Source organism: Camelimonas lactis (assembly GCF_004342915.1).
Lineage (GTDB): Bacteria > Pseudomonadota > Alphaproteobacteria > Rhizobiales > Beijerinckiaceae > Camelimonas > Camelimonas lactis.
Genome location: NZ_SLWL01000008.1, coordinates 1 through 115,343 on the forward strand (window position 1 = coordinate 1; position 115,343 = coordinate 115,343).

Annotated in this window: 90 protein-coding genes, 1 tRNA gene and 4 pseudogenes (1 of these 95 running past the window's edge); 56 read left to right on the forward strand and 39 right to left on the reverse strand. The window is 66.4% G+C overall.

Going from position 1 to position 115,343, the window contains the following annotated elements:
• Nucleotides 1-18: 18 nt before the first annotated feature.
• Nucleotides 19-95: transfer RNA gene (locus EV666_RS09935), tRNA-Met, on the forward strand.
• A 62-nt stretch (nt 96-157) separates the two neighbouring features.
• On the opposite strand, the pseudogene EV666_RS09940 reads toward EV666_RS09935, so the two are convergent.
• Nucleotides 158-259, reverse strand: a pseudogene (locus EV666_RS09940) (flavin-dependent oxidoreductase); the annotation flags it as partial.
• Between the two features lie 81 nt (nt 260-340).
• Nucleotides 341-796: a winged helix-turn-helix transcriptional regulator gene (locus EV666_RS09945; protein ID WP_132006923.1), complete on the reverse strand. Its 456-nt coding sequence runs from the start codon at nt 794-796 to the stop codon at nt 341-343.
• 107 nt (nt 797-903) lie between these two features.
• Between EV666_RS09945 and EV666_RS09950 the strand changes: the two genes are divergently transcribed.
• Complete coding sequence (locus EV666_RS09950; RefSeq protein WP_132006926.1) at nt 904-2,142, forward strand: MFS transporter; 1,239 nt, start codon at nt 904-906, stop codon at nt 2,140-2,142.
• A 138-nt stretch (nt 2,143-2,280) separates the two neighbouring features.
• Here the strand turns inward: EV666_RS09950 and EV666_RS09955 are convergent, their stop codons facing one another.
• Nucleotides 2,281-2,967, reverse strand: coding sequence for a type 1 glutamine amidotransferase domain-containing protein (locus EV666_RS09955; protein WP_132006929.1), 687 nt, complete (start codon nt 2,965-2,967; stop codon nt 2,281-2,283).
• Complete coding sequence (locus tag EV666_RS09960) at nt 2,964-4,271, reverse strand: NADH:flavin oxidoreductase/NADH oxidase family protein (RefSeq protein WP_132006932.1); 1,308 nt, start codon at nt 4,269-4,271, stop codon at nt 2,964-2,966. The genes EV666_RS09955 and EV666_RS09960 overlap by 4 nt, the downstream gene beginning before the upstream one ends.
• An 83-nt stretch (nt 4,272-4,354) precedes the next feature.
• Between EV666_RS09960 and EV666_RS09965 the strand changes: the two genes are divergently transcribed.
• The gene (locus EV666_RS09965) at nt 4,355-4,813 is read left to right on the forward strand and encodes a MerR family transcriptional regulator (RefSeq protein ID WP_132006935.1); all 459 of its coding nucleotides are present in this window, start codon (nt 4,355-4,357) and stop codon (nt 4,811-4,813) included.
• A 237-nt stretch (nt 4,814-5,050) separates the two neighbouring features.
• Here the strand turns inward: EV666_RS09965 and EV666_RS09970 are convergent, their stop codons facing one another.
• Nucleotides 5,051-6,550 carry a helicase HerA domain-containing protein gene (locus EV666_RS09970; RefSeq protein WP_132007321.1) on the reverse strand — a complete coding sequence of 500 codons (1,500 nt, stop codon included), beginning with the start codon at nt 6,548-6,550 and terminating at the stop codon, nt 5,051-5,053.
• 307 nt (nt 6,551-6,857) lie between these two features.
• Between EV666_RS09970 and EV666_RS09975 the strand changes: the two genes are divergently transcribed.
• Both EV666_RS09975 and EV666_RS09980 read left to right on the forward strand, forming a co-directional pair.
• Nucleotides 6,858-8,738, forward strand: a complete 1,881-nt coding sequence (locus EV666_RS09975; RefSeq protein WP_132006938.1) for a DEAD/DEAH box helicase — start codon at nt 6,858-6,860, stop codon at nt 8,736-8,738.
• Between the two features lie 373 nt (nt 8,739-9,111).
• Complete coding sequence (locus EV666_RS09980) at nt 9,112-10,524, forward strand: amidase family protein (protein ID WP_132006941.1); 1,413 nt, start codon at nt 9,112-9,114, stop codon at nt 10,522-10,524.
• 193 nt (nt 10,525-10,717) lie between these two features.
• Here the strand turns inward: EV666_RS09980 and EV666_RS09985 are convergent, their stop codons facing one another.
• The 3 genes from EV666_RS09985 to EV666_RS09995 all read right to left on the reverse strand — a co-directional run bounded on the left by EV666_RS09985 (nt 10,718) and on the right by EV666_RS09995 (nt 22,836).
• On the reverse strand, nt 10,718-18,895 hold the full coding sequence (locus EV666_RS09985; RefSeq protein WP_132006944.1) for a hypothetical protein: 8,178 nt from the start codon (nt 18,893-18,895) through the stop codon (nt 10,718-10,720).
• 1,442 nt (nt 18,896-20,337) lie between these two features.
• Nucleotides 20,338-21,279 (reverse strand): alpha/beta hydrolase, encoded by a 942-nt coding sequence (locus tag EV666_RS09990; RefSeq protein WP_132006946.1) that lies wholly within the window; start codon nt 21,277-21,279, stop codon nt 20,338-20,340.
• 54 nt (nt 21,280-21,333) lie between these two features.
• Nucleotides 21,334-22,836: a flavin-containing monooxygenase gene (locus EV666_RS09995; protein ID WP_132006948.1), complete on the reverse strand. Its 1,503-nt coding sequence runs from the start codon at nt 22,834-22,836 to the stop codon at nt 21,334-21,336.
• Between the two features lie 125 nt (nt 22,837-22,961).
• Here EV666_RS09995 and EV666_RS10000 point away from each other — a divergent pair, with 125 nt between their 5' ends.
• Nucleotides 22,962-24,005 (forward strand): AraC family transcriptional regulator, encoded by a 1,044-nt coding sequence (locus EV666_RS10000; RefSeq protein WP_132006951.1) that lies wholly within the window; start codon nt 22,962-22,964, stop codon nt 24,003-24,005.
• Between the two features lie 4 nt (nt 24,006-24,009).
• Here EV666_RS10000 and EV666_RS10005 read toward each other — a convergent pair whose 3' ends face one another.
• Nucleotides 24,010-24,789 (reverse strand): YggS family pyridoxal phosphate-dependent enzyme, encoded by a 780-nt coding sequence (locus tag EV666_RS10005; protein ID WP_132006954.1) that lies wholly within the window; start codon nt 24,787-24,789, stop codon nt 24,010-24,012.
• Between the two features lie 311 nt (nt 24,790-25,100).
• Between EV666_RS10005 and EV666_RS10010 the strand changes: the two genes are divergently transcribed.
• Complete coding sequence (locus EV666_RS10010) at nt 25,101-26,015, forward strand: MBL fold metallo-hydrolase (protein WP_245514340.1); 915 nt, start codon at nt 25,101-25,103, stop codon at nt 26,013-26,015.
• A 12-nt stretch (nt 26,016-26,027) separates the two neighbouring features.
• On the opposite strand, the gene EV666_RS18205 is transcribed toward EV666_RS10010, so the two are convergent.
• Entirely contained in the window at nt 26,028-26,315 is a 288-nt protein-coding gene (locus EV666_RS18205; RefSeq protein ID WP_165909964.1) for a GNAT family N-acetyltransferase, read from the reverse strand.
• A 231-nt stretch (nt 26,316-26,546) separates the two neighbouring features.
• Nucleotides 26,547-27,477 (reverse strand): annotated as a pseudogene (locus EV666_RS10020) (pirin family protein).
• On the opposite strand from EV666_RS10020, the gene EV666_RS18210 reads away from it, so the two are divergent.
• From EV666_RS18210 to EV666_RS10035, 4 genes are all read left to right on the forward strand, one after another.
• The gene (locus EV666_RS18210) at nt 27,404-27,583 is read left to right on the forward strand and encodes a hypothetical protein (protein ID WP_165909963.1); all 180 of its coding nucleotides are present in this window, start codon (nt 27,404-27,406) and stop codon (nt 27,581-27,583) included. The pseudogene EV666_RS10020 and the gene EV666_RS18210 overlap by 74 nt on opposite strands.
• 80 nt (nt 27,584-27,663) lie before the next feature.
• Entirely contained in the window at nt 27,664-28,143 is a 480-nt protein-coding gene (locus tag EV666_RS10025) for a YbaK/EbsC family protein (RefSeq protein ID WP_132006963.1), read from the forward strand.
• Between the two features lie 100 nt (nt 28,144-28,243).
• Nucleotides 28,244-29,806, forward strand: coding sequence for a class I adenylate-forming enzyme family protein (locus EV666_RS10030; RefSeq protein WP_132006966.1), 1,563 nt, complete (start codon nt 28,244-28,246; stop codon nt 29,804-29,806).
• A 383-nt stretch (nt 29,807-30,189) separates the two neighbouring features.
• Nucleotides 30,190-30,972 (forward strand): enoyl-CoA hydratase/isomerase family protein, encoded by a 783-nt coding sequence (locus EV666_RS10035; RefSeq protein ID WP_132006969.1) that lies wholly within the window; start codon nt 30,190-30,192, stop codon nt 30,970-30,972.
• Between the two features lie 182 nt (nt 30,973-31,154).
• On the opposite strand, the gene EV666_RS10040 is transcribed toward EV666_RS10035, so the two are convergent.
• The 6 genes from EV666_RS10040 to EV666_RS10065 form a co-directional block, all read right to left on the reverse strand.
• The gene (locus EV666_RS10040) at nt 31,155-32,360 is read right to left on the reverse strand and encodes an ABC transporter substrate-binding protein (protein WP_132006972.1); all 1,206 of its coding nucleotides are present in this window, start codon (nt 32,358-32,360) and stop codon (nt 31,155-31,157) included.
• A 226-nt stretch (nt 32,361-32,586) separates the two neighbouring features.
• Nucleotides 32,587-33,363 carry an enoyl-CoA hydratase-related protein gene (locus EV666_RS10045; RefSeq protein WP_132006975.1) on the reverse strand — a complete coding sequence of 259 codons (777 nt, stop codon included), beginning with the start codon at nt 33,361-33,363 and terminating at the stop codon, nt 32,587-32,589.
• 347 nt (nt 33,364-33,710) lie between these two features.
• Nucleotides 33,711-34,568, reverse strand: a complete 858-nt coding sequence (locus EV666_RS10050; protein WP_132006978.1) for an SDR family NAD(P)-dependent oxidoreductase — start codon at nt 34,566-34,568, stop codon at nt 33,711-33,713.
• Complete coding sequence (locus tag EV666_RS10055) at nt 34,565-34,996, reverse strand: MaoC/PaaZ C-terminal domain-containing protein (protein WP_132006981.1); 432 nt, start codon at nt 34,994-34,996, stop codon at nt 34,565-34,567. Before EV666_RS10055 ends, EV666_RS10050 begins: the two co-directional genes overlap by 4 nt.
• Nucleotides 34,996-35,490, reverse strand: a complete 495-nt coding sequence (locus tag EV666_RS10060) for a MaoC family dehydratase N-terminal domain-containing protein (protein WP_245514341.1) — start codon at nt 35,488-35,490, stop codon at nt 34,996-34,998. The genes EV666_RS10055 and EV666_RS10060 overlap by 1 nt, the downstream gene beginning before the upstream one ends.
• Complete coding sequence (locus tag EV666_RS10065; RefSeq protein ID WP_132006984.1) at nt 35,487-36,671, reverse strand: lipid-transfer protein; 1,185 nt, start codon at nt 36,669-36,671, stop codon at nt 35,487-35,489. The genes EV666_RS10060 and EV666_RS10065 overlap by 4 nt, the downstream gene beginning before the upstream one ends.
• Nucleotides 36,672-36,960: 289 nt before the next feature.
• Between EV666_RS10065 and EV666_RS10070 the strand changes: the two genes are divergently transcribed.
• From EV666_RS10070 to EV666_RS10080, 3 genes are all read left to right on the forward strand, one after another.
• Nucleotides 36,961-37,596, forward strand: coding sequence for a TetR/AcrR family transcriptional regulator (locus EV666_RS10070; RefSeq protein WP_245514342.1), 636 nt, complete (start codon nt 36,961-36,963; stop codon nt 37,594-37,596).
• Nucleotides 37,597-37,671: 75 nt separating this feature from the next.
• On the forward strand, nt 37,672-39,213 hold the full coding sequence (locus EV666_RS10075; protein ID WP_132006987.1) for a long-chain-fatty-acid--CoA ligase: 1,542 nt from the start codon (nt 37,672-37,674) through the stop codon (nt 39,211-39,213).
• Between the two features lie 205 nt (nt 39,214-39,418).
• Nucleotides 39,419-40,942 carry a class I adenylate-forming enzyme family protein gene (locus tag EV666_RS10080; RefSeq protein WP_132006990.1) on the forward strand — a complete coding sequence of 508 codons (1,524 nt, stop codon included), beginning with the start codon at nt 39,419-39,421 and terminating at the stop codon, nt 40,940-40,942.
• A gap of 57 nt (nt 40,943-40,999) precedes the next feature.
• On the opposite strand, the gene EV666_RS10085 is transcribed toward EV666_RS10080, so the two are convergent.
• The 3 genes from EV666_RS10085 to EV666_RS10095 form a co-directional block, all read right to left on the reverse strand.
• The gene (locus EV666_RS10085; RefSeq protein ID WP_245514343.1) at nt 41,000-41,773 is read right to left on the reverse strand and encodes an enoyl-CoA hydratase/isomerase family protein; all 774 of its coding nucleotides are present in this window, start codon (nt 41,771-41,773) and stop codon (nt 41,000-41,002) included.
• A gap of 24 nt (nt 41,774-41,797) precedes the next feature.
• Nucleotides 41,798-42,616 (reverse strand): TetR/AcrR family transcriptional regulator, encoded by an 819-nt coding sequence (locus EV666_RS10090; RefSeq protein ID WP_165909965.1) that lies wholly within the window; start codon nt 42,614-42,616, stop codon nt 41,798-41,800.
• Nucleotides 42,617-43,000: 384 nt separating this feature from the next.
• Nucleotides 43,001-44,266, reverse strand: coding sequence for an ABC transporter substrate-binding protein (locus tag EV666_RS10095; protein WP_132007000.1), 1,266 nt, complete (start codon nt 44,264-44,266; stop codon nt 43,001-43,003).
• A gap of 463 nt (nt 44,267-44,729) precedes the next feature.
• On the opposite strand from EV666_RS10095, the gene EV666_RS10100 reads away from it, so the two are divergent.
• The 4 genes from EV666_RS10100 to EV666_RS10115 all read left to right on the forward strand — a co-directional run bounded on the left by EV666_RS10100 (nt 44,730) and on the right by EV666_RS10115 (nt 48,839).
• Nucleotides 44,730-45,521 (forward strand): enoyl-CoA hydratase/isomerase family protein, encoded by a 792-nt coding sequence (locus tag EV666_RS10100; protein WP_132007003.1) that lies wholly within the window; start codon nt 44,730-44,732, stop codon nt 45,519-45,521.
• Between the two features lie 28 nt (nt 45,522-45,549).
• Nucleotides 45,550-46,335, forward strand: a complete 786-nt coding sequence (locus EV666_RS10105) for an SDR family NAD(P)-dependent oxidoreductase (RefSeq protein ID WP_132007006.1) — start codon at nt 45,550-45,552, stop codon at nt 46,333-46,335.
• A gap of 10 nt (nt 46,336-46,345) precedes the next feature.
• The gene (locus EV666_RS10110) at nt 46,346-47,479 is read left to right on the forward strand and encodes an acyl-CoA dehydrogenase family protein (RefSeq protein ID WP_132007009.1); all 1,134 of its coding nucleotides are present in this window, start codon (nt 46,346-46,348) and stop codon (nt 47,477-47,479) included.
• Between the two features lie 124 nt (nt 47,480-47,603).
• Complete coding sequence (locus tag EV666_RS10115) at nt 47,604-48,839, forward strand: ABC transporter substrate-binding protein (RefSeq protein ID WP_132007012.1); 1,236 nt, start codon at nt 47,604-47,606, stop codon at nt 48,837-48,839.
• A 217-nt stretch (nt 48,840-49,056) separates the two neighbouring features.
• Here the strand turns inward: EV666_RS10115 and EV666_RS10120 are convergent, their stop codons facing one another.
• The 5 genes from EV666_RS10120 to EV666_RS10140 form a co-directional block, all read right to left on the reverse strand.
• Nucleotides 49,057-49,518 (reverse strand): RES family NAD+ phosphorylase, encoded by a 462-nt coding sequence (locus tag EV666_RS10120; RefSeq protein ID WP_132007015.1) that lies wholly within the window; start codon nt 49,516-49,518, stop codon nt 49,057-49,059.
• 24 nt (nt 49,519-49,542) lie between these two features.
• Nucleotides 49,543-49,977, reverse strand: a complete 435-nt coding sequence (gene parS, locus EV666_RS10125) for a type II RES/Xre toxin-antitoxin system antitoxin (protein ID WP_132007018.1) — start codon at nt 49,975-49,977, stop codon at nt 49,543-49,545.
• A 175-nt stretch (nt 49,978-50,152) separates the two neighbouring features.
• Nucleotides 50,153-51,100 (reverse strand): YiiG family protein, encoded by a 948-nt coding sequence (locus tag EV666_RS10130; protein WP_245514344.1) that lies wholly within the window; start codon nt 51,098-51,100, stop codon nt 50,153-50,155.
• Nucleotides 51,101-51,329: 229 nt separating this feature from the next.
• Nucleotides 51,330-51,536, reverse strand: a complete 207-nt coding sequence (locus tag EV666_RS10135) for a hypothetical protein (protein WP_132007021.1) — start codon at nt 51,534-51,536, stop codon at nt 51,330-51,332.
• Nucleotides 51,537-51,686: 150 nt separating this feature from the next.
• Complete coding sequence (locus EV666_RS10140) at nt 51,687-52,388, reverse strand: DUF3053 family protein (RefSeq protein ID WP_132007024.1); 702 nt, start codon at nt 52,386-52,388, stop codon at nt 51,687-51,689.
• Nucleotides 52,389-52,752: 364 nt separating this feature from the next.
• Here EV666_RS10140 and EV666_RS10145 point away from each other — a divergent pair, with 364 nt between their 5' ends.
• The 4 genes from EV666_RS10145 (at nt 52,753) to EV666_RS10160 (ending at nt 56,964) form a co-directional block, all read left to right on the forward strand.
• Nucleotides 52,753-53,196: a MarR family winged helix-turn-helix transcriptional regulator gene (locus tag EV666_RS10145; RefSeq protein ID WP_165909966.1), complete on the forward strand. Its 444-nt coding sequence runs from the start codon at nt 52,753-52,755 to the stop codon at nt 53,194-53,196.
• A 68-nt stretch (nt 53,197-53,264) separates the two neighbouring features.
• Nucleotides 53,265-54,404 carry a nitronate monooxygenase gene (locus EV666_RS10150; protein ID WP_132007030.1) on the forward strand — a complete coding sequence of 380 codons (1,140 nt, stop codon included), beginning with the start codon at nt 53,265-53,267 and terminating at the stop codon, nt 54,402-54,404.
• Nucleotides 54,405-54,745: 341 nt separating this feature from the next.
• Nucleotides 54,746-55,777, forward strand: a complete 1,032-nt coding sequence (locus EV666_RS10155; RefSeq protein WP_132007033.1) for an acyl-CoA dehydrogenase family protein — start codon at nt 54,746-54,748, stop codon at nt 55,775-55,777.
• Nucleotides 55,774-56,964 carry an acyl-CoA dehydrogenase family protein gene (locus EV666_RS10160; RefSeq protein WP_132007036.1) on the forward strand — a complete coding sequence of 397 codons (1,191 nt, stop codon included), beginning with the start codon at nt 55,774-55,776 and terminating at the stop codon, nt 56,962-56,964. Before EV666_RS10155 ends, EV666_RS10160 begins: the two co-directional genes overlap by 4 nt.
• 139 nt (nt 56,965-57,103) lie before the next feature.
• Here the strand turns inward: EV666_RS10160 and EV666_RS10165 are convergent, their stop codons facing one another.
• Together EV666_RS10165 and EV666_RS10170 are read right to left on the reverse strand one after the other, a co-directional pair.
• Nucleotides 57,104-58,078 carry a hypothetical protein gene (locus tag EV666_RS10165; protein ID WP_132007039.1) on the reverse strand — a complete coding sequence of 325 codons (975 nt, stop codon included), beginning with the start codon at nt 58,076-58,078 and terminating at the stop codon, nt 57,104-57,106.
• Between the two features lie 104 nt (nt 58,079-58,182).
• Nucleotides 58,183-59,193, reverse strand: a complete 1,011-nt coding sequence (locus EV666_RS10170) for a mechanosensitive ion channel family protein (protein ID WP_132007042.1) — start codon at nt 59,191-59,193, stop codon at nt 58,183-58,185.
• Nucleotides 59,194-59,955: 762 nt separating this feature from the next.
• Here EV666_RS10170 and EV666_RS10175 point away from each other — a divergent pair.
• The 10 genes and pseudogenes from EV666_RS10175 (at nt 59,956) to EV666_RS10220 (ending at nt 69,806) form a co-directional block, all read left to right on the forward strand.
• Nucleotides 59,956-60,258 (forward strand): urease subunit gamma, encoded by a 303-nt coding sequence (locus EV666_RS10175; protein WP_132007045.1) that lies wholly within the window; start codon nt 59,956-59,958, stop codon nt 60,256-60,258.
• Between the two features lie 14 nt (nt 60,259-60,272).
• The gene (locus tag EV666_RS10180) at nt 60,273-60,683 is read left to right on the forward strand and encodes an urease subunit beta (RefSeq protein WP_132007048.1); all 411 of its coding nucleotides are present in this window, start codon (nt 60,273-60,275) and stop codon (nt 60,681-60,683) included.
• A 120-nt stretch (nt 60,684-60,803) separates the two neighbouring features.
• Nucleotides 60,804-62,522, forward strand: a complete 1,719-nt coding sequence (locus EV666_RS10185; RefSeq protein ID WP_132007051.1) for an urease subunit alpha — start codon at nt 60,804-60,806, stop codon at nt 62,520-62,522.
• A 151-nt stretch (nt 62,523-62,673) separates the two neighbouring features.
• Nucleotides 62,674-63,291 (forward strand): annotated as a pseudogene (locus EV666_RS10190) (urease accessory protein UreE); the annotation flags it as partial.
• Between the two features lie 218 nt (nt 63,292-63,509).
• A complete protein-coding gene (locus EV666_RS10195) occupies nt 63,510-64,190 on the forward strand; it encodes an urease accessory UreF family protein (RefSeq protein ID WP_132007333.1) in 681 nt (226 codons plus the stop codon).
• A 38-nt stretch (nt 64,191-64,228) separates the two neighbouring features.
• Nucleotides 64,229-64,891 (forward strand): urease accessory protein UreG, encoded by a 663-nt coding sequence (gene ureG / locus EV666_RS10200; RefSeq protein WP_132007057.1) that lies wholly within the window; start codon nt 64,229-64,231, stop codon nt 64,889-64,891.
• A gap of 5 nt (nt 64,892-64,896) precedes the next feature.
• On the forward strand, nt 64,897-65,832 hold the full coding sequence (locus EV666_RS10205) for an urease accessory protein UreD (protein ID WP_132007060.1): 936 nt from the start codon (nt 64,897-64,899) through the stop codon (nt 65,830-65,832).
• Between the two features lie 215 nt (nt 65,833-66,047).
• Nucleotides 66,048-67,040, forward strand: a complete 993-nt coding sequence (gene yut / locus EV666_RS10210) for an urea transporter (protein ID WP_132007063.1) — start codon at nt 66,048-66,050, stop codon at nt 67,038-67,040.
• Nucleotides 67,041-67,135: 95 nt separating this feature from the next.
• Nucleotides 67,136-68,377: an ammonium transporter gene (locus EV666_RS10215; protein WP_132007066.1), complete on the forward strand. Its 1,242-nt coding sequence runs from the start codon at nt 67,136-67,138 to the stop codon at nt 68,375-68,377.
• A 193-nt stretch (nt 68,378-68,570) separates the two neighbouring features.
• Nucleotides 68,571-69,806, forward strand: a complete 1,236-nt coding sequence (locus tag EV666_RS10220; RefSeq protein WP_132007069.1) for an ArsB/NhaD family transporter — start codon at nt 68,571-68,573, stop codon at nt 69,804-69,806.
• Nucleotides 69,807-69,820: 14 nt separating this feature from the next.
• Here the strand turns inward: EV666_RS10220 and EV666_RS10225 are convergent, their stop codons facing one another.
• From EV666_RS10225 to EV666_RS10235, 3 genes are read right to left on the reverse strand one after another with little or no spacing between them, the layout of a single operon-like run.
• Nucleotides 69,821-70,204 carry a CrcB family protein gene (locus EV666_RS10225; protein WP_132007072.1) on the reverse strand — a complete coding sequence of 128 codons (384 nt, stop codon included), beginning with the start codon at nt 70,202-70,204 and terminating at the stop codon, nt 69,821-69,823.
• Nucleotides 70,205-70,215: 11 nt separating this feature from the next.
• On the reverse strand, nt 70,216-70,605 hold the full coding sequence (locus EV666_RS10230; protein WP_132007075.1) for a fluoride efflux transporter FluC: 390 nt from the start codon (nt 70,603-70,605) through the stop codon (nt 70,216-70,218).
• Nucleotides 70,592-71,110 carry a hypothetical protein gene (locus EV666_RS10235; protein WP_132007078.1) on the reverse strand — a complete coding sequence of 173 codons (519 nt, stop codon included), beginning with the start codon at nt 71,108-71,110 and terminating at the stop codon, nt 70,592-70,594. The genes EV666_RS10230 and EV666_RS10235 overlap by 14 nt, the downstream gene beginning before the upstream one ends.
• Before the next feature lie 81 nt (nt 71,111-71,191).
• Between EV666_RS10235 and EV666_RS10240 the strand changes: the two genes are divergently transcribed.
• The 8 genes from EV666_RS10240 to EV666_RS10275 all read left to right on the forward strand — a co-directional run bounded on the left by EV666_RS10240 (nt 71,192) and on the right by EV666_RS10275 (nt 80,603).
• Nucleotides 71,192-71,521 (forward strand): YtcA family lipoprotein, encoded by a 330-nt coding sequence (locus tag EV666_RS10240; protein WP_245514346.1) that lies wholly within the window; start codon nt 71,192-71,194, stop codon nt 71,519-71,521.
• Nucleotides 71,522-71,524: 3 nt separating this feature from the next.
• A complete protein-coding gene (gene mdtN, locus EV666_RS10245) occupies nt 71,525-72,574 on the forward strand; it encodes a multidrug transporter subunit MdtN (RefSeq protein WP_132007081.1) in 1,050 nt (349 codons plus the stop codon).
• Complete coding sequence (locus EV666_RS10250) at nt 72,558-74,450, forward strand: FUSC family protein (protein ID WP_132007084.1); 1,893 nt, start codon at nt 72,558-72,560, stop codon at nt 74,448-74,450. The genes mdtN and EV666_RS10250 overlap by 17 nt, the downstream gene beginning before the upstream one ends.
• Before the next feature lie 4 nt (nt 74,451-74,454).
• A complete protein-coding gene (locus tag EV666_RS10255) occupies nt 74,455-75,999 on the forward strand; it encodes a TolC family protein (RefSeq protein ID WP_245514347.1) in 1,545 nt (514 codons plus the stop codon).
• Nucleotides 76,000-76,079: 80 nt separating this feature from the next.
• Nucleotides 76,080-77,201 (forward strand): linear amide C-N hydrolase, encoded by a 1,122-nt coding sequence (locus EV666_RS10260; protein WP_132007087.1) that lies wholly within the window; start codon nt 76,080-76,082, stop codon nt 77,199-77,201.
• Between the two features lie 76 nt (nt 77,202-77,277).
• A complete protein-coding gene (locus EV666_RS10265) occupies nt 77,278-77,769 on the forward strand; it encodes a hypothetical protein (RefSeq protein ID WP_132007090.1) in 492 nt (163 codons plus the stop codon).
• A gap of 113 nt (nt 77,770-77,882) precedes the next feature.
• Nucleotides 77,883-79,334, forward strand: a complete 1,452-nt coding sequence (gene clcA, locus EV666_RS10270; protein WP_132007093.1) for a H(+)/Cl(-) exchange transporter ClcA — start codon at nt 77,883-77,885, stop codon at nt 79,332-79,334.
• Between the two features lie 282 nt (nt 79,335-79,616).
• Nucleotides 79,617-80,603, forward strand: a complete 987-nt coding sequence (locus EV666_RS10275) for an alpha/beta fold hydrolase (RefSeq protein ID WP_132007096.1) — start codon at nt 79,617-79,619, stop codon at nt 80,601-80,603.
• Nucleotides 80,604-80,689: 86 nt separating this feature from the next.
• On the opposite strand, the pseudogene EV666_RS10280 reads toward EV666_RS10275, so the two are convergent.
• From EV666_RS10280 to EV666_RS10290, 3 genes and pseudogenes are all read right to left on the reverse strand, one after another.
• Nucleotides 80,690-82,117 (reverse strand): annotated as a pseudogene (locus EV666_RS10280) (MFS transporter).
• Nucleotides 82,118-82,329: 212 nt separating this feature from the next.
• Nucleotides 82,330-83,238 carry a DMT family transporter gene (locus EV666_RS10285; RefSeq protein WP_245514348.1) on the reverse strand — a complete coding sequence of 303 codons (909 nt, stop codon included), beginning with the start codon at nt 83,236-83,238 and terminating at the stop codon, nt 82,330-82,332.
• A 37-nt stretch (nt 83,239-83,275) separates the two neighbouring features.
• Nucleotides 83,276-84,481: an ABC transporter substrate-binding protein gene (locus EV666_RS10290; protein ID WP_132007099.1), complete on the reverse strand. Its 1,206-nt coding sequence runs from the start codon at nt 84,479-84,481 to the stop codon at nt 83,276-83,278.
• A gap of 537 nt (nt 84,482-85,018) precedes the next feature.
• Between EV666_RS10290 and EV666_RS10295 the strand changes: the two genes are divergently transcribed.
• From EV666_RS10295 to EV666_RS10330, 8 genes are all read left to right on the forward strand, one after another.
• Nucleotides 85,019-86,032, forward strand: coding sequence for an ABC transporter permease (locus EV666_RS10295; protein WP_207906392.1), 1,014 nt, complete (start codon nt 85,019-85,021; stop codon nt 86,030-86,032).
• Between the two features lie 35 nt (nt 86,033-86,067).
• Nucleotides 86,068-87,141 carry a sugar ABC transporter substrate-binding protein gene (locus tag EV666_RS10300; RefSeq protein WP_132007102.1) on the forward strand — a complete coding sequence of 358 codons (1,074 nt, stop codon included), beginning with the start codon at nt 86,068-86,070 and terminating at the stop codon, nt 87,139-87,141.
• A gap of 207 nt (nt 87,142-87,348) precedes the next feature.
• On the forward strand, nt 87,349-89,529 hold the full coding sequence (locus EV666_RS10305; RefSeq protein WP_132007105.1) for an ABC transporter permease: 2,181 nt from the start codon (nt 87,349-87,351) through the stop codon (nt 89,527-89,529).
• 2 nt (nt 89,530-89,531) lie between these two features.
• Nucleotides 89,532-90,653, forward strand: a complete 1,122-nt coding sequence (locus EV666_RS10310) for an SMP-30/gluconolactonase/LRE family protein (RefSeq protein ID WP_132007108.1) — start codon at nt 89,532-89,534, stop codon at nt 90,651-90,653.
• Nucleotides 90,650-92,188 carry a sugar ABC transporter ATP-binding protein gene (locus EV666_RS10315; RefSeq protein WP_132007111.1) on the forward strand — a complete coding sequence of 513 codons (1,539 nt, stop codon included), beginning with the start codon at nt 90,650-90,652 and terminating at the stop codon, nt 92,186-92,188. The genes EV666_RS10310 and EV666_RS10315 overlap by 4 nt, the downstream gene beginning before the upstream one ends.
• 249 nt (nt 92,189-92,437) lie before the next feature.
• On the forward strand, nt 92,438-92,887 hold the full coding sequence (locus EV666_RS10320) for a VOC family protein (RefSeq protein WP_132007114.1): 450 nt from the start codon (nt 92,438-92,440) through the stop codon (nt 92,885-92,887).
• A 95-nt stretch (nt 92,888-92,982) separates the two neighbouring features.
• The gene (locus tag EV666_RS10325; RefSeq protein ID WP_132007117.1) at nt 92,983-94,191 is read left to right on the forward strand and encodes an MFS transporter; all 1,209 of its coding nucleotides are present in this window, start codon (nt 92,983-92,985) and stop codon (nt 94,189-94,191) included.
• A gap of 131 nt (nt 94,192-94,322) precedes the next feature.
• Nucleotides 94,323-95,408 carry a hypothetical protein gene (locus tag EV666_RS10330; protein ID WP_132007120.1) on the forward strand — a complete coding sequence of 362 codons (1,086 nt, stop codon included), beginning with the start codon at nt 94,323-94,325 and terminating at the stop codon, nt 95,406-95,408.
• Nucleotides 95,409-95,492: 84 nt separating this feature from the next.
• On the opposite strand, the gene EV666_RS10335 is transcribed toward EV666_RS10330, so the two are convergent.
• From EV666_RS10335 to EV666_RS10360, 6 genes are all read right to left on the reverse strand, one after another.
• On the reverse strand, nt 95,493-96,548 hold the full coding sequence (locus tag EV666_RS10335) for an ornithine cyclodeaminase (RefSeq protein ID WP_132007123.1): 1,056 nt from the start codon (nt 96,546-96,548) through the stop codon (nt 95,493-95,495).
• Nucleotides 96,545-97,492 carry an arginase gene (gene rocF / locus EV666_RS10340; protein WP_132007126.1) on the reverse strand — a complete coding sequence of 316 codons (948 nt, stop codon included), beginning with the start codon at nt 97,490-97,492 and terminating at the stop codon, nt 96,545-96,547. Before rocF ends, EV666_RS10335 begins: the two co-directional genes overlap by 4 nt.
• Before the next feature lie 226 nt (nt 97,493-97,718).
• Entirely contained in the window at nt 97,719-101,384 is a 3,666-nt protein-coding gene (gene putA, locus EV666_RS10345; RefSeq protein ID WP_132007129.1) for a bifunctional proline dehydrogenase/L-glutamate gamma-semialdehyde dehydrogenase PutA, read from the reverse strand.
• A 267-nt stretch (nt 101,385-101,651) separates the two neighbouring features.
• Entirely contained in the window at nt 101,652-102,701 is a 1,050-nt protein-coding gene (locus EV666_RS10350; RefSeq protein WP_132007132.1) for a hypothetical protein, read from the reverse strand.
• A gap of 263 nt (nt 102,702-102,964) precedes the next feature.
• The gene (locus EV666_RS10355; protein ID WP_165909967.1) at nt 102,965-104,176 is read right to left on the reverse strand and encodes an ABC transporter substrate-binding protein; all 1,212 of its coding nucleotides are present in this window, start codon (nt 104,174-104,176) and stop codon (nt 102,965-102,967) included.
• A 166-nt stretch (nt 104,177-104,342) separates the two neighbouring features.
• The gene (locus EV666_RS10360; protein WP_165909968.1) at nt 104,343-105,797 is read right to left on the reverse strand and encodes an MFS transporter; all 1,455 of its coding nucleotides are present in this window, start codon (nt 105,795-105,797) and stop codon (nt 104,343-104,345) included.
• Nucleotides 105,798-106,099: 302 nt separating this feature from the next.
• On the opposite strand from EV666_RS10360, the gene EV666_RS10365 reads away from it, so the two are divergent.
• From EV666_RS10365 to EV666_RS10400, 8 genes are all read left to right on the forward strand, one after another.
• A complete protein-coding gene (locus EV666_RS10365; protein WP_132007138.1) occupies nt 106,100-107,338 on the forward strand; it encodes an acetyl-CoA C-acetyltransferase in 1,239 nt (412 codons plus the stop codon).
• 272 nt (nt 107,339-107,610) lie between these two features.
• The gene (locus tag EV666_RS10370; RefSeq protein ID WP_132007141.1) at nt 107,611-108,477 is read left to right on the forward strand and encodes a helix-turn-helix transcriptional regulator; all 867 of its coding nucleotides are present in this window, start codon (nt 107,611-107,613) and stop codon (nt 108,475-108,477) included.
• A 152-nt stretch (nt 108,478-108,629) separates the two neighbouring features.
• Nucleotides 108,630-110,804, forward strand: coding sequence for a TonB-dependent siderophore receptor (locus tag EV666_RS10375; protein ID WP_132007144.1), 2,175 nt, complete (start codon nt 108,630-108,632; stop codon nt 110,802-110,804).
• Nucleotides 110,798-111,628 carry an alpha/beta hydrolase gene (locus EV666_RS10380; protein WP_132007147.1) on the forward strand — a complete coding sequence of 277 codons (831 nt, stop codon included), beginning with the start codon at nt 110,798-110,800 and terminating at the stop codon, nt 111,626-111,628. Before EV666_RS10375 ends, EV666_RS10380 begins: the two co-directional genes overlap by 7 nt.
• Complete coding sequence (locus EV666_RS10385; RefSeq protein ID WP_207906393.1) at nt 111,625-112,773, forward strand: ABC transporter substrate-binding protein; 1,149 nt, start codon at nt 111,625-111,627, stop codon at nt 112,771-112,773. The genes EV666_RS10380 and EV666_RS10385 overlap by 4 nt, the downstream gene beginning before the upstream one ends.
• Nucleotides 112,770-113,837 carry a FecCD family ABC transporter permease gene (locus tag EV666_RS10390; protein WP_132007150.1) on the forward strand — a complete coding sequence of 356 codons (1,068 nt, stop codon included), beginning with the start codon at nt 112,770-112,772 and terminating at the stop codon, nt 113,835-113,837. Before EV666_RS10385 ends, EV666_RS10390 begins: the two co-directional genes overlap by 4 nt.
• On the forward strand, nt 113,834-114,679 hold the full coding sequence (locus EV666_RS10395; RefSeq protein WP_245514349.1) for an ABC transporter ATP-binding protein: 846 nt from the start codon (nt 113,834-113,836) through the stop codon (nt 114,677-114,679). The genes EV666_RS10390 and EV666_RS10395 overlap by 4 nt, the downstream gene beginning before the upstream one ends.
• 78 nt (nt 114,680-114,757) lie before the next feature.
• On the forward strand, nt 114,758-115,343 hold the 5' portion of the coding sequence (locus tag EV666_RS10400; RefSeq protein WP_132007153.1) for a siderophore-interacting protein. The gene runs 539 nt beyond the window's last position; only the first 586 of its 1,125 coding nucleotides appear in the window; its start codon is at nt 114,758-114,760; its stop codon lies off the right edge, out of view.

Genomic DNA, 115,343 nt, shown 5'->3' on the forward strand with positions numbered 1-115,343 from the left:
AAAGCTTCCAACAATTGCCGCGGGGTGGAGCAGCCCGGTAGCTCGTCAGGCTCATAACCTGAAGGTCGCTGGTTCAAATCCAGCCCCCGCAACCAGAACATAAAACCCCCGTCCGCTCCACGCGGACGGGGGTTTTTGCTTGTGGGGGCATTCCCCTTCAGCGCCAGCCAAGCCCGGGCGCCACATGCTTCAGGATCGCCCCGATGACATGCGCGTTGTAGGCGCCCCCAAGCTGGTTGGGGACTGTCAGCAAAAGCGTGATCATGCGTACGGGAGAGAAGCTTGCCACCCTTGTTTGGGCGGCGGATTCACGTGGCGTCGGGCGCCAACAGGATTGCTATCACTCAATTGGCGCTAGTTTAAGCACCTGGGTATCGCCCCAATTCAAAAGGCGACCATCTCGCGCGCGCAGTTCCAGCCGGGCCACGGGCGCCCTGCACCGGGCATCAACTAGGAAGGACAGCGGCTCGTCTGAAAGATAGAGATGCTCTTCGCCCCATTGGCGCAGTGCGATGATGACCAGATGCAGACCGCGCCCTTTTTCAGTCAGGACATATTCCTTGTAAGCGCTGCCGTCGGACGCTGGCGCGGTTTCCAGTATGCCGCGTTCGGTCAGGGATCGCAGCCGCGTCGCCAGCATTCCCTTGGCGATACCCAGCCCCTTCTCGAATTCGGTGAAGCGCCGCACCCCATCGAAGGCATCGCGAATGATGAGCAGCGACCACCAGTCGCCAATCACATCCAGCGCCCGCGCCACGGGGCAACCGGCATTCCATAGACTGACCCGTTTGACCATGACTATCGCTTCCTGCCATCAATTCTGATTCTAAATTAGAACTAGATATTGATCCGCGCAAGTGGTCTCAATTTGATACTACATAAATTGTCACAAGCAGGATCGCCATGCAGCACGGAAACCAGGCCACGAGGAAGTATGGAACAGGGCAGGGATTGTCAGGATTGGATACGTTAATTTTCGCCGTCGCCGCCGGCCTTAGCGTGGCCAATATCTATTATGCCCAGCCACTACTCGGTTCGATGGCGAAAAGTTTCGGGATTTCACCAGCATCCGTTGGTCTCGTGGTGACGTTAACCCAGATCGGATATGCGCTTGGATTGATCTTCATCGTTCCTCTCGGAGATCTGATCAATCGCCGGCGCCTTGTTGTCGGTCAGGGCGCTTTGTCGGTCATCGCGCTGGTCGCGGTTGGAATGGCGCGAACCGAAGTGGTCCTGTTTGCAGGCCTCGCAGCAATGGGGGTGCTTGCCGTCGTGGCGCAGATCCTGGTGGCGTTCGCCGCCACGCTTGCGGCGCCTGGTGAACGTGGCAAGGCCGTCGGCGCAGTAACGGGCGGCATTGTTGTCGGCATTCTCGCCGCCCGTCTTGTGGCCGGGGTCCTGGCCGATCTTGGCGGCTGGCGGGCGGTCTATCTGACGTCGTCCATTCTGACGGCAGGCATGGTTGGGGTGCTCATGCGGATTCTGCCGCGCCAGCTACCGCCCGAAAGCAGCGATAGCTATGCCGCCGTGCTGCGCTCCATCCCGCTTCTGTTCCTGCGCGACCGCATACTGCTGGCGCGCGGCTTCCTTGCTCTGCTGATCTTTGCATCATTCAGCACATTCTGGACGGCTCTGGTCCTTCCACTCAGCGCGCCGCCATTCTCCTGTTCCCATAGCCAAATTGGCCTGTTCGGCCTCGTCGGTATGGCAGGGGCAATCGCCGCAACAGGCGCTGGGCGCCTTGCGGATCGCGGGTTTGGGCAATGGACCACCGGTTTGTCGCTGGCGTTGCTGCTGGCGTCATGGGCGCCAATCGCCATGCTGCCAACGTCGCTGCCGCTGCTCGTGATTGGCGTTGCGCTACTTGATCTCGCCGTGCAAGCCGTTCACGTCACAAACCAGAGCGTCATCTTCAACCGGCGCCCTGAGGCGCGCAGCCGTCTTGTTGGGGGCTACATGGTGTTCTACTCCATCGGCAGCGCAGTCGGAGCCATCACCTCGACAATGGCCTATGCCCAGGCTGGATGGTCCGGCGTGTCGATGTTGGGAGCCGTTTTCAGCGCCGCCGCCTTGCTGGTTTGGGCGGTGACCTCCGGCTTGCAGGCTTCCAGAGACGGCCTCATATGCGCCGACGGCGGGTAAAGGCGACCGGGTGCAGCTTTTCGCTTCCTTTTGTCCGAGCTTTGGCGTTGCCGATCCCATGTGGTCCAGCCCGGAAGTGGCGCAGGGCGCGCGCCCCGTTCCATTCAATACGCGCGCGGTGCGCCCCTTTCCATCTTGTCAAAGGAGGGCGGCGACTTTCCTGGCGGTTGCTTTCGCGGACCAGGGGTTCTGCCCGGTTACCAGCCGGCCATCGGCGATGACATGGGAGATGAACGGCAGGAAAGCCTTCTCGTAGCGGGCGCCCCGGCGCTGCATTTCGGCCTGGGCGTTGTAGGGCAGGTATTTCGCGACGCCCGCCAGCACTTCTTCTGTCCAGGAGGAGAAGCCGGTAAGCCGCTTCTCCTTCACCAGCAGTTCGCCACCGGCCAGCCTGACGTTCAGAAGGCCACAATACCCATGGCAGACGGATGAGACGACGCCGCCGCGCTCCCATATGGCGCGCGTGATGTTTTGCAGCCCCTCGCTGTCTGGAAAGTCCCACATGACCGCATGGCCGCCGGTAAAATAAATCGCATCATACTCCGCCGGGTCGATTTCATCGGGACGCGCCGTATTGGAGAGAAGATCCATCCGGCTCCGGTCGGCGAGCCACGCCCTGGCTGAGGCGTCCAGAAGGGGCCATTTGAGCGCGCGGGGCTCGAGGGGCGATGCGCCGCCTTTCGGACTGACGATGCGCTGCGTGTAACCTCTTCCGGCGAACAGATCATAAGCATGCGTCAATTCCGACAACCAGAGGCCGGTGGCATGGGACGGGTCATCGTAGTGGGCGACATTGCTGACCACATGGAGAATGCGCTTCGTCATTCTCCGGACCTTACCGGATCCGCGCGCGGAGCCCGACTGACGTCGTTGTGAGCGACTGTCGGGGTCTGGGGGAACGTTTGCCGCGTCGCCATCCAGCGCCGGTACCGGCGGGCGCTGCACGTGGCCTGGAGCTGCGAGGTCAGCAGCGCCCACGCGGGCGACACATCCGGGGTCGTGGCCCGACGCTGGCTGAGGCGGACCATCTGGTAGCGGACAGCGGCCATGTGCGCTGATGAAGCCACCGGTTTGTTTTTCCAGGTGATGGGTCTCAGCGCCGGCGCATCGTTATTTCCCCGTTCCCAGTTACGCGGCAGGTTGGGCTCGATGGCGAGCGCGGTCGCGATCCCGGCCATGGCCACGCCGCTTCCGATCACCTTCTCGGCCACCTCGCGGCGCCGTATGCCGCCCGTGACCATCAGCGGCATCGTCGCGACGTCGCTGATCTCCCGCGCGAAGTCGAGGAAATAGGCTTCGCGCCCCAGGGTGCGATCGTCGCGCGCCGCGCCCATCATCGCCGGGGCTTCGTAGCTGCCGCCTGACAACTCAACGAGGTCGACGCCGGTCGGGCCGAGCATTCGCACAACGTCCCGCGCATCCTGGGGCGAGAAGCCGCCCCGCTGGAAATCAGCCGAGTTGAGTTTGACGGCGACCGCAAAATCGGGAGAAACCGCCGCGCGCACGCCGCGCACGATATCCAGCAGCAGGCGGGCGCGGTTCTCAAGGCTGCCGCCCCAGCGATCGGCGCGGTGGTTGGCGAGCGGTGAGAGGAACTGGCTGAGCAGATAGCCATGGGCTGCATGGATCTCGACGCCGTTGAAGCCGGCCCTCGCGGCGAGAAGCGCGGTGTTGACGAAACGGCTGGCCACATCGGTAATATCGGCCGGCGTCATCTCCCGCGGCATGGGAAACATCCTGGACTGCGCGCCGAGATCGAGCGCGATCGCCGATGGCGCCAATGTCTCCTGCCCCAGCCCCTTCGGCATCTGCCGGCCGGGATGATTGATTTGCAGCCACGCCTGCCCGCCGCCCGCGCGCGTTGCTTCCGCCCACGCCTGGAAGCGATCGAGGCAGCGGTCATCTTCCAGCACCACGCCGGCCGCGCCCGTCATGGCCCGTGCGTCCACCATGACGTTGCCGGTGATGATAAGCCCGGCGCCGCCCCTGGCCCAGGCGCGATAGAGGCGGATCAATTCGTCCGAAGGCGCATGGTCGTTATCCGCCATGTTCTCCTCCATCGCCGCCTTGGCGATGCGGTTCGGAATGACGGCGCCGTTTGGCAACCTCAGCGGGGAAAACAGGGTCATTCGGCTCTCCGGATTTCAGGCTTGAGCCGAGCATAACCTTTGAGTTAACTTTAAGGTCAAGCGTTGGCAGCGGGGGTATCGCGATGAATATCGGAGAACTGGCGAGGCGCGCCGGGCTGACCAGTTCACGCATCCGCTTCTATGAGCGCGCTGGTCTGTTGAAGACCGTGGGGCGGCAGCCGAACGGATACCGGACGTACCCGCCGGAAGCTGTGCTGGTGCTCGAGCTGATAACGAGCGCCCAGCAGGCTGGCTTCAGCCTTGACGAGATCCGGACGCTGCTTCCGCCCGACCTGGAGAACTGGCGACATGACGCGTTGATCGAGGCGCTTCGCCGCAAGGTTGCGGAGATCGAGGGGCTGCTTCTGCGGCTCCAGCAAAGCAGGAAGCAGCTGGTTGCGCTGATCAGCGACATCGAGGCGAAGCCCGATGACATCGATTGCGCCGCGAACGCGCGGCGGGTGCTGACGAATATGTTGGGCAAAGGGGCCGAAGCTGGGGGCGCGGCGGTTGGCGCCGCAGCTCGACGCCGCCCTGCCTGACGCCTGCCCGGCGCCGGCAAGACCCGTTAACGCTGCTCAGGCGATAACCAGTCCGCCCATGGCGGGCCGCCGGCATAGGGGAGCGCCGCGGCGGCATGGCGCGCCCAGAGATTTGCTCGCTCCGGGCCACGGCCATCCGCCCGCCCGGTCCTGCGGGATACCTGGGCGCGGTGGGATACCTGGGCGCGGTGACGTTGCGATGGCCAGATGCGCCTTGCACAGCGTTGGCGGGCGCGGTTACTCCGCCGCGTCGCGTTGGGGCGTGTCCGGCGCGTCGGGATGACCCGGGTCGGTTTCGCAACCAAGATCCGGGAAGGCGAGAATGCGTCGTCCATGGAAATCGGTGCGGGCGATGAGAAGACCCCGTTCCTCGAAATAGGCCAGCAGGCGCTGCGCCCTCCGGGGCGAATGGCTGCCGTAGGCGCGCGCCAGGGTGGCGTCGGACGGGCAGGGGTCCTTGTTGATGGCGGCGCGGGCGACAAGCAGGAACATGCCCTGCAAGTCATCGGGCAAGGTTTCGGAGAGCGACAGGGCGATGGCCCAGGTCTCCCCGCCAGTGCTTTCGTCAACGCCAGCGCGGGCGACCGCCAGACGCCGGCGGAAGGCCGGAAGCGCCAGGGGTTCGCCTGGCACCCGCCGGATGCGGCAGCGCACGAGAAAGTCCTGGTAAAGCACGGCGTCGGAGCGGAAGGCGGCGTCCGGGTCCTCAAGGATCTCCCGCAACACCGTGTCGATGCCGGTTTCGCGCTCCGTCTCGTCGATAATGGCGAAGACCGGCTGGGCGGGGGGCTCCGGCGCCGGTTTCGGCTGGGCCAGCTGGGTGAGAATATCCGCGGTCGGCACAGGCCGCGGCGGCGGCGACCGCCGCACGGCCAGGGCGGCCTCCTCCGGCCCCGGCGTGAAGATCAGGTCGCGGGCGTCCCCGGGCGCCTCGGGGAGCGGCATCAGCTTCGGGCTGGCCGAACGGGCGGAGGTTTCAACGGGGCCGATAGTGATCTTGAGCGGTCGGCGCGACAGGGCCGGGCCCAGCGCGACAAAATTCCCGCGCCCCAGGTCGCGGAACATCTCGGCCTGACGGCGATCCATGCCGAGCAGATCGGCGGCGCGCGCCATGTCGATGTCGAGGAACGTGCGGCCCATCAGGAAGTTGGAGGCTTCCGCCGCGACATTCTTGGCCAGCTTGGCCAGTCGCTGGGTGGCGATAACGCCCGCCAGGCCGCGCTTGCGGCCCCGGCACATCAGATTGGTCATGGCGCCAAGCGAGAGCTTGCGCGCTTCGTCGGACACCTCGCCGCCGACGGCGGGCGCGAAAAGCTGGGCCTCGTCGACCACGACGAGCACCGGATACCAATGGTCGCGGTCTGCGTCGAACATGCCGCCGAGAAAGGCGGCGGCGGCGCGCATCTGTTGCTCGACGTCGAGCCCCTCAAGGTTGAGCACGACGGAGACGCGATGCTGGCGCACGCGGCCGGCGATGCGCGTAAGCTCGGCTTCGGTGCGGGCGGCGTCGATGACCTGATGGCCAAATCTGTCCGCCAAAGTGACGAAATCGCCCTCGGGATCGAGAATGCACTGCTGCACCCAGGGGGCGCTCTGTTCCAGCAGGCGGCGCAGCAGATGCGACTTGCCGGACCCGGAATTGCCCTGCACCAGCAGGCGGGTCGCCAGCAGCTCTTCCAGATCCAGCTCCGCCACGGCGCGGCCGGCCGCGGCGCCCATGTCGATGTTGACCTTCATCCAGCGCCCTTTCGGGCCTATCCTTACCACCGGCGGCCGGCAACGCGAAACGTCGCGCCGGGATTCCCACAGCATGGCGTTTCCAGGGGCGCCGGTCAGGCCCGCCATGGCGGTGCTTTCAGCCGCCGGCCGCTGGCGTTGGCGCGCGGCTTTTCTGCGCCAGTGACGGAAATGCCGATGTGCGCTGTAAAAACGCGCCTCACGGCTGTGGCGTCGGGGCGTTGGTCCGACTAATAAGGCGTTCCTGAAATTTTCCGATGGCTCCCCTTTGACGCCGGACGACAACGCGAGACAGGCGGAACCAGCCGTGCCCTTCATGACGACAAATCCGGCTCTTGCCCATGCCCTGGCGGAGCGGGACTACAACAATCCGACGCCGGTGCAGCTGGCCGTGCTGGCGCCCGAGGCGTCGGGGCGCGATCTTCTGGTGTCCGCCCAGACCGGCTCGGGCAAGACTGTCGCCTACGGCCTCGTCATGGCCGAAACCCTGTTGGGCGCCGAAGAGCGCTTCGGCTACGCCAGGGCGCCGCAGGCGCTGGTGGTCGCCCCCACGCGTGAACTCGCCCTGCAGGTGCAGCGGGAATTCACGTGGCTCTACGCCGCTACCGGCGCCCGCATCGTCTCCTGTGTCGGCGGCATGGATCCGCGTCAGGAGCAGCGGCAGCTTGAGCAGGGCGCCCATATCGTCGTTGGCACGCCGGGGCGTCTGCGCGATCACCTGGAGCGTGGCCGTCTCGATCTTTCGGCCTTGCGTGTCGCCGTGCTCGACGAAGCTGATGAGATGCTCGATCTTGGTTTCCGAGAGGATCTCGAGTTCATCCTTGACGCGACGCCGCCAGAGCGGCGCAGCCTGCTGTTTTCCGCCACCATGCCGCGCGGCATCGCCACGCTGGCGCGGCGCTACCAGCGCGACGCCCTGCGCATTGAGGTGGCGGGCGCGGAAGGAGGCCACGCCGATATCGAGTACCGCGCCATGCGCATCGCGCCCACCGAGGCCGAGCATGCGGTGGTCAATGTGCTGCGCTATTACGATACGCCGACCGCCATCGTGTTCTGCAACACGCGCGAGGTGGTGCGCCGTCTGCACGCCATGCTCCAGGAGCGGCAGTTCTCAGCCGTGGCCCTGTCCGGCGAACTGACGCAAAAGGAGCGCAACCACGCCTTGCAGGCGCTGCGGGACGGGCGGGCGCGAGTTTGCGTCGCTACCGACGTGGCCGCGCGCGGCATCGATCTGCCCAACCTGGGCCTGGTGATTCACGCGGAGTTGCCCAGCGACGCCGAGACGTTGCAGCATCGCAGCGGCCGTACCGGCCGCGCCGGGCGCAAGGGCGTGAGCGTGCTGCTGGTTCCGCCCTTCCGTCGTCGCCGCACGGATGATTTGATGCGCGGCCTCGGCGTCACCCCGACGTGGTCAGGACCACCCACCGCCGAGGAGATCCGCAAGCTCGATCACGAGCGCATGTTGCGCGACGCGCTGATTACCGAGGAGCCCGGCGAGGAGGACGCCAGCGCCGGGCTGGCGTTGCTCGCGGCCTATCCGGCGGGGCACCTGGCTGGCGCCCTGGCGCGCCTCTACCGCTCCGGTTTGCCGGCGCCGGAGGAGGTGTCCGACCCGGGCGAATCGCGCACGGCGCGTGATCGTTCCGCCGACCGGGATTTTGGCGGGGCTTCAGGTGGCGGGGTCTGGTTCCGGCTCAATGTCGGCCGCCGCCAGAACGCTGATCCGAAATGGCTGCTGCCGCTGATCTGCCGGCGTGGAAACGCGACGCGCAAGGATATTGGCGTCATCCGCATTTTTGATGAGGAAACGGCGTTTGAGGTCAGTCCCGCCGTTGCGGCCCGTTTTGCCAAGATTTCGCGCAAGATGGATGGCGAGGACGTGATGATCGAGCCGTTGCCGGGCGGTCCCCCGGCGGGTGGCCCGAGGCGTCCCGGACGCGGGGCGCCTCGCGGCAAGCCGCGTCATGATCGGGCGCCCTACGAAAAGCCCTTCAAAGGCAAGAAGTTTCGGGACGAGCCGCCGCAAGACAGGGGCGGGGAAGGCAAGGCGGGCGGGGCGAGAGCCACGCCCTGGAAGGCGCGCGAAACCGGTCCCTCAGGCCAGACAAAGGGCGCGCATCCGCCCAAAAGCCGCCGCCCGCCCGCTGCTGGCGACAAGCCCAAGGGCAAGCGGCCGCGCTCTTCCTGACTGTCCGCCGAGGCGGACTTCCGGCCTGGCGGCGCGAATGACAACGCCTGGCGTCCGGTCCTGGCCGGCGCCGCCCCGGGTTCCTCTCCACAAGGGCGCGGCTTTTGTTCATGGCGCGACCGCGCGCCGATGCAAGAACAGATGAAAGAATAAAAGCCGCGCCCAGGCCTGCCTGAAAAGGATGCGCCGCCCTGCAAGGGGCGCGGCGATGGCCCGCCCGGCCGGGCAAGACGGCCGGACAGGCCTGCATTGACTTGGCCAGCAACCTTGACAGGATTTGTCGCGAGGGTCGTGTGAAGGCGATCAGGCGACTGATTGGTGAAACGCAACGCCCTCCATAACAAAACCCGGTCATGAGCATGGGGAGGACGGTATGTCGGAGCCAGTCTGGCAATGGTCGGCTGTTGATACCGCGCGGGCGATCCGGGCCGGAGAAATCAGTTCCGCGGCGGTCGTCGAAGCGCATCTGGCGCGCATGGACGCCGTTAACCCGGCGATTAACGCGGTGGTTGCGCCGCTGCATGACGAAGCCCGGAAAGCGGCGCGGGACGCCGATCGCGCGCAGGCCAGCGGCGCTGCCCTCGGGCCGCTGCATGGCGTGCCGGTGACGCTCAAGATCAATGTGGATGTCGCCGGTCAGGCCAATTCAAACGGCGTCGTGGCGTTCCGGGACAATATTGCGCGCGAGGATTCGCCCGTTACGGCCAACCTGAAGCGCGCCGGCGCCATTATCATCGGCCTGACCAACACGCCCGAGTTTTCGATGCGGGCCTTTACCGACAATCCGTTGCACGGGCTGACGCTCAACCCCTGGGACCAGACCATCACCTGCGGCGGATCGTCTGGCGGCGCTGGCGCATCCATCGCCGCCGGCATCGGCGCCATCGCTCACGGCAACGACATTGGCGGGTCGCTACGCTGGCCGGCTTATTGCAACGGCGTGGTGACCATCAAGCCGACCCAGGGCCGCATTCCGGCGTTCAACCCCAGCGCCAGCGAGGAGCGACCGCCCATGGCGCAACTCATGTCAGTCCAGGGGCCGCTGGCGCGTTCGGTGGCGGACGTCCGCCTCGGCTTCGAGGTCATGGCTGCGCCTGATCCGCGCGATCCCTGGTATGCGCCAGTTCCGCTGGCCGGACCGCCCGTGTCGCGGAAGGTCGCGGTGGCCCGCATACCCGATGACATGGCGTGCGATGATGATGTGATTGCCCTGTATCGCCAGGCTGCGGAACATCTCGCGGATGCGGGCTATGAACTGCACGAGGTTGAGGTTCCGGAACTCAGCAAGGTCTGGACGCTGTGGCGCGATCTTCTGTTTACGGAGCTCGCGGTCATGCAGGCGCCCCTGATGCGACAGGTGGGCAGCGGGACCTTCGTACGCGGGATCGAGGCGGCGTTGAGATCGGCCCCCGTGATGGACATCGAGGGCTATATGCGAAGCGTTTCGGAACGGACGCGGCTGCTGCGGCTCTGGATGACGTTCCTTGACGAATATCCGGTGCTTCTCACGCCCCTGTCCGTCCGGCGGACGCCCGGTCCCAACGCCGATATTGACGGCAGCGGCCGCAACATCATGTGGGAAACCCTGCGCTTCCTGTCCTCAATCAATGTTCTGGGCCTGCCGGCCGCCATTGTGCCGGTGGGGCTGGCGCGTGGGGCGCCCGTCGGGGTCCAGCTTGTCGCCACCCGTTACCGGGAGGATCTCTGTCTCGACGCAGCGGCGGCGATCGAGCAAAGGGCCGGGCGGCTGGTTGAGAACCTGTGGAGCATGCTGGACAAGCGCTGAGCCGGTCGGAAAGCTGTATGGCTTCCGGCAAACGGCCTCCCAGCGTGTGAAAGCGTGAACGGGGGAGAACGTGACCGGCGTCGCCGGCTCCGCCCTGTGAGCCGACGGGGACCGGACAGCTGGACGGCAGATGTAAAAAGGGCCGCCCCGATGGGGCGGCCCTTTATTTTGTCGTGGCGCCGTCAGGCGGCGGTTACCACTGGTAGCGGACGCCGCCCTTGATGGAGCTGTTGGACAGGTCGCGGTTGAACTTGTAGCTCGCGCTGACGAAGCCCGACCACCCGGTGTTGGCGCCGTACACGTTGAGCGTTCCCGCGATCTCGCCAAACGCGCCGCGGAAATTGTCTTCGACGCCAAGCGGAACGCCGTCACTAAGGATCAGCGCCTTGTTGACGCCCCGGAACTCGTTCCAGACGCGTCCGGTCAGCGAGGCCTCCAGACGGTAGGCGTCGTTCAGGACCATGTTGCCGCCGACGCGGGCGCCGAGGCTGCCGCGCAGGCTGTCGTTGGAGCCGAATTTGGCCATCGCGCCAGGCAGCGCCAGCAGGCGGTCGAGCGTGGTGCGCGCATAGGAGAGTGTGGCCACCGGTTCGATGAAGGCGTTGGCGCCCAGGTTGAAGCGATACCCGGTGTCAACCGTGAAGCCGAGCGTCGTCGTGTTCAGCCCCTGCATGGTCGCGAGCGATGGCGCCCGGTAGTCCATGTTCAGCAGGTCCACCTTGGCCAGCGCGTCCACGAAGAACCCGCTGTTGAGATAGGTGGCGTAAACGCCGGCCGTGCCGCCCTGGTAGTTGGCGCTGGTCGGCGAGGTCTTGAAGTCCAGGTTCGACGAGATGTAGCCGCCCATCAGACCGAACACCAGCGCATCGCCAGGCCGGGCCACGTTCTCCTGCCCGAAGTCGACGCCGCCCAGCAGACCGAACGTGTTGCGGTTGTAGCTGGTGTTATGGTTGTAGAAGCGGTTCAGCAGGGTCGTGGACGTGCTGTTGTCGCGGTTCTCCCACGAGCCGACCGCCTTCGCCCAGACGCCGGGGGTGACGTTGCCGGGCTTGCCAGGATTGGCGAGGAAATTGCGCAGGTCAGCCTGACGGTCGAGCCACACGCCGGTGGTGTCGTGCCAGATGCTCTGCGCGGCGGAAACGAGGGACGGCAGTTCGTAAGCTTCGCTGTCGGGCGCGCCGACCAGCACGAACTCCTGTCCGCCCTGTGCGCCCGCCTTCAAGGCAACGTCGTAGAAGAACAGACCCTTGTCGATAACGTTACGGCCGGCGCGGACGCTGTTGGCGCTCGACGGATCCAGCACCACGGCCTCCGGCGAGGTCGCGCCGCCCTGGGCGACGACGACCGTCACGCCCTGCGGGTTAAACCCGGCGGGGCCGCTGTTGAGGTCGTTCACCACCAGACGGGTCACGCCGCTGACCGTGCCGCCAACCACGAGCGTGTCGGACGTCGTGCCGGGACCTCCGAGCCAGGCGTCAACCACGAGGCGGCCGTTACCGACGCCGGAGTAGTTGTCGCTGGTTTGCAGCGTATCGCGCTGGGCGCTGGCGCCAAGAGAGGCGCCGGGACGCTCGTCCTGCATCAGGATCAGGCCAGCGCCGACGCCTGCCGGATCACCGTTGTTGAAGGTGGCGAGGTTCTGGAACCGGGCGGTTTCCGCGACGCCGCCCTGGAAGGCGGTGACGATACGACCGGTGTTGTTGAGCGTCGAGGCGCCGCCGCCGAAGTTGCTGTCGCCGGTGACGTACCAGCTGTTCGAGCTGCGGTTGTTGAAGACGCTGGCGCCGCCGGGCATGTTCACCCGGCCGACAATGACGCCGTCGTTGCCCAGATTGGCGCTGGCGCCGGTGATGTTGACCGCCAGATCGCCGGTGGCGCCGATGAAATCGGTCGCCATGCGGCTGGAGGCCACCGAGCCGCCCGCCGCCACCGTCACGGCGGCGCCGGAGCCGCTGTCGATGTCAATGACCGGCGTGCTGGCCCCGCCGGGACCGCGCACCGAGCCGCCGATTTCCACGTTCGCAGTCTGACCGGCCCGGACTTCCATGCCGGAGGCGCTGAGCGAAGCGATGGCGCTGCCAGCGCTGGTGAGCACGCTCACAACGCCGTTGCTGCTGGCGGCGAAGACGCCGGTGTCGGCGGCGGTGACCGTTCCGCCAATGGCGACGTTGACGCTGCCGCCGGCTCCCGTGGTGGCGGCCGCGACGCCCACGCCTTCCAGCGCAGAGATCTGGCCGTTGCCAGTGACGTTGATCGCGCCGTTGTCGCCGGCGACGAAGGCGCCGACGCCGAGATAGCGGGCGTTGATCACGCCGCTGGCGGTGACGCCAGTGACCGCATCGTTGCCTGTCGTGGCGGCGAGCACGCCGGCGCCATTCGAGGTGATCGCCCCGGAGGTGTTGATGGCGATCTGGTTCGACGCGCCGTTGGCGAATGCGCCAATGCCCATGCCGTCAACCACAATCCGGCCGCTGTTGTCGAAGTTCAGCGCGTTGCCAGATCCGCTGGCCACCGTGGTCAGACCGAAAACGCTGGCGTTGATCGCGCCGGTGTTCTCCATCACAACCTGGTTGCCATTGCCGTTCACATAAGCCGCAGCGCCAACAAGAGCGTCGATCTGGCCGCTGTTGCTGAGCTTTGCGTCGTTGCTGGCCCCATCCACATAAGCGGCGGCGCCGACGCCGCCCGCCGTGATGGCGTTTTCGTTGCGGATACGCAGACGGTTGTCGTCGCCATTGACGCCGCCGGCAAGGCCCGCTGCCACGGCGTTGACCGAGCCATCGTTGTCGATGGTCAGGCGGTTCTGGTTGCCCTCGGCGAAGCCCGCGGCGCCGACAACGCCGGCGTCGATGGTTCCGTCGTTGCCGACAAACGCGCGGTTCTGGTCACCGTTCACATAGGTCGCCGCGCCAGCGAGGCCAGCCACGACGTCGCCGTCGTTGATGACCGCCGAGCGGTTGCCCGCGCCGTCCACATAGGCCGCCATGCCGGCGCCAACCGTATGGATCTGGCCGCCGGCCTCATTCACGGCGTTGAGCCAGTTGCCATCGCCATTCACATAAGCCGCGGCGCCGGTAGCGCCGGCGTCAATGTGACCGGCGTTGCGGATTTCGGTCTGGTTGCCATTGCCGCCCACATAGGCGCCGAGGCCGACCAGGCCGGTGTCGATATGGCCGGTCGGGCTGTTGCCGACGAACAGGCTGTTGTTGTCCCCGTCGACGTAAGCGCCGGCGCCCAGGGCGAGTGAGGTGACGGCGCCGTAGTTGACGACGGCCGTATCGTTGCCGGCGCCATTTACATAGGCAGCCATGCCGGCGAGGCCGGCTTCCACGCTGTCAGCGTTGATCACCGCGGTGACGTTCTGGGTTCCGTCCACATAGGCGGCCATGCCAAGGCCAAGCGGCGCGGTTTTGATTCCGCCCTCATTCAGCACGAGGGAGTCGTTGTTCGCGCCATCCACATAGGCGCCGGCGCCGAGCACGCCGGCGGTGATGTCGCCGGAGTTGTAAACGTCCTGCATGTTGCCGGCGCCGTTGACGCCGCCAGCGATGCCGACGCCGACCGCGTTCACCGTCCCGTCATTGTCAACGATCAGCCGGTTCTGGTTGCCCTCGGCGAAGCCGCCAACGCCCAGAATTCCGGCGTTCACCGTTTCATCATTGCCGATGAACGCGCGGTTCTGGTCGCCACTCACATAAGCTGCCATGCCGGCGAGACCAGTGTTTACGAAGCCATCGTTGGTAACCGCGATGCGGTTGCCGTTGCCATCCACGTAGGCGGCCATGCCGGCGCCGACCGTGTGGATATTGCCAGTGGCTTCGTTGGTGGCCTCTAGCCGGTTGTGATCGCCGTTCACATAGGCGGCGGCGCCCACGAGGCCGGCGTCGATGTGACCGCTGTTGATGATTTCAGCACGGTTGCCTTTGCCGTCGACATAAGCCGCCGCGCCGACGCCAGCGGCCTTGATGCGATGTTCGTTGTCGACCGTCAGGCGATTGCGGCTGCCATCGACGCCGCCGGCGAGGCCGACGCCGATCGCATCAATATTTCCGCTATTGTCAACGGTCAGACGGTTGTGGTCGCCATCGGCGAAGCCGCCGGCGCCGAGCACGCCAGCCTTGATCTCGCCGGCGTTGCCGACCGAAGCGCGGTTGCGGTCGCCATCGATGTAGGCGGCCATGCCGGCGCCGACCGTGTGAATCTTGCCAGTTGTCGCTTCGTTGGTGGCCTCCAGCCGGTTGTGATCGCCGTTCACATAGGCGGCGGCGCCCACGAGGCCGGCGTCGATGTGACCGCTGTTGCTGATCTCCGCGCGGTTGCGGTTGCCGTCGACATAAGCCGCCGCGCCGACGCCAGCGGCCTTGATGCGATGTTCGTTGTCGACCGTCAGGCGATTGCGGCTGCCATCGACGCCGCCGGCGAGACCGACGCCGATCGCATCAATATTTCCGCTATTGTCAACGGTCAGACGGTTGTGGTCGCCATCGGCGAAGCCGCCGGCGCCGAGCACGCCAGCCTTGATCTCGCCGGCGTTGCCGACCGAAGCGCGGTTGCGGTCGCCATCGATGTAGGCGGCCATGCCGGCGCCGACCGTGTGAATCTTGCCAGTTGTCGCTTCGTTGGTGGCTTCCAACTGGTTGCGGTCGCCATTCACATAGGCGGCGACGCCCACGAGGCCGGCGTCGATGTGACCGCTGTTGCTGATCTCCGCGCGGTTGCGGTTGCCATTGACGCCGCCGGCGAGGCCAATGCCGATCGCGTCGATTGATCCGTCATTGTCAACGACCAGACGGTTGCGGTTGCCTTCCATGAAGCCGCCGGCGCCGAGGGCGCCCGCATTGATCTCGCCGTCATTGCCGACGAAGGCGCGGTTCTGGGCGCCGCTGGCGTATGTGGCCATGCCAACGCCAAGCGGATCGGCGTTGATGACGCCGTCCTGCGCGTTGACCATGGCGATGCGGTTGCTGTTGCCATCGACATAGGCGCCGGCGCCGAGGCCGAGTGCATCGACCTTGCCGTTGTTGGCGACGGCGGTGTTGTTGGCGTCGCCCTTCACGTAAGCGACAAGACCGGCCAGACCCGCGTCAACCTCCCCGCCATTCAGCAGGGCGGTATTGTTTTGCGTCCCGTCCACATAGGCGGCCATGCCGACGCCGAGCGACGAGGTCTTGATGTCGCCGCCAGGGGCGTTGAGCAGGGCGGTGTCGTTGCTCTCGCCCTTCACATAAGCGCCAAGGCCGAGAACGTTGGCGTCGATGGAGCCGAGGTTGAGCAGGGCGGTCTGGTTGTCGCTACCGTCCACATAGGCAACCGCGCCGGCGATGCCGGACTTGATGTCGCCGCTGTTGCTGACCAGCGTGCGGTTGTCCTGGCCGTCGATATAGGCGCCGGCGCCAAGCACGCCTGCGTTGATTTCATGCTCGTTGCGAACGCGCAGACGGTTGTCATCGCCATTGACGCCGCCGGCCAGGCCAATGCCGATCGCGTCGATCGATCCGTCATTGGTCGCGCTGAGGCGGTTGCTGTCGCCGTTTACATAAGCGGCCACGCCAATCAGGTCGGCGTTGATGTGACCGCCGCCGCTGTTGCTGATCCGCGCGCTATTGCCGTTGCCGTCCACATAGGCAGCCACGCCAATGCCGGTCGCCGTAACGGCGTTCTCATTGCGAACGCGCAGGGCGTTGCCATCGCCATTGACGCCGCCGGCCATGCCAACAGCGGCCGCCGTGATGGTTCCGTCATTGTCGACCAGCAACTGGTTAGCATTGCCATTCATGAAGCCGCCAGCGCCGAGCACGCCAGCGTCGATGGTCTTGTTGTTGGCGACGACAGCGTTGTTCGTGTTGCCGTCGACATAGGCGGCCATGCCAATGCCCAGCGTGGTGGTCACGCTGCCATTGTTGGCGACGACGATATCACCGTTGTTGTTGCCCTTGACATAAGCGGCCATACCGATGGCGCTGGCGTTGATGCTGCCGCTGGGCTGGTTCAGCACCTTGACGGAGAGGTTGTTGTTACCTTCCACATAGGCTGCGGCGCCGATCAGGCCGTTGGAGATGGATCCGTTATTGCCAACGCTGACCGTGTTGCCGTTGCCAATGCTGACGCCAGCCAGACCAACCACGTTGGCCTGAATGTCGCCGCCAAAGCTGTTGCTGACGTCCAGCTTATTGCCGTTGCCATCCGCGACAACGCCGACAACGCCAGCGACGCCCGCCGTCACATTGCCTGTGTTGCCGGCGATTACCACATTGTTGGCGCCGACGCCGACACTGGCCAGACCAACCATGTCGCCGTGAACCAGACCCGACTGGTTGTGCACGCTGACGGTGTTTCCATCACCCACGCCCACGCCGACAAGACCGGCGAGGCCGGCGTCGATAAAGCCGCCGCTGGGGCTGGAATTGTTCGTGACCTGAACACTGTTGCGATCGCCAACCGCGACGCCTGCGGCGCCAACGAGGTAGTCCTGAATCGTGTTTGTGTTGGTGACAACGACGTCATTGCCAACCCCGTGGTCGCCAACCTTGACGGCCGCCAGTCCAACGAGGCCGGTCCCGGCAGAAGTATTGATCGTGCCTGAATTGAACGCTTCGGCCTTGCCGTCGCCGACGTCGACAGCGATGGCGCCGATCAGATCGGCGTCAACGGTTCCCGTATTGTTGACGGTCGCCGTGCCGCTTCCGATCTTGAGCGCGCCCATGCCGATGAGCGGCGGGTCGATGACGCCATTGTTGGTGACGGTGACGTCGCCGCCGCCGAGGCCTACGGCGCCGATGCCGAGGAGGCCGCCCTGGTCGATGTGGACCGTGCTGCCGGCGCTGTTGGTAAGGTTGACGTTGCCATCGGTGTTGAAGCCCAGCACGCCGATCAGGTTGCTGTTAACGCCGCCATTGGTGGTGACGTTGACCTCGCCGTTGCTGCCGATCGAACCTGCGAGAATGCCGACGCCATTGGTTGCGGTAACTATTCCGCCGGTTGTGACATCAACTTTGTTGTGGTCATTGCCAAGGCCGAGCGCGATCACGCCTGCATAGCCACCGGTGATGTCGCCGGTAGTGTCGACGGTGACTTCTGCCTTGCCGTTGCCGAGCAGGGAGGTGAGGTTGTTGAGATCGATGCCGCCACTGATAATGCTGGACGGATCGACGGAAACACTGCCGGCCACCGCCAGCACGCCGACCTGGCCGCCCGTGATATCAGCGCCGCCAGTCACATTGGTGGTGGCAATGGGCGCGCCGGTGAGGGCGCCGCTGACCGTAATGGCGGAAATGCCAATGCCGTTCGTGCCGGTGACAGACTGTCCGTTGGCATGGATGGTGGTGGTGGCGTTCATGTTGGCGCCGAGCGTCAGCGCCGTGATGCCGTTCTGGGCGCCGATCACCTTGGTGGCTTCGGACGTGCTGATATTGGCGACGCCGCCAAGGCCAGCAGCGCCGATCGTGGTGAGGTTGATGCCGTCGCCGCCCAGCCCGTTGACCACGGCCGTGTCTTTGACGGTGACGGACGCGTTGCCGCCGGTGATCAGCGCATTGACGCCGTTCTGCCCGCCGGTGATCTGTGTAGTACCGTCAGCGGTAATGTTGGTGGTCACGCCAAGGACATTGACGCCGTGCCCGGCCGTGCCGGTGACTTTGCTGTCCTTCAGGTTGAGGGTGCTGCTGAGGCTCTGGACGTTAATGCCGTCCTGAGCGCCAACGATCTTCGTGTCGGATTTGGTCGTGATGCTGGCAAGGCCGCCAGTGGTGCTGATGCCATCGCCCGCAAGGCCCGTGACCTTGGCGCCGGTCAGATCAATCGTATTGCTGGCGCTCAGGGCGCTGATGCCGTTCTGGCCACCTTCAATGGTCGTCCCGTTGGCCGTGATACTCGCCAAGCCGCCAGTGGCGTTGATGCCATCGCCGGCGGTGCCTTTAACCGAGCCGTTGGTCAGATCGAAGGTGTTTGAACCACCGAGGGCGCTTATCCCGTGGGTTTGACCGACAATTGTCGTTCCATTCGTAGTCAGGTCGGTAGCCAGGCCATTGACCACAATGCCATTACCAGTCTGACCAGTTATCGTTCCGCCGATGAGGTCAATATTGTTCAGGCTCCCGACACTCAACAGGCCGGTTACCTTGATGCCATCAGTGCCGCCGGTGACATTCGTGCCATCGGTGTCGATGGTGTTTAGAAGGCCGTTTGTCGCGATGCCGCTACCGGCCAGGCCCTTGATATTGCCGCCGGTGAGATCGAGGGTATTCGCGCCGCTGCTGGCGTTGATGCCGTTCTGACCGCCAGTAATATCGGTATTTTCGGTTGTAATCGATGTTGAAATGTTGCCGGACTTAATACCGTCGGAGGCAGTGCCGGTGACTGTGCTGTTTTCCAAGTTCACAATATTAATTGGGCCATCGAGCACGATGCCATTATTTGCGCCAGTAATGGTTGTAAAAGTAGCATCTACAGTTGAAGTGCCAACAACCGGAGCCGTGGCTTTAACATAGATGCCGTCGCCATTCGCGCCGTTAATAGTAGACGGCTTTGCCGATGTGCCATTCACATCAACTGTAGCAATAGCGCCAATGACACTAACGCCGCCGGTCCCTCCGTTTACTTTTGAGCCAGCGGCACCAATATAGGTTGCCGTGCCAAGCGCTCCGTAGCCTTCAACGTCTACGCCATTAAAGGTCGACCCCGCGTTGTTGTTGATGGTCCCGTTGTTTGTGACCAATCCATGTATGCTTAGGATGTTATATCCAGCACCATTGTCGGCACCTTTATTTGATACACCATCGCCAGATATGGTTTTATTTGATTCAATTGTTAAATAATTGTTGGGTAAACCAAAAAATACACTGTTAGTAAACGTTCGATTGCCGCTATTTGTTGTCTTGTTGCCCCAGCTTTCGGCTCGCGCGCCGGCGGCGGACAATGCGATGCCAGCAAACACCGCCACACCAAGCGTGGTGCCGGAGAGCAGGGCATTGCGAATGGCTGCTCCTGACGGTGCCACCACCTGCTCCGCGCGATTCTCCAGACGCCAGGCGTCCATCAGCGTCATGCCGCCACGTGCGCCTGCTGCGCCGCCGATCTTCGCGCCGGAAATACCCATAGCTTCCCCCAACCCCTGACGACTTACGCCGCTTAGAACGGATTGCGCTCTTTTGCGCAAAATCTACCTAATTGTGCGTGGTAGCATTAGGGAATTGTCAAAAAAAGGGGGTTAAACCGCTTCAAAAGCATATAGAATTTTGCAATTAATTTTGAGATATTTTGCGATTATTGATTTCATAAAAGGAGGCGCGGATATTTATATTGATCGCGGAATTGTGTGTTATTTTTCGTGGGCGCCGTTGGGTAGGGGTGGCGAAGTTGATTAAAAAATTCTGGAAATAAATTTAAGATACAACTTATCAAAATTCATATATTTATGAGCCGTTGCAATAAGTCCGGTTATGCCCCGCGCTTCCGGTAGGGCATGTAGCGTTTTTCAGGCCTGTAACGTTTTCGTATCGCGTCTTGACAGGTGAGGGTCGTGGCTTGCCGACGTCGGCCCGGCCTTCCCGGTGGGGCCCGTGCGCCGTCTGGCGCCCGGCGAGGCACTTTGGCCGGCGTCCGGCGACGTCAGGGCGCGCGACTCAACTGTTCGCTTTCGGAGGGCTGGCGGGCGACTGCCCGCGCCTGGGGCGGCGCGAAGGGGCTGACGCGCGGGCGGGCTGCGCGCCAGGATGTCATGAGTGGTGTGTAAGGGCGGCTTCCGGCGCAGCGCCCTGGCCGCCTGAACAGCGCGTCCCGGGGCGCTGCGCGAAAACCGTCTTTTCCGGAAACGGATTACTGGCCCCGCAACATCTCGCCAAAGCGGCGGGTGCTGCGTTCGATGATGTCCTGCGCCACCGGCGACCAGCGGCCCATGTCGAAGAAGCCGTGGATCATGCCGGGGCCGGGGATCAGCTCCGCCTTGCCGCCCGCGGCCCGCAGCGCTTCGGCGTAGGCCGCGCCTTGGTCGCGCAGGGGGTCGAACTCCGCCGTCACCACCAGGGCGGGCGGCAGGTTGGCCAGGTTCTCTGCCTGGATGGGGGCGAGGCGGGGGTCCATGGTTTCGGCGACGCCGCTGGCGTAGTGGTTGTAGAACCAGGTCATGGTGTCGGATTCGAGGAAATAGCCCTTGCCGTTCTGTTCGGCGCTCGGGTATTCGGCGGCGGCGTGATCCACGGCGGGGTAGATGAGAAACTGCGCCGCCAGGTTGATGCCCGCGTCGCGCAACTGCTGCGAGACGACCGCCGAGAAATTGCCGCCGGCGCTGTCGCCGGCCACGCCGACAATATCATTGCCGCCAAGCTCCCGGGCATGGGCCACCACCCATCTGGCCGCGGCGATGGCGTCCTCGATGCCGGCGGGGAAGGGGTGCTCGGGGGCGAGGCGATAGTCCACCGCCACCACTACCGCATGGGCGCCGCGACAGACATCGCGGCACATGTTGTCGTGGGTGTCGAGATCGCCGATGACGTAACCGCCGCCGTGAAAATAGACCACGGTGGGGAAGGGGCCGGCGCCTTCCGGCCGGTAAATCCGGGCCTTCAGCGGGCCGGCGGCGCCATCGACGACGGCGTCCGCCACGCTGGCCACCGGGGCGATCTGCTCCGGCGTGCGCGTGCCGTGGGTCAGCGCAAGATAGGCGGCGCGGCCTTCTTCCGGCGAGCCCTCGTGCATGGGTTTGGCGGCCGGGTTGGCCATCATCTGCAGAACCTGGGCGAGATGAGCGTCAAGCGCCATGGGTGTTTCTCCCTTTATAATATATGTCCTTGCGACAGGCGGCGGGCGCCCGTCCTAGCGATAGGCCAGGGCGGCTTCATCGGCCTGCACGGCGGGCAGGGCAGCGATCTCCTCGCCATATTCCAGCTGATGGCGCCATGGCGCGCGATCGCCCTGACGAAACAGCTGATCCTGGGCGCGCATCACATAGCCGGCGTTGAAGTTGTCCGGGTCCATCCAGGGCAGGCGCGGCATGTCGGCGTCGTCGGCCGTGACGGTGGGCGCAACCACGGCGCGGCCCTCGCGCCGCATGTGCGCGATCACCCGGCACACCAGATCGCTGATCAGGTCCGAACGCAGGGTCCAGCTGGCGCGGAAATAGCCCAGCACATAGGCCATGTTGGGCACGCCCTCGATCATCATGCCGCGCCAGGTGACCCGCTGGGTGAAATCCACCGGCTCGCCGTCGACGCTGAACGGGGCGCCGCCGAAGAACTGCATGTTGAAGCCGGTGGCGGTGACGATGATGTCGGCGTCGAGATGTTCGCCGCTGGCCAGCTGGACGCCGCCGGCGTCGAAGCGTTCGATGGCGTCGGTGACCACCGAGGCCTTGCCGCTGCGGATGGCGGCGAACAGGTCGCCATCCGGCACAACGGCGATGCGCTGCTGCCACGGGCGGTAGGCCGGGTTGAAATGCCGCTCGACGTCGAAGCCTTCGGGCAGATGGGCGCGGGCCTGGTCGAGGAAGAAAGCGCGCAGGTCGTCGGGCTGCTCGAATGACATGCGGACAACCTCGCCAGCCTTGGCGATGTGGGCCCGTCGCATGATCTCGTGAATCCAGTCATCCGGCAGGTCAAGCGCCCGCAGCGGCGCCTCCAGCGGGTGGGCGCGCGGGTCGGCGGCGAAGAAGGTCGGCGAGCGTTGCAGCATGGTGACGTGCGCCACCTCGTCGGCGAGCGCCGGGATCAGCGTCGCCGCCGTGGCGCCGGAGCCGATGACGACCACGCGCTTGCCGGCGCAGTCCAGATCTTCCGGCCAGTGTTGCGGATGCACGATCTGGCCCCTGAAGTCCGCCATGCCGGGCCATTCCGGCGTATAGCCCCTGTTGTGATCGTAATAGCCGGCGCACATCCAGAGAAAGCCGGTGGTGAACGTCAGCGTTTCGCCGGTGTCGGCGCGGCTCACCGTCAATGTCCAGCGCTGGTCCCGCGATGACCAGTCGGCCGCCGTGACCTTGTGGCCATAGCGAATGCGCGGCGCCAGATCGTTCTCGGCGATCACTTCGCTGAGATAGGCGCGGATTTCGCCGGCGGTGGCGATGGAGCTGCCGCGCCAGGGCTTGAAGCTGTAGCCGTAGGTGTACAGGTCGCTGTCCGACCTGGCGCCTGGGTAACGGTGCGTCCACCAGGTGCCGCCAAAGCCGGCCATGGCGTCCAGAATGACGAAACTGCCTTGCGGAAAGCGCTTGCGCAGGTGGCAGGCGGCGCCAATGCCGGAGATGCCGGCGCCAACGATGAGAAAGTCGAAGTGCTCCACGTCCGCAACTGGCGCGGCCTGGCGGCTGGTTGCCGAATCCATGAGAACTGTCTCCTCCTGATATTGGGGCGAGCATTGGCCCAGCAGAAAGGATAGGTTCAAACCCGCGACGGTTCTTGCTTTCATGCGACAGGATTTTGATCTTGCGCGACACGCAGGAGGACCGGATGTCAGACGATCCATCGCATCTGAACAGCGTCCGCGCCGCGGCCCTGGCTTGCTTTGGCGATCTGGTGCGCGACCTGGGCGGAGACGCCGCCGCCATCCTGCGATCCTGTGGCCTCACGCCAGCGGTGCTGACCGACCCCGAGCGCTCCATTCCTTACCGGAATGTCGTGCAGGCGGTCGAGGCGGCCTCCCGCATTCTCAACGCGCCGGATTTCGGTCTGCGCCTGTGCGCCATGCAGGACATCAACGCCCTCGGCCTGCTGGCCCTGGTCATGCAGTCGGCTCCCAGCGTGCGCGAGGGGTTGATGCTGGGGGCGCGGCATGTCCGCCTGCATAATCCGGCGCTGGGATACCGGACTTTCATGGACACGGACAGGGGGCTGGAGCATCTGGCGGTCTTCCAACGCCTTGAGCCAAACGACGACATGCTCCAGGCCACGGAGATTTGCGTCTCATACATGCGCCGCACGCTTGAGCTGCTGTCTGGCGGCGCGGTGCAGCCGGTGGCCATTCACTTCCGCCATGCCCCGTTGGGCAGCGAGGCGCAATATCGCCAGCATCTGGGGCAGACGCCGCGTTTCAACGCCGCCTTCGATGGCGTTTCAGTCGACGCCCTGGCGATGCGGCGACGCTCGCTACGGCATAACCAGTTTCTGGAGCGCTTCGTCGGCGGCTTTCTGGCGGGACTGTCGCCGGCGCCTGAGCAATCCGCCGCCGATCAGGTGCGTCATGCGCTGGCCAGTCTGGTGCGGCTGGAGATGGCGGACCTGGGCACGGTGGCGCGGATTCTCGGGCGTCATCCCAGGACATTGCAACGGCGATTGCACGCTGAAGGCGTGGGGTTTGAAGAATTACGCGACGTGGCGCGAAAAAACTGGGCGCGTGAGCTGCTCGGCCAGCAGGAGCTTGGCCTGGTCCATATCGCCCACCTGCTCGGCTTTGCCGACCAGTCGGTGCTCACCCGCGCCTGCCAGCGCTGGTTCGGCGCGACGCCCCGGCAATTGCGCCGGAACGCCGGGGCCTGGCCCAGGGCGGCGCTCTGAAGGCTCAGGCCAGGCCTGGCCAATAGAAGGCGTCGCTGGTTGGGCGCGCGCCGAAGATGGCCTGGCCAACCCGCACGACGCTGGCGCCTTCCTCAATGGCGATTTCGTAGTCGCCGGACATACCCATGGACAACCCGGTGAGCCCGGGATGAACCCGGGCGGCGCGATCCCGCAGGGCCCGCAGCAGGCGGAAACATTCGCGCACCCGCTCCACGTCGGCGCTGAAGATCGCCAGGGTCATGAGGCCGCGCGGCTTCAGCCGGGGATAGTCCGGCAGGCGTTCGACAAACGGCAGGAGCGCTTCGGGATGCAGACCATATTTGCTGTCCTCGCCGGAAGTATTGACCTGGACGAACACGTCAAGATCGCGCCCCTGGGCCTCAAGGCGGCGGTTCAGTTCTTCGGCCAGCCGCAAACTGTCCAGGGCGTGGAACGCCGACGCCAGCCGAACCAGATATTTCACCTTGTTGGTCTGGAGGTGGCCAATAATGTTCCAGCGGATAGGCAGATCAGCCAGCGCCGCCTGCTTGTCGCGCGCTTCCTGGAGTTTGTTTTCGCCGAAATCGGCGATGCCGGCGGAGAAGGCGAGGCGCAAGATGTGGGCGGGCACTGTCTTGGTGACGGGCAGCAGCCGCACGCTGGCCGGGTCGCGGCCGCAGCGGCGACAGGCGGCGGCGATCCGCGCCTGGACGGTTTGAAGGTTGGCCGCGAACGTTCCCGCCGGATCCGCGCCGAAACGGGCGATGTCGTCGGGTGAAAGCGTGGTGGCTGCGTGTGTTGTCATGTCCATCCTGCTCCTGCCGGGCCGCCAGGCCGCTGCGGGCTCCCCGCGCGGGCGCCGGCGGCTTTATCGGGGGACACCTGTCCGGTTCCGCCAGCCTTCTGGCGCACCATGCGGTCCGCCTGGGGGTTCTCCCCGGGGCGCGCCTGGCCCGCAAGCGCTGGCGCCGTGCGCCCTGGTAAACGCGTCATGGTTTCTGGGGGGCGGTTGCATCGTCCGCCCGCATCAGCCATGGAAAGAACCGGCATGGAGCAGTCGCCGTCGAATGTCGAGCGGATGCGCATGGGCGTGGGAGGAAGAAGATGGGCGGCGTCATGACGGCTCGGAAACAGAACGACATCGCGCGGGCGGATTTTGGACCGGTCACGGTGTATTTCGGCGACAGGAACGGCAAGTATCCCGATGGCAACCAGGTGATTGTCCGGGGCTCGGATTCCGTCGCCGTGTTCGACACGCCGATCAGCGCCAACGCCATCGGTCCTGACTTCACCAACGCGGATCTGTGCATTCTCGGCCATGTGCACGAGGATCACATGGCCGGCCTGCATCTGCTGCGGGGCAAGCCGGTTTATGCCCATGAGGCGGACGTCGCGGCCGCGCGCTCCTGGGAAACGCTGGCGGATGTGTTCGGTTATGAGGGGGCGGAGCGGGCCCGTTCCCGCGCCCGCTTCGAGAAGGACTTCCACTACATCGAGGCGCCGGACGCCATCGCCTACAAGGATGGCGCCACATGGGATCTGGGCGGCGTCACCGTGCGCGCCGCGCACATGCCGGGTCACACGCCGGGCCATTGCGCGCTGCTGGTGGAGCCTTATGGCCTTGCCTTTATCGGCGACATCGATCTGAGCACCTTCGGCCCCTATTACGGCGACACCAATTCCAGCCTGCATGATTTCCGCGAAACCTTGCGCAAGGTGCGGGACCTGCCGGCGAAAGTGTGGGTCACCTTCCACCACAAGGGCGTTTACACCGATCGCCAGCGCTTTCTGGATGATCTCTGCGCCTATGAGGCGCGGTTTGACGCGCGTGACGCGCGCCTTCTGGAGATGTTGGGCGCCGGGCCGCAAACCGTCGGGCAACTGGCGCAGGGGCGCATCCTTTACCCGGCGCATGTCAACGAGCCGTGGGTCGATGGCGTCGAGGCGCGCTCCATCGCCATGCATCTGGATGACCTGATGGGCCAGGGGCGCGTCGCCCGCGACGGCGACGGGCGCTATCGCCTGGTCTGAGGAGAGCGACGGTCAGCCGGCGCGCAGGTCGTCGTATTCCGGGTGGCGGCTGGCGACGGCGCGCACGTAGCCGCAGCGGGGAACCATGCGGCGGCCGCTGGCGCGGAGCATGTCGAAAACGCCGAGCACCAGCTGGCTGGCGACGCCTGTACCACGCAGCGCCGGCGGCACTTCGGCATGATCGAGGCTGACGACATCTCCCGCCTGGCGATAGCTGACGAAGGCAAGGCCCGCGTCGGTCAGCATTTCAAATCTGCCGGTCGCCGTGTTGTCGCGAATGTCGGGGTGCAACTGGCTCATGGCCGGGTCCTTTCTGAAACGATCCGGGTGGTTCACGGGGGCCTGCGTCATCGTCCCGCGTGATTGTGTTCCGGCCGCGCACGGTCGCACGGCCCTGGCCTGCCGCGCCCGTGACCGCCTGTAACAGGTTGCGACGCGGACGCGGCCGCGATCCGCACGCCGGCATGGCGCATGTTCCCGCCGCAGATGCATGCGCCTGGGTTTAATCAGAACCCGGCGTTGGCCGGGGCGTCAGTCCGGCAGCGGAATGTATTCGGCGCGGTCGGTTGGCGGCAGGTCGAACTGTCCCTGGCCCCATTTGCCGGCGCGCCATTCGGCCTTGGCGTGTTCGATCCGCTCCTTGCTGGAGGCGACGAAGTTCCACCAGACATAGCGTGGACCGCGCAGGGTCGCCCCGCCCAGCGCCATCAGGCGGGCGCCTTGCGGGCCCGCCGCCACGGTGATGAGATCGCCGGGGCGAAACACCATCATCCGGCCGGCTTCGAAATCCTGCCCGGCAATGGTCACCGAACCCTCCATGATGTAGAGGCCCCGGTCCTCGTGCTCATCCGGCAGGGGAAACAGCGCATGGGGCGCCAGCGCCACGTCGAGATAAAATGTCTCGGAATACAGTGTCGCCGGCGCCGCGGCCCCGTAGGCCGAGCCCAGCACAAGGCGCGCCTTCACCCCGCCATCCTCAAACACCGGCAGCTTGTCCTTGCCAAAATGCTCGAACGCCGGCGCCACGTCCTCGGCTTCATCCGGCAACGCCACCCAGGTCTGCACGCCGAACAGCGCGTGCGGGTTGGCGCGGGTTTCCGCATCGGTGCGCTCGGAATGGGTGACGCCCTTGCCGGCCACCATCCAGTTGACCTCGCCGGGCTTGATCGGCTGTTCGCTGCCCAGGCTGTCGCGGTGGTGGAACTGGCCGCGATACAGGTAGGTGACCGTGCCAAGACCGATATGCGGATGCGGGCGAATGTCGATGCCGCCGCCGGTGAGAAACTCCGCCGGACCCATCTGGTCGAAGAAAATGAATGGCCCGACCATCTGGCGGCGCGGGCAGGGCGCGCCGCACTTCAAAGCCCCCCAGATCGCGCGCGCGGGGGATGATCAGCGTTTCGATGCTGTCGACGCCAATGGCGTCGGGGCAGCCTGGCGTCAGCGCGGGGTTCCAGCTCATCCTCACCTCCCTGGTTGATCCCGCCTGGGCCGGTTCCGGCAAGAAGCCGGAATCCTGGTCCCAACAGGTCAACGCCCCTGGCGCGGCGCCGTTCCTTCCGGTTTGACAGGCCGCCGGTTGACAGGGCGCGTCGGAAAGCGCGAGTCATGGCGTCTTTCCAAAACGCCCCCAAGCGAGGAGTCGACCATGAGTCTGGAGAGCGTCAAGGCATTTCTGGCCGAGCGGGCTCCCGATCTCGCCGTCATCGAAACCGGGCAACGCACCGCCACCGTGGCGGAGGCCGCCGCCGTGCTCGGTCTGCCGCCAGCGCGCATCGCCAAGACGCTGTCCCTGCGCAAGGGCGACGAGGTGTTTCTGGTCGTCGTGCGCGGCGATGCGCGTCTCGACAACCGCAAGGCCCGCGCGGCGTTCGGCGGCAAGGTGCGCATGCTGGATCTGGCGGAGGTTGAAGGCCTGACCGGCCACCCGGTCGGCGGCGTCTGCCCCTTTGGGCTGGCGCAGCCCCTCAAGGTATATTGCGACGCCTCCCTGCGGGATTTCGACGAGGTTGCCCCGGCCGCCGGCTCCATTGACAGCGCCGTGCGCCTCAGCCCGATGCGCCTTGCGGAACTGACCGGCGCAGTTTGGGTGGATGTGTGCCAGGAAATTCAGGAAGCCGCCGCCTGATCCTGGCGCGCGTGACACGCCGCGCCGCCTTTGCTACCGAAATAACAAATATAAAAACGGCGCCCGGCGTCGCGGAGGCGGCGGCCGGCAAGGAGGAAACATGAACGCGCATAGCGGAACCGCGCCCGCCTACGGCGGAGTTTTGGCGCTGGCGGCGTCGGGCCTGACGGTGGGCGGCCTGTTCGCCGCGGAGGCGTCGCGGGGGCCGGAGCGGCCGGCCCTGCAACATGAGGGACGGCTGCTGAGCTACGGCACCCTCAATGCGCGGGTGAACCGGCTGGCCGCGACGCTCGCGGCCCATGGCTGCGTGCGCGGCGACCGCGTCGCCATCTTCGCTGAAAATCGCCCGGAATATGTGGAGCTGCAACTGGCGGCGGCCAAGCTGGGGCTCATTGTCGCCTGCCAGAACTGGCGCCTGGCCCAGGAAGAGCTGGAGCATTGCCTGTCGCTGGTCGCGCCGCGCCTCACTTTCGTCTCGGAGCGGCACGCTCCCATGTTGCAGGGGCTCAATTGCGATCCCGGCAAGGTTCTGGTGTTCGGCGAGGCCTATGAGCGGCTGCTGGACGCCCATCCGGATCATGAGCCGCCCGCCGATGTGGCTGCGCCGGAAGACGGCCTGGTGATCCTCTACACCAGCGGCACCACGGGCCTGCCAAAAGGCGCCGTGATCAGCCAGCGGGCGATGATCGCCCGTTCGCTCATTGGCCAGATCGACAGCACCTTCATTCCTGGCGCCACGTTCATCGCCTGGGCGCCCATGTTTCATATGGTGTCCACCGATAACATGCTGGCCACCCTGATGACCGGCGGCAAGGTGGTGGTGATCGATGGCTTCCAGCCGGACGCCATCGTCGCCGCGGCGGCCGGCGAGAACATTGGCTGGCTCCAGGTGATGCCGGGGACGGTGGAGCAAATGCTCTCCGAACTGAAAACCACGGGGCTGCGCCCGGCCCGGCTCGGCAGCGTCGGCTGCATGGCCGATCTCGTGCCGCGCCAGCAGATCGCCGAACTCACCGACCTGCTGCAGGCGCCTTACATCAACAGCTTCGGCTCCACCGAAACCGGCAGCCCGCCAGCGAGCCGCAATCTGTTGCCGCCTGGCCATGCGCCCGCCCGCCTGCCCAAACTGCAGAATTCGCTTTGCCGCATCCGTCTGGTCGACCCGGACGACCGGGACGTCGCCGATGGCGAGCCTGGCGAACTGGCGTTTCGCGGCCCGACCCTGTTCAGCGGCTACTGGCGCGTGCCGGAGGAGAAGGATTTCCATGGCGGCTGGTTCCACATGGGCGATGTCTTCGTTCGCAACCCGGATGGCGGGCTCGAATTCGTCGACCGCCGCAAGTATCTGATCAAATCCGGCGGCGAGAACATCTATCCGGCGGAGATCGAGCGGGTGTTGCTGGCCTCGCCGCGCATCGCCGAGGCGGTGGTGGTGCGCCAGGCGGATGCGCGCTGGGGCGAGGTTCCCGTGGCCTTCGTCGTCGCCAACGACCAGACCCTCACCGGCGAGGAGGTGATCGCCATGTGCCGGGGTAAAATCGCCGGCTACAAGCTGCCGAAGCGGGTGCGGTTCGTCTCCGACGCCGAGCTGCCGCGCAGCACCACGGGCAAGATCAAGCGCCACGAGCTGGAGGACGTGCTGCGCGCCGAAGCCGCCGGGTGAGGCCAGCGGTTTAACGCGCAATGTTGATCGTCCCGCCTGGGCGGAGAAACGGGTCAAAAACGGGACGGTCAACGGAGGGGGCGTGCTGCCGCGCAATGGCGTGACCAATCAGGCCAGCGGCGGCCCGGGCATATTCCAGAAGGATGAAGCCCGCTTTGGCTTCAGGTCAAAGATATGGGGGACGTTCCGCGCGACCTGGTTTCGCCGGGAGCCCGCCAACGACCCGGTTCGGCCAGCCGCGCCATCCGGACCGGCCAGGCGGGGCGTCCCCCCCGGGATTGGCGTTCGTCAATTTCATGTCGCCAGGGTAGCCTGGCCGGGCAGGCCGCAGTACGAAACATCCGGCACAACACATCAACAACCCAAACGGGAGCAGAACGCCCATGACGGCACAAGACATTGCGGTGAGCCGCAACGGCAACGTCGCGACCATCGAAATTCGCCGCCCGCCGCTCAATTTCTTCGACCTGAAGCTGATCCGCGCCATCGCCAGCGCGCTCGAGGGCTTCGACGCGGAGCCGGAAATTCGCGCCGTGGTGCTGTGCGCCGAAGGTAAGGCGTTCTGCGCCGGAGCCGATTTCTCTTCGCCGGATAACGGGACGCCCGCCGAGACTGATCTGCTCGACACCACCGATCACCTTTATCTGGAGGCGGTGCGGATTTTCCGTTGCAAGAAGCCAATTGTCGCCGCGGTGCAGGGCGCGGCCATCGGCGGCGGCCTTGGCCTCGCCCTTGCCGCCGATTTTCGCGTCGCCTGCCCCGAGGCGCGGTTCGCGGCCAATTTCACCCGTCTTGGCTTCCACCCCGGGTTCGGACTGACCGTGACGCTGCCTGAGGTCATCGGCAAGAACAACGCCGAGCTGATGTTCTACACCAGCCGCCGCGTCACCGGCGAGGAGGCTCACCGCATGGGTCTCGCCAACGTGTTGACCACGAAGGAGAAGCTGCGCGACGCCGCCCATGCGCTGGCGGCCGAGATCGCCGAATGTTCGCCGCTGGGCCTGCTGTCGACCCGGGCGACCCTGCGCGGCGACCTGGCCGACCGGGTTCACGCCGCCACCCGGCACGAGCTCGCCGAGCAGCAGCGTCTGCGCCAGACAGCCGACTTTGCGGAAGGCGTCCGTTCGACCGCCGAACGGCGTCCGGCCAATTTCATCGGCAGGTAAATTTTATCGGCAAGTCATTGTCGTAGCCGGCCGGAAACAGGCCTCGAGCCGACCGGCCCTGGCGCGACGGCGCCGGATTTCATGCCCAGGACGCGAAGGATGCGGACGCATCCGCGCCCCGGGCGGTTCAGGCGCCGGGGCCTGGCTGATGCGCGACAGGTCTGACCCGTCGCGCCCTGGCGTCAGTCCATGTTCACCCACTTCTTGCCGTCGAAGCGCTGCAACTGCAGCGACTGGTAGGCGGAGAAGTTGTCGGGGGTGGTGTGCAGCACGATCTTCTTTTGCTGCATCGGCAGGCGCTCATTGTTGATGCTGCCCACCAGTTTCATGATGTTCTCGCGGGTCAGGTTGTCGCCGGCGCGCTCAAGAATGCGCTTCATCATGTTGCTGATGATGTAGGACGACAGGGCGTAGAAGTCGTTCGGATTTTCCTGGGCGTTCCATTTTTTCATGAACGCAACGTAATCCTTGACTTCGGGATCATTGGCGAGATCGGGATCGTCGGGCGCCTTGGCGTAATTGGCGGTGATCACCCCCGTGGCGGCGTCCGCGCCGGCGGGGATCAGCACGTGGCTGACGGATGCGGAGGCGTTGGCGACAAACTGCAGGGGCTTCCAGCCAATCTCATGCGCCTTGCGCATCGCCTGGGCAGCGAACTTCGGGGTCGTCGCGCTGATGAACACGTCGGCGCCGGAGTTTTTCAGGTTGAGCATCTGGGAATCGACCACGGCGTCGGAGGTTTCATAAGCCTGGGCGCTGACAAGCGCCTTCGGCTTGCCGTGCGCCTCAAGCGCCGCGCGGACGCCGTGCAGATGGTCCTTGCCATAGTCATCGTTGGCGTACAGCACGCCGATTTTCGCATCCGGTTTATGCTTCAGGATGTAATCGACGTAGGTTTTCTGTTCGATGGCGTAGGACGGCCAGAACGGCATGGTCCAGGGATAGGTCTTCGGATCGTTGAACTTGCCGGCGCCCGTGGCGATCAGCACCTGCGGCACCTGTTTGGTGTTCAGATACTTCTGCGTCGCCGTATTGGTGGGCGTGCCGGAGACGCCATAGATCAGCAGCACGTTGTCGCTTTCCACCAGCTTGCGCGTCTGCTCCAGCGCCTTCGGCGGGCTGTAGGCGTCGTCCAGGCTGATGTAAGTGATCTTGCGGCCGTTGACGCCGCCGTTGGCGTTCACCATGTCCCAGAACGCCTTGGAAGTGCGGCCGCCAACACCAAAGGCGGAAACCGGGCCGCTATAGGCGGTGGTGTGACCAAGACGGATTTCCTTGTCGGAAGCGCCCTGGCTGTAAGCCGGCTTCTCCGCCGCCATGGCGGAAAACGCGGTGAATGTGGCCCCCGCGACGGCGATGCCTGTTACACCCTTCAATAACCGTTTCATTGATGCCCCTCCCATGATTCCGGTGACCGGAATGGCTTTCGGCCCAGGCCGGGATGCCCGGGCCGTTGTTGAGGGTGAAACGCGGCTGGAGAAGCGCTGTCAGGGCCAGCCTGAAAGCAGCTTCTGCTTTATATTATTGTTCCAGTGTTCCACCATCATCTCACGTGTACGGCTTCATTGGACGAAATGCAGATCACACAGGTAAAATCTAGACTGTTTCGCGATGTTACCGCCCCCTGAAGACCGGCGCACGCTTTTCCACGAAAGCGCGCGCGCCTTCTTTCAGGTCTTCGGAAACGAAAGCCAGGGTCTGCATGTCGGCTTCGTGATCCAGGGTTGCCGGCAGCGGCGCGCTCCAGGCAGCTTCAAGCTGCGCCTTGATCAGGCCGAGGCCGATGGCGGGCCCGTCAGCGAAACGGCTGGCGATCCGCCAGGCTTCATCGGCCAGCGCGTCATCGTCGACGCAGCGCCAGATCAGCCCCCATTCGGCGGCGGTTTCGGCCGGCAGCGGCTCCGCCGTCAGGGCCAGCGCCCGGGCGCGGGCCACGCCGATGGAACGTTGCAGGAACAGCGAGGTTCCCGCATCCAGGGCGGCGCCCAGACGGGCGAAACTGAGGATGAAGCGGGCCGATCTGGCCGCCAGCACTACATCGCCAGCCAGCGCCAGGCCGACGCCGGCCCCGGCGGCGGGGCCGTTGACCGCCACGACAACCGGCAGCCGGCCGCCGCGCAGGCGCTCGAGAATGGGGTGCAGATGCTGGCGCATGCGGGCGCCAATCGTCGCGCCGCTGTCAAACACATCGCCGCCAAACTGGGCGCCGGCACAAAAGCCCTTGCCGGCGCCTGTCAGCAGGAGGGCGCGCACGCTGTCATCGGCGCAGGCCTCCGCCGTCGCCTCATCCAGATCGCGCATCACCTCAAAAGAGAGGGCGTTGTACTGGTCCGGGTTGTTGAGCGTGATGACGGCGACGCCGCCGCGACGCTCCAGCAATGCTGCGCTCATGCGTTGTCCTCCCGTTGAAACGCGCCAGCCTGTTGGCGACCGGTCGCAGGCCGTCCTGACCCTGGCCAGAACGCCATTTCCCGCCGCCGGCGGCGCCATTACGGCGCCCGCAACGGGGAGGCGGCCAGCCGGGCGCGAGCCGGCGGGCCGATGGATATCCACGCTCCGGCGGATCAGGGACGACGCGCATGGCGCGCCTGCCCCGGGGCGCGACCTCCGGGCGTGAAACTTCCGGCGCCGTGAAGATCGCGAGGCCTGGTGAATTCCGGGCCTGGCGAATTTCGGGCCTGGCGAATTCCGGGCCGGATGGCCGGGACAGGACCCACAACGGGTCCCGTCCCGGGCTGTCACATCAGAATGCCGCCGCCGCAGACCAGCACCTGGCCGCTGACATAGTCCGACTCCGGCGAGCAGAACATGTAGACGGCGTTGGCGGCTTCTTCCGGCTTGCCGGCGCGGCCGAGCGGGATCATCTTCGCCATGGTGTCGAGCAGGGCCGGCTGCACGCCCACCTTGATCTTCTTGCCTTCGATGTCGACGGTCTTCTGCTCGGCCTCGATGGCCTGGGTCAGACGCGTCTCGATCAGGCCGAAGGCCACGCAGTTGACGTTGACCTTGTAGCGGCCCCACTCCTTGCACATCGTCCGGGTCAGGCCGACGAGCGAGGCCTTGGCGGAGGAATAGCTGGCTTGGCCGGCGTTGCCGTAAAGGCCGGCGATCGAGGAAATGTTCACGACCTTGCGGAACACCTCGCGTCCTTCCGCCGCTTCCTTCTTGGCCATGATGCGGATTGGCTCGGAGGCGGCGCGCAGGATGCGGAACGGCGCGATCAGATGCACGTCCATCATCGCCTGGAACATCTCGTCAGTCATGTTGCTGATCGTGGCGTCCCAGGTGTAGCCGGCGTTGTTGACGATGATGTCGATGCCGCCGAACTGGTCCATGGCGGTCTGCACGAAGCGCTCGGCAAAGCCGGCGTCCGTCACGCTGCCATTGACGGCGACGGCCTGGCCGCCAGCGGCGACGATCTCGGCCGCGACGGCGTCGCCGGTCGGCGGATCCAGGTCGTTGACGACGACTTTCGCGCCTTCCGCCGCGAGCTTGTGGGCGATGGCGCGGCCGATGCCCCGGCCGGAGCCGGTGACGAGGGCGACCTTGCCGGCGACGCGGCCCTCGGCGTAGATCTTCAGCGCGGGTTCGCTCATGCCCTGTCTCCCTGGGGCAGCGCAACCACGGCTTCGCCCTTCAGCTTCACATCATTGTTCTGGTCGCGGGCGGTCAGTTCGAGGCGGGCGCGGCGCTCGCCGTTCACCTCCTCGATCGCGGTGACCTTGCCCTCGCAGGTGATCCGGGCGCCCACCTGGGTGATCGAGGCGAAGCGCACGCCGTATTCGCGAATGGCCGCGGTGGGGAACACCGCGTTCAGCGCCATGCCGAGGCGCGCCATCACGAACATGCCGTGGGTGAACACGTCCGGGAAGCCGGAGGCTTTGGCGAAGTCGCTGTCCACATGGATCGGATTGTGATCGCCCGAGGCGCCGCAATACAGCGCCAGCTCATGGCGGGTGATCGGCCCATAGGAGCGGCTGACCGGCGTGTCGCCAACTTTCAGGGCCGCAGTGGTCGTGCTCATCAGGCGGCTCCCTTTTCGTCCTGCGGATTACGGATCACGAGGGTGTTGGTAATATCGGCGATATGCTCACCCTGACCGTTCTCCACCCGGATGTCCTGGGCGACCATGGTCAGGGCCCCGCCTTTCTTGTCGACGATAGAACCAATGCGGGCCTGGAAGACCAGCTCGTCGCCGACGCAGGCGGCCTTGTGATAGATGAACTTCTGTTCGCCATGGAGGATGCGGCCGATGTCGACGCCCAGCAGCTCCAGAATTCTGTTGGGACCCGGATTGTCGAGCGACTGCAGGCAGAACATGTAGGTCGGCGGGATCGGGATATCCCGGAAGCCGGCGGCCCGGGCGGCGGCGGGATCCAGATAAACCGGATCCTTTTCGCCAATGGTGTCGAGGAAGAACTTCAGCCGGCGCGGCTCCACGAAGGCGCGTTGCTGGGGCAGTTCCATGCCAACGAGGGTTTGCGGATCGACCGCGAACTTGGGCGCTCCCATGGTCATGCCTTTTCGTAGAGAGTAACGACGCAGGCGCCGCCGAGGCCGAGGTTGTGCTGCAGCGCCAGGCGGGCGCCGTCGACCTGGGTGGAGGCCGCCGTTCCGCGCAGCTGGCGGGTCAGTTCATAGCACTGGGCAAGGCCGGTGGCGCCAAGCGGATGGCCCTTGGACAGCAGGCCGCCAGACGGATTGGTGACCACGCGGCCGCCAAAGGTGTTGTCGCCGTCGTCGATGAACTTCTCGGCGCCGCCTTCCGGGCACAGGCCGAGCGCCTCATAGGTGATCAGTTCATTGTGGGCGAAGCAGTCATGCATCTCGACCACATTGATGTCCTGCGGCGAAACGCCTGCCTTCGCATAGACCTGATCGGCGGCGGCCTTGCTCATGTCGTAGCCGACGAGCTGCATCATGTCGCGCGCCTCGAAGGTGGAGGGCGTGTCGGTGGTCATGGCCTGGGCGGCGATGCGCACGTCGGTGCGCAGGCCGTTGCGGCGGGCGAACTCGTCCGAAACCAGAATGGCGGCGGCGCCGCCGCAGGTGGGCGGGCAGGCCATCAGGCGGGTCATCACGCCTGGCCAGATCGGCGTGTCGTTCAGCACGTCATCCGCCGTCACTTCCTTGCGGAAGATCGCCAGCGGGTTCTTCGCGGCGTGGCGGCTGGCCTTGGCGCGGATCTTGGCAAAGGACGACAGCGGCGTGCCGTGCTTCTTCATGTGGCTGAGGCCGGCGCCGCCGAACAGCCGCAGCGCCGCGGGAATGCCGCGCGCGTCGATCAGGTCATCGGCCAGGTTGTCGAACAGCTCCATCGGGCCGGGGCGATCCGTGAACACCGTGCCGAGCGCGCCGGGCTTCATCTGTTCGAAGCCGAGGGCGATCACGCAGTCGGCGACGCCGGCCTCGATGGCCTGGCGGGCGAGAAACAGCGCCGACGAACCGGTGGAGCAGTTGTTGTTGACGTTCACCATCGGGATGCCGGACATGCCGACCTGATAGAGCGCCCGCTGGCCGCAGGTGGAGTCGCCATAGACGTAGCCGACATAGGCCTGCTGCACCTGCGAGAAATCCACGCCGGCGTCGGCCAGCGCCAGGCGGGCCGCTTCAGCGCCCATCACATGATACGGCTCGCTGGCTCCCGGTTTCGAGAACGGGATCATTCCAACGCCTGCGACATGAACCGCACGGGACATGATTTCCTCCTTGGCCAGCGGCGTCATCCGGGGACCATCCCGCTGGACTTTTGATTACCCATGGGTAATATCCATACCAGCGATCGGACGTCTGTCAATGCGTCTTCCTTCCGATGGCGGCGCTCTGGTGGCGCTCTTGCGTCGCGACAGGTGGGCGGGCTTTCCCATTGCAGGAATTTGCCGCATGACTGGCAAACTGGTCATGCCGCATGACGCTGTTTCTGGAGCATGGGGGGCGCCGCCTCCGCATTGAAAACCCGGCGCGTCACGTATTGGGAGGGATGTTCTTTTGACCGGGTCCGCCGCCAATGAAAACGCATCCCCCTGGCTGCCGGTTGAAGACCGGGAGAAGGCGCGCGACCAGAAGATCGAGGCGGTGCAGGACATGGCGCTCACCCTGTTCATCGAGCAGGGCTATCATCACGTCACCATGAACGAGGTGGCCGAGCGGCTGAATGTCACCAAGCCGGCGCTCTACAATTACTTCAGAAGCAAGGAAGACATCCTGTATTCCTGCTGGATGTCCGGCCATGAGCGGTTGCAACAGCGCGTCGGCGCGGAACTGGGCGAAGGCTCCGGTCTTGCCCGCCTGCGCCGGCTGATCCGCATCTACGCGGAAACCATGACAACGACCTACGGCAAGAGCCTGGTGTTGCTCGATGACCGCGACCTGGACGAGATCAACCGGCGCGCGATCCTTGAGCGGAAGCGGAATCTGGATGGCCTGTTCCGGAAACTGATCGCCGACGGCGTCGCCGATGGCTCCATCCGGCCCACGGACCCGCGTATGGCGGCTTTCGCCATCGCCGGCGCCCTGAACTGGATCGGGCACTGGCACCGGGTGGATGGCCCCATGACGCCGGAGAAAATTGCTGAAGACTTTGCCCAGCGGCTGACCGCGGGGCTGGAAAGGGACGACGGATAACTTCAGAATGCCGGCTGGCTCAAAGAAGGGTGAGAAAACACCCGCGCCAGTTTCAGGTCAAAGGGAGGGTTCACGATGAACACGACGCTTGGATTGCGAAAATTTCTTGACGACAATCCCCAGGGCATCGCCACCATCTTTGGCGACCGCCAGCGCACCTGGGCCGAGATCGGCGAGCGGGTGCAACGCTTCGCCGGCGCCCTGCACGGCCTCGGGGTGAAGCACGGCGACCGCGTCGCGGTGATGTCCCAGAACAACGACAAATATTTCGAGGTTTATCTGGCCGTGGCCTGGGCCGGCGCCGTCATCGTGCCGCTCAATGTGCGCTGGAGCCAGGCGGAAAACGAGGACGCCCTGCGCGACTGCCGCGCCAGCCTGCTGCTGGCCGATGACGCCTTCGCCGCCATGGCGCAGGCGCTGTCACAAACGATCGGCGACCTGCCGCTGGTCTATATGGGCGAGCAGTCGGCGCCGGAAGGGTTCGCCGACTATGAGCGCCTGATCGCCGACGCGGCGCCGGTGGACGACGCCATGCGTCAGGGGACCGATCTCGCCGGCATCTTCTACACCGGCGGCACCACCGGCCGCTCCAAGGGCGTGATGCTCAGCCACCACAACCTGATGCTCAACGCCGTCAACTCGCTCGGCGCCAACCTGATGGGGCAGGGCTCGCGTTACATGCACGTGGCGCCGATGTTCCACCTGGGCAATGGCGGCGTCATGTACGCCAACATGCTGCTGGGCGGCTCCAACGTCATGCTGCCGGCCTTCACGCCAGGCGCCGTCGCCGCCGCCATCGACAGATACCGGGTGACGCACATCATGCTGGTGCCCACCATGATCCAGATGCTGGTGGATTCGCCCGACATCGACGGACATGACATCTCGTCGCTGGAGCAGATCATCTATGGGGCGTCGCCGATCAGCGAGGCGTTGCTGGACCGCGCCATGCAGCGCCTGCCCGGCGTCAGGTTCGTTCAGGCCTATGGCATGACGGAGCTGTCGCCCATGTGCACGCTGTTGCGGCCGGAAGATCACCTCGGCGAGAACCGGGCGAAGGGCCGCCACCGCAGCGCCGGCCGCACCGTGGCGACCTGCGAACTGCGCATCGTCGACGAGAACAACAATCCGCTGCCGCGCGGCGAGATCGGCGAGATTATCGTGCGCGGCGATACGGTGATGATGGGTTACTGGGAGCGGCCGGCCGAGACCGCCGCAGCCATCGTCGACGGCTGGATGCACACGGGCGACGGCGGTTACATGGACGCGGACGGCTATGTCTACGTGGTGGACCGCATCAAGGACATGATCATCTCCGGCGGTGAAAACGTTTACTCCATCGAGGTGGAGAACGTGCTCGCCCAGCATCCCGCCGTCGCCCAATGCGCCGTGATCGGCATTCCCAGCGAGCGGTGGGGTGAGCAGGTGCATGCGGTGGTGGTGCTGCGCCCGGGCGCGGACGCCTCGCCGGAGGAGCTGATTGGCTTCTGCCGTGATCGCATCGCCGCCTACAAGTGCCCGCGCAGCGTTGATCTGTCGGCCGAGCCGCTGCCACTGTCGGGCGCGGGCAAGATCCTGAAGCGGACCCTGCGTCAGCGCTACCTGGACGCCGCCTGATATGCGTGGGCGGCGCGCAGGACGATTGCACATGGGCGGGCGCAACGGCGCATGCTTATTCCAGGGCGCGGATGCGATGGCGTTTCGCGCCCTGGCGTGAACCGGGCGGACGGCGCCATGGCGCGAGAAACCGGAGGGGACCTGTCCGCCCGGAAGGCCGGGCGGCTGAACAGGCCGCGCAATAACCAGAAAATGGGGGATTCAAATGCAGCGCGCACTTGGCCGCATGCTTGTCGGCTCATATCTCGAAACAGCGGCGATCCGCTTCCCGGACGCGCTGGCGATTGTCTGCGCCGACACGGGGCGGCGCTTCACCTTCGCCCAGATGGAAGAGCGCGCCAACCGGCTCGCCAACGCCATCGAAGGGCTGGGGCTGCGCAAGGGCGACGTGCTGGCCTTCCTGGTCAGCAATCGCGCCGAGATCATCGATATCTATTTCGCCCTGGCGCGCACCGGCGTCATCGGCATTCCGCTGAATTACCGCCTGGCGGCGCCGGAGATCAAAAGCCTGGCCGAGTCCATGGGCGCCAAGGGCATCATCTATGAGGATCGTTTCGCGGCGCTGGCCGCCCCGACGGCCGCCATCCTGCCCACGGTCATCCGCATTGGCGCGGGTCATGGCGCCGGCGAGCACGATTACCAGGCGCTGACCGACGCGGCCTCCACCGGGCGGATCGAGCGGGATATCCGGGAAGAAGATCCCTATTATTTCAACCTGACCTCCGGCACCACGGGCCTGCCGAAGTCCTATGTGCTGACCCAGTTCAACAACAGCGCCATCGGGCCGATGTTCAATGCCTTCGACATGACGCGCCATGATGTGGTGATGACCGTGTTTCCGGCGTTCGGTCGCGTTGGTCTGGCGTGGATTCTCGGGGCCATCATGTATGGCGTGCCCAACGTCCTGACCAATTTCGCGCCGGAGCGGGCGCTGGAGCTGATGGACAGCGAAGGCGTCACCATTCTGAACCTGGTGCCAACAATGGCGGCCATGCTGCTTCAGGCGCGGGCGGCCGACCGGCCGCGGCCCCGCGCCCTGCGCGCCATCGTCTTCGCCGGCGCCAGCCTGCCGCAGCCCGTGCGCGAGCAGACCCAGGCGCATTTGTGCGAGGACCTGTACGAATATTACGGCATGCAGGAAACTGGCGCCCTGGTCGTCAGCACGCCGGAAGACCGCAAACGCAATCCCGCCTCCCAGGGCAGGCAGACGCTGTTCTCGGAAGTGCGCATCGTCGATGACAGCGGCGCGCCGCTGCCGGCCGGCAGCCATGGCGAGATCATTGGCCGTTCGCCCAACGCGGTCACCGCCTACTTCGGCAACCCGGAGAAAACGGCCGAGACCTTCCGTAATGGCTGGGTGCATACCGGCGACATCGGCTTCATCGACGCTGAGGGTTTTCTCACCATCAGCGGTCGCAAGAAGGAGATGATCGTCACTGGCGGCCAGAACGTCCATTCGGCCGAGGTTGAGGAAATTCTTCTGGCGCACCCGCGGGTGGCGGACGCCGCCGTCTTCGCCTTGCCCGATCCGATGTGGGGGGAGAAGGTCGCCGCCCTGATCGTGCCGGAGGCGGGCGGCGAGGCGAGCGACGCGGAGCTGGAGGCCTGGTGTCGCGAACGGCTGGCCGGGTTCAAGATCCCCCGCGCCATCTTCCGCCAGGCGGAGCCGCTGCCGCGCACGCCCACCGGCAAGGTGCAGAAGTTCCTGCTGGTCGAACGGTTCGCCTGAGCCGGTTGGCGGAGGGGCGGCGCGCCGCCCCTCCGCCAGAGCATTTCCCAATGACGATCAGTACCCTCTGAACGCCGGCGCCCGGCGCTCCCGGAAGGCGGCGACGCCTTCCACGAAGTCCTGGGTGGTGAAGGCGATCGCCTGGGCCTGCGCCTCATGGGCCAGAAATGAGTCGAGCGAACCTTCCTGGCCGGCGCGCATCATGGTCTTGGCGAGGCTGAGCGCCCGGGTGGGGCCCGCGGCCAGCTGGCGCGCCGTGTTCAGGGCTTCTTCCTGCAGCGCCTCCGCCGCGACGACGCGCGACACCATGCCGATCTGCTGCGCCTCTTCCGCCCGCACCACCCGGTTGGTCAGCAGGATGTCGCTGGCCCTTTGGTAACCAATGGCGCGGGGCAGGGTGCGGGCGAGGCCGAGATCCGGCGCCGCGCCGATGCCGACGAAGGCGCAGCGGAACACCGCCTCCGGGCTGGCCAGAACCACGTCGCCCATCATGGCCAGCGCGAACCCGGCGCCGACCGCGGCGCCGTTCACCGCCATGACGATGGGCTTCTGCGCCGCCAGCAGCAGCCGCACCCACAGGTGGAACTCCTCCATGGAGGCCAGCATCTCGGCCGCCGGCCGCACGCCCATGCCGGAGATATCGCCGCCAGCGCAGAACGCCCGGCCCGAGCCGGTGACGAGCAGGCAGCGCAGGTCGGGATTGGTGGTGAACGATCGCGCCGCCCCGGCCAGGCCGTCGGAGATGCCGGCGCTGAGGGCGTTCATCGTTTCCGGCTCGTTGAGTTGCAGGCGCAACACGCCGTCGATCTGCTCGCTGATAACCGCTGTCATGCCGTTTCGCTCCCTTGTCGCCATTTATGGTTGGTGGTCTTCAGGCTTTTTCCGCCCGCGCGCTTCGCGGGGCGCCACGCCGGTTTTGTCGCCGGCTGGCGTCTGCGGTTGTGGCTCCGCGCCGCGCAAACCGTGGGCGACGAATTTCGCATAGGTCCTGACGGCCTGCTGGATGGTTTCGGCGGCGTCGTCGCTGCGCGCCACCTGCTGCGAGTAGACGTAATCGCGGGCTGACATCAGCAGGAACGCCAGCGTATCCAGTTCGCTGGCGTCGTAACCGGGCATCTCGCCAGCGTCATGGGCGCGCCTGAGCGCCTTGCGGTAGCGGGTAAGGATATTGTTGATGTGGCGGTGGTGGCCGTCCGGCGCCGCGACCTGGGCTTCGTGCAGCAGCCGGAAGAACCATGGATGCTTCTGGACGTATTCGAAGAAGCCGAGGAACCCCCGGTACTCCATGTCGATGAAGTCAGGGGCGCCGCGCACCCGTTCCTGGACGAAACCCAGCACCTCCTCGCCCTTCATGGGCAGCAGGGCGTCGAACAGATCCTGCCGGCTGTCGAAATAGGCGTAGAAGGTGCCGTGCCCCAGGCCGGCGCGCTCCATGATGCGGGAAATGGAGGCGTTGGCGTAGCCATATTCGCCAATCACTTCGGCCGCCGCCTGACAGATCGCGGCGCGGGTGCGTTCCGATTTTTCCTGACGGCTGAGGCGGGGTTTGCGCGGCGCCCGCGCCCGCGCGCCAGTGGCGGCGACTGTGGTTGCGGCTGCGGCGGCGGAAGCGCTGCCCGTGGCTGCTGCACGGTCGGCGCCGGAATCTGCCGGCCGTATTCTTGAACGCGCCATAAAGCGGGATCCGTTCCTTTGCGGTGCGGCCGGAACGGCGTTGGGTTGACTCCGTTCACGACCAGGCAGGCAGCCCGGCAATGGACCGCCCGTGATGAAGCTGGCGACGTATGGAGCGCCGGAGCCGTATGCTGGCCGCCGCCGCCGGGTCTGTCCTCTAGAGCAAAACCCCGCCGCACTGAATGGGAATTTCGCTCCCGCCTGCTGAATGGCCTGCTTTGCCGAAGCGGCCCGGGCGTCCGTTCCGCCGGCAAGCCCCGTCATGACGCAGCCATGCGGTCAAACGGGCTGTCGCGCAGGGCGCTGGCCGCGCCGGGAGCGGGACGGCCAGCGCCCTGGAGCATTTGCCACGGGCAAACGCTCCAGGCTTTGCCGGCGGCCGGATTATTGCTTGACCAACGGGCAGGCTCCGTCCGACAGCGGGCGGAAAGCCTGTTCGCCAGGGATTTCGCCGGTGATCTCATAATAGTCCCAAGGGCCTTTCGAGGCTTCCGGGGTCTTCATGCGGGCCAGGTAGACCTTGCGCAGCAGGCGGCCGTCCTCGCGCAGGCGGGCGTTGTCCTGGTAGAAGTCCTTGACGGGATTCCTGCGCATTTCCGCCATGACCTTCGCCGGGTCGGTGGAGCCGACCGCCTGCACGGCCTTCAGGTAGTGGGCCACGGCGCTATAGACGCCGGCGTGCGCCTCGTGCGGCATGCTCTTGTTGCGCGCCATGAAGCGTTCGGAGAACTTGCGCGCCTCCGGGTTCATGTCCCAGTACCAGACCGACGAGAACTGGATGCCCTGGGCCATGGCCGGGCCGAGGCCATGGGCGTCGGTGAGCAGGAAGGCGAGGGCGACCAGTTGCTGGCGGCCATCGGCGCCAAGCCCGAACTCCTTCGCCTGTTTCACGGAATTGGTCAGGTCGCTGACCGCGTTCAGGAACGCCACCGCGTCGGCGCCGGAGTTCTGCGCCTGTAACAGGATCGACGAATAGTCCTGCAGGCCCGGCGGATGGCGCACGGCGCCGACGATGGTTCCGCCGCCCGCTTCCACGACCCTGGTGACGTCGCGCTGCATGGCGTGGCCGAACGCCCAGTCCTGGACGATCAGGAACCACTTCTTCTTGCCTTCAGCGACCAGGCGTTTGGGCAGGGCGTTGGACCACATGTAGCTGTCCTGGCTCCACTGCGCCGTATTGGGCGAGCAGGCCTTGCCGGTAAGGTCGGAGCTGGAGGCGCCGACGTTGATGGAGATCTTCTTGTGGCTTTCGACCAGCTCCTTCACCGCCAGGGCGACGGCGGAGGCGCCGATGTCGGCGATCATGCTGACATTGTCCTGCTCGAACCAGCGGCGCGCGACGCCGGCGCCAATGTCCGCCTTGCTCTGATGGTCGGCGAACACCAGTTCGATCGGCTTGCCGAACATCTTGCCGCCGAAATCTTCAATGGCCATGCGGGCGCCGTCCACCGAGCCGGCGCCGAGGCCCGACGACAGCACGCCGGACATGTCGGTGAGCACGCCGATCTTGAGCGGCGGCATGTCCGGCTGTTTGCCGTCCTGGGCCATGGCGGGCCCGGCCGCCATGGCGGCGCCGGCGATGGTCGCCAGCGCCAGGCGCCGCAGGGCGCCTTTCCCGCGGATGCGTTGCAGTCTCTCACGCATGATCATGTCTGTTCCCCCCTTGATGGTTCCTGCCTTCAGGCGAAGCCATTCGCCTCAAGACAGGTCTGAACGTGTTCGCCTCCGGGCGGACGTTCCTTTGGCAGCCCGCCAGATCCGGATCGTCCGTCCGGCCCGTTATTGTTGTTGTCGCCGGGCGCGGCCCCGCATGCGCCGTTTGGGCGTGGCTGGGGTCGTGGCCAGCGGATGGATTTTTTCAATGTCCCGATGGACATGTCAATTAAAATCGACTAGCGAATCGAAAATCAGATTACGTAGCCGGAGCGCGATGACGATCTCCGGAGCGCGCGGGAGCCAGCACGGCCTTCTGGCGCTGTATCTGTGAAGCCGGCGGACATGCGAAGCCGGTGGACATGCGCCGCGCCGGAGCGCCGGGATGTCCTGGTGGGCCCGTTCCCACCGGGCTTTCGTCCCGGCGCGGCGTGAACGACACAACAGGCAGGAAACGCGAATGAACCAGCAGGATTACAAGGCCATCACCTTCAGCCGGCGCGGCCGGGTGCTGACCCTGACCATGAACCGGCCGGACAGCCTCAACGCCGTCAACGCCGTGCTGCACGAGGAACTGTCGCGGGTGTTCACCGACGCCGCCAAGGATCCCGATTCGGACGTGATCGTGCTCACCGGCGCCGGGCGCGCCTTCTGCGCCGGCGGCGACGTCGACTGGATGCAGGACGCCATCGACAATCCCGACAGCTTCGAAACCACCGTCGCTGAGGCAAAAGCCATCGTGTTTTCGCTGATCGACTGCGAAAAGCCGACCATCGCCCGCATCAACGGCCCGGCTGTCGGCCTCGGCGCGACCATCGCGCTGTTCTGCGACGTCAGCTTCGCGGCCGAAAAGGCCATCATCGCCGATCCGCATGTCTCCATTGGCATGGTGGCGGGCGACGGCGGCGCGGTGATCTGGCCGCAGCTCATCGGCTTTGCCCGCGCCAAGGAATTTCTGCTCACCGGCGATCCCATCGCCGCGCCGCGCGCCGCCGAGATCGGCCTGATCAACCACGCCGTGCCGGCGGAACAGCTCGACGCCGCCGTCGACGCTTTCGCCGACCGGCTGGCGGGCGGCGCCATGAAGGCGATCCGCTGGAGCAAGGTCACCACCAACATCGCCCTGCGCCAGCTCGCTGTCGCCATGATGGACACAGGCCTCGCCTATGAGGCGCTGACCAATGTGAGCGCCGATCACCAGCGGCTTGTCACGGAATTCCGCGAGAAATCCGCCGCGCGCAAAAAAAGCTGAATGTGGGAAACGTCCAGGGAAAACAACAATGTCTGAACTGATGGATTTCAGCGGCAGGACGGCGCTCGTCACCGGCGGCGCCGGGGGCATCGGCATGGCGATCTGCCGGACGCTGGCCGGGCTCGGCGGCGACGTGGTGCTGGCCGACCGCGACGGGGCCCGCCTCGACGCCGCCCTCACCGAACTGAAGGCGCAATTTCCGCAACGCGCCTTTTACGCCGTGGCCGGCGATATCGGCGAGAAGACCGGACCGGACGCCATGGTTGAGGCGGCGCTGGCGCTGGCCGGTGAGATCGACGTGCTGGTCAACAACGCCGGCGTTGGCGAGCCGATCGTCCGCACCATCGACCAGGACATCGACGCCTGGCAGCAGGTGATGGACATCAACCTGCGCGGCACGTTCCTGGTGTCGCGCGCCATCGGCCGGCACATCCTGGCGCGGCGCGGCCGCGGCGCCATCGTCAACATCGCCTCCATCGCCGGCATGATGGGCATTCCCGGCTCCAACGCCTATGCGGTGTCCAAGGCGGCGGTGGTGCATCTCACCCGCTGCCTCGCCAGCGAATGGGCCGGGCGCGGCCTGCGCGTCAACGCCATTTCTCCGGGCTACATCGAAACCGCGCTGGCCTTCGGCATGTTCGAGAAGGTCGGCGTCGAGCGCGCCCAGATCGAGCGCAAGCTGCCGATGCGCCGCATGGGCCACCCGGAAGAAATCGCCAGCGCCGTCGCGTTCCTCGCCTCCGGCGCGGCCTCTTATGTGAACGGCGTCATCCTGCCCGTCGATGGCGGCTGGATGGGCTTCGGCGGTCCCTGAGGAGACAGCGATGACCGATCAGTCCCACCTGACGGCGGAGCACGAAGCGCTGCGCCAGTCCGTCGCCCGTTTCATCGCCCGCGAGATCGCCCCCCATTACAGCCAGTGGGAGCGCGACGGCGCCATGCCGCGCGAGCTGTGGCGCAAGATGGGCGACGCCGGTTTTCTCGGTTGTTGCCTGCCGGAAGCGTGGGGCGGCTCGGGCGCCGGCATTCACCACGCCCTGGTGATTATCGAGGAGTTCGCCCGCGCCTTCATCGCCCTGCCGGGGTTCTACACCCACGCGGAAATCATCGCGCCCTACATCGTCCATTACGGCACGGAAGAGCAGAAGCAGCGCTGGCTGCCCGGCTGCGCCAGCGGCGATGTGGTGCTGTCCATCGCCATGACCGAGCCGGGCGCCGGCAGCGACCTGAAGGGCACGCGCACCATCGCCAGGCCGGACGGCGATGATTTCCTCATCAGCGGTCAGAAAACCTTCATCACCAACGGCCTGCACGCCGATCTCATCATCGTGCTGGCCGGGATCGAGGGCGATCCGCCGGGCAAGAAGACGCTGTTCCTGGTGGAGGCGGACCGTACCGGCTTCAGTCGCGGCCGCGTGCTGGAGAAGCTGGGCCAGAAGGCGCAGGACACGGCGGAGCTGTTCTTCGACAACGTCCGCGTCCCGGCGAGCAACATCCTTGGCGTCCGCGGCGAGGGCCTGCACTATCTGATGGCGCAGCTGGGCCGCGAGCGACTGATGGTCGGCATGACCGCCGTGGCGGGAGCCGAGGCGGCGTTCCGCGAGACCCTGGCCTACACCAACCAGCGCCAGGCCTTCGGCCAGTCGATCAGCCAGTTCCAGCACCTGCGCTTCAAGCTGGCCGAGATGAAGACCGAAGTGACGGTGGCGCGGGCCTTCCTGGAGCAGTGCGTATCGCGCTTCCTTGACGGCGCCCTGCCGCCCGAGCACGCGGCCATGTGCAAATACTGGCTCACCGACGTCGAGGCGAAGGTCCTCGACCAGTGCGTGCAGATGCACGGCGGCTATGGTTTCATGCGGGAGTATCCGGTGGCGCGGGCTTATGCGGATTCACGCGGCCAGCGCATTTATGCCGGGACCAATGAAGTGATGAAGGAAATCATCGCGCGCACGCTCTGAAGGGGCGGCGGTCGTCGCTGCGTGGAGGGAAGCAGCGCAGATGAGCCATGCCGGGATGAAAGGCGCCGTGGCGAACGTTCATCCCGGCGCGGGCAGCTTAGAATTTTACATACGGGGGGAAAACATGAGAACTCTGGCAACAGCTTTCAGCAGAAAACTGACCCACGCGGGCCTTGCCGCGGGTGTGGCCGCTGGCCTGACGCTCGCCATGGCGGCGGGGGCCGGCGCCGCCGAAACGCATGGCGTGACCGACACCGAAATCAAACTCGGCAACACCGCGCCTTATAGCGGCCCGGCCTCGGCCTATGGCACCATCGCCAAAGCGGCGGTCGCCTATTTCGACATGGTCAACGCCCGTGGCGGCGTGCATGGACGCAAGGTGCGCATCATTAGCCTGGACGACGCCTTCACGCCGCCCAAGGCCATCGAGCAGACCCGCAAGCTGGTGGAGGGCGAAGACGTTCTCGCCATCTTCCTGCCCATCGGCACGCCGACCTCCTCGGCCACCCAGGCCTGGCTGAACAGCAAGAAGGTGCCGCAAATCTTTGTGTCGTCCGGCGCGTCGCGCTGGAACCAGCCGAAGAAGTTCCCGTGGACCTTCGCCTGGAACGTCGATTACCCGACGGAAGGGAAAATCTACGCCAAATATATCCTTGAGAACGTCAAGGACCCGAAGATCGGCGTGCTGTACCAGAATGATGACTACGGCAAGGACATCCTGCATGGCCTGCGCGAGGGGCTCGGCGACAGGAAGAACGCCATTGTCGAGGCGATCGCCTACGAGCTCTCCGACGCCACGGTGGATTCGCAGATTTCGCGCCTGCGCAGCGCCGGCGCCAATGTCTTTATCAGCGCCACGACGCCGAAGTTCGCCGCCCAGTCGATCCGCGCCGTTGATGCATTGGGCTGGAAGCCGGTGTTCATCGTGCCGAGCGTTTCCAATTCGGTCGATCCGGTGCTGACCGGCGCCGGTCTGGACAAGTCCGTGGGCATCATCTCCACGTCCTACGTCAAACAGCCGACCGATCCGCAGTGGAAGGACAGCCCGGACTACAAGGCTTGGGAAGCCTTCATGGACAAATACTACCCCTCCGGCGCCAAGAACGACTGGCTGAACCCCTACGCCTACGGCATGGCCTACGCCATGGAGCAGGCGCTGCTGCGCGCCGGCCCCAAGCCGACCCGTGAAAATCTGGTGGCGGCGCTGGAAGGCATCCGCAACATGGAGATTCCCATGCTGCTTCCCGGCGTCACCGCCACCATCACTCCGGATGACCATGGGCCGCTGAAGGCCATGCAGATGATGCGCTTCAACGGCAAGTCATGGGAAGCGATCGGCGAACTGGTGTCGGCGCGATAACCCGGGACAGACCGCGTCGCCATATCCGGCCCCGGAGCGTCGCCGCATCCGGCGCCGGAAGGCGACGCCGATCGCCGCCGCGTCATGCCCGGGCCTGTTCCGGGCATCCACGCGTTGAGGCTGGATTTGTCGCGGGCGGTTTCATCAGCGTTTTTTTGGAGTGTTGTTGTGTGGCATGGACCGGCGCAAGCCCGGCCATGCCGCAGGCAGGCCAGCTTCAAAATAGCCGCACATCGAGAACGAACGGCTCCACCGCCCGGATGCTGATGCGCGTCGCGTCCGGGTGCCGGTGGTTGATGAGCATGTTCATGTCCGGCGCGTCCGCCAGCGGCACGATGGCGGAGGGAACGCACAGCAGCGGCGCCGTCATTTCCCGGCTCCACTGGTCGCCGCGCCGTTGGGTCCAGCTTTCCTGGCGACGCCAGGCTTCGGGCAGGTCGCCGGGCGTCAGGGTTTCGATGGCGAGATCGTCGGGAATGTCGTAGCGCACCATGGCGAGGGCCGGCAGCAGATCCGGGTCTTCGACATGCACCAGCTTCTCCAGCACGCAGAGCGACGGCGAGGTGGCGCAATAGGTGACCGGATGGCCCGCCGTGTTCCAGCGGCCGTCATACAGCTGGCCATAGCCGCCATCGAAGGCGCGGGCATGAATCTCGCCCGACAGGCGCCACAGAATCATCGCTCCACCATGGATGGCCCGCCGTCAGGCGGCCGCGCCCCAGGCGATTTTCGCCAGAACGGTTTCGATCACCCGGGCCCCGGTTTCCGTCTGGGCCACGTCCAGCGGCGTTTCGCCGTCGAGCGCCGCCAGCGGGCGGCGCAGCCAGCGGCTGGCCTTGTCACGGTCACCAAAGGTGTCTTCGGCCAGGGTCTGGATGCGCAGCAGGCGCACCGCCCGGTCGGATTCATCCACTGTCAGCGGCTGCTGGCGGTCGGCGCGATGGCGGCGCGTGCGCTGCGGGATGACGAAGCGCTCAATCTCCTGCTCGGAGATGCCGGCCTGGGCGAGGCCGCGCAACGCCTGCAACGGCAGGCGGCCGCGCACCGCGAGCGCAAGATCGGCCTGGGAGCGCACCTGGCGCCCCAGAACCGGCTGTCCGCCAAGTTTGCGGACGACTTCCTCGATGACCGCTGACATTTCGACCTCTGACGATCCCGCGCCGGCAGGCCATCGAATGGCCGCTCCGGCAACATGCCCATAATTTACTGGCAAATTGCCGGATTTCAAGAGGGCCGCCAGAAAGCAGGGCTGGATCAGGCGCCTGGCGTCGCCGCCTGATCCAGCGGCGATGGCCCCAGACGGTCTGGACCGGCTATTTGGCGAAGCGGGTGGCGTCGCGGGAGGTCGACACCATCATGTTATAGTCGCGCACCAGCCAGTCGAGATCGCGACCCGCGCCCTTGCGGGCGTCGCCCTTCGACTTTTGCAGCTTGTCGCGGAAGGTGCGCAGCTTGCCGAGGAAATCACGCGGGCGCGATTCGAAGACGAAGAACGAACCCGGGTTGGCGGCCGAATAGGCGTCCATCTCCTTCACCGCCGCCGCATAGGCCAGCACGGCGGCCTCGAACGCCGGCATGTCGACCACCGGCCTGTTCTGCGACGGGAACAGGTCCACCGCCTGGCGGGCGCGCAACATGACGTTCGCCACCTGCCAGCGGGCTTTTTTGCCTTCGGTCTGTTCGATCAGCGCCAGTTCCGCCGCGTCGGCCTTCGCCTTTTCCACGGCGAGCAGGGCGTCAACGCGGGCGCGCTCCTTGCGAAAGGCCGCCATGGCGGGGGCGAGACGGGCGTGCAGTTCCTTGCCGCCGGCCATTTTGTCGTCGGTGTAATCCTTGCGGGTGTAATAACCGTCGGCTTCAGTGACCAGCGGCGCCAGGGTTTCATATGCCTTGATGTAATCGGCAATGGCGGCGTCCAGCGCCGGCATGGGCGGCGGCATGGCGATGGCCGCCTTCGCCTTGTCGATCTCGCCGCGCACGTCATACAGCGAGTACAGGCCGTAGATGATGCGCTCCTTGCCGGTGGGGCCGGTGTTCATGTTCACCCAGCTTTCATAGCGGGCGATCGAGTCCGTGGCGCGCATGGTCCGGTTGAGCAGGGCGACATAGGGGTTCAGCCTGGCGATGACCGCCCGGGTCGCCTCCGCGTCGACCGGCGCGGCGGGCGCCGCCGCGGGGGCAGGGGCCGCTGGCGCCTGCGCCAGGGCGGCGGTCGCGCATCCGAGAAAGAGGCCAAGCGTTACAGCGCGCAATCGGTTCACAGTCAGCTCCGTCGATCCGTTCAGATCCGGCCGGCGCCAGCCGCTGCGAACATAAGGGTTGCGCGAGGCTCACGACTCAACCGGGCGCCGACACTTATCATGTAAAGGCCGCATGACGGCTCACATCACCGCCAGCCGGGAAGGCGCCGGCGCGGCCCCGTGGCGCCTGCGCCGGTCTGAAGCGGAAGAGGCGACCAGGCAGCCAGGTTCTGCCCGTTAACCTGCCGGGTTAACCTGCGCGGTCCTGACGACGCTGCTCTTCCTGTTGTTGCAACAGGTCGTCCAGCAGTTTCTGCTGGGTGGCGATGCGCTGGGCGGCCAGTTCTTCATCCGCCGCGCCGGAGAAGGCCGCGGCCTGCTCGGTCAGCGCCGCAAGGTTGCGGCGGGCCAGCGCGATACGCTCCTGAAGCTCAACTGCGGACAAGGTGTCTGGCATGACGCATCTCCCGTTGCCGGTGGCGCGGGCGCCTTGGCCCGCCGCCAGTTGTCGTTTCCAATCAGTCATATGGCGCGCAAGCCCATGACCTGCAACAATATGACCTGGAGACTGGCCGGAACAAAATGGCCGGGCGTTGGGGCGCGCCGGTTACTGTCCCCTGCCGATCCTGTTCAGCGCCTGCACGTCGCCGGCCAGCTTTTGCGAGTCGGCGTTCAGTTTGCCCAGCAGGGCGTTGACCTCTCCGCGGGCGCCGGGATCGCGCGCCTGGAGGGCGCCGCCGCTGAACGTGACCCTGTCCTTGTTGGCCTCCAGATAATCGATGAGCTGAAGGCCATCGCCGATCACGGCGTTGCCGCTGCCGAACAGCTTGCGGGCGGCCGCCACCGGGGTGGTGATCATCTTGTCGAAGGCCTTGTCGTAAACGGTCTTGAGGTCTTCAGGCTGCTTCAGCGCCGCCCGGGCGCCGATGGCCTTCTGCTCCGCCGTGTCCATGGCCGCGCCGGCGGACCTCAGCACGTCGCGCGTTTCCTCCAGCGCCTTGCGGCTGGCCGGCAGATCGTCGAGCTTGCGCAGGGCGGCGTTGTTCATGACCTTGGGAATGGCGGCGAAGGTGGTGTTCAGGCTTTCGTGGAAATTGCTGATGATGTCGAACTGGGCGTTGTAGGTTTCACCCAGCTTCGCCTTTTCTTCATCGTTCAGTTTGGGCAGGCGCACGCCGGCCGGCGTCACCACCCGCTGGTCGAGCAATTGGATGAACGCCTTGCGCTGTTCAGGCTCCCTGTCGCCGCAGGCCGCCAGTAACAGCGGCAGGGCGAGCGCCGCGACAAATGCCCGAAACAATGGACCCATGATCTCAGTTTCCCCACATCAGGACGCGCCGGGGCCGGCGCAGATTCGCAGATAAGCCAGGACGACCGTCCCGCTTAAAGCACCAACCCAGGATGAAAGTCTCCTCTAAAGCATTTGACGCCGGGCAGGCGCCTCCCGGGGCGCCATGAACGCCGACAACCGGCCATGGGCGCGCTGGCAAGCCGGCATGCAGGACGACGACAGGCGATCGCTCCGGTCGCCCGGGCGACCGCGCCGGATCATTCGCTTGGTCTGTTCGTGCGGATAGGCCAGGTTGTCGGCGCACGGGGCGAAATCCACCACGGATGGATGGGTTTGGCGCCGGCCAACCGGCGCGACGCGCGCCATGGCGTGGAGGCGATTTGTGACATCTGGGCCTGAGCCTGACCGGCGCTGGATTCTTCTGACGCGGACCATCGTGGTGCTGCACCGGGTGCTGGAGCGGGTGGCGCAGACGCACGCCCTGACGGTCGCCCAGTACCGTTTTCTCCTGATGCTAAAACGGGGTCCACGGCGGGCGAGCGAGCTGGCCTCGCTCTCCGGCATCGGCCGTCCCACCGCCTCCGTTCTCGTCAACGCCCTGGAAAAGCGCGGGATGGTCGAGCGCTACGCCGATCCTGACGATGGCCGCGCCGAAATGCTGCGCCTCACCTCGCCGGGTCTGGCGGAATATGCGGCCTTTGAACGTGAGCTTGCCGGAGAGCTGGCGGCATATCTTGACATGCCCGACAGCGAGCCGCTGCTCGCCAGCATCGAGGAGCTGGCCCACCTGATTGATCGCAAGCGCCAGCGCCCTGTCGCCGATTGACAGGATTTTCCCCGGTCATATAGTTCGCATAACGAACGGTATCATATGAAATCAGATGCGGAGGAAACATGGCGTCGCAACTGTGCGAGATGCTCGGAATCGAGTTTCCGCTTCTGGCCTTCAGCCATTGCCGGGACGTGGTGGCGGCGGTCAGCCGCGCCGGGGGATTTGGCGTTCTGGGCGCGACGGCGCACACGCCGGAAACGGTCCGCGAGGAATTGAAGTGGATCGACGATCACGTCGACGGCAAACCCTATGGCATCGATGTTCTGGTTCCCGAGAACCTCGCCACCCGGGGGGAGGGCAGCGTTTCGGCCGCCGCGCTGGAGCAGCGTATTCCCGCCGCGCATCGTGAGTTCGCTGGCCACCTGCTGGCCGACGCCGGCGTGACGCTTCCTGATGACGCCAGCAGCCGCTACCGCAACCGCGCCCAGCCGTTCGATCCGGAAACCGCGCTGCGCACGCTGGAGGCGGCCTTCGAGCATCCCATCCGGCTGATCGCCAATGCCCTTGGCGTGCCGCCGCCGGAGATGATCGCCATGGGCCGGAAGCACGGCGTGCCGGTGGCCGCGCTGGCGGGCGCCCGCGAGCACGCGGTGCGGCTGGTCGAGGCGGGCGTCGACATCATCGTGGCGCAGGGCACGGAGGCGGGCGGCCATTGCGGCGAGGTCAGCACGCTCGTGCTGGTGCCGGAGGTGGTTCGCGCGGTGCGGGCCATTCGCGACGTGCCCGTGCTCGCCGCTGGCGGCATCATGACTGGCGAGCAGATGGCCGCCTGCATGGCCATGGGCGCGGCGGGCGCCTGGACAGGCTCGGTGTGGCTGGCGACGCCGGAAAGCGAGACTTCGCCGATCTTCCGCGAGAAAATGGTCGCCGCCCGCAGCCGCGACGCCGTGCGCGTGCGCAGCCGCACCGGCAAGCCGGCCCGCCAGTTGCGCTCCACATGGACGGACGCCTGGGAAAGCAGCCCGGACAGCCCCGGCCCCCTGCCCATGCCGTTCATGAGCCTGGTCAGCGAAAGCGCCCTGCGCGCCGTGGACCGCGCCGCCGAAAACGGCAATGACAAGGCGCGCGACATGGTCACCTATTTTGTCGGACAGGGCGTGGGTCTCATCGAGGATGTGCGCAGCGCCGGCCAGGTCGTGCAGGACTTCAAGGAAGGTTATCTGGAAGCCGTTGAACGCATGAACGCGCTGCTCGACGCGTAGGATATGCTGGCGAAACCGGTTCACCGGAACGTCCCATTGTTCCTGATTTACGGCGTTTCCTTCATAAAAAGCAGGCTCTGCTTTTCCAGGGAATGCCCTGGCGCGGTCCGGCCAGCGGATCTCTGACGGGGCTTCCGCTTCAGCCGCTCCGTCTTCGCCGGGGGCGGGCCTGCTCCGGAAGCCAGCGTTCTCCACGCCGGGCACGCTGGGCGCCGCAGGGGAACTGCCTGACCTTCCGTGCGGGCTGGCGCGAACCAACGATAACAGGCCGGATAAATGGCGCGGCGGCGGGCGCGAAGAAACCGCCGCCCCTGGGAGAGAGACGCTGCATGACGCAGGTAATGACACATGAAGAACGGACCGCCCTGCGCGACAGCGTGCGGCGGCTGCTCGCTGACCGCTGCGCCGAAGCGGACGTGCGGCGGCTCATGGACACCGACACGGGCCATGACGCCGCCCTGTGGCGCGCGCTTGCCGATCTGGGCGTCGCCGGCATGCTGGTTGGCGAGGCGCATGGCGGCTCGGGCCTCGGGCCGGTCGAGCTTGAGCTGGTCATGGAGGAAATCGGCGCCGCGCTGTCGTCGGCGCCAATGATATCGACCGCTATCGCCGCGAAACTGCTTGACGGCGACCGGGCCCGCGCCCTGGCTGCCGGGGAGCTGATTGTCGCTGTCGCCCCCCTGGGAGCATGGGACTGGACCGGCCAGAGCGCGGTTCGCATCAGTAATGGCCGGGCGCAGGGCGTCGCCCGCTTCACGCCGGACGGGCAGATCGCCGATCTGGCGCTGCTGGCGGGTGAAGACGGCGTCTACGCCGTGGAGCGCGCCGCCTTCACCGCCACGCCATTGCCGGTCTTCGACCGCACGCGCCGTCTGGCGGACCTGCATATTGACGGTCCGGTCGAGCGGATTTGCGATGGATCACGGGTGGCCGGCGCGCTGGCCGTCGGGCTGGTGGCCCTGGCTGGCGATCAGGCGGGCGGCGCCCGGCGGGTGCTGGATTTCACCGTGGAATATGCGCGTGAGCGCCGGCAGTTCGGTCGGGCCATCGGCAGTTTCCAGGCGATCAAGCACATGGCCGCCGACCTGCTGCTGGAAGCGGAAAGCGCCACCAGCGCCGCGCGGCACGCGGCGGCGCAGCTTGCGGGCGACGGGGCGGACCGCGAGGTCGCGCTGGCGCTGGCCGGTTTCGCCTGCGCCGACGCCTACGTGCGCTGCGCGAAGGACGGCGTTCAGATGCACGGCGGCATCGCCTTCACTTGGGAACACCCGGCGCACCTGTATCTGCGTCGCGCCCGTTCCGGCGCCCAGCTGTTTGGCGACAGCCGCCACTGGCGCGAACGTTTCATCCAGGCCCTGGAGGCGCGGTCATGACGGACGAAGAACTGAAGGCGGAAGTCACGGCGTGGCTGGCGGCCAACTGGCGCGGCGCGCCGCCGCGCACCGAACGTTTCGGGCGTGATCCGCGCGCCGAATGGCTGGCGAAGGTGCGTGACGCCGGCTGGGCCGCTCCGCGCTGGCCGGCGCAGTGGTATGGCCGCGGCCTCAGCGACGCCCAGGCGCGCATCGTCGAGAACTGCTTTGCCGAAGCCGGCGCGCCGGGAACCGGCCAGGACCGCTCCAACCTGTGGGCCAACACGGCGTTGGCTCACGCGTCCGAAACCTTCAAGCCACAGATCGTGCCGAAGCTGCTGGCGGGTGAGGTGGGCATGTGCCTGCTCTATTCCGAGCCCGGCGCCGGCAGCGACCTGGCCGCCATCCGCACGCGCGCCGACAGGGTGGAGGGCGGCTGGCGCGTCACCGGCCAGAAAGTGTGGACCTCCGGCGCCCATATCGCCGACTACGGCATGCTCATCGCCCGCACCGACTGGAGCGCGCCCAAGCACAAGGGCATCAGCTTCTTCTTCATGCCCATGCGGCAGAAGGGCGTCGACGTGCGCCCGCTGCGGCAGATCACCGATGAAAGCCACTTCAACGAGGTGTTCATCGACGACGCGTTCATCCCCGAGGAAAACCTGCTTGGAAACCTCGGCGGCGGCTGGGGCGTGCTGCAGACCGCGCTGGCCTATGAGCGCTCGGTGATGGGCGACGCGGCGCGCGGCGCCAGATCTGGCGCGAAGGAGGCCCACGGCGACGCCGCCCTGCTGGAACTCGCCCGCGAGGCTGGAAAGCTGTCGGACCCCGTGGTGCGCCAGGACGTGGCCCAGGTCATCGCATGGCGCATGCTCAACAGCCTGAACACCCGCCGGGCCAAGGCTGAGCTGGGGCAGGGCACGTCCTCGTCGATCATGTCGCTGGGCAAGCTGGCCATGAGCCGGATCCTGCACGAGGAGGGGCGGGTGCGCACGGAGCTGCTCGGGCCGGAAAGCCTGTTGCAGGGGCCGGACCATCCGCGCGCCGAGGACGCCAACTTCCTCAGCCTCAACGCTTACTTCACCTCCATCGGCGGCGGCACCGACCAGATCCAGCGCAATATCATTGGCGAGCGCGTGCTGGATCTGCCGCGGGAGCCGGAGGTGGATCGCGACGTGGCGTTCTCGACGGTCATCGCCGGGAGATGAGACGCCGGGGCGGAACGATCCGCCCCCGGGGGTTGTCCGCGGATCGGCGAATGACAGCGCTGGCGAAGGCGGGACCTGCGGCATGGACCGCGGGTCCCGGGGAGGACGGGAAGGCGCTGGTCGCGGCGCCGGCGCCCGTTCACATGTCCCAGGCGATGCGACCGCGCCCGGTCATGGCCGCGGCGGTGTCGGCCGCTTGCCTGATCTGCGCGAAGACCAGCGATCCGGCCATCTCCTGCAAGGCGACAAATTTGGGCAGGATCTCGATTGCCTGACCACCAGGCGCATGGATGACGAACAGGCCGCGCGCCTGCCCCGCTTCGACCATGCGCCGCACGTGACCGCGCGAAACGGTGAAACTGGCGGCGAGGCGCTCGTAAGGGCAGGTGATGATGCGGGAGCCGTTGTCCTGCTCCACGAAGGCGAGCCAGAGCCTGAACATGATCTGGCGACCGGCGACCTGACGCATGAAATAGCTGACGTCCGGCGCGGCGCGGAGCGCGCGGACGCCGCCCAGATACTGGTTGACGGCCCCGGCGGCGAACCGGCCCTGGAAATCCGGATCGGTTTGCAGCAGTGTCAGATAGTCGGCGCCGCTGGACAGCAGCTGGACCGGCGTCAGGGTCGTTCTGGCGTAAAGTCCGGCAAGGTGCTCGCCTTTTGCGGTCGGTTCGAGACGTTTGATGCGCCGGTCTTCGGACACATCCACCTGGCGCCAGTGGCCCATGCGTTTCTTCAGGCCGATGAGGGCCGCCACGCGGCTGGGGCTGGCGAGGCCGGTGCGGGCGGCGAAAACCTGGGCGCGGGTCAGGGTCGCCCCGGAGCGGGGGTTGGCCGGATCGCGCGTCAGATGCATCGCGGACAGGGCGATGCCGATGAGCAGCAATGCTTCCTCACTGGCCACACGCACGCGGTCGGGGGCATTTTCGAGCTTTCTGGTCATCAGCCCGGCGTAAGTCCGCAGTGCGTCCTGAAAGGCCGGATGCGCCCGCAACGTCGCGGCGTCCCGCGCCAGCCAGCCCGGGAGTTCCTGCATCGGAGCGCCATCAGGGGCGCCGGCTGAAGGATCGCGCTCCTCCTCGCGCGGCGTCGCCACGCGGGTGACCTCAGACATGTTTTCCTCCCGCACCCATGAGGACCGCCAGCACAAAAAGTCTCCGCTCCGTGAGTGACGAATTTTGTTTGCCAGAACGGATCTCCGCTTCGCGCGGAGGCATTTCAGTCCTTCGCGATGTAAAGCGTTTGTGACTGGAAGGCGAAATCCGCGCCGTGACCGTGCACGATGTCGATAATGGCGAGGTAGACTTCCTGTTGCGCCGCCAGCCATTCGGCCCAGTCCGTGGTTTTCGTGAAGCAATACACCAGGATGTTCAGCGACGATCCGGCGAATTCTTCAAAATAGACCAGCAGCGTATGGTCATGATCAATCTTGTCGTTGCCTTGCAGCATGGCGCGAATGTCGTTGACGACGGGCTGCACCCGCTGGGCGTCTTCGTAGCGCAGGCTGATCGTGGTCTTGATCCGGCGATTGGTCATCTGCCCCGGATTTTCGACGCTGATCGCCGAGAACACAGCGTTCGGCACATATAACGGGCGATGGTCGAAGGTGATGATCCTGGTGAGGCGCCAGCCAATCTCGACCACGGTGCCCTCGATATTCCGGTCCGGCGACGACACCCAGTCGCCAATGCGGAACGGCCGGTCGAAAAACAGCATGATGCCCGAGAAAATATTGCTCAGCACCTCCTTGCTGGCCATGCCGATGGCGATGCCGCCAATACCGCCAAAGGCCAGCAGGCCCGACAGGCCGATGCCGAAGTGCTCCCCGAAGAGCAGCACGATCAGACACCCCGCCGCCACCTTGAGCGCCCGCGCGACGGCGCGCGCCGAGGTTGGGTCGCTGCCCTTGCTGATCTGGGCGCTGGTCAGCCGGTTGATGAGCTGGAGCAGCTCGCGCAGCCACAGCAGGGCGATCGCCAGCGCGGCGATGATATTGATGGTTTCCTGACTGACATGCAGCCTGGGGTAAAGGGAGAGCGCCAGATAGACTGTCTGGCGTAGCGTCAGCACGATCAGGGTCAGGCCGCCGACGCGGCAGATGTGGGCCAGGACGTTGCGCGACCACGCCCGCTTGCGGCGCATCATCCACCCAAGGGTAAATGTCGCGCCGCCCAGTGCGACAAGCACGACCGCAGCGATGCTGAACTGCGCGATAACCCCGTCCGTCATTCCCCCTCCCATCCCTGCGTCTTCTTCCGGATTGTCCCCGTCAGGATTAACGAAATGGTGAAATTGCGTGCGCGCCGCAACGATCCGCACGGGAAGGCGCCGCCCATTCCTGAAACCGGCCGCCTGCGCGACTGGGACAGGCCAGCCATCGCACGCCTTCCGGCCATCCGCTTTCCCGGCCGTTGGCCCGGCGTGGCGCCGTCAGGCCGCCGTCCTGTCCCGATGGCGCGGTTCCGTGAGGGAACGCGGTCCTGCTCCATGCGTGGGCGACGACGCCTGGTCAAGCGCGAGCGCTCTCCCCGGCGTGTTGCGCCCTTGCTCGCGGGCCCGGGCCCCTGTTCCGCAGAAGTCATCCGCGCGACGGGCGGGCTGTTCAGTATAGCGAAGTTTACGGTTGTCCTGAGGCCGGCGGAATGGGTGTTTTGTTGCGCATTGTTTTAATGAAACAATATGATCTCCCGCGCAATTTGTCATACGCTGCGCCGGGATGGGCGATTTTTCCCGGCCCGGAAGGCCCCCGACGTGGATACACCTGAAATTGACCGGAGGACGGGCGCGCGGGCGTCGCCCGTTGAAAGTCCAAGGATTACAGATGCTAACGACGCGCTTTTCTCCATCTGGCGCGGGCGCGACGTCAAATCCATGATGCGACAGGCAGTTTGACGTTGGCTTTCGGTCATTTGTCTCTGGTAGAGAGCGCTGGCGTGGACCAGAATGCTGAACGCGCGAGGGCGCATGCCCAGGTCGGCAAGGAGGCGGCAGATGCACTTTACCCCCCGGGAAATCGACAAGCTGATGATCTATACGCTCGCCCAGGTGGCGCAGAAGCGTAAGGACAAGGGGCTCAAGCTCAATCATCCCGAGACCGTGTCGTTGATCGCGACCGCCGCCCTGGAGGGCGCGCGCGAGGGCAAGACCGTCGAGGAAGTGATGGAGCTGGCGCGCAAGGCCATTACCCGCGACGACGTCATGGACGGCGTGGTCGAGATGATCCCTTACGTGCAGGTCGAGGCGGTTTTCACGGATGGCAGCCGCCTCATCACCGTTCATGATCCGATCAAGTGACGGGAGCGCCGAAGATGGCCAAGGATGCAAACACCACGCCCGTCGGCGGCCTTGTGCTCGCGTCGGATGATATCGAGATCAACGCCGGTTATCCGACTACGACCCTGAAGGTGCGCAATACCGGCGACCGGCCGGTCCAGGTCGGCTCGCACTTTCACTTCTTTGAAGTGAACGCCTCGCTTGAGTTTGATCGTGAACAGGCGTTTGGCAAGCGGCTCAACATCCCCGCCACCACGGCCCTGCGCTTCGAGCCTGGCGATGAGAAAGAGGTGACGCTGGTGCCCTATCAGGGCAAGCAGCGCGTGCTCGGTTTCAATGGGCTCGTCAACGGCTGGGTCGGTGACGAAAACTACAATGATTACCGGCCGCGCCTGGCCGACGCCATGGAGCGCGTCGCGCGCTACGGCTTCCGCAACAAGTCCTGAGAGGCGCCTCGCGGCGCCGGACATTCCGGCGCGCGACGGCGGCTTTGCGTAACAGCAGCAGATAACAGGCGTTTCCATGGGCCTGCCCTGACGGAAACGCGCCAGAACTGGAGCTCCGGGATGGCGAAGATTTCAAGACGGCAGTACGCCGACCTTTACGGCCCGACGACTGGCGACAAAATCCGTCTGGGCGACACCAATCTGTTTGTCGAGATCGAAAAAGATCTGCGGGTTTATGGTGAAGAAGCTGTCTACGGCGGCGGCAAGACCCTGCGCGACGGCATGGGCTATGACAACGAACTGACCAGCGCCGCCGGCGCGCCGGATCTGGTTATTACCAACGTCACCATCATTGACGGCGTTCAGGGTGTCCTCAAGGCGGATGTGGGCGTCAAGGATGGCCTGATCTGCGGCATCGGCAAGGCGGGCAATCCGGCCATCATGCCGGGGGTGACGCCAGGGCTGGCGCTGGGCGCGGGCACGGACGCCATCTCCGGCGAGCATCTCATTCTCACCGCCGGCGGCATCGACGCGCACGTCCACTTCATTTCGCCGCAGCAGGCGGAAGCGGCGTTGAGCAATGGCGTGACGACCCTGTTCGGCGGCGGCATCGGTCCCTCCGACGGCACCAACGGCACCACCATTACCCCCGGCACGTGGAACATCGAGATGATGCTCCGCTCGTTCGACGGCTGGCCGGTTAACGCTGGCGTGCTCGGCAAGGGCAACTGCTCGGCGCCAGCCCCGATGATCGAGCAGCTGCATGCCGGCGCCATGGGCTTCAAGATCCATGAGGACTGGGGCAGCACCCCGGCGGCCATCCGCGCCTGCCTTGGCGTCGCCGATGAATACGACGTTCAGGTCTGCATCCACACCGACACGCTGAACGAGGCCGGCTTCGTCGAGAACACCATCGCCGCCTTCGAGGGGCGCACCATTCACACCTACCATACGGAAGGCGCTGGCGGCGGCCACGCGCCGGACATCATCCGCGTGGCGGGCGTCTCCAACGTCATTCCCAGCTCGACCAATCCGACCTTGCCTTACGGGATCAACTCCCAGGCCGAATTGTTCGACATGACGATGATCTGTCACAATCTCAGCCCGAAGATCCCCACGGACGTGGCCTTCGCGGAAAGCCGCGTGCGCGTCGAGACGATCGCCGCCGAGAACGTGCTGCACGACATGGGGGCGATCTCGATCCTCTCCAGCGACAGCCAGGCCATGGGTCGGGTCGGTGAGAACTGGGCCCGCGCCATCCAGACCGCGCATCTGATGAAGGCCCGGCGCGGGGCCTACGCGGGCGACGCCTCGGGCAACGACAACGCGCGCGTGCTGCGCTTCGTCTCCAAGGTGACCATCAACCCCGCCATCGCCCAGGGCGTCAGCCAGGTGATCGGCTCGGTCGAGGTCGGCAAGATGGCCGACCTGGTGCTGTGGGATCCGGCCTTCTTCGGCGCCAAGCCGAAAATGGTCATCAAGGGAGGCATGATCTCCTGGGCGCTGATGGGCGATCCCAACGCGTCGCTGCCGACGCCCCAGCCGGTGCGCTACCGGCCGATGTTTGGCGCCATGGGCTCCGCCCTTGCGAAGACGCGCGTGACGTTCACCTCGCATGCTGGTTTCGAGGACGGGATCGCGGAGCGTTATGGGCTGCAGTCGCAGGTCATTCCGGTCTATGGCACGCGCACCATCAGCAAGTCCTCCATGGTTCGCAACGCCACGTTGCCGACCATTGAGGTCAATCCCGAAACCTTCGCGGTGACGGTGGATGGCGAGCATGCGACGATCGAGCCGGCGACCCATCTGCCGTTGACCCAGTTGCACTTCTTCAGCTGAGCCGCCGGCGCTTCCGGCGGGCGGACGCCCTGCCGGAAGCGCTCAATCAACAGGACAGGCTCCGGTCCGGCCGGACCGGTGTTTGCGCCAGCGGCGCGGTCCCATGATCGCCGGCGCGCGATCGCGCCTGCACGGACGTAGCGGAGGAAGCATGATCCTCGTTGAGAAGAAGCTCGGCCATATCAATGATCCGGCCTGGAGCGCGCGCGCCCGGACGGCGCGCATCGACCACCTGGTGCTCGAACAGTGGGAAGCGCCGAAGAACCGCCTGCGCAAGGCCAGCGAGGGCGGCGTCGAGCTGGCGATCTCGCTGCCGCGCTCCGAGCACCTGCATGACGGCGACGTGCTGTACGCCGACGACGCGCAGAACGTCATTGTTGTCGCCCGCGTGGCGCTGAAAGAAGTTCTGGTCATTGAACTGGAGGGGCTGGAAAGCCTGTCTCCGTCGGAAATCCTCCGGGCCAGCTTCGAACTGGGCCACGGCCTCGGCAACCAGCACTGGCCAGCCGTGATCAAGGGCAGCACGGTTTACGTGCCGCTGTCGGTGGACCAGAAGGTCATGGCCTCGGTGATGCGCACCCATGCCTTCGCCCATGTGAGCACGCGTTTCGCGCCGGGGGAGGAGATCGCAGCGAAACTGGACGCCCGCGAGGTGCGGCTGCTGTTCGCCGGCGCAGACGCCACGCCGCATCATCACCACGGCGGCCATGAGCATGCTGAGGGAATGACTCACGCGCACGCCCACAGCCACCAGCACAGCCATGAACATGCGCACGCAGGCGGCGAGCGGCATGCGCACGCCCACAGCCACACGCATGCGCATGAGCATGGTCACGACCACGATCACGCCGGCCACTGCCACGGCGATCAGGACCATGCCCATGCGCACGGTCACGATCATGTTCACGTTCATCCCCACCCCCATCCTCACGCCAGGGAGAGCTGATGTCGGAGGCGAGGTCTGACGGGCTGTCCGCGCCGCGCGACATGACGCATCTGGCGCGACTGCTCCAGTTTTCGGATTCCACCCTGCCGGTCGGCGCCTTCGCCTTCTCGAACGGGCTGGAGTCGGCGTTGCAAACCGGCGTGGTGACCGATCCCGCCAGCCTGCGGGAGTTTGTCGAACTGGCGGTGCGCCAGGCGGCGCGCATGGACGGCGTGGCCTTGCTGCATGCCAGCCGGGCCATGCGGGCGGGGGATTACGGGGCGATCCGCGCCGCTGACGCCGCCCTGTGGAGCCGGCGGGTTGGTGAGGAACAGCAGATGATGCTGGCCCGCATGGGCAAGAAGCTGGCTGAACTGGCGCTGAAGATCAGCGATTTCCCGATGCTGGAGCGCTGGCTGGGCGACATCCGGGCCGGCGCGACGCCCGGTTGCTTTCCCGTCGGCCAGGCCATCGCGCTCGCCCATATGGGGGCGGACGAGGCGGAAACCTTCGTCATGCATCAATATGGCGTGGCTTCGATGATCCTCAGCGCGGCGGTGCGGCTGATGCGGATTGATCATCTCGATACGCAGCGCATCCTGTTTACGACGCAACAGCGCGTGCAGGAGGATTATGAGGCCGTGCGCGATCTGTCGCTGGATGAAATGTCGGTGTTCGCGCCGGTGTTCGACGTGCTGGTGGCGCATCACACGACGACGCACGTCCGGCTGTTCATGAACTGAGGGCCGGCGTCGCGCCGCCCTGCAAGAGGTCAGGCACAATGAAGAAGATCACCCGCATCGGCATTGGCGGTCCCGTCGGCTCCGGCAAGACGGCGATCATCGAAACCATTACGCCGCGCCTGATCGACATGGGCGTCAAGCCGCTGATCATCACCAACGACGTGGTGACCACCGAGGACGCCAAACAGGTGCGCCGCACCCTCAACGGCGTGCTGATCGAGGAAAAGATCGTCGGCGTGGAAACCGGCGCCTGCCCGCACACGGCGGTGCGCGAGGATCCGTCGATGAATATCGCCGCCGTCGAGGAGCTGGAGGAGAAATATCCCGACAGCGACGTCATCATGATCGAGTCCGGCGGCGACAACCTGACCCTGACATTCAGCCCGGCGCTGGCGGATTTCTACATCTACGTCATCGACGTCGCGGCCGGCGACAAGATCCCGCGCAAGAACGGCGCCGGGGTCTGCCAGTCGGATATCCTGGTCATCAACAAGAAGGACCTCGCGCCCTACGTCGGCGCCAGCCTGGAGGTGATGGACCGGGATTCGAAGCTGATGCGCGGCAAGAAGCCGTTCGTCTTCACCAACTGCAAGACCGGCGAGGGCATCGACGACCTCATCGCCCTCATCATGGACATGGCCCTGTTCGACGTGCAGACAACGCCGGCCAGAACGCCCGCGTCGACGCCTGTCGCCGGGTGATGGCCATGACGCTGCACGAGCGCCTGGGCCGGCTCGACGCCGCCCGTGAGGTGCAGGGTTACCAGACCCAGCCCCGGCAGATGCGCGCCGCCGCGCCCGGCAAGGTGGGTGAATTGCGGCTTGGCTTTTCCCTGCGCGACGGGCGCTCGGTGTTGCATGATCTCTACCGGGTGGCGCCGTTGCTGGTGCAGCAGGCGCTGTACTGGGACGAGGCCATGCCGGAGCTGCCGATCTGTCCCATCATTTCGGTGGGCGGCGGGGTGTTGCAGGGCGACCGTTACCGCATCGACATCTCGGTGGAGGCCGGCGCCTGCGCCCAGGTGACGTCGCAGAGCGCCAACCGCATTCACCAGATGGACGCCAACTATGCCTCGCAGCACCAGACGGTGCGCGTGGCCTCCGGCGCCTATCTCGAATACCTGCCGGATTTCACCATTCCCTATAAAGGCTCCCGTTTCATCAACGAAACCGAGGTGACCGTCGCTGAGGACGCCACGGTGCTTTACGGCGAGATGCTGATGAGCGGCCGCAAGCACCACCATGAGGACGAGCGCTTCGGGCTCGACCTGCTATCCATGGCGGTGTCGGTGCGGCGCCCTGGCGGACGGGAGCTGTTCGCCGAGAAGCTGCTGATCGAAAAGGGCGATCCAACGGTGAACTTCGCCGCCGTGATGCGCGGCTTCGACGCCTTCGCCAGCATCATGTGCCTGACGCCGCCGGACGTGGCGGCGCGCATCCGGGAGCGTTTCGGGACGCTGTTCCCGGCGGAGGAGCGGCGCGCCATCGCTGGCGTCAGCCGTCTGCCCAATGGGGCCGGCCTCATGCTGCGGGTGGTGGGCGTTGAAAGTTACGACGTGCGTCAGGAAGTGCGCCGGTTCTGGCGGATCGTTCGTGAGGAAGCGCGCGGGCGCACCTTGCCGGAGGAGTTTTTGTGGCGCTGAGCGGCTGCAGGTTGGCGGCCGCCGGATAAGCGTGGGCGGCGGGGGCCAGACACGTGCGCGAGGACATGTGCGCCGGCTGGTTTCAGAAAGCTGCGCCCAGGGGGCGGCGCGCGACAATGGAGCGGAAGGCGCCGAAGGCGGGATGGGCCGGCTTTCAGGCGACGATTGACGCAAGAGACGTTGTGCGACGCAAGACAACCGGAAAGGGGCGGAGCATGTCGGGAGAGAGAAACGACCCATTAACAGTGTGCCTGCGCGGGGCCAGCCAGGTGTTCTTCATGGAGAACGCCCTGACAGGCGTCCTGTTCTTTGCCGCCGTGGGCTGGGCGTCTTATGCGTCCGGCAATTGGGCGACGGTCATCGGCGCCGCGATTGGCGTGGTGGTGGCGACCCTCACGGCATGGCTGCTGGATTGTGACGGGCCGTCCATCAGGGCCGGCCTGTTTGGCTTTAATGGCGTGCTGGTGGGGGCGGCGTTGCCAACCTTCATCGCGGCGTCTCCCCAGTTGTGGGTCTATGTGATTGTTGGCTCCGCCGCCAGCACCGTGGTGACGGCCGCCTTCAGCGCCACCCTCACCAAAAGCTGGGGCATCCCGGGTTCAACCGGGCCGTTCGTGCTCACCGGCTGGTTGATGGTGGCTGGCGCCTATACATTTGGCGGCCTGCAGGTAACCGGGGATGCGCCGAAGCTCGCCGCGGATTATGTGCAGGGCGCGGTCGCCATTCCTCCCGCGCTGGATCTGGTCCGCATCTTCTTCCGCAATATTGGCCAGGTCTTCCTGCTGGGCAACGAGATCAGCGGCGCGATTATCCTCGCCGGCATTTTCATCGCCTCGGTTCCGGCCGGCGTCGCCACGGCGGCGGGGTCGTTGATCGCCATGGTCGTCGCCATCGGCATGGGGGCCAATCCGGCGACGGTCGCCCAGGGGCTGTATGGCTTCAGCCCGGTGCTGACCGCCCTCGCCGTGGGCGTGATCTTCCTCAATCCGTCCATGAAGGCGGCGCTTTACGCGTTGCTCGCCACGGTCACCTGCGTCTTCGTTCAGGGCGCTTTCGACGTCATCATGCCGCCGTCCGGCCTGCCGTCGTTCACGGCCCCCTATGTGCTGACCATGTACCTGTTCATCGCGCCGAAGTCATTGCTGGCGCCGCATCCGCACCGCCCGGTCAGCGGGCATCCGGTGGGCGACGCGCCCGCCGCCAAATGACCCGACGCGGCGGCTTCCGGGCCGCCGCGCCTCCAGTGCCTTCGGCGGGACTGTCCGGCAGGGCGCTCCCGCCCTTCTGCCAAGGGTAAAAGACCATGCAAGGCATCAATGCAGGCGACACCGCCTTTGTTCTGATGTGCACCGCCCTGGTGTGCATGATGACCCCCGCGCTCGCCCTGTTCTATGGCGGGCTGGTGAAGCAGCGCGACATGCTGTCGATCATGATCCAGAACTTCGTCTGCATGGGCGTGGTCGGGCTGATCTGGGTGTTTGGCGGCTTCAGCCTCGTCTTTGGCCCGGACATTAACGGGGTGATTGGAAACATCTCCACGTATTTCGGCATGTATCACGTCGGCATTGGGCCAAATCCGGCCTATGCGAAGAGCGTGCCGTTCATCATGGTGTTCGCCTACCAGATGATGTTCGCCATCATCACGCCGGCGCTGATGACCGGCGCCTTCGTGGGCCGCTTCCAGTTCGGCGCCTATCTGCTGTTCATCGCGTTCTGGACCGGCCTGGTCTATTTGCCGGCGGCGCACTGGATCTGGGGCGGCGGCTTCCTTGCAAAGATGGGCGTGGTGGATTTCGCCGGCGGCATTGTCATCCACACGGCGGCCGGCTTCTCGGCGCTGGCGACCGCCGCTTATCTGGGCAAACGCAAGCTGGGCGTTGGTGAGAAGGAATCGATGCCGGCCAGCCTGCCGCTCGTGGCGCTGGGCGCGGGCCTGCTCTGGTTCGGCTGGTTTGGCTTCAATGCCGGCGGCGCCTATGCGGCGGATGCGCTGGCGGCCTATGCCTTCACCAACACCATGCTGGCCGGCTCCATCGCCATGCTGGTGTGGATGTTCTGGGAATGGCTCGAAACCCGTCGCCCGTCGTTCTCCGGCGTGCTGGTCGGCGCCGTGGCCGGCCTCGCCACCATCACGCCGGCTTCGGGTTATGTCGAACCCATGGCGGCCCTGCTGATCGGCGCCGCCGGCGCGACGGTCTGCTATTACGCCAGGTATGTGCAGAAATGGCTGAAGATCGATGACACCCTGGAGGTCTGGCGCGCCCATGGCGTTGGCGGCGTCACCGGGGCGTTGCTGATCGGCGTCCTCGCCAGCTCCCACATCAACCAGGTGCAGGCCAGCGCCCATCAGCTTGGCGTTCAGGCGCTCGCCGTGGCGATCGTCGCCGCCTGGGCGGTGATCATCACGCTGGTCCTGCTGAAGGCGCTGGACGCCATGGGCATTCTGCGCGTGCCGGAAGAAGTCCAGCTCGCGGGTCTGGATGTGGCCGAGACCGGCGAGCGCGCTGTCAATCTCTGGAACATGGACAGCAAGCGGGCTGAATGAAGCTGAATGCGGTCGCATCCGCATCCAGAAACGCCCGGACATCGCGTCATGCCGGCGGCGGCGTCGCTCGCCAGCCGGCATGGCGCCCGAAAACCTGCCGCCCGGTCATCGATCCAGCCGGGCGGCGCCGTTTTATTGCGCGTTGCGAAGCCTCACCGGATTGCCAGAACGCGCCCGACCCCAGGAATGCTGGATGAACGTCACCCTCATCATCTTCATCCTGGTTTACGTCGCCATGGCGTTCGGCAAACTGCCGGGTCTGCGGGTGGACCGCACCGGCGCGGCGGTGGTGGGCGCGCTGGCCATGATCGTCTTCGGAGCGATTTCGCCGAAGGGAGCCTGGGAAGCCGTCGACTATCGCACCCTGGGCATGCTGTTTGGCCTCATGGTGGTGTCGACGGCCTTTGTCGTATCGGGTTTCTACGCCTGGCTGGCGCAGCGCGTCGCCATCATGCCGGTCAGTCCGCCCATGCTCCTCGCCATATTGATCGTGGTCGGCGGCGTGCTGGCCGCCGTCCTCACCAAGGACGTGGTGATGGTGGCGATGACGCCGCTGCTCGTGTCCATCACCATGGCCCGCAAGCTCAACCCCGTCCCGTTTCTGCTCGCCTTCTGTTTTGGCGTGAACACCGGATCCGTGGGCATGATCAGCGGCAGCCCGCAGAACATGATCGTCGCCCAGGGGCTTGGCCTGTCCTTCAGCGGCTTCATACGGGTGGCGGCGCTTCCGGCGCTGCTGTCATTTCCTGTCGTGTGGGCCGTGGTCGCCTTCATGTATCGCGGACGCTGGGCGCTGCCGGCGGGTCAGGACGCGCCCCTGCCGCCGGCTGGGACGGTTCCGCCGCTGGACAGATGGGAAACCATCAAGGCCGCCCTGGTTACGCTGGCGGTGATGGCGGCGTTCATCTCCGGTCACTGGCCCCGCGAGATCATCGCGCTCACCGCCGCCGGCGTGCTGCTGCTGAACCGCAAGATCGCCTCGAACGACATGCTCGGCCATGTGGACGGCAATCTGCTTCTGCTGATCATGGGGTTGTTCGTGGTGAACGCCGCGCTTGACCTGACCGGCCTGCCGCAACAATGGCTGCATGATCTGCGCAATGCCGGCGTCGACCTGAACAATCCGGTGACCCTGTGTCTGGTGGGCGGCCTGCTCAGCAACGTAATTGGCAACAATCCGACGGTGATGTTGCTGACGCCGTTCCTGCAACCGGGCGTGGACGCCGATGCGCTCGGCGCGGCGCTGGCTGTCGGAACGGGCTTTTTCAGCAACCTCGTCGTGTTCGGCAGCCTGGCCGGCATCATCGTCGTCGAGCAGGCGGCGCGCTGCGGCGTGCGTGTTTCCTTCATGGAATTCTCGCGCGCCGGCGCCCCGGTCACCGTCTGTTGCCTGGCGATCGCCCTGGCCTGGATCATGTACCTGACGTGAACAGGAGGCCCGGTTCAGGCGGCGCCCCGCAAGCCCAGCCGGTAGCCGGTCCAGACCGCGGCGTAGCCGATCAGCAGGCTCGCGGCCAGGTAGGCGAGGGCGACCGTCATGCCAGTGGCGGAGGCGCCCATCACCACGACGGCGCCGTAAACGAAGCTTGAGAATGTCGACAGGCCGCCCATGACGCCGGTTCCGACCAGCGTATTGACGTCGTCGGTGACAGCGCGGCGCTGGTGCAGGCCGGTGATCAGGCCCAGCAGGAACGAAGCGACGACATTGGCGACGAAAATCGGCATGGGAAAGCCGTCTGACGGATCGGGGACCCCGAGCATGAGAAATTCGCGCCCCAGGGCGCCCAGGGCGCCGCCGATAAAGACGAGGATGATGGCGTTGATCATGGCGACGCTCCTCAACCCTGCCAGCGGGCCAGGCCCGCGCCGCCGGCTGCGGCCAGCAGGCCGGCGACGACAGAGCCGGCGAGATAGGCGATGGCGGTTGTGGCGCGTTGCGCGTTGCTGAGCTTGAGCGCGTCCAGCTGCATGCTGCTGAACGTGGTGTAACCGCCCAGAACGCCGGTCAGCACGCCAGCGTTCAGCGGCGCGCCGAACCGGTCGCGCCAGTCAACGGAGAACAGGACCGACAGGTAGCCAATAACGAAGGCGCCGCTGACATTGATGAGGAATGTGCCGAGGGGGAAGCCGCCGTGGTAGCGTTCGCCCACCAGGCGGCCGATTTGCCAGCGCAACAACGATCCGGCTCCGCCGCCAAGACCGACCCACATGACGTCAAGCGGCCGCATGATTGTTTGCTCCACAGTCAAGTTTACGATAATTCAGGCTCAATTGCTGATATTCTGGCGTCGATAACTCCGCGTTGCTGATCCCATGCGGGGCATAATGAGATTTCCATGAAGAAATCACCCGCATAAATTTATGGTTTCCCGCCGGGTTTGAAGTCAAGTTGTCGCCAGCCGTATTTACGTCCTTGTGATGCGGCGGGCGCCGGCGCGCGACGCCCGTTAATGCTGGCGCCCGCCAAATCGCAGCGGCCATGGCCAGCGTCTGGCGTTGATGGCGGCGCGGGGCCCGCCAGGCGCCGGCATCGGGAAAGCTTCTGGTCATTTTGGCAGGTTTCCCGGTGATCGACTTGTCGCTGGGGCAGGAAATGTCTAAGCACAGCTTTATCTGGTCGTGAGCCCGCTTGCGTCTTTTCCCGGATACAGCATGCTTCAGGATGATCCCTGAGGCGCTGTTGCTCCCCATGGTCGTTCCGGTGGAGGTTTCTTGCCTGTCGTCCAGGATCATCCTCAAGGCATGTGCATGCGGGGCGTCCGTTCTCTCCCGCCGGCCGCATCTGGCCCGGCCTGGCGCGCCATGATGGCGGCGGTGTCCCGCGCACGCCGCATTGGCCCCGGCCGTGGGGCGCGCCGTCTTGCGACGCGATCGACAATCCTGACGCTGGGCGCGGGCTCCATGGCCGGCTGCGCCCCCGGCGCTCCAGGCGCCCCGCTGGGCGCGCCGGCCATTTCGCTGTTCGGCGCTTACTTCCCGGCCTGGCTGCTGTGCGCTTTCATCGGCGTCATTGGCGCCGTGCTGGTGCGCGTCGTGTTCATCCGCGTTGGCCTTGACGACATGTTCCCCGTGCGCCTGCCGGTGTACGTGGCGGTCGCCGTCATCATCGGCCTTCTGGTTTCCTTTTTCGGCTTTGGCAGGTAACGCATGGCGCAGGCGGGCAAGCAGCGCGCGCTGAAGGTCTGGGGAACGCTGGCCGGCCTCATCATCATTGGCGTCGCCGTGCTGGGCAGCGAGCGCTTCCTGCGCCAGGCCGATCGCAATCCGCTGTCGCAGGACGCCAGCCTGAGCGCGGAGACGGTGGCGGTTGCAGCCAGCGTCCCCGGCCGCATCGCCAGCTTCCACGTCGTGGACAACCAGGCGGTAGCCAGGGGCGACCTGCTGTTCACCCTTGAGAAAGAGCCCTACCAGCTGGCGCGCGACCAGGCGGCGGCGGATCTGCGCATCGCGGAGGCGGCGCTGGCGGACAGGCGCCGCGCCGTCGTGGCCGAGCAGAACAACGCCATGATCGCCGATGAACAGATCGCACGGGCAAAATCCAACCTGGCTCTGGCCACGCAGACCCTGGCCCGCCTGACGGCGCTGCGCCCGAAGGGTTATGTCAGCGCCCAGGAGGTGGACACCGCCCGCACCGCGAAGCAGGACGCGGAGGTGAGCCTGCGTCAGGCCATGCGCCAGAAGGATGCGGCGGACGCTTTGGTCGGCGGCCTGACGGCGGCGGCAGCCCTGGTGGACGCCCGCCGGGCGGCGCTGGCGCTGGCGGAGCGGGCGTTGGCCAACACCGAAGTGCGCGCGCCTTTCGCCGGCAAGGTTTCCAGCCTGAACACCGGCATTGGCGCGTATGTGATCCCCGGCCAGTCGGTGTTCACCCTCATCAGTACGGGCGCATGGTTCGCGATCGCGCCGTTCACCGAGACGGAATTGCCGGCGATCCGCGTTGGCGACTGCGCCGTCGTTTACGCCCTGTCCGACCGCAAGCGGATGATCCGCGGCCGGGTGGAGAGCATCAGCTGGGGCGTGGCGTCGGAGGATGTGATCCGCATTCCCCGCGGCCTGCCAGTGACGCCCAGGAGCCTCGACTGGGTGCGCATCGCCCAACGTTTCCCGGTCCGTATCCGGCTCATCGATCCGCCCGACGATCTGATGCGCGTCGGCGCTTCCGCGACCGCGATGGTGCACCATGGCGACGGCTGCTGACGCCCCGTGGCGGATGATCGCCCGGCAGGTCTGGAGCGATCTTCAACCGTTCGAGGGGCGCCTCGGCCTCACCTGGCGCGTGGCGTTGCTTTGCGCCATCACCGCCGCCGTGGCGATGATGCACCGGATCCCGGAATCAGCCATCAGCTGCTATCTGATCATCTTTCTGATGCGGCCCAACGGCGCCGAGTGCGTCGGCCAGGCCATCGGCCTGATCATTCTGGCCACCCTTGTGGTGTTCGGCATGGCGCCGCTGATCCAGGCGCTGGCGGAGACGCCGTTGCTGCGCCTGGCGGTGATCGCCGGGGCGACGTTTCTTTTTCTGTTCCTGAGTTCGGCGTCGCAGCTTGGCGAGATCGGCGCCATCATCGGTCTGGTCATCGCCTTTATCCTGACCATGGTGGATCTGGTTCCGGTCGGCGAGATTGTCACGCGCGGCCTGCTCTATGCCTGGGCGATGGCCTGCATGCCCATGGCGCTGATGATCGGCTTCTGTCTGGTGCTCGGAACCGGCCCGCACACCCTGCTGCGCCGGACGGTGGCGGAACGTCTGGAGGCCGCCGCCGGTTTGCTGGAAACGGGTGACCGGCGCCAGGCGACGGCGCTGCTGGCGGAAGGGCAGGCCGAGGTCGACAAACGGGTGCTGATGACCCGGATTTTTTACACCGCCCCCAAAGCCGAGGCGCAATGGCTGGCGGGCGCCGCCGCCGCCGCCTACCGGTTGCTGCTGGCCGCCGCCGCGGCGCCGGCCGACGCCGGCGGCGACGCCGCGCGCCGCTCCCTGGCTGATGGATGCCGCCGCGCCGCCCTGGCGGTGCGCCGTCGCGCGCCGCTGCCCCTGCCCATGGCGCCGGAGGGCGCAACGGGGGGCGCGCCGGCCCTGGCGGTGATCTGGCGGTCGCTGGCCGGTCTCGCCGCGCCGGACGGCGGCATGGCGACCACCCCGGCGAAGGCTCCGTTCCTGGCGCCTGACGCCTTCACCAACCCGGATCACCAGCGCTACGCCCTCAAAACCACGGCGGCGGCGGTGTTGGCCTATCTGATCTACTCCCTGCTGGACTGGGAGGGCATCGCCACCGCCATGGTCACCTGTTACGTGGCGGCCCTGGGCACCACTGGCGAAACCGCGCACAAGCTGACGTTGCGTATTGTCGGCTGCCTGATCGGCGCGCTGATGGGCATTCTGGCGATCCTGTTCGTCATGCCGCATCTCACCTCCGTGGGGGGGCTGATGGCGCTGGTGTTCTGCGCCATCCTGCCTGCCGCCTGGGTGTCGACAGGAAACGAGCGGATTTCCTATGGCGGCGTGCAGATTGGCCTCGCGTTCCTGCTCACCGTTCTCAACGGCTTCGGTCCCAGCCTCGACATGGGGTCGGCGCGGGACCGGATTATCGGCATCCTGCTCGGCAACACGCTGGTGTTCATCATGTTCACTAACTTCTGGCCCAGGAGTGCGGCCGTGGAAGTCCGCCGTCGCCTCTCGGGCGCGCTGGAGGCGCTCGCCCGTCTGGCGGCCCTGGCTCCCGCCGCCCGGGTCGACGCCGTGAATGACATCGCCGCTGTCGCCACGGATACGGCCGCGGCCAAAATGGCGCTGGACATGACGCCGTTCGAACCGCGCGGCCAGAGCCCGGCCCCAGCCGAGTTGCGTCGCCTGTACGGGGTGATCGATGAAATTGTCGCCCTGCTGCCGGCCGTGACCTTCAGCGACCGGCCGCACGATGACGAGGCCCGCCTGTTCCGGAGCGCCGCCGCGACGTTCGAGCCGGAACGGGACCCGGCGTTGACCCCGGCGCCGGCCGCCGTCATGACGGACAGTGATGCGCCTGACACGCTGGCGCGGGCGCGCCACATCACGCAGCTTGCCGCCGGATGAGAACATGACGTTACAGAACGCCTGCTGGCTCATCATGAAACGCATGAACCGCCACCTGCGGTCGGGCCTGCTGATCGCGGCGGCCGGCAGCCTGGCGGCCTGCGCCACCAGCGCGCTGGAGAATGCGCCGGAACATCCCGCCGCGCCCTGGAAGCCAAAGGACGGGCAGGCGGCGGAAGCGCCTGGCGGCGCGCCGTCGTTCAGCGTCACGCCACAGCCGGAGGTGGCCGCGCTGGAGGCGACGCCGGATATTTCGTCCAGGCGGGCCCATGACCTGCCGGAGCTGATTGACATCGCCCAGAGCCGCAACCCGGCAACGCGCCTCGCATGGCAGCAGGCGCGTCAGGCGGCGTTGTCGGAAGGCATGGTTGCGGCGACCTATCTGCCGGTGATTTCCGCCAGCGTCATTGGCGGGCGCCAGCGGGTGGGGAGTAGCGCCGACGCCGCCCTGCCGGGCCTGCGCGACCCCAGCGCCACTGTCGGCGGCGTCACGCCGATGGTCACGCTGCAATGGCTGCTGTTCGATTTTGGCCAGCGTCGCGCCCTGCGTGACGCCGCCCGGCACAATTCGGCGGCGGCCAATGTGCTGTTCAACGGCGCGCACCAGAAGATCATCTTCGACGTCACCCGCGCCTATTTCCTCTATGGCGCGGCGCGCAGCCGCGTGCGCATCGCCACGCAAACCCTGGGCAACGGCCAGGCCATCGAAGCCGCCGCCGTCGATCGCATGGAAAAGGGGCTCGGCAACACGGTGGAGGTCGCCCAGGCGAAACAGCAGGTCGCCCAGGCGCGCTTTGGCCTGGTTCAGGCCCAGGGGGCCGAACGCGGCGCCTACCAGGCGCTGCTCGCCGCCATGGGCGTCTCGCCGATGACTCAGATGCAGATCCGCGACGCCAGCGGCCGTGCGCTGTCGGCCAGCTTCCAGGCGCCGACCGACGCCGCCATCCGCGCCGCTTTGGCGCGCCGTCCCGACGTGCTGGCCAGTTACGCGGCGATGAAAGCCAGCCGCGCCGGCGTCGCCGCCGCCCAGTCGGAGTTCATGCCCAAGGTGTTCCTCAGCGCCGTGGCCGCCAGCGGCTCCAACAGCCTGAGCGCCACGGGCCTGCCGACCATTGGCCAGCAGGGCTCCACCACCGGCTTCCTGGTGGGCGCGACCATGCCGATCTACGACGGCGGCCTGCGCGCCGCCCAGTTGCGCAAGGCGGAGGCGCTGGCCGATTCCGGCGAAACCACATTCAACCGGGTGAAGAACGACGCGGTGCGCGAGATCATCGTCGCTACCGACACGTTGCGCTCGGCGCTGGCGTCCTACAAGGCGGCGTCGGCGCTGGCCGATGCGGCGCGGGTTACCTATGACGCGGCGTTCGCGGCCTGGAAGTCTGGCGTCGGCTCCATCACCGCCGCCACCGCCGCCGACAGCGGCCTGCTTGTCGCCCGCCAGGCCCAGGCCGACGCCCACGCCGCCTCGCTGGTCGCCGCCGCCAATCTGGCCTTCGTGCTGGGGGCCATGACGTCGCGCGATACGGCGTCTGGCCTCATGCATCGATGATGGCGCGGAATATGACCATTTTCCTTTTGCCGCGGATCATGTACCGCTTGATATAACAAGGCCGACAGGGGGATTTCTGGATGTGCACGTCGCTTGTCTACAAGGACGCCGCCGGCAAGGCCTACTTCGGCCGGACGCTCGAACTGACGGTGGCCCTGCCTTACCAGCTCGCCGTTTTCCCCAAAGGCGCGCAGTGCGTTTCGGAGGTCGCCGGGCATCCGCCGGTCACGTTTGGGCGGCTGCACGATTTTGTCGCCATCACCATGCCTGGGCGGGCGCCGACGGCAGCGGCGCCGCTGGGGCCGGATGATCTCAAGGTTATCGAGGGCATGAACGACCAGGGGCTGACCTTCAGCCTGCTGTCCTACCCGTCGGCCGGCGGCGCGCAGTCGCTGGACATGACCCGGGCCGCCTTGGCCGCCTCCGATCTGGGCGGCTGGATTCTCGGCAGTTTCGCCACGGTGGCGGAGGTGCGCGCCGGGCTCGGGCGTCAGCCCGTGTTGCTGGAGCCGCTGGCCATGCTCGGCGGCGCCGTGTCGCCGTTCCATTATGTCGCCCACGACCCTTCCGGGGCGGCGCTGGTCATCGAATTCACCAAAGGGGCGATGCGCCTGTTCGACAATCCGGTCGGCGTCATGACCAATGGGCCGGAGTTCGACTGGCACCTCACCAATCTCAACAATTACACCTTCCTGAGCAACGTCGACCGCTCGAGCGCCACCTTCGGCGCCCTGGCGGCGCGGCAGCCGGATTCGGGCATCGCCACCGCTGGCCTGCCGTCTTCCAGCACCTCGGTCGGCCGCTTCGTGCGGGCGACGTATTACGCGCAATACACCGAGAAGGCCGCCAACCCCGACGCGGCGGTGCGGACGCTCGCCCATGTCATGAACAATTTCGACCGCCCACGCGGCGTCTCCATCGATTGCTCCGCCAATGGCGGCGGTCTGGAGGTGCAGGGGCTCAAGGCGGCGGAACCGGAGCCCTATGCAACGGAGTTTACTTCCTGGACCAGCATGAGCGATCTTGATCGCAAGCTGTTTTTTGTGCGCGACTATAACGGCCTCAATTTCGTCAGCGTCGATTTGACGGCGCTGGCGGGCCTTGGTGGCCCATGCGTGCTTCCGTTGGCCAGGGTCGCGGATCAGGCGGGCGACGTGAGCGGCCTCCTGCGCGCCGCCGGAAAGGCGCAGCCGCACGCCTGAGCCAGGCCCGCCGGGCCGGAGCTGTCAATTGTCCCCTTCGGGGACTCAGGGACTTCAGGACACAGGGAGAAGAGACTTGAAGAAAACCCCTTTCATCGCCGCCGCGCTTGCCGTCGCGTTCGCCGCTCCAGCTTTTGCCGCTGACCGGCATTTTGAATGTCCTGCGATCAAGGCGGGCGAGGAGCCGGCCGCGGTGAAGGATCTGCGCCTGAGCTTTGGCAAGGAGGACCCGCTGAATGTTCCGGACGCCCTTAACGCCGCCGTCGACCGGTTGCGCAAGGATGGGGCGAACCGCACCCTGGTGATCGACAATCTCATCAGCGCTTACTGCCCGGTGGTCGCCGCCAACAGCGCGCTGACCGACCAGCAGAAAGTGGCCCGCGTGCAGCGTTTCGCCACGATTGTCGTGCCGCTGGTCTATGGGCTGGAAAGCGCCGAGGAAATCATCCTGAACGTGCCGCTGCCGCCGGCGGTGATCGACGCCGTCAATGAGAAGGCGCGCGCGGTCAAGATCTCGCCCGAGGAGTGGGCGGCGGGCGCCGTTGAGCGCGCGCTCGGCGGCAAGTAAGCCCCACGCGGCGGCCCGGAGCACGAACCCCGGGCCATGAAAGGCGGTCCCTGTCGCTGACGACAGGGACCGGGGAAGGCTGCGGCTGGTTTCGGGGGAGGGCGCCGGGCTTTATGGTGGGGTCACAGACATCGCAACAGGCGGACGCTCCTTCGCTGAATGATGCGGCTTCGGTGCGGGGCGCGGGCGTCTACCAGTTTCTTTTCGTGGCGCTGGCGGCGCTGGTTGGCGCTGTCATCGGGCTGATCGGCTCCGCTTTCCACCTTGCCATTGATCATTTGTCCGCCTGGCCGCAATGGCTGGCGACCCGGGTGGAGCCTGACCAGCGCATCTGGTGCACCATGGGCGTGACCATGCTGGCGACGGTGATCAGCGTGATGCTGGTGCGGCGCTTCGCGCCGGAGGCGGGCGGCAGCGGCGTTCAGGAGCTGGAAGGCGCGGTTCAGGGCATTCGCCAGGTGCGCTGGCGCCGGGTGCTGCCGGTGAAATTCGTCGCCGGCATTGCGTCGATTTCTTCTGGCCTCGTGTTGGGGCGCGAAGGTCCCACCATTCACATCGGCGCCGCCGTTTCGGCCGCGGCGGCCGGGGCGACCCGGTGCACCGAGGTGGAGCGGCGCGGCCTGCTGGCCGCCGGCGCCGGGGCGGGCCTTGCCTGCGCCTTCAATGCGCCGCTGGCGGGGGCGCTGTTCGTCGTTGAGGAAACCCGCAAGCAGTTTCCCTATACATTCCGCACATATATGGGCGTGATCGCCGCGGCGATCACGTCGACGATCGTGACCCAGGCGATCGCCGGGAGCCGCATTGATCTGCCGGTGATCGGCCAGCAGGCGCCGCTGGCCAGCCTGCCTGCCTTCGCCCTGCTTGGCGTCGCGCTCGGCGCCATGGGCGTGGCGCTGAACGCGGTCGTGCTCGCGACGCTGGACATGGCCGCCGCCTGCAACAGGCGCGTTCCTTATCTGTGGCCGGCGCTGGTTGGACTTGGCGTCGGCGCCCTGCTGACCGCGGCGCCGCAAACGGTCACCGGCGGCGAAACCGTGATCATGCAATGGGCTGCCCAGACGCCGGCGCTGCCGATGCTGCTGGTGTTCGTCGTCATGCGCTTTGTCACCATGGTCGGCAGCTATTCGGCTGGGGCGCCAGGCGGGGTTTTCGCGCCGATCCTGGCCCTGGCGGTTTGCTCCGGCATGGCGTTCGGCGCCATTGTCGAGCTCACCGTTTCCCAGCTGGGGCTGGGCGGCGCCCTGGGGGACAGCGCCTCGCCGTTGGCTTTCGGCATGGCGGCGATGGCCGCGCTGTTCACCGGCTCGATCCGCTCGCCGCTTGTTGGCGTGGTGCTGGCGCTGGAACTGACCGGCTCCTATGGTCTGACGCTGGCCATGCTGTGCGCCAGCCTGACCGCCAACCTGACGGCGCAGTGGCTCGGCGGTCGTCCCCTGTATGAGCAGCTGCTGGAACGGACATTGCGTCTCGAAGGCAAGGCCCCTTCGCCCAGGCGCGCGGCCGTGGGACTCGCGTCCTGGACGCGGGACAGGCGCGCGCGCAGGCGGGAGCGGGGCAAAGGCTGAGCGCGGGCGTGTTACTTTTTCGCGCGTTATCCTTGCGCCCGCGGGCTTGCGCCTCTCCGGGACGCCCCCGTCGCTGGGCATCGGTTGCATGGGCGCGAAGCTGGCGCTGCTCCTGGCGGCCTCCCGTCGCCTCCCTGTTTTCTCCCCACGTGGGGAGCGATTGTGCGGCAAGGCGTGGACGGGCGCGGTCAGGCGTCCGCCCAGGCGATCATGTATCGCCAGCGCGATTTTCATGTACGGTGTCGCAAAGGCGCGCTCCAGTCGCGCCGGCGGGGAGGAACAATGGTCAGCAGTTCTGGCAATCCGGAATTCCGGATGATCGACGCCAATGGCGTCCGGTTGCGCGCCGCCGTCGCCGGCGAGGGGCCGCTGGTGGTGCTTGTGCACGGCTTTCCGGAAAGCTGGGCGGCATGGCGGCATCAGATCGGCCCTATCGCAGAAGCCGGTTTCAAGGTTTGCGCCATCGATTGCCGGGGCTATGGCGGCAGCGACAGGCCGCACCCGGTGGAGGCCTATGATCTGGAAACGATGACCGCAGATATCGCTGGCGTCGTCGCCGCTGAAGGCGGCGGCGCGCCTGGCGTGCTGATCGGTCACGACTGGGGCGCCCATCTGGTGTGGCATACGGCCCTGCTGCACCCGGACAGGATCAGGGCGGTGGCGGCCCTGTCCGTGCCGTTCCTGGGCGTGGCCGAGCGGGCGCTGATCGATGCGGTGCGGCCAGCCTACGGAGATCGCGGCAAATTCTTCTACCAGGAATATTTCCAGAAAGAGGGCGTCGCGGAAGCGGAGGCCGAACGCGATCTGAACGCCTTTGTGCGCCGGTTCTATTTCTGGTTGTCCGGCGAGGCCCCGGATGGCCTCGGCAACGGTCGCCCCGCCAGCGGCGGCGTGCTCGACGGTCTTCCTGATCCCGATCCATTCCCTGGCTGGATGACGGAGGAAGACATCGCCTATCTGGTCAGCGAATTTCGCCAGAGCGGCCTGCGCGGACCCTTGAACCGCTATCGCAACCAGCATCGCGACGTTGCGTTCCTGACCCCCTGGCGCGGTCAGAAGATCCAGCAGCCTGCGTTCTTCATCGGCGGTGAGCGGGACCTGGTGCTGTCGATGGTTCCGGGCCTCGACATGATCGCCGCCATGCGCCGGAATGTGCCGAACCTTACCGGCGCCGTGATGCTGGAGGGCTGCGGTCACTGGACCCAGCAGGAGCGCCCGCAGGAGGTGACGGCGGCGCTGGTCGGCTGGCTGAAGGGGCTGCCGGCGTAAGAGCGCGAAGGCGCGACGGCGCCCACGCCCTGAGGCCTGGCCGCGCGCCTGCCCATGGGGGTCGCGCGCGGCGGGTTTCCGGCGCCTCATTCGTGCAGCGCCAGCGGGCGGGCGACGTGCTCGAGCGGCCGCCGCTCCGCCGCCACGCCCCAGCGCCATGCGATGACGCCGGCCGCGATCATCAGCGCCGCGCCCAGCAGGTAGCCGCCGAACACGCTGTTGCGCGAGCCGCTTGCGATCAGCACGCCAAACAGCGCCGGCCCGGCCACGCCGCCAAGGCCGGTGCCGATGGCGTAGAACGTGGCGATGGCCAGGGCGCGAATCTCCAGCGGAAAGGTCTCGCTGACGGTGAGATAGGCGGAGCTCGCGGCGGCGGAGGCGAAAAAGAACACGATGACCCAGGCCAGGGTCTGGGTCTGGGCCGTCAGCAGGTTACGCTGGAACAGCAGCCCGGTGATGGCCAGCAGCACCGCCGAGGTGATGTAGGTGAAGGCGATCATCTGCCGGCGGCCAATGGTGTCGAACAGCCGGCCGAGCAGCAGCGGTCCCAGAAAATTTCCGGCGGCGAAGGGCAGGATGTACCAGCCAATGGATGCGGCGGGAACGCCGAAGAAATCCGCCAGCACCAGCGCATAGGTGAAAAAGATCGCGTTGTAGAAAAACGCCTGGGCCGCCATCAGCGCCAGCCCCACGAGGGCCCGGTCGCGGTGGCGCCGGAACAGCACGTCGAACACTTCCCGGATCGGCGTGTGGGTGCGGGAGCGCAGCCGGACCTTCTCCGTGACCGGGGCGAGCGTGTGGCCGCTGGCGATGAAGCGCTGTTCGATGTCGGCGACGATCGCCTCCGCTTCCGCGACGCGGCCATGGGTCATCAGCCAGCGCGGACTTTCCGGCAGCCACATGCGCATGAACAGCACAATGGTTCCCAGGACGGCGCCGAGACCGAAACAGGCGCGCCAGCCCAGTTCGACGCCGAGGATATGCGGGCTCAGCAGCACCACCGAGCCCACCGCCCCCAGCGCCGCGCCGATCCAGAACGAGCCATTGATGACCAGATCGGTCCAGCCGCGCACGCGCGCCGGCGTCAGCTCCTGGATGGTGGAGTTGATGGCGGTGTATTCGCCGCCGATGCCAGCGCCGGTGAGGAAGCGGAACAGGCAAAAGCTCCACAGGTTCCAGGAGAACGCGGTCGCGGCGGTGGCGAACAGGTAGACGGCGAGGGTGATGAAAAACAGCTTCTAGCGGCCGAGCCGGTCGGTCAGCCAGCCGAAAAACAGCGCGCCGAGCACGGCGCCAGTGATGTAGACGCTGCCGGCCATGGCGACGTCCAGGCCAGAGAACTGCATGATGGCGCTCTGGCGCAGCGCCCCCGCCACCGACCCGGCCAGGGTGACTTCGAGGCCATCCAGGATCCAGGTGACGCCGAGGGCCGCCACCGCCAGCGTGTGGAACCGCCCCCATGGCAAACGGTCGAGCCGGGCGGGAATGTCGGTTTCCACGATATCCGCTGTCATGTCTCTCCCCTGTCCACGTTCTGTTATCGGCGGCGCTTCGCGCAGGGCGTGCGTGGACGCAGGCCAGACGTGCGAATTGATCTGCCGACCTGCCCTCCAGCCGCTGGACGGGGATCAGATCACATCGCCCCTGGGCGCGCTGTCTCCAGCTGGGAATTGCGTGATCAAAGGCTCCGCAATGTCCCGCCGGACAGCCGCCGCCGGACCATGCCTCAAACCCGCCCGAGGGCCAGGGCGACGCCGCCGAGCGTCAGGCCGATGGCCGCCATCTCGCGCACGCCAAGCGGCTCGCCCAGGGCAACGGCGGCGGCGACAGTGGCGATGACCGGCACAAGCAACATGCCGGCCGAGGCGCCGGCCGGCGGCAGGCGGCGCAGGGTCTCGAACCAGCTCAGGTAACAGACCGCCATGGGGATCAGCATCATGTAGACGAGGCAGGCGAGCCCCGCCGCCGAAAGCTCCAGATAACGCGGCCCCTCGAACACCATGCCAAGAACCAGCATGACGAGGCAACCGAGGCCAACCTGCCAGGCGACCGCCGCGAGCGGCGGCAGCGGCAGCGGTTTTCTGTTCAGGATATTGCCCAGCGCGAACAGAATGGCGGCGGCCAGTGACAGCCCGATCCCCAGAAGCCGGTCGCCGCTGAACGGCGCGCCGCCGCCGCCGCCCAGCAGCAGGGCGACCCCGGCCAGTCCAAGGACAACCGCGGCGACGTCGCGCAGCGCCGGGCGCATGTTGCGCAGCGGCCAGGCCAGCAGCAACGTCCAGATGGGCATGGTGTAGACAATGAGCGCCCCTTCGCTCACCGGGATGAATTTCATCGCCACCGTGGTCAGCCCCATCCAGGCGAACACGTTGGTGAAGGAGGCGAACAGCAGTTGCGGGATGATGGCGCGCGGCGCGGCGAGCGACTGCCCCCGGCTCGCGGCGATGGCGGCGAGAATGCACGCGGCCGCCACGCCGGCCAGGCCCCGGGAGAACAGGGGCGGCCAGTCGCGCAGCAGAATTTTCATCAGCGGCCAGTTCAGCCCCCAACCAACCGCGGTAATGCCGAGACAGGTGAGGCCCGTGAGCCGCGCGCGCGCCGCGTCCATGTCGGTTGCATCAGTTTCCGAAGTCATGGAGCGCCTGGGAGCATTTCGCCGGGGACACGCAAGATCAATCGATGTCTTCCTGGTTCCATTTCTGGCCGTCGAACACTGAAATGTAGAGTTTCCTGAACGGCGTGTAATCGTTCGGCGTGATGGCGTAGGCCACGCCGGGCAACAGGGCCGGGGCCTTGACGCCGTTCATGCTGGTCATCTGCTTCAGCAGGTTCTTGCGGGTCAGTTCGTCGCCACACCGCTCCAGCCCGAGCGCCAGCACCGTGGCGGCGGAATAGGCGATGAAGGCGAGGTCGTTGTCAGGGTCGACGTTGGGCAGATACTTCTTGCGGAAGGCGTGGAACTGCAAAATCTCGGGATCATTGGCCCATTCCGGGCTGCCGAGACTGCGGAAGGTGCGGGCGGTCGTCAGGCCGGCGGCGTTCTCCTTGCCGGCGGCGTTGATCATCGGCGCGCCCACGGCGGTGGACGAAATGAGGTGGAGCGGCTTCCAGCCCAGCTCCGCCATCTTGCGGATGGCCTGGGAGGACGCCTTGCCGGTCGAGGCGTCGAGAACGACGTTGGCGCCCGACTGGTAGAGTTTCAGCACCTGGCTGTCGATCGTGGGGTCGGTCAGGTCGTAGGAGGCTTCGGAAATGATCAGGCTGTCAGCCCGGTCCCCCAGCGCCTCGCGAAACCCCTTGACGTAATCGCGGCCGAATTCGTCGTTCTGGTAAAGCAGCGCCACCCTGGGTTCAGGGACTTTCTTCAGGGCGTACTTCGCCAGGATGTGGCCTTCGGTCGGGTAGAGCGCCTGACCTGGCACGGTCCACGGGAATTCCTTCGGATTATTCCAGCGCGAGGCGCCGGTGAACAGGTACAGCTGCGGCACGCCCTTGCTGTTCAGATATTTTTGCACCGCCAGCTGCCCGGCGGAGCTGGTGCTGCCGAACAGCGCCAGCACGCCGTCCTGCTCCACCAGCTTGCGGGTCTGCTCCACGGTTTTGGGCGTGCTGTAGGCGTCGTCCATGCTCAGGAACACGACCTTGCGGCCGTTGATCCCGCCCTTCGTTTCATTGAGCATGTCGAAATAGGCCTTCATCGACCGGCCGATGACGCCATAGGGCGCGCCGGGACCGCTGTGGGGGATGGTTTGGCCAATCCTGATTTCAGTATCGCTGGCGCCGACGTCATACGCCTTGCCTGGCGACTTGCTTTGGGCCCAGGCAGGCGCCGACAGGGTCATGACGGCGGCGATCAGGCCGGTAACAAGTGCGCGCATCTCTTCCTCCCGTAATCTTGTCGGCGACGTCTGCGTTTGAACAACAGGCCAACGTGTTTTCCGCAGGCTAGAAGCAGTGGATGCGCAGATCAATGCGCGCGCTGGCATGTCGGTGCTGCATGGGTGCGCATCGACGCCTCCTGGCGATCTGGCCCGGATCTCTGGCGGGATGCGTCGGTGAGCTCGCGGACACGGCGCGCCATGGAGCAACGGGCTCTGATGCAGGCGCTTGCCAACCATTTGAGTTCAGGACGGAATTGATGGCGCGTCCCGTTATCGTTCAAAAAAAACCGGCGTGAACGTATACGAGATTTGTGATTTTTCTTTACGGCGACCTCATGACGTAATCTGATGGAGGTTGGGTGACGGCTGGATGCTTCGGTGATCCGGCCGGCCAGGGGCGGCGTCAAGGGCGGCGTCAAGGGCGGCGTCAAGGCGGCCCAAAGGGTCGGCCCGTCCTGGCGATGGGTTCACATCGCTGGTTCGCCAGGGCGGTCAAACAGCCCGGCGCGGGTGGAAACAGACAACGGGGCGGGCATGACCCAGGCAGACATCACCGTCGGCCGTCGCCAGTCGGCGGCGGCGGGCCGCAGGAAGTTTCAGTCTCAGGAGATGGCGATTTTCGCCATCGCCGCGGCGCTGGCGGTGCTGTTCGCGTTCATGCTGCCAGGCTTCGCCACCATCAACAACATGCTCACCCTGGCGCGCAGCGTCTCCGTGCTTGGCGTTCTAAGTCTCGCCATGGCCCTTGTGGTGATTGGCCGGGGGCTCGACCTGTCGCTGATCGCCAGCATGGCGGCCGGCGCGGCGACGGTAATGGCCTTGCAGGGCGCTGGCTACGCCTTCCCGCTGGCCATCCTGGCCGGGTTGGCGGTGGCGATGGCGATCGGCCTCGTCAATGGCTGGATTATCGCCTTCATTGAGGTGCCGGCCCTGTTCACCACGCTGGCCATGTCGCTGCTGGTGTTTGGCGTCGCCCGCTTCGCTTTCAAAAGCGTGCTGGTGTATCCGCCGGCCGACGCGCACGCTTTCCTGTTCCTGGGTCAGGGCAAGCTGTTCGGCGTGCCCATGCCGATCATCGTTTTCGCGGTGCTGGCGGTGGCGATGCACCTGTTCCTGTCCCGCACCACGCCTGGTCGTTTCACCTATGCGCGCGGCGACAATCCCGAGGCCGCCCGGCTGACTGGCGTGGACGTGCGTCGCGACATCATCATCTCCTACATGCTCGCCGCCGGCCTGAGCCTGCTGGCCGGCCTGGTTTCGGCTTCAGCCACCGCCAGCATGAACCTGCAGATCATCACCGGCACCATGATCTTCGACGTGGTGCTGGTGGTGGTGCTGGGCGGCGTCAGCCTTGTGGGCGGGCGCGGCAGCGTGCTTAGCGTCCTGGCCGGGGCGTTGCTGATCGGCGTGCTGCTCAACGGCCTCACCATCATGAACGTCAACAACCAGATGCAGGACATCGTGCGCGGCCTGGTGCTGCTGGGCGCCATCATTCTCGATAACCGCCTGCACCCGCGCGACGAGGAAACGGCCCGTCAGGGCGACTGAAACCGTCAGAAACAACAAAATCGGGGGAGACTTCCATGCGCGTATCCAGAGCATTTTCCAGCGGCGTCGCCCATGCGTCCGGCGCCTTCCGGCGCGCTGTCGCCGGCTCTGTCCTGGGCGGTTGTTTCGCCCTCGCGGCGTTGTCAGACCCGGCGACGGCCGCCGATGCGCCGAAACCGTCGAAGAACGCGCTGGAATTGCAAGCCCGGGCCGAAAAGGCCCTCAAGGGAAAAACCATCGGCTGGGTGCCGGTGACCCTCGGCATTCCGCTTTCGGACGAGTGGACCGCCACCATGAAGCAGGAGGCGGAGAAGCTTGGCATGAAACTGGTGGTGCGCGATCCCGGCTGGAACGCCACCGCCCAGTTGCAGGCGGTTTCCGCCCTGATCGGCGAGAAAGTCGACGTGCTGGTGGTGCAGAACCCCAATGTCCAGCTGCTTGCCCGTGAACTGAAACGCGCCAATGAGGCCGGCATCTACGTGGTGCAGGTCAACATGGCCTCCAACTATGACGGCGACGCCTATGTGGGCGGCGACTTCATCCGCATCGGCCAGTTGCTGGGCGAGGACGTGGTGAAGGCCTGCGGCAAGGGCTCAGGCACATCAGGCAAGGTGCAGATCATCCAGGGCGAACTCACCGCCACCGCCAGCCTCGACCAGCTCGCCGGCCTGATGGAGGCGCTGAACAAGGACGACACGATCAAGGTCGTTTCCAACCAGGCCGCCAACTGGGACGCCACCAAGGCGCTCGACATCACGTCATCAGTCATCCAGCAGCACCCGGACCTGTGCGCGAGCGTCGGCTTCTGGGGCGTCATGCAGCGCGGCGCTTCTCAGGCGCTGAAGACCGCCGGCAAGCTCGATCAGGTCAAGAGCTACGCCTCCGGCGAGGGCGGACCGGCGGATTGCGACATGCTCCAGCAGGGTCTGCTGTACAAATATCTGAACTACAACGCCCGCCTGCAGGGGCACGACATCATCCAGACCATCAGTTTCCTGCTGCAGAATGGCGACAAGCCGGGGACGAAGCACATCGCCAATTTCAGCCAGCTGGTGATGCTCGACAAGGAGACCGGCAAGGGCGACGCCTGCTACAGCGCGCGCAAATAGGCGCGTCCCGTTTTCCGGGCCGGCGCGTGACGCCGGCGCGGTCGTTCCGGGCGTTTGCATCGGCCATTCAGGCCGGCGGCGCCGTGTCCCGCTGATCCGCGTCTTGCCGCGAAGCCGCCGCCGCGCAGCCATGCGCCGAAGCAGAAAGAAGCCGCGCGATCCGGTTCCGCTGACGGAACCTGATCCGGCCTCCGCAGGAAAATCTTCATGTCGGTCGTGACGTCGCCAACTCCGCCCCGTTCATCATCCAGCGATACGCTGAAGGCGCTGCGCTACCGGTTCTCCGCCAAGCTGTTCCTGTCGGAGCTGCTGGCGAAGAACTGGATGGAGCCGATTGTCCCGTTCACGCTGATGCTGGCGCTGCTGGGCTATTTCGCCGCTACGGTGCCGGGATACCTCTCCGTCGACAATCTCCAGCAGATGCTGAACCTGTTCGCGGAGATCGGCCTGGTGTCGATCGCCATGGGTTTCGTGATGATTTCGGGGGGCATCGACCTCAGCGTCGGCGCCATCTTCGCCGTAACCAATCTCGCCGCCCTGATCATGTTCAAGATCTTCGGCTGGCCGGTTCCCGTCGCCGCCGTCTGCACGCTGCTGCTCGGCGCCGGGCTGGGCGCCGTCAACGGCTGGCTGGTCGGCTATCTGAAGGCGCGGCCGTTCCTGACCACCCTGGTCACCCTGATCATCCTGCGCGCTGTCTTCGATATGGTCAGCGGCCGCTACGCCACCGATTTCGCCACCTCCGACGTGGAAAGCCCGGTGTGGGATTTCCTTGGCGCCGGCCGGATCCTGGGCGTGCCCACCAACGCTGTCGCGCTGTTGCTGGTTATCGTCATCGGCCACATCTATCTCAGCCGCTCGCGCTGGGGCTGGCACATCACCGCCGTCGGCTCCAGCCGCAAGGCGGCGCGCCACGCCGGCATCCGGGTCGAGCGGGTGCTGTTCGGCGCCTATGTGCTCTCCGGCGTGCTGTGCGCGCTGGCCGGCCTGTTCTACGCCGCGCGCCAGAACAGCGCTGGCTCCGACACCGGCCAGGGCTGGGAAATGCAGGCGCTGACGGCGGTGGTGCTCGGCGGCATCTCGCTCGCCGGTGGGCGCGGCACCGTGTTCCGCGCCTGCCTCGGCGCCATCATTGTCTTTCTGCTGATCAACGGCTTTGTGCGCCTTGGCCTTGAGGGCTATCTGACCCTGTCGGCGCTGGGGCTGGTGCTGCTGGTCGCCGTCGGCGTCGACGTCAAATGGGCCAAGAACCGCGGCAAGGCGATCCAGAAGATCTACGTCAACCCCACCTGGCTGAAACTGCCGCCGACGCCGTCGATCGCACGCGGCTCGGATTCGCCCTTCGCCGAAAATGATCGCCTGTCCCACGCCGAGCCGATTGGCCTTGGCCAGGTGGAGGGGCCGGAAGACGTCATCCTCGACCGGCAGGATCGGCTCTACACCGGCACCCGAGAAGGCTGGATCCTGCGTTTCTCCGGGCCGAAGTTCGAGCATCGCGAAATCTTCGCGCGCATCGGCGGGCGACCGCTGGGCATGGCCTTCGACAGGGAGGAAAACCTGATCGTCTGCTCCGGCGGCATGGGCGTTTACGGCGTCAGGCCGGACGGCGAGGTCTTCAAGGTCACCGACGAGACCAACCGCACCTGGGGGAAGCTCAACGACGACTCGCGCCTGCGTCTCGCCGATGATCTGGACATCGCCCCGGACGGCAAGATCTACTTTTCCGAAGCCACCATCCGCTACGAGATGCACTCCTGGGACATGGACGGCATCGAAGGGCGCGGCAACGGCCGCATGATCTGCTTCGACCCCGCCACCGGCCAGACCCGCACCATCATCAAGAACCAGCGCTTCCCCAACGGCGTTTGCGTCACCCACGACGGCCAGTCGGTGCTGTATTGCTCCACCTGGCTGTGCAAGGTGTTCCGCTACTGGATCGCCGGGCCCAGAAAGGGCCAGGTCGAGACTTTCACCGACAATCTTCCGGGCTACGCCGACAATATCAATCGCGCCTCGGACGGCGGCTACTGGCTGGCGCTGGCCGGCATCCGCTCCCCCGCCTACGACCTCGCCATGCGCAACCCGGACTTCCGTCTGCGCATGGTGAAGGAAATTCCACGCGACGAGTGGCTGTACCCTGGGCTCAACAACGGTTGCATCGTCAAGCTCGACGCCCACGGCAAGCCGGTTGAAAGCCTGTGGGACCCCAGCGGCGCCCTGCATCCCGCCGTCACCTCCATGCGCGAACATCGCGGCTGGCTGTACATCGGCGGCCTCGAAAACAACCGCATTGGCCGCGTGCGGCTCGAGGGCGCGGACCCGGACTGGACCGGCCAGGATTCCTACTGGGGCAAGCCCTCTGACCAGAACGGACGGGGGGAGAACTGAGCATGGCCTTCTACAGTCACATGCTGCGCAACATGCGCCAGATCCTGTTCCGCGACGAGGACCAGCACGCCATTCCCTCCATGGACGGCCCGCTGAGCCCGAACAATTACCTCGACGCCTTCACGCCGGTGTTCGATGATCTGACGGATGTGGACGATGTCGTCGCCGGCCCTGACGGCCTCTACGTCGCCAGTGGTCATGACGTCGTGCTGGTGGGGAAGGACGGATCGCGCGCGACCATCGCCCGCTTCGAGGCGCCGTGCGGCGCCCTGGCGCTGCATCCGGACTATCGCGTGCTCGCCTGCGTCGCCGGCCGGGGGCTCGCCGCCGTGCGCGCCGACGGTGAGGTGATCTGGCTCACCGGGGCGGGCGGCGTGGCGCTGACCTGTCTGACAGCGGTCGCGGTGGCCCCGGATGGCGCGATCGTCGTCGCCAATGGCAGCATCCGTCATCCCGCCGCCGACTGGCTGTGGGATCTGATGGAGAAGAACGCCAGCGGCCAGATCGTTGTCTGTAACCCCGGACTCGGTGACGCCCGCATCGTCTTTGACCGGCTGGCCTGGCCGCATGGCGTCGCATTCTCCCATGACGGCGCCAGTCTGTGGTTTACCGAGAGCTGGGCCCATCGCGTGAGCCGCGCCCCCTGGTCGCCGGACGGCCCTGGCGCGCGCGAGATCGTCATTGGCAATCTTCCAGGTTATCCGGCGCGGCTGTCCGCGACGGCGGAGGGCGGCTTCTGGCTCGCCCTGTTCGCCCTGCGGACCCATCTGGTGGAACTGGTGCTCACCGAGGACGGCTTCCGCAAGGAGATGATGGCGACGATCGCGCCGGAGCTATGGATCGCGCCGCAATACGCGTCCGGCCGCAGTTATCTGGAGCCGCTGCAGGGCGGCGGCATGCGCAAGCTCGGCATTCTCAAGCCATGGGCGCCGCCGCGTTCCTACGGCTTCATCGGCCATATCGACGGCCATGGTGAGTTTGACCGAAGCCTGCAAAGCCGCGTCGGCGGTCAGAACCATGGGGTCGTCAGCGTGGTGGAGAGCGATGGCGACCTGCTGATTGTCCCGAAGGCGCGCGGCCAGGTTCTGGGCGGGCAACGTCAGGGTGGGGAGAGCCGGCAATGAACAGCCCCGTCGATCACCAGAAAACCGCAACGGAACCGCGCGGGAACACGCCGGTGCTTGAGGTGCGCAACGGCTCCAAGATCTATGGCGGCGTGCACGCCATCGAGAACGTGAGTTTCGACCTGTATCCTGGCGAGGTGCATGCGCTGGTTGGGGAGAACGGCGCCGGCAAATCCACCCTGTGCAAAGCCATCGCCGGCGCCATCCAGCTGTCGGCCGGGGACATCCTGATCGACGGCAAGCCGGTGAAGTTTTCCCGGCCAGGCGACGCCCTGGCCGCCGGCGTCTCCATGGTCTACCAGGAAACCTCACTGGTGCCGACGATGACGGTGGCGCAGAACCTGGAGCTGGGCAACGAGCCGCTGCTGACGCGTTTCCGCTCGCTCAACATCCAGGCGCAGCAGCTGTTGCAATCGCTGAATTTCCATGTCGAACCCACGGCCTATGTGGCGAGCCTGGGCGCCGCCCGCCGGCAGATGGTGGAAATCGCCCGCGCCGTGAAGCACCAGGCGCGGGTCATCATCTTCGACGAGCCGACGGCGACGCTGACGCCGGAAGAGATCATGCACTTCTTCCATCTGGTGGAGGATCTGCGCGCCCGCGGCGTGGCCATCATCTACATTTCGCACGCCCTGGAAGAGGCGTTGAAGATCTCTGATCGCATCACCGTGCTGCGTGATGGCCGCCACGTCATCACCGCGCCGACGCGGGAGCTGACCCGGGCCGACATCGTGCGCCATATGGTGGGCCGCGAAGTCATCCAGGAGCGGCCGCAGCGCCTGCCCGCCGCCAGCGCGTTGCGTGAAAAAGTGTTGACCGTCGAGAATGTCACCATGGGCACGGCGGTGAAGAACATGTCCTTCACGCTGTATGCCGGCGAGGTGGTCGGCATGGCCGGGCTGATCGGCTCCGGCCGCACCGAGATCGCCCGCGTGGTCGCCGGCGCGCTCAAGCGCAACCTGATCAATGGCGGCAAGATTTACCTGCGCGGCAAGCCGATCCGCTATCGCACGCCCCGCCAGGCCATCAACGACGGGATTGTCTACATCACCGAGGACCGCAAGGTTGACGGCTTCTTCGAAACCATGGCGATCGACGACAACATCTACATCGGCCGCCTGGCGACGAAACAGGGCTGGACCTTCGCGCTCAACGCCGGCGATCGCAACCGCATCGCGTCGGAACTGATCCGGCGCCTTCGCATCGCGGCGCTCGACAGCCGGGCCAAAATCATCGAACTGTCCGGCGGCAACCAGCAGAAGGTCGTCGTCGCCAAGGCGCTTGCCCAGGAGCCGCAGGTGGTGATTTTCGACGAGCCGACGCGCGGCGTCGATGTGGGCGCCATTCCTGAAATCCACGCCGCCATTCGCAAACAGGCGGAGGAGGGCAAGGCCGTGCTGGTGATCTCGTCCTATCTGCCGGAAATCCTCTCTGTGTCGGACCGTATCCTGGTGACCCGCATGGGCCGCATCGCCGCCGAGATCGACGCGGCGGAGGCTGACGAGCAGAAAATCATGTACGCCGCGATCCACTGACGCCATCCCGCCAGATGAACCGTTGCGGCGGCTCCGGGGGGAGCTTCCTGGCGAGGATTGCTGATCACAATCATGTGGAGACATTTTCGCGCTCCAGCTGATTTCGGACCGGTTCGGCCGATGGCTTGCGCTCGCGTGTCGTTGCCTCGTCTGGGGCTGCATCCGGCCTGGTGGCGGCGTCGGTTGACATGCCCGGTCAAGCAGGTTGATATCAACATATATCGCGAAAGACCCTACCGGGAGGAAACCATGAAGATTGTCACCAGCCTCAGTTTCCAGGGCCAGTGCCGCGAGGCGTTTGAATTCTACGCAAAAGTGCTCGGCGGCAAGATCACCGCCGCCTTCCCCTACGGCGACGGGCCGCCCGGCATGCCAATCACCGACGACAAATACAAATCATGGCTGATGCATTGCTGGCTGGAGGTGGGCGATCAGGCGCTGATGGGCGCGGACATGGACGTTGCCTGGGCGTCAAACATCGACAAACCCAAGAATGGCTTCGACGTCACCCTGCATACGCAGGACAAGGCCGAAGGGAAGCGCTGGTTCGATGAACTGTCCGCTGGCGGCGCGCAAATGATGCCGTTCGGCGAAACCTTCTGGTCGCCAGGCTTTGGCTCGCTGGTCGACCGTTTCGGCATTCCGTGGATGATCAACACCATCCCGCCGGCTGGCTGGACGCCAACGCAGCAAGGCTGAAGCGACGGCGCGGGTCTGCGCCTCCTGCCCGTGGTGCAGGACGACGTTGGCCCGCAGAAGACGTCGCGCGGGACGCGGGGAGCCTGGAGGACGCCATGACGCATTCCTATCGCTGGGTGATTGTCGCGGCCGGCGGCCTGTTGGGCTGCGTCGCGGTGGGCGCGATGTTCTCGTTGCCGGTTTTCCTGCGACCGATGGCGCAGGACACTGGATGGTCGATCACCGGCATTTCCACGGCGATGACCATCGGCTTCCTCGCCATGGCGGCGGCGAGTCTGGTCTGGGGCGGCCTGTCGGACCGCTTCGGGCCCCGCCCGGTTGTGCTTGCCGGCTCCATTGTTCTTGCCGCCAGTCTTGCTCTCGCCAGCCGGGCCGGGTCGCTTTTCGCGTTCCAGCTGCTGTTCGGCGTCCTGGTGGGCGCCGCGACCGCGGCGGTGTTCGCGCCGATGATGGCCTGCGTCACCGGCTGGTTCGACACCCAGCGCGGGCTTGCCGTGTCGCTGGTTTCCGCTGGCATGGGCATGGCGCCCATGACCATGTCGCCGCTGGCGGCGTGGCTGGTCACCGCCTACGACTGGCGTGTCGCCATGCAGATCATCGCCGGCATCGCCGCAGTCCTGATGATCCCGGCGGCGCTGCTGGTTCGCCGTCCGCCGGCGCTGGAAGGCACCCAGACCGGGGCAGGCGCCGACGCCGCGCAATCCGGCATGACGGTGCGACAGGCCATGGCCTCGCCGCAGTTCATCACATTGATGCTGGCGAATTTCTTTTGCTGCGCGACCCACTCGGGGCCGATTTTTCATACGGTCAGCTATGCGGTGACCTGTGGCGTGCCGATGCTCGCGGCGGTGTCGATCTACAGCGTTGAAGGCGTGGCCGGCATGTTCGGGCGTATCGGTTTTGGTCTGGCCGGGGACCGGTTCGGCGCCCAGCGCATTCTCGTTCTCGGTCTGCTGGCCCAGGCCTTCGCCGTCCTCGCTTACGCCTTCGTGAGTCATCTGGGCGCTTTTTACGCCGTCGCGGTGATGGTGGGCTTCATCTACGCTGGCACAATGCCGCTTTATGCGGTGATCATCCGCGAGAACTTCCCGCTGCGGATGATGGGCGCGATCATTGGCGGCACGGCCATGGCGGGCAGCCTCGGCATGTCCACAGGGCCCTTGCTGGGTGGGTTGATTTACGACCATTTCGGCAGCTATGCGCCCATGTATGCCGGTTCATGGGCCATGGGCCTCGCGGCCATGATGATCCTCATGACGTTCCGGCCATTTCCGCAAGCGCAGCCGGCGGCCGTCGCGGCCTGACGCCAGGCCCGTCGGCCTGCCATTGGGCCAGCCAGGGGGGCGGGGCCCCACAATCGCGTGTGGCTGGTTCTGTCAGCCGGGCCGGTGATCTATAGGTGTGCGGTTTCCAGCCGGTTGCCCGGGAGATGACCGTGGACCTTGCTACGCTCGTCGCCGCCATCGCCCTGTGGTCACTTGTGCAGGGTGGCATTTTCCTTGTCCGGTGGAACAGATTGCCCGATGGTCGGGAGCTCTTCTGGTTCGGCGCCGGCTTCATCAGCGTTGGGGTCGGGGCCGGCCTTCTGGGCGCGCGATATTTCGGCTTTCCATATGTATTGACGAACACGGCCGCGAATATCCTGCTGCTGACAGGCACGTCCCTGTTTATCCAGGGGACCCGGGCGGTCGATGGCCTGAAGCCGGTTCCCCTGTTGCTCGTGGCGCCCGGCGCCATCTGGGCCATCGCCAGCATGTCGGAGAGTTTTCGGGCGGACACCCACATGGCGGTGCGCCTGTACTCCCTGCTGTCGGCGACCCTCGCCGGGGTCGCGGGGGCGCAACTCATATGCGGCGGGCTGGCGCTCTGGGGGCGGCGCATCCGGCTCGGGCTCTGGTGCTTTGTGGCCGCCGCCATGCTCATCCGCATCGTCCATGCCGACGACATGGTTCCCGGCCTCCGGGACCGGTACGCGGCGACGACCTGGCACGTGATTTTCCTGAGCATGTCGGCCGCGTCCATCGTTTCCATTGGCTACGTCAACCTGGCGCTGTCCGAAAGCCTGGGAAGGCTCGGCGCCTTCACGCGGGCGCTGGCGCGCGATGTGTCGGTTCTGGCGGAGGGAGGCCCGACGCCGCATCAACGCGCCTTCGTCTGGTCGCTCCGCATCGATCGTCTGCTGTTCGAAAGCGCCTCGACGGGGGAATTTTGTGACGCGGATGTCCAGGACATGGCGCGGGCGATCGGCGCCTGCTGTCCCGGGATTGTGGCGCTCCGGCGGGTTGGCGCCGACAGGTTTGTCTGGTGGACACGGGACGGAACTGGCGGCGAGGCGGAACAGTTGCGCCGCCTGGCCGGGGCATTGGCGTCAGTCGCGGCGCGCCCGACTTTCCCGGGCATTCCCATGAGTTGTGGCGTCGCGCCCGCCAGCGGAAACGATCTTGCCGACGCCGCGACGGCGGATCGCCGGGCGCTGGTCATCCGCGCCGACGCGCCATCCTGGCGAACGGCAGGCGCATGACGGCGCGCTGGAGCCGCCGGCGTGGGTTTTGTCCGTTAAAATGTCAGGAAGGTGGGTCTGGTTCCGGCTGAACCCCACCGCCGCTCAGGCGCCGGCGGCGGTGGGCGCGGCGCGCATCAGCATGCCAAACAGGTCGCGCGGGTCGTCCGGGTCGGCCAGCAGGTCCAGCTCCTCATAGAATGCCGGCGTCAGCTGGTCGCGAACATAGCGCAGGGCCGAGAAATCCTCGATGGCGAACCCAACGGAATCGAACAGCGTAATCTGCCCGGCTGATGTGCGACCGGGCGCGGCGCCGGCCAGCACGCGCCACAGTTCGGTGGCGGGGTAATCTGCCGGCAGCTGCTGGATCTCGCCTTCGATGCGGGTTTGCGGCAGGTGCTCGACGAAAATGTCGGCGCGCAGCAGCAGTTCGCGTTGCAGCTCGGTCTTGCCGGGACAGTCGCCGCCGACGCCGTTTATATGCGCGCCAGCGCCCACCATGTTGTCGCTCAAAATGACCGCGCGCTGTTTGCTGGCGGTGACCGTGGTGATGATATCGGCGCCGGTCACGCATTGCTGGGTGCTGTCGCAGATCATGATGTCGAGCCCGCGCTCGTCCAGGTTGCGGGCGCACTTGATGCTCGCCGTCCTGTCGATGTCATAGAGCCGCAACCGGTCGACGCCGAGCAGGGCCTGGAAGGCAATGGCCTGGAACTCCGCCTGGGCGCCGTTGCCGATGATGGCCATGACGCGCGCGTCCGGCCGCGCCAGATAGCGGGCGGCCATCGCCGAGGTCGCGGCGGTGCGCAGGGCGGTCAGCATGGTCATTTCGGTCAACAGCATGGGGTAGCCGCTGCCGACATCGGCCAGCAGGCCAAACGCCGCCACGGTTTGCAGTCCCTGGGCGGCGTTGCGGGGGTGGCCGTTGACGTATTTGAAGCCATACAACGTTCCGTCGCTGGTTGGCATCAACTCGATCACGCCGTTGCGGCTGTGCGACGCCAGGCGTGGCGTTTTGTCGAAAACCTCCCAACGCCGGAAATCCTCCTCCAGATAGGCGCCAAGGCCGGCCAGAAAGGCGTCGACGCCGATGGCGTGAATCAGGCGCATCATGTTGTCGACGCTGACAAACGGCACCACATTGCGGGCAGGAGCGCTCATGTGAATTCCCTGGTGGGTCGGTCCAGCACGCGCCGGCCGAGCAGACTGGCGACGAGATCGACCATCAGCGTCGCCGTGCGGCCCCGCTCATCGAGAAATGGATTGAGTTCGGCCAGATCGAGGCTTCCGACCAGGTTGCTGTCGCATAACATCTCCATGATCAGGTGCGCCTCCCGCACCGTCGCGCCGCCAGGCACGGTCGTGCCCACCGCCGGGGCGATGGCCGGGTCGAGGAAGTCCACGTCGAGGCTGACGTGCAACACGCCGCCGGCGTCCGCGACCCGCTCAAGAAATGCCCGCAACAACGGCGCCAGGCCATGTTCATCGATCGCCCGCATGTCGTGGGTGATGGCGCTGCTCCGGGCGATGGCGCGCCGTTCACTGGCGTCGACGCTGCGCAGCCCCATCAGGCAAACGTTGGCCGGATCGACGCGCGCCCGAAGATCCGGGAAGTATCCGGCAAATCCAGGCAAGCCGCAGGCGTAGGCGAGCGGAACCCCATGCAGATTGCCGGAAACCGAGCTATCGAGCGTATGAAAATCCGTATGGGCGTCGAGCCACAGCACGAACAGCTCGCGCCCGCTATCCGCGCACAGGCGCGCCCGGCCGGCCAGGGTTCCAGCCGACAGGCTGTGGTCGCCGCCAAGGCAAATGGTCAGGCCCGCATCGCCCGCGCGCCAGACGGCGTCAGCGATGGCCCTCGTCCAGGCGGCGATTTCGGGCAGGTTCCTGAGGGCGGGATTGGGATGCGCCATGGGCAACGGAAGGAGGGAGGCAGGCCGGATATCGCCGTGGTCCACCACCGTATGGCCCAACTCCGCGATGACATCGATCAGACCAGCGGTGCGGTAGGCCGCTGGCCCCATGATGCAGCCGGGCCTGCCAGCCCCGTCTTCTACCGGGGCGCCAATAATGTTGCAGACAACGTTTGTACAACCGTTCATGCCAGGGCAACCGTCATGGAATTCATGCATATGCCCTGAAAATATAGCATGATCTGGATCAATGGACCGTCTCCAGAAAAAGGCCCAGGGGGCGGCCATGACTGGGCGGGCCAGCAGGACTGGCCGCAGCGTCTTTCAACGGGGGCGGCGCGACCTGCCAGAATAACCCGCCATGGCAAAAGATAAGCCAAGCCTGAGTCCTGTTTCTGAACGGGCTTTACGCTGCTCAGGCGGGCCCGGCGCCCGCGTCCAGCGTCAGCAGGCCCGGATTGCCGCCGGCCGCCGCGCGATTGATCGACAGGGCGGTTTCGTGCAGCAGCCGGTCCAGCGCCCACAGGTCTGGCCGCGCCGCGATCGCTTCCGGGGTCGCGGACAGCGCCGGGACGACCGGACCCGCGCGCATGGCGAGGCGCCGGCGCAGGGTCCTCAGCCGATCGGGCGCCCCCTCGATCAGCGCCGCGCCCACGGCGGTGAGGCCGTCGATGTCCGGGCGCCATGTCAGACAGGCGGCCACTTCGGGCGGCAGGACCGGCTTCGGGAAATCGTCGATGATGATTACGGCGCGGTTGCCCGTGGCGAGCGTCGCGGCGATCATGCTGTACAGACCGGCTGTCGTGATGGGCGCCAGCAGAACAGTTCCGACAGGTCCGATGCGCAGGCTGTTGTCCTCGCCGGCCGGGCCGGGCAGGGCCTCACGCCCCTGCGGCCGGGCGCCTTGCGCCATGCGGCGGGCCGCCGCGCCAGCCGATGCGTCGCCCTGGCGATCAAGCCATGCGGCGAATGCCGCCGCGGCGCCCGTACAGCCGCCGCGTCCAGGCGAAGCCGGCGCGGCGAGCAGGGCGCCGACGATCAGCGGCCCGCCAGCCTTGGGGCCCGTGCCGGAAAGGCCGCGGCCGCCGAAAGGTTGGGAGCCAACCACGGCGCCGATCATATTGCGGTTCACATAGATATTGCCGGCCCGTATCCGCGCGGCGACCCGGGCGACGGTCGCGTCAAGGCGCGTGTGCAATCCGAAAGTCAGGCCGAAGCCCCTGTCGTTGATGGCGTCAATCAGGGCGTCCAGCCCGGGACGACGCCAGCGCAGGATGTGCAGAACCGGGCCAAAGGCCTCGCGGGGGGCGTCGTCGAGACTGTCGATTTCAATGATGGCTGGCGCGACGAAGGTCCCGTGCGACGCCTCATCCGGCAGGGGCAGGCGATGGACGCGTTTGCCGGCGGCGGCGAGGTGGGCCACGTGCGCCTCCAGGGTGTCCCGGGCTTCGGCGCTGATCACCGGACCGACATCGATGGCGAGCCGGTCGCTGCGGCCGACGCACAACTCCGCCATCGCCCCGCGCAGCATGGTCAGGGTGTGATCGGCGATCTCCTCCTGCAGGCACAACACCCGCAAGGCCGAGCAGCGCTGTCCGGCGCTGTCGAACGCCGACGTCAGCACGTCCGTCACCACCTGCTCGGCAAGGGCGGAGGAATCGACGATCATGCAGTTAACGCCGCCGGTTTCCGCGATCAGCAGCGGCGTTTCGCCCGCGGCGCCCACGCGCTCCGCCAACTGGAGGTTGAGCTTCCGGGCGACGGCGGTTGAGCCGGTGAACAGCACGCCGGCGACGCCAGGCTCCGCCGCCAGCGCCGCGCCCACGGCGCCGTCGCCCGGCGCCAGTTGCAGCACGGCGCGCGGCGCGCCAGCCTCATGCAGGATGCGGATCGCCTCGGCGGCGATCAGCGGCGTTTCCTCAGCCGGCTTGGCGATCACCCCATTGCCGGCGGCGAGGGCGGCGGCGATCTGGCCGACGAATATGGCGAGAGAGAAATTCCATGGGCTGATGCAAAGCACCACGCCCAGCGGTGCGGCCCCGGATGGCAGATCGCGCGCCTGCGCGCCGTAATAGCGCAGAAAATCAACAGCCTCGCGCACCTCCCCCAAGGCATTGGCGGCGGTCTTGCCGGCCTCGCGCATCAGCAGCCCGGCGAGCGTCAGCCCGTTGGCTTCCAGCAGGTCCGAGGCGCGGGCCAGATGCGCGGCCCGCTCCGCGCCGGACGCGTCCGACCATGCGCGGGCCGCCGCGACCACCGCTCCCGCGCTTTCGGGGGTAAGATCACAGGTCACGCCCACCCGGTCGCGATGGTCGCCCGGGTTGACGATGGTCCGCTCCGCTTGGGTTGCGATCATGTCGGCGACGGTGGCGGGGGCGCAGCGCCACTGCCGCCCGGCCGAGGCGTTCAGACCCCGGCACAACGCCGCGAGATCAGCCTCGCTGGCAAAATCCATGCCCATGGAGTTGCGCCGCGCCGGCGCGAACAGGTCGACTGGCGCGCGAATACCCGGGTGCGGGGCGCCAGGGTCCGCCATCGCTTCAACCATGGCGACAGGGTCGGCGATCAGCGCCTCAACCGGCGTTTCCCTGTCAGCGGCGAGATGCACGAAGGACGAGTTGGCGCCGTTCTCCAGCAGCCGCCGGGCCAGATAGGCGAGCAGGGCGTCGTGGGGGCCAACCGGCGCGTAGATCCGCGAGGCGAGGCCCACGGCCAGCAGTTGGTCATGCAGCGGCTCGCCCATGCCGTGCAGGCACTGGAATTCAAAGGCGTCATGGTCGCGTCCGGCGGTCATGGCCAGCACCGCGGCGACCGAACGCGCGTTGTGGGTTGCGAATTGGGGGTAGATCGCGTCTCCCGCGTCCAGAAGCTGTCGGGCGCAAGCCAGCCACGACACGTCCGTGTAAGCCTTGCGGGTGAACACCGGGAAACCCGCAAGACCGGCGCTCTGGGCCCGCTTGATCTCCGTGTCCCAATAGGCGCCCTTCACCAGCCGCACCATGATCTGTTCGCCGGAACGGCGAGCGAGATCGACCAGCCAGTCGATGACGCGCGGCGCGCGTTTGCCATAGGCCTGGACCACAAAGCCAAGCCCGGGCCAGCCGGCCAGTTGCCGATCGAGCCGCACGCCCTCGAACAGGTCGAGCGACAGTTCGAGCCGGTCGGCTTCCTCGGCGTCGATGGTGAGGCTGATGTCGTGGCGACAGGCAAGCAGGGCCAGCGCCTTCAGTCGCGGCGCCAGCTCCGCCATGACCCTGGCCGTCTGGGCCCGGCCGTAACGGGGGTGCAGCGCCGACAGCTTGACCGATATGCCCGGACCCCGTTTGCAGCCGGCGCCGTTGGCGGCGACACCGACCGCGCGAATGGCGTGCTCATAATCGCGGTAATAGCGTTCCGCGTCGTCCGCCGTGACCGCCGCTTCGCCCAGCATGTCGTAGGAGTGCCGGTAGCCGCGCCGTTCGCGCGCCGCGCCATGCGCCAGCGCCGCCTCGATGGCGTCGCCTGAGACAAACTGCGCGCCCAGCGCCCGCATGGCGAGGTCCATCCCGGCGCGGATGACTGGCGCGCTGCCCCGGGCAAGGACCTGGTCCAGCATGGTCGCGGCGTCCCCGCCATGTCCGGCGCCGGTGATCCGGCCGGCGACCAGCAGCCCCCATGTGGCGGCGTTGACCAGCAGCGGCCGGTCCAGCCCCAGGTGTTCCTGCCAGCGCCCGCCGGAAATGGTGTCGCGCAACAGGGCGTCCCGCGTCGCGGCGTCGGGAATGCGCAGCAGCGCCTCCGCAAGGCGCATCAGCGCCAGGCCCTCATCGCTGGCCAGCGAATATTCCTGCAACATGGCGCCGAAGCCGCCGGCCCCCCCGGCGCGCAGGGCTTCGGTCAGCTGGCGCGCCCGGGCGCGCACGGCGGCCTCGTCCGAACACCGGGCGGCGGCGAGGAGTGGCGGCAGGCACGTCCTTTCAGGCGTCAGGCACGCCGCCGTAATCGCCTGCCTCAGGGCGCTGGCCGGCTGTACGGGCGGCGCGAAGCACGAAAAGGGTGGCAGGAATTCGCCGGACGGAAAGCTGGCGGCTCGCGGCTGCATGAAGCGCCTCCAGAATGCCTGACGCCGGGGCTGTTCATACTAGAACATTTTTGAGGAAAGGGGAGCCGGCGCGGGGAGGAAACCGTTCCGCGCCAGGCGGATGGGAGAGACGGATTGTTTTCCGACAAACCTGCCCCCGCTGAGACGCCCGCCGGCCAGGTTCCCGTCGCAATCGTTGCCGCTTGTCCAGGACACGCAGAGCTGCAGCTGGCGAATGGCTCCGCTTCGCCCACCAGAGGCGCCGCGGCATCCAGGTCGACGGGGGCCTTATCGAAAGCGCCACGCCCAGTGCGCGTCGCCCAGGTCGCGCCGCGCGATCACCTCCACGCGCATGAAGCGGTCGTGCGCCAGCCCGGCGCCGACCCAAAGCTCGTTCCAGGCGTCGAAGACGCGCGGCGACAGGTTCTTCCGCTCCGCCATCAACCGCCAGGATGTCTGGCGAACGATCAGGGCGTCGCCCTCGCGGCTGATCTGCGCGTCGTCGCCCTGGCCGCGGGCCAGCCGGACAAATGCAGCTGCAAAGCCTTCCTTGCCCGGCGCGACGCCGCCCAGCAGGGCGGCGACGTCATCGAATGTGTGCATGCCGATGAGCCGGGCGGCCGCGCCGGCCATATGGCCGCCCTGCTCGGGGCCAAGCGCCGCCACGGCCTCGGGAACGATCGAGGTGATGTATTCCATCGCATAGTTGCGCAGGGTCTTCTGAAGCCGCTCTTCCGGCCAGTTACCTTCCGGCAGCCGCGGCGCCATCGCCGGGTCGAACGCCGGACAACGCTCGCCCGGCGCGAACTGCAGCCGCTCCTCCGGCGCCAGATCGTGGTCCCATTCCTTATAGTAGCCTTCGAGGCCGGGCTGGCCGTCGACGGTCTGGCCGGTGCAGACAAAGCCAATCCTCGGGTTGCCGAGCACGACGCCATTGTTGGCGTGCCAGCCCCACAACATGGCGCGCGACACCTCGGAGGGGACGCCGCAGATGGCCGTGCCGGACCAGATCCACCGTGGCGGCGGATAGCGCACCCACGCCTTCCGGTCGTTTTCGTAAACATACTCGACCTTCACGCCGCCGACCTGGTTGGACAGATAATGATACTGGGCGCAGGCGACGGCGTGGGGAAGGTGGTCGAGACCAAGCTTCTTCAGGCCGGGAAGGAACCGCGCGCGTTGCTGGCGGCGGAACGTTCTGAAAACAACCTCGGCCGCAAGCCGCGGCCCCGCCCGCGACACCAGCTGGAGGATCATGCCGGTCAGATAGGCGTGATAGATCAGCTCAATGGCGCGAAACGCCGCGACGTCAGGCGCTGGTCGGGGACTGTTGGTCAATGTCGGCGCTCCCGCATGGGTTTTGGGCGGATTTTCCTGGAGTTGTACGGTGGAATTGCGGTGACGGCTCCAGCCGGCCCTGCATGGGCGGTGTGGCGCGCCGGACATGCCGGCCCCATGGCGCGCCCCAGCCGCCAGACCACGGCAGCTTCACGCATTCCGCACGGGCGCCGTGTCCAGCTGGAGGGCGGCGCGCGTTCAACTGGAAGGCGCGTCCGGCAAGAGCCGGGCGGCGCGCTGGCCCGCCGCCGCCAGCAACCGGTTCAGTCGACGAACTCCCAACCCTTGCCGTTGAACTTCTGTAGTTTCATGTAGGTGATGACCGCATGATTGTCCGGCGTGGTGTTGATCCGCCCCTCCGGCAGCAGGAATGGGTTCTGATAGTCCTTGATATTTGACGCCTGTTTCATGATGTTTTCGCGCGTCAGGTTGTCGCCGGCCATTTTCAACACATGCTCCAGCGCCATGGCGTAAGAAATGCCAGATGAATACATGGAGTCGGTCGCATCTGCGCCCGGCATGTTTTCCTTCATCCAGGTGAAGTACCACTGGACAACGGGGTCGTTCTTCCACTGCGGATCATCCGGGTCCTTCCGGAATCCCGCCGTCAGTACGCCCGCCGACCGGTCGAGGCCCGCCGGCTTGAAGGTCGAGCCGATGGAGGCGGAGCCGAGATGCAGGAAGGTCATCGGCTTCCAGTCCAGATCTGAGCGCTTGATCAGCGCCTGGGCGCACTGCTTCGCATATGCGAACAGGAACAGTACGTCGACATTGGCGTTCTTGAGAATAACCATCTGGCTGTCGATGGTCGGGTCCGACGCCTGGAAGCTTTGCGCGCTGACAATCATCTTGCCGGCCTTGTCGCCAAGCCCGTCTTTCAGGCCGCTGAGCAGGTCCTTGCCGAAATCATCGTGCTGATACAGCACGCCAATCCTGGCGTCCGGTTTTGTTCTCAAAATATATTTGGCGTAAAAGGCGGCCTCATCGTGCAGGCTTGGCTGCCAGCCCATGACATAGGGATAGTTTTTCGGGTCGTTGAACGCCGACGAACCGGCCGCGATAAACAGGAGCGGCACCTTTTTGGCGTTGAGATAAGGACGCACCGCCATGTTGATCGGCGTGCCGAGATTGCCAAAGACCACCGCGACCTCATCATTCTCGACGAGGGCGCGGACATTCTCGACGGCTTTCGGGGTCTGGTAGGCGTCGTCGCGGCTGATGAAGGTGATCTTGCGGCCGTTCACGCCGCCTTTGGTTTCGTTCAACCATTTGAAGTAGGCGGCTTCAGCCTGGCCGAGCCTGCCGTAAGCCGAGGCTGGCCCGCTGTGGGCGATGGTCTGGCCGACCTTGATCTCGGTCGCGGATGTGCCCGGACCATATTTGGCCTCCGCGAGGGCGTGCCCGGCCGCCAGCATGGCGCCCATGAGCGCGGCGAGACCAAGCCAGGTCCGCGCGCGCGTCGAATAACCCGACATGCGTTTACTCCCGATTGCGGCGATTATTCTTTTGATCTCGCCGTATTTCCCGCCATGAGAGGCATGAATCGCCAGCCTGTCAAATCACCACGGACCAGCCCACGCGCCTGCTTCCTGGTTATGCCGCCGCCAGGCCGTTCGGGCGGGGGAATGTCCTTTGGCGGGTTCACGGCTGTTTTCGTGGGAAGATAACTGGCAGGGTGAATATACAAAGCGTCATGGCCAGAACCGGGTAGGACGTGGCAAGGCCAAATGCGGCGGCCGGCGCCTGCGCTTCCCCGGTGTGACGGGCCAGCATGCCGAAATACAGCAGGCCGGCGATGGCGACGCCAAAGGCGCCGCCGACCTGCTGGGCGGTGGACACCACGCCGGACGCAGACCCGGCTTTCTCCGGCGGCACATTGGCCAGCACCACATTCAGCATCAGCGGCATGAAAAGGCCCTGGCCGCAACTGACGACCAGCAGGCCAAGCCCCAGCCAGCCGGCGGCTATCGCCGGGGTGGCGTGGGCGATAAGGATGCACAGCAGATAGCCGGTGATGGCGAGCGCCGCGCCCATCAGCATGGTGACGCCCATGCCAATGCGCGGCGCCAGCCGGTTGCACAGCATGGATGCGAAGATGAACGAGACGCCCGCCGGCGCAATGATCAGCGCGGCGTGGAGCGCGGAATAGCCAAGGCCGACCTGAAGATACATGGCCTGGATGAAAGGCATCGAAACGATCGTCGAGTGCAGCAGGAACGCGATGACGACGCCCCCTGCCACGGGGCCACGGGCGAACAGCCGCAGATCGACCAGCGGATCCCGGCCCGATCGCGCTTTTGCCGACTGATCGCGCGCGAACAGAACGAAGACTGGCGCCGCCAGCAGGGGCAGGACAAGCAGCCAGACCGGCCAGCCCAGCGCCCGCCCCTCCACAAGGGGAAACAGAACCAGCGCGAAGCCGATGGCCGACAACGCCACGCCCGCCAGATCGAGCCGCGCCTTGCCTGGCGCGCGGCTTTCGGGAATGACGCGTTGACCGAGCGCGCAGGCCGCAAGGCCGATCGGAATGCACAGCACGAACACCCAGCGCCACGCAAGATCGTAGATGTTGGCGCTGATCAACAGCCCCCCCAGCAGTTGCGCCATCACGCCCGACAGGCCAAGCGTCACGCCAAATGCGGAGAGATTGCGCGCCCTGGCGGCGTCGCTGCCGGACGCCACGCGGATGATGGACAGGACCTGCGGAAACAGCAGCGCCGCGAACAGGCCGGCGGCGACGCGCGCGACGATGATCATGGTCAGCGACGACGCCAGCGCGCAGGCCAGCGACGCCAGGGTGAAACCGCCCATGCCGATGACGAACAGCCGGCGGCGGCCATACAGGTCGCCAAGACGTCCGCCGGTGATCAGGGCAAGACCATAGGCCAGACCGTAATAGGCGATGATTGACGAGATGGCGGGATTGGCGCCGAACTCCGCCTGGATGCTGGGAATGGCGATCGACACGATGATGCCGCTCATGACCGACAGGAACGCCCCGGTCAGAAGCGTCACCAGCCCGATGCCTTGCAAATCCGGCTGCGCGGCCGCCGCGCCCATGGGCGCGGCCATGTCCGATGCGCTGCTGTTCAGCATGTGTCCTCCCGCTTTTTCACAGCATCCGCACGATGGCGCCGCCGCGCAAGAGACGCTGGACGCATGGCGCCCGCCCATAAATGCACGCCATGGCCGCAGCGCGCCGCCCGGGTGGCGTCAGGTTTCGGGGGGCCGCGGGGCCGGAGAGCGACGCTTTCTGACGGACGGAGCCGGCGCGGTGGATGGCTGGTCAATCAGGGTGGGAATTTCGTTTCTCATCGCCACCCGTGCGTCTATGCTCGCCGGCGCAATCCGGATGGCGGCCCGCTGGGTCCCCGGAAAACGAAAGAGGAAAACGCCAGATGACCGAAGCATGGATCATCGACGCCTGCCGCACGCCGCGCGGCATTGGCAAATATCCCAAGGGCGCCCTGTCCGAAATTCATCCCCAGCACCTCGGCGCGACCGTGCTGAAGGCCCTGGTCGATCGCAACGGCTTCAACACCGCCGACGTTGACGACGTTATTTGGGGAACCAGCGCCCAGGTTGGCCCGCAGGGCGGCGACCTTGGCCGCATGTCGGCGCTGACGGCCGGTTACGATGTCACCAGCAGCGGCGTTACCCTCGACCGCTTCTGCGGCTCGGGCATCACCGCGGTCAATTTTGCCGCCGCGAACGTGATGTCGGGCATGTCCGATCTCGTGGTGGCTGGCGGTTGCGAGATGATGTCGATGCCGCTGCGCCGTAGCGCCGGCGATGGCCCGCCGGTCATGGACCGGGGCAATCTTGAGCTGCGGGCCATGCATCCGCAGTCGAACCAGGGCGTCTGCGCCGACGCCATCGCCAGCCTTGAAGGCATCACGCGGGAGGATACCGACCGCCTGGCGCTGGAAAGCCAGCGCCGCGCCGACGTGGCCATTCGGGAAGGGCGCTTCAACCGCAGCCTGATCCCGGTCTATCGCCAGGACGGGACGCTGGCGCTGGACCACGAGGAGTTCCCCCGGCCGAACACCACGCTTGAAGGGCTCGCCGCGCTGAAGCCGTCCTTCGAGGCGCTGGCGGATATGGCGATCGACGATAGCGGCGCCACCTACCGCAGTCTGATCCTGCAGAAGTATCCCGGGCTGAACATTGTGCCGATCCACCATCCGGGCAATTCGTCCGGCGTTGTCGACGGCGCCGCCGCCCTGCTGCTCGCCAGCCCGGAATATGCGAAGGCGCATGGCCTGAAGCCACGGGCGCGCGTCGTGGCCATGGCCAACCAGGGCGACGACCCGACGCTGATGCTGAACGCGCCGGTTCCCGCGGCCCGCCGGGTGCTGAAGAAGGCCGGGTTGACCGTCGACGACATCGACCTGTTCGAGATCAACGAGGCGTTCGCCGTGGTTGCGGAAAAGTTCATCCGCGACCTGAAGCTTGATCGCGACAAGGTCAACGTGAACGGCGGCGCCATGGCTCTTGGCCACCCGATTGGCGCCACCGGCGCGATGCTGATCGGCGCCGTGCTGGACGAACTGGAGCGCCGCGACCAGAAGCGCGGCCTCGTGACCATGTGCGCCGGCGGCGGCATGGCCCCGGCGATCATCATCGAGCGGATCTGAACGCTCCGGCCCGCAGACATCTGTACATGCGCCCGGTCATCATGACCGGGCGCATTCTGGCGTCAGGGTCGCGCCGCTCCAGGGCGCGTCAGATGGAAACGGCCTCTCCGGTTCCAGCCGGATCACGGCGGAACAGAAGCGGGTAACCCTTCACAGGCGGATCGCAGGGGGGGCGATCCGGTGTTCCGGCAACTTTTGAATCGTTCTATATTATTGTTTTTAATTGTAAATTTCGTTCATCGGTGTATCCCGGGCCTGTCGTGAGGCGAGGGATGCTGATGCAACCAATCCGGGGCGGCGGCGCGAGTGCGCCTGGCCTGAACCTGTTTTCGAGACAATTGCAGCTGTCGGCTGGCGCGCTCGACGTCGTTCCTGGCGCGCAGACGGTCGGCCCCATGCGGCGCGGCCTGAAGATTGGCGTGCTCCTGGATGGCGGCGTATCGCTGACGCTCGACGACCAGCCGACGTTGCAAATTCGCGGCGCCGCCCTGTTCATCGCCGCCAACGCCGGCGACAGGGTTCAGCAGCGGGCGGGTTTGACCGAGGGCGTCATGCGTTATGTCCTGACGCAATTCGCGCCCAACTTTGTCGTCGATGAATTTGGCGGCCAGGCCGCCGGCCTGCTTGAGGCCGCGGGCCCCGATGACGCGCGCGTCTGGGTGCGGCCTGCCGGTCCCGCCGTGCGGTCCGTCGCCCTGCAGATGGTGGAGTGCCCCGTGGCCGCGCCGTTGCGCCGGCTCTATCTCGCGGGCAAGGCGCTGGAACTGGCGACCCTGGCCCTTGACGCGTTCAGCGGGGGCGAGGTCGCGGGGCGGTCGCGTCTGTCGCGGCGCACCCGCGAACAGGTGCTGGCGGCGCGGGACATGTTGCTGGCCGGCATGCAGCAACCGCCCGGGCTGGCGGAACTCGCCCATGCCTGCGGTCTTAATCCGACCCGCCTGACCTCGGCGTTCCGGACAGAATTCGGCATGAGCGTGTTTGCCTATCTTCAGGAGCAGCGCCTGCTGCGGGCCCATGACATGATCGCGTCGGGGGAGGCCAGCGTCGCATCCGCCGCGTTCCATGTGGGGTATACGCCAGCCTATTTGTCGGTGCTGTTCCAGAAACGCTTTGGAATATCGCCAGGCAAGCTGCGGTAAAGCCCGACCTGTTTCCCGTACTCTGGATTCATTTCAAATTCTGTCAAAAGAAATACTGCCGGAATCGAAAGTCATCCGCGTTGCCCGCCTGCGCGCGCCCATGAGACAACCCCGCCGGACACAAGGCGTTGACAGCGCGCAAGGGTAGGGTCATGGCACGAGCAATCCTGGAAAATCGCAACGCCCTGATGACGGGGGCCGCCTTGGCGGCGATCGTCGCCGGCTGGTCGGGCGCGGCGTTCGCGCAACAGGACGCCGCCATCAATCTCGACACCATCAGCGTGCAGGGCGAGAGCGCCGCCGGGCCGGTGAATGGTTATGTGGCCCGCCGCAGCAGCACGGCGACCAAAACCGACGCGAGCATCATGGAGACGCCGCAATCCGTCACCGTGGTGACCCGCCAGCAAATGGATGACCAGGCGGCGCAGACCGTGGGTCAGGCCCTGCGCTACACCGCGGGCGTGCTTGGCGAAACCCGGCTCTCCGCCGGCCGCTACGACAGCGTGTTCGTGCGCGGTTTCGGCGGCTCCGGCAGCGGCGCTGGCTATGTGGGCTATCTGGACGGGCTCCGCTACCTGCGCGGCGTCAACTATCTGGTGCCTTCCTATGACCCCTGGGGACTTGAGCGCATCGAGGTCCTGCGCGGGCCGGCCTCGGTGATCTTCGGGCAGGTCAAGCCTGGCGGCGTCGTCAACATGGTCAGCAAGCGCCCGCGCGACGTCGCCCATGGCGAAGTCCAGTTGCAGACCGGCAGCTACGGCCGCGCCCAGGCGGCGTTTGACATTGGCGGGCCCGTCAACGCCGACAAGACCCTGCTTTACCGGGTGGTCGGCCTCGGCCGCGCCGCCGACACGCAGGTCGACTATACCCGCGAGGAGCGCATATTCATCGCCCCGTCGCTGACGTGGCGGCCTACTGACGCCACCAGCCTGACCATCCTGGCTTCGTACCAGCGCGACCCGGAAACCGGCTTTTACCGCTTCATTCCCGCCGTTGGCACGGTGCTGCCCAGCCGCGCCGGCCGCATTCGCAGCAATTTCTTCCCCGGCGAACCGAATTTCGAGGGCTACAGCCGCAATCAGGCCAACCTCGGCTACGAATTCTCGCACCGGTTCAACGATGTCTTCACGTTCCGCCAGAACGTGCGCGTTTCGGATATGAAGTCCAACTTCCGCACCGTGGCCGTCGCCGGCATCGGCGCGGACCAGAAAACCCTGAGCCGCCGCGTCACGGCCTTCGACGAAAAGGCCCAGACGGCGACCATCGACAACCAGTTGCAGGCCGACTTCGCCACGGGTCCGCTGACCCACAAGCTGCTGCTCGGCGCTGACGCCGCGTGGACCGACGGCTGGTCCAACGGCGGCTTCCCGGGCGTGGTCCAGTCGCTTGATTTCACCACTCCCATCTACGGGCGCCAGCCGTTCTCCCTGTCCCGGAAAACCCTGACGACGCAGACGACGAGCCAGTATGGCGTCTATATCCAGGACCAGATCAGGCTGGGCCGGTTGATGTTGCTGGCTGGCGGCCGTTTCGACTGGGCGGACTCAAGCACGCGCGATCACGCCAAAAACACCATCACCCGGCAGAATGACACGGCCCCGTCCGGCCGTGTGGCGCTGATGTACAATTTTGACAACGGCTTCGCGCCGTATGTGAGCTACTCGACCTCGTTCGAGCCGCTGGCGGGCGTCAGCTATGAGGGGCAGGCTTTCAAGCCGACCGAAGGCGAACAGTATGAGGCGGGCTTCAAATATGAGGCCCCTGGCTCCAACATCTTCTTCCAGGCCGCCGTTTACCAGATCCGCCAGACCAATGTGGCGACCACCGATACGGCCCACCCCGGCTTCCAGATCCAGACCGGCGAGATCCGCGCGCGCGGCGTCGAGCTGGAAGCGCGCGCCACGGTGCTCAAAAATCTCGATCTGGTCGCCGCCTACGCCTACACCGACGCCGAGGTGACGAAGAGCGCCGGGGTGGACCTGAACAGGCGGCCGCCGGTCGTGCCGCGCCACATCGCATCGCTCTGGGCGCACTACACCTTTGACAGCGGCGCGCTCGCTGGCCTGGGGCTTGGCGTGGGCGTCCGTTACGTGAGCAAGGGCGCCGGCGACGCCGGGAACACCTTCTGGACGCCGGCCTATACGCTGGCCGAAGCCGCCATCAGCTATGATTTCGGCGTGGCGCGGCCGGCGCTGAAGGGCTGGAAGATCCAGGTCAACGCCCATAACCTGTTCGACAAGGAATATATTTCCGGCTGCTACTCCGCCACGGGTTGTTCCTTCGGCTTGCGCCGCACGGTGCTGGCGACGCTGTCCTACAAATGGTGACCGGTGCGCGCGCCGAGGCTCCGTTTGTCCTGCCGGGCGCCCGGGAGTTCGCATACGCCGCGCGTGACGGCGCGGCGTACAGCCTGCTGGTCCATATCCCGGAGACGCCGCCGCCAGCGGCCGGATTTCCGGTCATCACCCTGGTGGACGGGCGCGCGCTGTTCGCCGCCGCGGTCATGGCGATGCGACTTCAGTCTGGCCGCCCCGGAGTCACGGGCGTCGCGCCGGCGGTGATTGTTGGCGTCGGCTATCCGGGCGAGGCCCTGTTCGACGTCGGGCGCCGGAGTGGCGACCTGTTGCCGGCGGATGGCGGGGCTGACCGCTTTCTCGCCACGCTGCTGGATGAAATCCTGCCGTGGGTCGGCAGGCTGGCGCCGCTGGATGCGACGCGGCGCGCCCTCGCGGGCCATTCCTACGGCGGCCTGTTTGTCCTGCACGCCCTGTTCGCCCGGCCGGAGGCTTTCGCCGCCTTCATTGCCGGCAGCCCGTCCATCTGGCGGGCCGCCGATCTTCTTCATGCGGCGGAAACGCGCTTCACCGCGCATCATGGCGACGCCCAGCCGCGGCTGCTGGTCACCGTGGGCGGCGATGAGCAGAAGCGTCAGGCCGGCGACAGCCCGGAGCGCGCCGCGCGCCGCCTCATGGCGCGCATGCACGACAACGCCGCCGGGCTGGCGCAACGCCTGTCCGCCAGCGGCGCGGCGGCGTGCACGTTCACCGTCTTTGCCGACGAGAACCATATATCAGTGATACCGGCGATGCTGTCGCGGGCGGTTGCTTTCGCCCTGCGCCATACCGGAACGCCTGGAGAATGCAGCCCATGAGCCCAGGTTTTTCCCGCCGGTCGTTTGCTCTGGGCGCCATGGCGGCTTCGGTCATGGCGGCGCCGGCCATGGCGCGCGCCGCCGCGCTGGCAGGGGCGCGGTCAGGCGCGGTCAGCGCTACGGACGTGATCGGGCGCACGGTGACCCTGCCGGCGCCCGCCAGGCGGATCGTCCTGGCGCAGGGGCGGCAGCTGAATGCGCTCGGCTTCATCCATCCTGATCCGGTTTCGGTCCTCGCCGGCTGGGGCTCCGATTTCGCGCGCCAGGTTCCAGACGCCTTTATGCGTTACAAGGCGCGGTTTCCGGCCATCGCCAATGTCCCTGTCGTCGGCGATGGGGCGACGCCAGGCGGGTTTTCGCTGGAACGCGTCGTGGCGCTGGCGCCGGACCTGGTGCTGGCGCCGCGCGGCGGGGCCAACGCCGGCGCCGGGCATGGCGATCTGGTCGCCCGCCTGGAGGCGGCCGGAATTCCCGTCGCGGTGGTGGATTTTTTCAACCAGCCGCTCGCCGACACGGTTCCGAGCCTCAGGGCGATCGGCCGCCTGACGGGCGAGGAGGAACGGACGGAGCGGTTCATCAGCTTCTACGAGGGCCGGCTGCAACGGGTCGCCGGCAAGCTCGCCGGGGCGCGGCGTCCGCGCGTCTTCATGCACGTCCACGCGGGCGGCACGGAATGCTGTTCCTCGCCCGGGCGCGGCACGCTGAATGATTTCATCCAGGCGGCTGGCGGCGACAATGTCGCCAGCGCGCTGCTGCCTGGCGCCTCCGGGCAGATCAGTCTCGAACAGTTGCTGGTCGCCAACCCGGACTGTTACGTGGCGACCGGCGGTCGTCATCTGGAGAAAAGCGGCGGCCTGGTGCTCGGGCTCGGCGTCAGTCGCGCCATGGCGGAGCAGAGCTTCGCCAGGCTGCTGGCGACGCCGGGCATCGCGGCGCTCGGCGCGGTTTCGGGGCATCGGGCGTTCGGCCTCTGGCACCTGTTCAACGACACGCCATTGCACGTGGTCGCCATCGAGCGTCTGGCGGCGTGGCTGCACCCGGAGCGTTGCGCCGGCCTCGACCCGGCCGCCACCCTGGCTGAGGCGGCGGCTTTCTCGGCCATCCCCCTGGACGGCGCGCTCTGGATTGGGCCGGAGCGGTCATGAACGCAAGCGGCAGCGATAATCCGGGCGATGAGGGCGCGCGCATCCTGGCGCTGTATGGCGCCCGGTTGCGCCGGCGGGCGCTGCTCGTCGGCGGGCTGGGCGCCCTGGCCGTTCTCGGCCTGCTGCTGGACATGATGACGGGTCCGGCCGGCCTGACGGCGGCGCAGATATGGGCGGCGTTGACATGGGGCGACGCGGAGCGGGCGGTGCAGGTCATCGTCTGGCAGGTGCGGTTGCCGGTGGCGCTGATGGCGGTGTGTGTCGGCGCGGCGCTCTCGCTCGCTGGCGCGGAGATGCAGACCATCCTCGACAATCCGTTGGCCAGCCCGTTCACGCTTGGCGTTTCCGCCGCCGCCTCCTTTGGCGCGGCCCTGGCCATCATTCTTGGCCTCGGCCTCAGCTTCGCGCCGGCTGGCGTTGCTGTTTCCGTGAACGCCTTCCTGTTCGCGTTCGGCTCCGTGCTGTTGTTGCAGGCGCTGGCGCGCCGCGCCGGCGGCGGTCAGGAGGCGCTGGTGCTGTGCGGCATCGCCCTGGTGTTCACCTTCAATGCCCTTCTGGCGCTTGTGCAGTTTCTGGGCACGGCCGACGCCTTGCAGCAATTTGTCTTCTGGAGCATGGGCAGTCTCGCCCGGGCCGACATGCGCGCTGTCGTCGCCATGGGCGCGGTGATCGCGGTCACCCTGCCGTTTTCGCTGGCCGCGTCATGGCGCATGACGGCGCTGCGGCTGGGAAGCGAACGGGCGGCCAGCTTCGGGATCAATGTCGGGCGTCTGCGTTTCCTCTCGCTGCTGCGCGCCAGCCTGCTGGCGTCCACGGCCGTGGCTTTTGTCGGGGTGATCGGTTTTGTGGGACTGGTCGGTCCCCACATCGCGCGGATGCTGATTGGCGAGGATCACCGCTTTTTCCTGCCGGCCAGCGCGCTCACCGGCGCCGTCGTGATGTCGTTCGCGTCCATCGTCAGCAAGATGGCGACGCCGGGCGTGGTGCTGCCGGTCGGGCTTGTGACCTCGCTGATCGGCCTGCCGGTGTTTCTCGCCCTGATCCTGCGCCGGAGGCAAACGTGAGCGCCGACGCCGCGACGTTTCGCATCACCGACGTGAGCATCGGCTATCCGGGACGCCCGGTGATTGACCGGCTGAGCCTGGCGCCCCTGCCGCTGGCCAGCATGACGACCCTTGTTGGCCCCAACGCGGCGGGCAAATCGACGTTGTTGCGCGGCGTCGCCGGGCTGTTGCCGGCGCGGGGCGACGTGCGGCTTGGCAACCTCACGCTGTCCGGCGCGACGCGCGGCGCATGGGCCCGCCGCGTCGGCTTCATGCCACAATCCTTGCCGGCCGGCGCGCGCCTGCTGGCCCTGGAGGCGGTTGTCGCAGCCCTGGCCGCGAGCCCGCCGGAGGATGGCCCACCCCTGTCACAGCCTGCATTGCGCGCCCGCGCCATGGCGACGCTGGAGCGCCTTGGCGTCGGGGGGCTGGCGCTTGAACCGCTCGACGCCCTGTCCGGCGGCCAGCGCCAGCTCGTTGCCCTCGCCCAGGCCATCGTGCGCCGTCCGGCGGCTTTGTTGCTCGACGAGCCGACCAGCGCGCTGGACCTGCGTCACCAGGAGCAGGTGATGCGGGTGGCCCGCGATCTGGCGGCCAGCGGCGTCATCGTCGTCGTGGTGTTGCACGATCTGGCCCTGGCGGCGCGCTGGGGAAACCACATGGTGGTGCTCAACCAGGGGAAGCTGGCCGCCGAGGGGCCGCCGGACGAGGTGCTGACGCCGGCCTTGCTGGCCGAGGTCTATGGCGTTGACGCCAGGGTGGAGCTCTGCTCGGCCGGGCGGTTGCAGATCATGGTTGACGGCGTCATCGATCGCGCCGCTTCCCCCTCTGGCGGGATGCGCCGGCCGCTTCGCCCCTGCTGACATGATGTTTCGCATGGCGCGCCGGCCCGGATGCTGGACGCGGATCGCGCGCCGGGTTTGCCCTGCTGAGGAGTTCCCATGTTCACGACGCGCAGCCATGTTGCAGTTCCCGATCCATCCAGATTGCTTGAGCGGCTTTGCGCCCATCTGGCTGACCACGACGTGTCCGTCGCGGTGGCGGACGACGCGGCGCGTGTCGTGCTCGGCCGGGCGCGGGGGACTGTCCGCGTTGCCGGCGCGGGACTGGAGGCGACGGTTTCCGCGCCGGACCTTGCCGCATTGCGCGCCCTGCGGGCGACGATCGCCAGTCATGTTCTGGAATTCACGCCATCGGGAACGGCGCCGGTCATCAGCTGGGAGGGCGACGGCTGCGGAGAAGGGCCGCCGCCGGATTTCCGCCTGCTGACGGTTGTGGGGACGCAGACGCTGACCCCGCACATGCGTCGCATCCATTTTCGTGGCGAGGGACTGGGCCATCTCGATACGCTGGAGGCGCTGCACGTGCGCCTGTTCCTGCCGCCGCCGGGCGTTGGCGAACCCGCGTGGCCGGTGATGGACGAGAACGGCCGGCTCCTGGAGCAGCCGGCGGAGCGTCGCCCGGCGATTCGCAAATACACCATCCGCAGCATCAACGTTGATGCAGGCGATCTCGCCATTGATTTCG

What these genes read in the sequence shown, in the direction of transcription:
- EV666_RS10225 (WP_132007072.1), bottom strand. Translation starts at nt 70,204, where the DNA reads ATGATCAACGCCATCATCCTCGTCTTTATCGGCGGCGCCCTGGGCGCC.
- mdtN (WP_132007081.1), top strand. Translation starts at nt 71,525, where the DNA reads ATGGCGCAGGCGGGCAAGCAGCGCGCGCTGAAGGTCTGGGGAACGCTG.
- EV666_RS10100 (WP_132007003.1), top strand. Translation starts at nt 44,730, where the DNA reads ATGAACCAGCAGGATTACAAGGCCATCACCTTCAGCCGGCGCGGCCGG.
- EV666_RS10045 (WP_132006975.1), bottom strand. Translation starts at nt 33,363, where the DNA reads ATGAGCGCAGCATTGCTGGAGCGTCGCGGCGGCGTCGCCGTCATCACG.
- EV666_RS10365 (WP_132007138.1), top strand. Translation starts at nt 106,100, where the DNA reads ATGACCGAAGCATGGATCATCGACGCCTGCCGCACGCCGCGCGGCATT.
- EV666_RS10155 (WP_132007033.1), top strand. Translation starts at nt 54,746, where the DNA reads ATGACACATGAAGAACGGACCGCCCTGCGCGACAGCGTGCGGCGGCTG.
- EV666_RS10040 (WP_132006972.1), bottom strand. Translation starts at nt 32,360, where the DNA reads ATGAAACGGTTATTGAAGGGTGTAACAGGCATCGCCGTCGCGGGGGCC.
- EV666_RS10065 (WP_132006984.1), bottom strand. Translation starts at nt 36,671, where the DNA reads ATGTCCCGTGCGGTTCATGTCGCAGGCGTTGGAATGATCCCGTTCTCG.
- EV666_RS10140 (WP_132007024.1), bottom strand. Translation starts at nt 52,388, where the DNA reads ATGGGTCCATTGTTTCGGGCATTTGTCGCGGCGCTCGCCCTGCCGCTG.
- EV666_RS10160 (WP_132007036.1), top strand. Translation starts at nt 55,774, where the DNA reads ATGACGGACGAAGAACTGAAGGCGGAAGTCACGGCGTGGCTGGCGGCC.
- EV666_RS09965 (WP_132006935.1), top strand. Translation starts at nt 4,355, where the DNA reads ATGAATATCGGAGAACTGGCGAGGCGCGCCGGGCTGACCAGTTCACGC.
- EV666_RS10355 (WP_165909967.1), bottom strand. Translation starts at nt 104,176, where the DNA reads ATGTCGGGTTATTCGACGCGCGCGCGGACCTGGCTTGGTCTCGCCGCG.
- EV666_RS18205 (WP_165909964.1), bottom strand. Translation starts at nt 26,315, where the DNA reads ATGAGCCAGTTGCACCCCGACATTCGCGACAACACGGCGACCGGCAGA.
- EV666_RS10320 (WP_132007114.1), top strand. Translation starts at nt 92,438, where the DNA reads ATGAAGATTGTCACCAGCCTCAGTTTCCAGGGCCAGTGCCGCGAGGCG.
- EV666_RS10010 (WP_245514340.1), top strand. Translation starts at nt 25,101, where the DNA reads ATGACGGCTCGGAAACAGAACGACATCGCGCGGGCGGATTTTGGACCG.
- EV666_RS10080 (WP_132006990.1), top strand. Translation starts at nt 39,419, where the DNA reads ATGCAGCGCGCACTTGGCCGCATGCTTGTCGGCTCATATCTCGAAACA.
- EV666_RS10215 (WP_132007066.1), top strand. Translation starts at nt 67,136, where the DNA reads ATGCAAGGCATCAATGCAGGCGACACCGCCTTTGTTCTGATGTGCACC.
- EV666_RS10325 (WP_132007117.1), top strand. Translation starts at nt 92,983, where the DNA reads ATGACGCATTCCTATCGCTGGGTGATTGTCGCGGCCGGCGGCCTGTTG.
- EV666_RS10255 (WP_245514347.1), top strand. Translation starts at nt 74,455, where the DNA reads ATGACGTTACAGAACGCCTGCTGGCTCATCATGAAACGCATGAACCGC.
- rocF (WP_132007126.1), bottom strand. Translation starts at nt 97,492, where the DNA reads ATGAACGGTTGTACAAACGTTGTCTGCAACATTATTGGCGCCCCGGTA.
- EV666_RS10310 (WP_132007108.1), top strand. Translation starts at nt 89,532, where the DNA reads ATGGCCTTCTACAGTCACATGCTGCGCAACATGCGCCAGATCCTGTTC.
- EV666_RS10230 (WP_132007075.1), bottom strand. Translation starts at nt 70,605, where the DNA reads ATGCGGCCGCTTGACGTCATGTGGGTCGGTCTTGGCGGCGGAGCCGGA.
- EV666_RS09955 (WP_132006929.1), bottom strand. Translation starts at nt 2,967, where the DNA reads ATGACGAAGCGCATTCTCCATGTGGTCAGCAATGTCGCCCACTACGAT.
- EV666_RS10220 (WP_132007069.1), top strand. Translation starts at nt 68,571, where the DNA reads ATGAACGTCACCCTCATCATCTTCATCCTGGTTTACGTCGCCATGGCG.
- EV666_RS09960 (WP_132006932.1), bottom strand. Translation starts at nt 4,271, where the DNA reads ATGACCCTGTTTTCCCCGCTGAGGTTGCCAAACGGCGCCGTCATTCCG.
- EV666_RS09945 (WP_132006923.1), bottom strand. Translation starts at nt 796, where the DNA reads ATGGTCAAACGGGTCAGTCTATGGAATGCCGGTTGCCCCGTGGCGCGG.
- EV666_RS10180 (WP_132007048.1), top strand. Translation starts at nt 60,273, where the DNA reads ATGGCCAAGGATGCAAACACCACGCCCGTCGGCGGCCTTGTGCTCGCG.
- putA (WP_132007129.1), bottom strand. Translation starts at nt 101,384, where the DNA reads ATGCAGCCGCGAGCCGCCAGCTTTCCGTCCGGCGAATTCCTGCCACCC.
- EV666_RS10390 (WP_132007150.1), top strand. Translation starts at nt 112,770, where the DNA reads ATGAACGCAAGCGGCAGCGATAATCCGGGCGATGAGGGCGCGCGCATC.
- EV666_RS09995 (WP_132006948.1), bottom strand. Translation starts at nt 22,836, where the DNA reads ATGGATTCGGCAACCAGCCGCCAGGCCGCGCCAGTTGCGGACGTGGAG.
- EV666_RS10385 (WP_207906393.1), top strand. Translation starts at nt 111,625, where the DNA reads ATGAGCCCAGGTTTTTCCCGCCGGTCGTTTGCTCTGGGCGCCATGGCG.
- EV666_RS10135 (WP_132007021.1), bottom strand. Translation starts at nt 51,536, where the DNA reads ATGCCAGACACCTTGTCCGCAGTTGAGCTTCAGGAGCGTATCGCGCTG.
- EV666_RS10370 (WP_132007141.1), top strand. Translation starts at nt 107,611, where the DNA reads ATGCTGATGCAACCAATCCGGGGCGGCGGCGCGAGTGCGCCTGGCCTG.
- ureG (WP_132007057.1), top strand. Translation starts at nt 64,229, where the DNA reads ATGAAGAAGATCACCCGCATCGGCATTGGCGGTCCCGTCGGCTCCGGC.
- EV666_RS10035 (WP_132006969.1), top strand. Translation starts at nt 30,190, where the DNA reads ATGACGGCACAAGACATTGCGGTGAGCCGCAACGGCAACGTCGCGACC.
- EV666_RS10105 (WP_132007006.1), top strand. Translation starts at nt 45,550, where the DNA reads ATGTCTGAACTGATGGATTTCAGCGGCAGGACGGCGCTCGTCACCGGC.
- EV666_RS10205 (WP_132007060.1), top strand. Translation starts at nt 64,897, where the DNA reads ATGACGCTGCACGAGCGCCTGGGCCGGCTCGACGCCGCCCGTGAGGTG.
- EV666_RS10315 (WP_132007111.1), top strand. Translation starts at nt 90,650, where the DNA reads ATGAACAGCCCCGTCGATCACCAGAAAACCGCAACGGAACCGCGCGGG.
- EV666_RS10250 (WP_132007084.1), top strand. Translation starts at nt 72,558, where the DNA reads ATGGCGACGGCTGCTGACGCCCCGTGGCGGATGATCGCCCGGCAGGTC.
- EV666_RS10075 (WP_132006987.1), top strand. Translation starts at nt 37,672, where the DNA reads ATGAACACGACGCTTGGATTGCGAAAATTTCTTGACGACAATCCCCAG.
- EV666_RS10235 (WP_132007078.1), bottom strand. Translation starts at nt 71,110, where the DNA reads ATGATCCTGGACGACAGGCAAGAAACCTCCACCGGAACGACCATGGGG.
- EV666_RS10030 (WP_132006966.1), top strand. Translation starts at nt 28,244, where the DNA reads ATGAACGCGCATAGCGGAACCGCGCCCGCCTACGGCGGAGTTTTGGCG.
- EV666_RS09990 (WP_132006946.1), bottom strand. Translation starts at nt 21,279, where the DNA reads ATGGCGCTTGACGCTCATCTCGCCCAGGTTCTGCAGATGATGGCCAAC.
- EV666_RS10335 (WP_132007123.1), bottom strand. Translation starts at nt 96,548, where the DNA reads ATGAGCGCTCCTGCCCGCAATGTGGTGCCGTTTGTCAGCGTCGACAAC.
- EV666_RS10175 (WP_132007045.1), top strand. Translation starts at nt 59,956, where the DNA reads ATGCACTTTACCCCCCGGGAAATCGACAAGCTGATGATCTATACGCTC.
- EV666_RS10360 (WP_165909968.1), bottom strand. Translation starts at nt 105,797, where the DNA reads ATGCTGAACAGCAGCGCATCGGACATGGCCGCGCCCATGGGCGCGGCG.
- EV666_RS10110 (WP_132007009.1), top strand. Translation starts at nt 46,346, where the DNA reads ATGACCGATCAGTCCCACCTGACGGCGGAGCACGAAGCGCTGCGCCAG.
- yut (WP_132007063.1), top strand. Translation starts at nt 66,048, where the DNA reads ATGTCGGGAGAGAGAAACGACCCATTAACAGTGTGCCTGCGCGGGGCC.
- EV666_RS10260 (WP_132007087.1), top strand. Translation starts at nt 76,080, where the DNA reads ATGTGCACGTCGCTTGTCTACAAGGACGCCGCCGGCAAGGCCTACTTC.
- EV666_RS09970 (WP_132007321.1), bottom strand. Translation starts at nt 6,550, where the DNA reads ATGAAGGTCAACATCGACATGGGCGCCGCGGCCGGCCGCGCCGTGGCG.
- clcA (WP_132007093.1), top strand. Translation starts at nt 77,883, where the DNA reads ATGGTGGGGTCACAGACATCGCAACAGGCGGACGCTCCTTCGCTGAAT.
- EV666_RS10380 (WP_132007147.1), top strand. Translation starts at nt 110,798, where the DNA reads ATGGTGACCGGTGCGCGCGCCGAGGCTCCGTTTGTCCTGCCGGGCGCC.
- EV666_RS10150 (WP_132007030.1), top strand. Translation starts at nt 53,265, where the DNA reads ATGGCGTCGCAACTGTGCGAGATGCTCGGAATCGAGTTTCCGCTTCTG.
- EV666_RS10095 (WP_132007000.1), bottom strand. Translation starts at nt 44,266, where the DNA reads ATGATCATGCGTGAGAGACTGCAACGCATCCGCGGGAAAGGCGCCCTG.
- EV666_RS10115 (WP_132007012.1), top strand. Translation starts at nt 47,604, where the DNA reads ATGAGAACTCTGGCAACAGCTTTCAGCAGAAAACTGACCCACGCGGGC.
- EV666_RS10285 (WP_245514348.1), bottom strand. Translation starts at nt 83,238, where the DNA reads ATGACTTCGGAAACTGATGCAACCGACATGGACGCGGCGCGCGCGCGG.
- EV666_RS10005 (WP_132006954.1), bottom strand. Translation starts at nt 24,789, where the DNA reads ATGACAACACACGCAGCCACCACGCTTTCACCCGACGACATCGCCCGT.
- EV666_RS10025 (WP_132006963.1), top strand. Translation starts at nt 27,664, where the DNA reads ATGAGTCTGGAGAGCGTCAAGGCATTTCTGGCCGAGCGGGCTCCCGAT.
- EV666_RS10375 (WP_132007144.1), top strand. Translation starts at nt 108,630, where the DNA reads ATGGCACGAGCAATCCTGGAAAATCGCAACGCCCTGATGACGGGGGCC.
- EV666_RS10165 (WP_132007039.1), bottom strand. Translation starts at nt 58,078, where the DNA reads ATGTCTGAGGTCACCCGCGTGGCGACGCCGCGCGAGGAGGAGCGCGAT.
- EV666_RS18210 (WP_165909963.1), top strand. Translation starts at nt 27,404, where the DNA reads ATGATCAGCGTTTCGATGCTGTCGACGCCAATGGCGTCGGGGCAGCCT.
- EV666_RS10185 (WP_132007051.1), top strand. Translation starts at nt 60,804, where the DNA reads ATGGCGAAGATTTCAAGACGGCAGTACGCCGACCTTTACGGCCCGACG.
- EV666_RS09950 (WP_132006926.1), top strand. Translation starts at nt 904, where the DNA reads ATGCAGCACGGAAACCAGGCCACGAGGAAGTATGGAACAGGGCAGGGA.
- EV666_RS10085 (WP_245514343.1), bottom strand. Translation starts at nt 41,773, where the DNA reads ATGACAGCGGTTATCAGCGAGCAGATCGACGGCGTGTTGCGCCTGCAA.
- EV666_RS10290 (WP_132007099.1), bottom strand. Translation starts at nt 84,481, where the DNA reads ATGCGCGCACTTGTTACCGGCCTGATCGCCGCCGTCATGACCCTGTCG.
- EV666_RS09980 (WP_132006941.1), top strand. Translation starts at nt 9,112, where the DNA reads ATGTCGGAGCCAGTCTGGCAATGGTCGGCTGTTGATACCGCGCGGGCG.
- EV666_RS10055 (WP_132006981.1), bottom strand. Translation starts at nt 34,996, where the DNA reads ATGAGCACGACCACTGCGGCCCTGAAAGTTGGCGACACGCCGGTCAGC.
- EV666_RS10295 (WP_207906392.1), top strand. Translation starts at nt 85,019, where the DNA reads ATGACCCAGGCAGACATCACCGTCGGCCGTCGCCAGTCGGCGGCGGCG.
- EV666_RS10050 (WP_132006978.1), bottom strand. Translation starts at nt 34,568, where the DNA reads ATGAGCGAACCCGCGCTGAAGATCTACGCCGAGGGCCGCGTCGCCGGC.
- EV666_RS10000 (WP_132006951.1), top strand. Translation starts at nt 22,962, where the DNA reads ATGTCAGACGATCCATCGCATCTGAACAGCGTCCGCGCCGCGGCCCTG.
- EV666_RS10195 (WP_132007333.1), top strand. Translation starts at nt 63,510, where the DNA reads ATGACGCATCTGGCGCGACTGCTCCAGTTTTCGGATTCCACCCTGCCG.
- parS (WP_132007018.1), bottom strand. Translation starts at nt 49,977, where the DNA reads ATGTCAGCGGTCATCGAGGAAGTCGTCCGCAAACTTGGCGGACAGCCG.
- EV666_RS10170 (WP_132007042.1), bottom strand. Translation starts at nt 59,193, where the DNA reads ATGACGGACGGGGTTATCGCGCAGTTCAGCATCGCTGCGGTCGTGCTT.
- EV666_RS10275 (WP_132007096.1), top strand. Translation starts at nt 79,617, where the DNA reads ATGGTCAGCAGTTCTGGCAATCCGGAATTCCGGATGATCGACGCCAAT.
- EV666_RS10120 (WP_132007015.1), bottom strand. Translation starts at nt 49,518, where the DNA reads ATGATTCTGTGGCGCCTGTCGGGCGAGATTCATGCCCGCGCCTTCGAT.
- EV666_RS10300 (WP_132007102.1), top strand. Translation starts at nt 86,068, where the DNA reads ATGCGCGTATCCAGAGCATTTTCCAGCGGCGTCGCCCATGCGTCCGGC.
- EV666_RS10060 (WP_245514341.1), bottom strand. Translation starts at nt 35,490, where the DNA reads ATGACCATGGGAGCGCCCAAGTTCGCGGTCGATCCGCAAACCCTCGTT.
- EV666_RS10090 (WP_165909965.1), bottom strand. Translation starts at nt 42,616, where the DNA reads ATGGCGCGTTCAAGAATACGGCCGGCAGATTCCGGCGCCGACCGTGCA.
- EV666_RS10305 (WP_132007105.1), top strand. Translation starts at nt 87,349, where the DNA reads ATGTCGGTCGTGACGTCGCCAACTCCGCCCCGTTCATCATCCAGCGAT.